The organism is Arthrobacter sp. NEB 688, assembly GCF_013201035.1.
Classification (GTDB): domain Bacteria; phylum Actinomycetota; class Actinomycetes; order Actinomycetales; family Dermatophilaceae; genus Phycicoccus.
The window spans coordinates 2,036,960-2,149,103 of sequence record NZ_CP053707.1 but is presented as its reverse complement, the minus strand read 5'-3'; the positions used below and the strand labels follow the sequence as shown (position 1 = coordinate 2,149,103).

111 protein-coding genes, 2 tRNA genes and 1 pseudogene (2 of these 114 cut by a window edge) are annotated in these 112,144 nt (G+C 74.6%); 34 read left to right on the top strand and 80 right to left on the bottom strand.

All coding sequences use genetic code 11. From position 1 onward, the window contains the following. Nucleotides 1–544: the 3' portion of a hypothetical protein gene (locus HL663_RS10195; protein WP_173028280.1), read on the top strand. 293 nt of this gene lie to the left of the window's left edge; 544 of the gene's 837 nt are visible here — the last part of the coding sequence; its start codon lies beyond the left edge, outside the window; the stop codon is at nt 542–544. A 9-nt stretch (nt 545–553) separates the two neighbouring features. Here HL663_RS10195 and HL663_RS10190 read toward each other — a convergent pair whose 3' ends face one another. The 3 genes from HL663_RS10190 to pyrH form a co-directional block, all read right to left on the bottom strand. Next, nucleotides 554–1,471 carry a phosphatidate cytidylyltransferase gene (locus HL663_RS10190; RefSeq protein WP_286175539.1) on the bottom strand — a complete coding sequence of 306 codons (918 nt, stop codon included), beginning with the start codon at nt 1,469–1,471 and terminating at the stop codon, nt 554–556. A 7-nt stretch (nt 1,472–1,478) separates the two neighbouring features. Next, nucleotides 1,479–2,036 (bottom strand): ribosome recycling factor, encoded by a 558-nt coding sequence (gene frr, locus HL663_RS10185; protein ID WP_173028279.1) that lies wholly within the window; start codon nt 2,034–2,036, stop codon nt 1,479–1,481. Between the two features lie 86 nt (nt 2,037–2,122). Further along, on the bottom strand, nt 2,123–2,887 hold the full coding sequence (pyrH, locus tag HL663_RS10180) for a UMP kinase (RefSeq protein WP_173028278.1): 765 nt from the start codon (nt 2,885–2,887) through the stop codon (nt 2,123–2,125). Nucleotides 2,888–2,995: 108 nt separating this feature from the next. On the opposite strand from pyrH, the gene HL663_RS10175 reads away from it, so the two are divergent. Continuing rightward, nucleotides 2,996–3,484: a phosphoribosyltransferase gene (locus HL663_RS10175; protein ID WP_173028277.1), complete on the top strand. Its 489-nt coding sequence runs from the start codon at nt 2,996–2,998 to the stop codon at nt 3,482–3,484. A gap of 3 nt (nt 3,485–3,487) precedes the next feature. After that, nucleotides 3,488–4,054 carry an NUDIX domain-containing protein gene (locus HL663_RS10170; protein ID WP_173028276.1) on the top strand — a complete coding sequence of 189 codons (567 nt, stop codon included), beginning with the start codon at nt 3,488–3,490 and terminating at the stop codon, nt 4,052–4,054. A gap of 395 nt (nt 4,055–4,449) precedes the next feature. On the opposite strand, the gene tsf is transcribed toward HL663_RS10170, so the two are convergent. Both tsf and rpsB read right to left on the bottom strand, forming a co-directional pair. Continuing rightward, entirely contained in the window at nt 4,450–5,280 is an 831-nt protein-coding gene (gene tsf, locus HL663_RS10165) for a translation elongation factor Ts (RefSeq protein WP_173028275.1), read from the bottom strand. A 43-nt stretch (nt 5,281–5,323) separates the two neighbouring features. Next, nucleotides 5,324–6,283 carry a 30S ribosomal protein S2 gene (gene rpsB / locus HL663_RS10160; protein WP_173028274.1) on the bottom strand — a complete coding sequence of 320 codons (960 nt, stop codon included), beginning with the start codon at nt 6,281–6,283 and terminating at the stop codon, nt 5,324–5,326. A 296-nt stretch (nt 6,284–6,579) separates the two neighbouring features. Between rpsB and HL663_RS10155 the strand changes: the two genes are divergently transcribed. The 3 genes and pseudogenes from HL663_RS10155 to HL663_RS19460 form a co-directional block, all read left to right on the top strand. Continuing rightward, on the top strand, nt 6,580–7,833 hold the full coding sequence (locus HL663_RS10155; RefSeq protein WP_286175538.1) for an MFS transporter: 1,254 nt from the start codon (nt 6,580–6,582) through the stop codon (nt 7,831–7,833). A gap of 10 nt (nt 7,834–7,843) precedes the next feature. Next, nucleotides 7,844–9,010: a pyridoxal phosphate-dependent aminotransferase gene (locus HL663_RS10150; protein WP_173028273.1), complete on the top strand. Its 1,167-nt coding sequence runs from the start codon at nt 7,844–7,846 to the stop codon at nt 9,008–9,010. A gap of 51 nt (nt 9,011–9,061) precedes the next feature. Next, nucleotides 9,062–9,694, top strand: a pseudogene (locus HL663_RS19460) (peptidoglycan DD-metalloendopeptidase family protein); the annotation flags it as partial. Nucleotides 9,695–9,812: 118 nt separating this feature from the next. On the opposite strand, the gene HL663_RS19370 reads toward HL663_RS19460, so the two are convergent. From HL663_RS19370 to HL663_RS10125, 5 genes are read right to left on the bottom strand one after another with little or no spacing between them, the layout of a single operon-like run. Beyond that, nucleotides 9,813–11,843, bottom strand: a complete 2,031-nt coding sequence (locus HL663_RS19370; RefSeq protein WP_286175537.1) for a hypothetical protein — start codon at nt 11,841–11,843, stop codon at nt 9,813–9,815. Beyond that, nucleotides 11,836–12,747, bottom strand: coding sequence for a tyrosine recombinase XerC (locus HL663_RS10140; protein WP_173028272.1), 912 nt, complete (start codon nt 12,745–12,747; stop codon nt 11,836–11,838). Before HL663_RS10140 ends, HL663_RS19370 begins: the two co-directional genes overlap by 8 nt. Nucleotides 12,748–12,799: 52 nt before the next feature. Then, on the bottom strand, nt 12,800–13,966 hold the full coding sequence (gene dprA, locus HL663_RS10135; RefSeq protein WP_216842541.1) for a DNA-processing protein DprA: 1,167 nt from the start codon (nt 13,964–13,966) through the stop codon (nt 12,800–12,802). Next, entirely contained in the window at nt 13,963–15,504 is a 1,542-nt protein-coding gene (locus HL663_RS10130; protein WP_173028271.1) for a YifB family Mg chelatase-like AAA ATPase, read from the bottom strand. The genes dprA and HL663_RS10130 overlap by 4 nt, the downstream gene beginning before the upstream one ends. Continuing rightward, entirely contained in the window at nt 15,501–15,896 is a 396-nt protein-coding gene (locus tag HL663_RS10125; protein WP_173028270.1) for a YraN family protein, read from the bottom strand. The genes HL663_RS10130 and HL663_RS10125 overlap by 4 nt, the downstream gene beginning before the upstream one ends. Before the next feature lie 182 nt (nt 15,897–16,078). Between HL663_RS10125 and HL663_RS10120 the strand changes: the two genes are divergently transcribed. Further along, nucleotides 16,079–17,461, top strand: a complete 1,383-nt coding sequence (locus HL663_RS10120) for an NAD-dependent succinate-semialdehyde dehydrogenase (RefSeq protein WP_173028269.1) — start codon at nt 16,079–16,081, stop codon at nt 17,459–17,461. An 18-nt stretch (nt 17,462–17,479) separates the two neighbouring features. Here the strand turns inward: HL663_RS10120 and HL663_RS10115 are convergent, their stop codons facing one another. Genes HL663_RS10115 through rplS form a run of 5 tightly spaced genes read right to left on the bottom strand, consistent with a single transcriptional unit; the run spans nt 17,480 to nt 20,085 of the window. Beyond that, entirely contained in the window at nt 17,480–17,794 is a 315-nt protein-coding gene (locus HL663_RS10115) for a DUF2469 domain-containing protein (protein ID WP_173028268.1), read from the bottom strand. Beyond that, nucleotides 17,791–18,531, bottom strand: coding sequence for a ribonuclease HII (gene rnhB / locus HL663_RS10110; protein ID WP_173028267.1), 741 nt, complete (start codon nt 18,529–18,531; stop codon nt 17,791–17,793). Before rnhB ends, HL663_RS10115 begins: the two co-directional genes overlap by 4 nt. After that, on the bottom strand, nt 18,528–19,292 hold the full coding sequence (gene lepB, locus HL663_RS10105; protein ID WP_286175535.1) for a signal peptidase I: 765 nt from the start codon (nt 19,290–19,292) through the stop codon (nt 18,528–18,530). The genes rnhB and lepB (HL663_RS10105) overlap by 4 nt, the downstream gene beginning before the upstream one ends. Continuing rightward, nucleotides 19,289–19,669: a hypothetical protein gene (locus HL663_RS10100; RefSeq protein ID WP_173028266.1), complete on the bottom strand. Its 381-nt coding sequence runs from the start codon at nt 19,667–19,669 to the stop codon at nt 19,289–19,291. Before HL663_RS10100 ends, lepB (HL663_RS10105) begins: the two co-directional genes overlap by 4 nt. Nucleotides 19,670–19,725: 56 nt before the next feature. Beyond that, nucleotides 19,726–20,085, bottom strand: a complete 360-nt coding sequence (gene rplS / locus HL663_RS10095; protein ID WP_173028265.1) for a 50S ribosomal protein L19 — start codon at nt 20,083–20,085, stop codon at nt 19,726–19,728. 227 nt (nt 20,086–20,312) lie between these two features. On the opposite strand from rplS, the gene HL663_RS10090 reads away from it, so the two are divergent. Next, nucleotides 20,313–21,071 (top strand): ABC transporter permease, encoded by a 759-nt coding sequence (locus tag HL663_RS10090; RefSeq protein ID WP_173028264.1) that lies wholly within the window; start codon nt 20,313–20,315, stop codon nt 21,069–21,071. Between the two features lie 4 nt (nt 21,072–21,075). Here HL663_RS10090 and trmD read toward each other — a convergent pair whose 3' ends face one another. From trmD to HL663_RS10065, 5 genes are all read right to left on the bottom strand, one after another. Further along, entirely contained in the window at nt 21,076–22,302 is a 1,227-nt protein-coding gene (trmD, locus tag HL663_RS10085; protein ID WP_173028263.1) for a tRNA (guanosine(37)-N1)-methyltransferase TrmD, read from the bottom strand. 4 nt (nt 22,303–22,306) lie between these two features. Next, nucleotides 22,307–22,846, bottom strand: a complete 540-nt coding sequence (rimM, locus tag HL663_RS10080; protein ID WP_173028262.1) for a ribosome maturation factor RimM — start codon at nt 22,844–22,846, stop codon at nt 22,307–22,309. Nucleotides 22,847–22,931: 85 nt separating this feature from the next. Beyond that, complete coding sequence (locus HL663_RS10075; RefSeq protein WP_030527967.1) at nt 22,932–23,174, bottom strand: RNA-binding protein; 243 nt, start codon at nt 23,172–23,174, stop codon at nt 22,932–22,934. A gap of 2 nt (nt 23,175–23,176) precedes the next feature. After that, entirely contained in the window at nt 23,177–23,632 is a 456-nt protein-coding gene (gene rpsP / locus HL663_RS10070) for a 30S ribosomal protein S16 (protein WP_173028261.1), read from the bottom strand. A 173-nt stretch (nt 23,633–23,805) separates the two neighbouring features. Next, nucleotides 23,806–24,267: an RrF2 family transcriptional regulator gene (locus HL663_RS10065; RefSeq protein ID WP_173028260.1), complete on the bottom strand. Its 462-nt coding sequence runs from the start codon at nt 24,265–24,267 to the stop codon at nt 23,806–23,808. A 121-nt stretch (nt 24,268–24,388) separates the two neighbouring features. Between HL663_RS10065 and HL663_RS10060 the strand changes: the two genes are divergently transcribed. Next, a complete protein-coding gene (locus HL663_RS10060; RefSeq protein ID WP_173028259.1) occupies nt 24,389–25,342 on the top strand; it encodes a sulfite exporter TauE/SafE family protein in 954 nt (317 codons plus the stop codon). Nucleotides 25,343–25,346: 4 nt separating this feature from the next. On the opposite strand, the gene HL663_RS10055 is transcribed toward HL663_RS10060, so the two are convergent. From HL663_RS10055 to HL663_RS10030, 6 genes are all read right to left on the bottom strand, one after another. Then, a complete protein-coding gene (locus tag HL663_RS10055) occupies nt 25,347–26,432 on the bottom strand; it encodes an amidohydrolase family protein (protein WP_173028258.1) in 1,086 nt (361 codons plus the stop codon). Nucleotides 26,433–26,455: 23 nt separating this feature from the next. Beyond that, complete coding sequence (locus tag HL663_RS10050; RefSeq protein ID WP_216842540.1) at nt 26,456–27,277, bottom strand: alpha/beta fold hydrolase; 822 nt, start codon at nt 27,275–27,277, stop codon at nt 26,456–26,458. Then, entirely contained in the window at nt 27,274–28,872 is a 1,599-nt protein-coding gene (gene ffh, locus HL663_RS10045) for a signal recognition particle protein (RefSeq protein ID WP_173028257.1), read from the bottom strand. Before ffh ends, HL663_RS10050 begins: the two co-directional genes overlap by 4 nt. A 169-nt stretch (nt 28,873–29,041) precedes the next feature. Continuing rightward, nucleotides 29,042–31,438, bottom strand: coding sequence for a [protein-PII] uridylyltransferase (locus tag HL663_RS10040; protein WP_173028256.1), 2,397 nt, complete (start codon nt 31,436–31,438; stop codon nt 29,042–29,044). A gap of 3 nt (nt 31,439–31,441) precedes the next feature. Beyond that, nucleotides 31,442–31,780 (bottom strand): P-II family nitrogen regulator, encoded by a 339-nt coding sequence (locus HL663_RS10035; protein WP_030527957.1) that lies wholly within the window; start codon nt 31,778–31,780, stop codon nt 31,442–31,444. Continuing rightward, a complete protein-coding gene (locus HL663_RS10030) occupies nt 31,780–33,183 on the bottom strand; it encodes an ammonium transporter (RefSeq protein WP_173028255.1) in 1,404 nt (467 codons plus the stop codon). Before HL663_RS10030 ends, HL663_RS10035 begins: the two co-directional genes overlap by 1 nt. A gap of 141 nt (nt 33,184–33,324) precedes the next feature. On the opposite strand from HL663_RS10030, the gene HL663_RS10025 reads away from it, so the two are divergent. Then, nucleotides 33,325–33,711: a thiol-disulfide oxidoreductase DCC family protein gene (locus HL663_RS10025; RefSeq protein WP_216842539.1), complete on the top strand. Its 387-nt coding sequence runs from the start codon at nt 33,325–33,327 to the stop codon at nt 33,709–33,711. 13 nt (nt 33,712–33,724) lie between these two features. Here the strand turns inward: HL663_RS10025 and ftsY are convergent, their stop codons facing one another. The 3 genes from ftsY to HL663_RS10010 all read right to left on the bottom strand — a co-directional run bounded on the left by ftsY (nt 33,725) and on the right by HL663_RS10010 (nt 37,234). Further along, nucleotides 33,725–34,930: a signal recognition particle-docking protein FtsY gene (gene ftsY / locus HL663_RS10020; protein WP_173028254.1), complete on the bottom strand. Its 1,206-nt coding sequence runs from the start codon at nt 34,928–34,930 to the stop codon at nt 33,725–33,727. Between the two features lie 67 nt (nt 34,931–34,997). Continuing rightward, the gene (locus tag HL663_RS10015; RefSeq protein WP_173028253.1) at nt 34,998–36,950 is read right to left on the bottom strand and encodes a M13 family metallopeptidase; all 1,953 of its coding nucleotides are present in this window, start codon (nt 36,948–36,950) and stop codon (nt 34,998–35,000) included. An 80-nt stretch (nt 36,951–37,030) separates the two neighbouring features. Then, the gene (locus HL663_RS10010; RefSeq protein ID WP_173028252.1) at nt 37,031–37,234 is read right to left on the bottom strand and encodes a hypothetical protein; all 204 of its coding nucleotides are present in this window, start codon (nt 37,232–37,234) and stop codon (nt 37,031–37,033) included. 74 nt (nt 37,235–37,308) lie between these two features. On the opposite strand from HL663_RS10010, the gene lepB (HL663_RS10005) reads away from it, so the two are divergent. From lepB (HL663_RS10005) to HL663_RS19365, 3 genes are all read left to right on the top strand, one after another. Next, nucleotides 37,309–38,025, top strand: a complete 717-nt coding sequence (lepB, locus tag HL663_RS10005) for a signal peptidase I (protein WP_173028251.1) — start codon at nt 37,309–37,311, stop codon at nt 38,023–38,025. 62 nt (nt 38,026–38,087) lie between these two features. Continuing rightward, entirely contained in the window at nt 38,088–39,119 is a 1,032-nt protein-coding gene (locus HL663_RS10000) for an NAD-dependent epimerase/dehydratase family protein (protein ID WP_173028250.1), read from the top strand. A 39-nt stretch (nt 39,120–39,158) separates the two neighbouring features. Next, nucleotides 39,159–39,287, top strand: a complete 129-nt coding sequence (locus HL663_RS19365; RefSeq protein ID WP_286175533.1) for a hypothetical protein — start codon at nt 39,159–39,161, stop codon at nt 39,285–39,287. A gap of 65 nt (nt 39,288–39,352) precedes the next feature. Here the strand turns inward: HL663_RS19365 and smc are convergent, their stop codons facing one another. From smc to HL663_RS09985, 3 genes are all read right to left on the bottom strand, one after another. Beyond that, nucleotides 39,353–42,925: a chromosome segregation protein SMC gene (gene smc, locus HL663_RS09995; RefSeq protein WP_173028249.1), complete on the bottom strand. Its 3,573-nt coding sequence runs from the start codon at nt 42,923–42,925 to the stop codon at nt 39,353–39,355. 302 nt (nt 42,926–43,227) lie between these two features. Continuing rightward, a complete protein-coding gene (locus HL663_RS09990; RefSeq protein ID WP_173028248.1) occupies nt 43,228–43,530 on the bottom strand; it encodes a chorismate mutase in 303 nt (100 codons plus the stop codon). Nucleotides 43,531–43,594: 64 nt separating this feature from the next. Continuing rightward, entirely contained in the window at nt 43,595–43,900 is a 306-nt protein-coding gene (locus tag HL663_RS09985) for an acylphosphatase (RefSeq protein WP_173028247.1), read from the bottom strand. 94 nt (nt 43,901–43,994) lie between these two features. Between HL663_RS09985 and HL663_RS09980 the strand changes: the two genes are divergently transcribed. Further along, nucleotides 43,995–45,935: an acyltransferase family protein gene (locus HL663_RS09980; RefSeq protein WP_173028246.1), complete on the top strand. Its 1,941-nt coding sequence runs from the start codon at nt 43,995–43,997 to the stop codon at nt 45,933–45,935. Here HL663_RS09980 and mutM read toward each other — a convergent pair. The 10 genes from mutM to HL663_RS09930 all read right to left on the bottom strand — a co-directional run bounded on the left by mutM (nt 45,913) and on the right by HL663_RS09930 (nt 56,206). Further along, a complete protein-coding gene (mutM, locus tag HL663_RS09975) occupies nt 45,913–46,782 on the bottom strand; it encodes a bifunctional DNA-formamidopyrimidine glycosylase/DNA-(apurinic or apyrimidinic site) lyase (protein WP_173028245.1) in 870 nt (289 codons plus the stop codon). The two genes, HL663_RS09980 and mutM, sit on opposite strands and share 23 nt — an antisense overlap. Beyond that, nucleotides 46,775–47,539: a ribonuclease III gene (gene rnc / locus HL663_RS09970; RefSeq protein ID WP_173028244.1), complete on the bottom strand. Its 765-nt coding sequence runs from the start codon at nt 47,537–47,539 to the stop codon at nt 46,775–46,777. The genes mutM and rnc overlap by 8 nt, the downstream gene beginning before the upstream one ends. Before the next feature lie 11 nt (nt 47,540–47,550). After that, the gene (gene rpmF, locus HL663_RS09965; RefSeq protein ID WP_173028243.1) at nt 47,551–47,745 is read right to left on the bottom strand and encodes a 50S ribosomal protein L32; all 195 of its coding nucleotides are present in this window, start codon (nt 47,743–47,745) and stop codon (nt 47,551–47,553) included. Nucleotide 47,746: 1 nt separating this feature from the next. Beyond that, nucleotides 47,747–48,325, bottom strand: a complete 579-nt coding sequence (locus HL663_RS09960; RefSeq protein ID WP_173028242.1) for a YceD family protein — start codon at nt 48,323–48,325, stop codon at nt 47,747–47,749. Between the two features lie 135 nt (nt 48,326–48,460). After that, entirely contained in the window at nt 48,461–50,581 is a 2,121-nt protein-coding gene (locus HL663_RS09955) for an acyltransferase family protein (protein WP_173028241.1), read from the bottom strand. Continuing rightward, the gene (coaD, locus tag HL663_RS09950; protein ID WP_173028240.1) at nt 50,571–51,074 is read right to left on the bottom strand and encodes a pantetheine-phosphate adenylyltransferase; all 504 of its coding nucleotides are present in this window, start codon (nt 51,072–51,074) and stop codon (nt 50,571–50,573) included. The genes HL663_RS09955 and coaD overlap by 11 nt, the downstream gene beginning before the upstream one ends. A 33-nt stretch (nt 51,075–51,107) precedes the next feature. Further along, nucleotides 51,108–51,737, bottom strand: coding sequence for a hemerythrin domain-containing protein (locus HL663_RS09945; RefSeq protein WP_173028239.1), 630 nt, complete (start codon nt 51,735–51,737; stop codon nt 51,108–51,110). A 64-nt stretch (nt 51,738–51,801) separates the two neighbouring features. Continuing rightward, entirely contained in the window at nt 51,802–52,365 is a 564-nt protein-coding gene (gene rsmD, locus HL663_RS09940; protein WP_173028238.1) for a 16S rRNA (guanine(966)-N(2))-methyltransferase RsmD, read from the bottom strand. After that, nucleotides 52,365–54,542: an ATP-dependent DNA helicase RecG gene (locus HL663_RS09935; RefSeq protein ID WP_173028237.1), complete on the bottom strand. Its 2,178-nt coding sequence runs from the start codon at nt 54,540–54,542 to the stop codon at nt 52,365–52,367. The genes rsmD and HL663_RS09935 overlap by 1 nt, the downstream gene beginning before the upstream one ends. Nucleotides 54,543–54,544: 2 nt before the next feature. Next, nucleotides 54,545–56,206 carry a DAK2 domain-containing protein gene (locus HL663_RS09930; RefSeq protein WP_173028236.1) on the bottom strand — a complete coding sequence of 554 codons (1,662 nt, stop codon included), beginning with the start codon at nt 56,204–56,206 and terminating at the stop codon, nt 54,545–54,547. Nucleotides 56,207–56,354: 148 nt separating this feature from the next. Here HL663_RS09930 and rpmB point away from each other — a divergent pair, with 148 nt between their 5' ends. Continuing rightward, nucleotides 56,355–56,549, top strand: a complete 195-nt coding sequence (gene rpmB, locus HL663_RS09925) for a 50S ribosomal protein L28 (RefSeq protein WP_030527936.1) — start codon at nt 56,355–56,357, stop codon at nt 56,547–56,549. Nucleotides 56,550–56,700: 151 nt separating this feature from the next. Here rpmB and thiL read toward each other — a convergent pair whose 3' ends face one another. Then, nucleotides 56,701–57,708 carry a thiamine-phosphate kinase gene (gene thiL / locus HL663_RS09920; RefSeq protein ID WP_173028235.1) on the bottom strand — a complete coding sequence of 336 codons (1,008 nt, stop codon included), beginning with the start codon at nt 57,706–57,708 and terminating at the stop codon, nt 56,701–56,703. Between the two features lie 131 nt (nt 57,709–57,839). On the opposite strand from thiL, the gene HL663_RS09915 reads away from it, so the two are divergent. Both HL663_RS09915 and HL663_RS09910 read left to right on the top strand, forming a co-directional pair. After that, entirely contained in the window at nt 57,840–58,073 is a 234-nt protein-coding gene (locus HL663_RS09915) for an Lrp/AsnC family transcriptional regulator (RefSeq protein WP_173028234.1), read from the top strand. A gap of 2 nt (nt 58,074–58,075) precedes the next feature. After that, nucleotides 58,076–58,513, top strand: a complete 438-nt coding sequence (locus HL663_RS09910) for a DUF3515 family protein (RefSeq protein ID WP_173028233.1) — start codon at nt 58,076–58,078, stop codon at nt 58,511–58,513. Nucleotides 58,514–58,543: 30 nt separating this feature from the next. Here HL663_RS09910 and HL663_RS09905 read toward each other — a convergent pair whose 3' ends face one another. Further along, nucleotides 58,544–59,665, bottom strand: coding sequence for a D-alanine--D-alanine ligase family protein (locus HL663_RS09905; RefSeq protein ID WP_173028232.1), 1,122 nt, complete (start codon nt 59,663–59,665; stop codon nt 58,544–58,546). Nucleotides 59,666–59,691: 26 nt separating this feature from the next. Here HL663_RS09905 and HL663_RS09900 point away from each other — a divergent pair, with 26 nt between their 5' ends. Then, a complete protein-coding gene (locus HL663_RS09900) occupies nt 59,692–60,798 on the top strand; it encodes a trans-sulfuration enzyme family protein (RefSeq protein WP_502709023.1) in 1,107 nt (368 codons plus the stop codon). 21 nt (nt 60,799–60,819) lie between these two features. On the opposite strand, the gene HL663_RS09895 is transcribed toward HL663_RS09900, so the two are convergent. Both HL663_RS09895 and HL663_RS09890 read right to left on the bottom strand, forming a co-directional pair. Then, a complete protein-coding gene (locus HL663_RS09895; protein WP_173028230.1) occupies nt 60,820–61,818 on the bottom strand; it encodes an NAD(P)H-dependent glycerol-3-phosphate dehydrogenase in 999 nt (332 codons plus the stop codon). Continuing rightward, complete coding sequence (locus HL663_RS09890) at nt 61,815–62,573, bottom strand: lysophospholipid acyltransferase family protein (RefSeq protein ID WP_173028229.1); 759 nt, start codon at nt 62,571–62,573, stop codon at nt 61,815–61,817. Before HL663_RS09890 ends, HL663_RS09895 begins: the two co-directional genes overlap by 4 nt. Nucleotides 62,574–62,663: 90 nt before the next feature. Here HL663_RS09890 and cofC point away from each other — a divergent pair, with 90 nt between their 5' ends. Further along, nucleotides 62,664–63,506, top strand: a complete 843-nt coding sequence (gene cofC, locus HL663_RS09885; RefSeq protein ID WP_286175529.1) for a 2-phospho-L-lactate guanylyltransferase — start codon at nt 62,664–62,666, stop codon at nt 63,504–63,506. A gap of 25 nt (nt 63,507–63,531) precedes the next feature. On the opposite strand, the gene HL663_RS09880 is transcribed toward cofC, so the two are convergent. From HL663_RS09880 to leuC, 3 genes are all read right to left on the bottom strand, one after another. Further along, nucleotides 63,532–64,275, bottom strand: a complete 744-nt coding sequence (locus tag HL663_RS09880; protein WP_173028228.1) for an HU family DNA-binding protein — start codon at nt 64,273–64,275, stop codon at nt 63,532–63,534. A 259-nt stretch (nt 64,276–64,534) separates the two neighbouring features. After that, the gene (gene leuD / locus HL663_RS09875) at nt 64,535–65,125 is read right to left on the bottom strand and encodes a 3-isopropylmalate dehydratase small subunit (RefSeq protein ID WP_173028227.1); all 591 of its coding nucleotides are present in this window, start codon (nt 65,123–65,125) and stop codon (nt 64,535–64,537) included. Further along, entirely contained in the window at nt 65,125–66,537 is a 1,413-nt protein-coding gene (gene leuC, locus HL663_RS09870) for a 3-isopropylmalate dehydratase large subunit (RefSeq protein WP_173028226.1), read from the bottom strand. Before leuC ends, leuD begins: the two co-directional genes overlap by 1 nt. Before the next feature lie 152 nt (nt 66,538–66,689). On the opposite strand from leuC, the gene HL663_RS09865 reads away from it, so the two are divergent. Both HL663_RS09865 and HL663_RS09860 read left to right on the top strand, forming a co-directional pair. Next, complete coding sequence (locus HL663_RS09865) at nt 66,690–67,433, top strand: IclR family transcriptional regulator (RefSeq protein ID WP_173028225.1); 744 nt, start codon at nt 66,690–66,692, stop codon at nt 67,431–67,433. Nucleotides 67,434–67,534: 101 nt separating this feature from the next. Beyond that, on the top strand, nt 67,535–67,873 hold the full coding sequence (locus HL663_RS09860; RefSeq protein ID WP_173028224.1) for an NAD(P)-dependent oxidoreductase: 339 nt from the start codon (nt 67,535–67,537) through the stop codon (nt 67,871–67,873). Nucleotides 67,874–67,892: 19 nt separating this feature from the next. Here the strand turns inward: HL663_RS09860 and HL663_RS09855 are convergent, their stop codons facing one another. Then, entirely contained in the window at nt 67,893–68,390 is a 498-nt protein-coding gene (locus tag HL663_RS09855; RefSeq protein WP_173028223.1) for a monooxygenase family protein, read from the bottom strand. 87 nt (nt 68,391–68,477) lie between these two features. On the opposite strand from HL663_RS09855, the gene HL663_RS09850 reads away from it, so the two are divergent. Further along, complete coding sequence (locus HL663_RS09850; RefSeq protein ID WP_173028222.1) at nt 68,478–69,104, top strand: MerR family transcriptional regulator; 627 nt, start codon at nt 68,478–68,480, stop codon at nt 69,102–69,104. A 62-nt stretch (nt 69,105–69,166) separates the two neighbouring features. Here the strand turns inward: HL663_RS09850 and HL663_RS09845 are convergent. From HL663_RS09845 to gltX, 4 genes are all read right to left on the bottom strand, one after another. Next, nucleotides 69,167–69,239: transfer RNA gene (locus tag HL663_RS09845), tRNA-Glu, on the bottom strand. 105 nt (nt 69,240–69,344) lie between these two features. Next, nucleotides 69,345–69,419: transfer RNA gene (locus HL663_RS09840), tRNA-Gln, on the bottom strand. A 97-nt stretch (nt 69,420–69,516) separates the two neighbouring features. Next, complete coding sequence (locus HL663_RS09835) at nt 69,517–70,257, bottom strand: HAD family hydrolase (protein ID WP_173028221.1); 741 nt, start codon at nt 70,255–70,257, stop codon at nt 69,517–69,519. After that, nucleotides 70,254–71,801 carry a glutamate--tRNA ligase gene (gene gltX / locus HL663_RS09830; RefSeq protein ID WP_173028220.1) on the bottom strand — a complete coding sequence of 516 codons (1,548 nt, stop codon included), beginning with the start codon at nt 71,799–71,801 and terminating at the stop codon, nt 70,254–70,256. The genes HL663_RS09835 and gltX overlap by 4 nt, the downstream gene beginning before the upstream one ends. A gap of 68 nt (nt 71,802–71,869) precedes the next feature. Here gltX and HL663_RS09825 point away from each other — a divergent pair, with 68 nt between their 5' ends. Further along, nucleotides 71,870–72,595: a DUF2306 domain-containing protein gene (locus HL663_RS09825; RefSeq protein WP_173028219.1), complete on the top strand. Its 726-nt coding sequence runs from the start codon at nt 71,870–71,872 to the stop codon at nt 72,593–72,595. Nucleotides 72,596–72,612: 17 nt separating this feature from the next. Here the strand turns inward: HL663_RS09825 and HL663_RS09820 are convergent, their stop codons facing one another. From HL663_RS09820 to HL663_RS09810, 3 genes are all read right to left on the bottom strand, one after another. Then, nucleotides 72,613–72,891, bottom strand: a complete 279-nt coding sequence (locus HL663_RS09820) for a hypothetical protein (RefSeq protein ID WP_173028218.1) — start codon at nt 72,889–72,891, stop codon at nt 72,613–72,615. Nucleotides 72,892–72,966: 75 nt separating this feature from the next. Continuing rightward, entirely contained in the window at nt 72,967–73,737 is a 771-nt protein-coding gene (locus HL663_RS09815) for a fumarylacetoacetate hydrolase family protein (RefSeq protein ID WP_173028217.1), read from the bottom strand. A gap of 29 nt (nt 73,738–73,766) precedes the next feature. After that, nucleotides 73,767–74,693: an SGNH/GDSL hydrolase family protein gene (locus HL663_RS09810; RefSeq protein WP_173028216.1), complete on the bottom strand. Its 927-nt coding sequence runs from the start codon at nt 74,691–74,693 to the stop codon at nt 73,767–73,769. A 145-nt stretch (nt 74,694–74,838) separates the two neighbouring features. Between HL663_RS09810 and HL663_RS09805 the strand changes: the two genes are divergently transcribed. Then, the gene (locus tag HL663_RS09805) at nt 74,839–75,720 is read left to right on the top strand and encodes a 3-methyladenine DNA glycosylase (protein WP_286175527.1); all 882 of its coding nucleotides are present in this window, start codon (nt 74,839–74,841) and stop codon (nt 75,718–75,720) included. Between the two features lie 14 nt (nt 75,721–75,734). Here the strand turns inward: HL663_RS09805 and HL663_RS09800 are convergent, their stop codons facing one another. After that, entirely contained in the window at nt 75,735–77,090 is a 1,356-nt protein-coding gene (locus HL663_RS09800) for a 13E12 repeat family protein (protein ID WP_173028215.1), read from the bottom strand. Between the two features lie 385 nt (nt 77,091–77,475). Between HL663_RS09800 and HL663_RS09795 the strand changes: the two genes are divergently transcribed. The 7 genes from HL663_RS09795 (at nt 77,476) to HL663_RS09765 (ending at nt 84,178) form a co-directional block, all read left to right on the top strand. Beyond that, the gene (locus HL663_RS09795; RefSeq protein WP_173028214.1) at nt 77,476–78,033 is read left to right on the top strand and encodes a hypothetical protein; all 558 of its coding nucleotides are present in this window, start codon (nt 77,476–77,478) and stop codon (nt 78,031–78,033) included. A gap of 43 nt (nt 78,034–78,076) precedes the next feature. Next, nucleotides 78,077–78,391, top strand: a complete 315-nt coding sequence (locus HL663_RS09790) for a hypothetical protein (RefSeq protein ID WP_173028213.1) — start codon at nt 78,077–78,079, stop codon at nt 78,389–78,391. Between the two features lie 107 nt (nt 78,392–78,498). Continuing rightward, the gene (locus HL663_RS09785) at nt 78,499–79,809 is read left to right on the top strand and encodes an MFS transporter (RefSeq protein WP_173028212.1); all 1,311 of its coding nucleotides are present in this window, start codon (nt 78,499–78,501) and stop codon (nt 79,807–79,809) included. Nucleotides 79,810–79,936: 127 nt separating this feature from the next. Next, nucleotides 79,937–81,190: an ABC transporter substrate-binding protein gene (locus HL663_RS09780; RefSeq protein WP_173028211.1), complete on the top strand. Its 1,254-nt coding sequence runs from the start codon at nt 79,937–79,939 to the stop codon at nt 81,188–81,190. Further along, a complete protein-coding gene (locus HL663_RS09775) occupies nt 81,187–82,125 on the top strand; it encodes a carbohydrate ABC transporter permease (protein WP_286175526.1) in 939 nt (312 codons plus the stop codon). The genes HL663_RS09780 and HL663_RS09775 overlap by 4 nt, the downstream gene beginning before the upstream one ends. Continuing rightward, on the top strand, nt 82,122–82,961 hold the full coding sequence (locus HL663_RS09770; protein WP_173028210.1) for a carbohydrate ABC transporter permease: 840 nt from the start codon (nt 82,122–82,124) through the stop codon (nt 82,959–82,961). Before HL663_RS09775 ends, HL663_RS09770 begins: the two co-directional genes overlap by 4 nt. A gap of 32 nt (nt 82,962–82,993) precedes the next feature. Continuing rightward, nucleotides 82,994–84,178, top strand: coding sequence for an ABC transporter ATP-binding protein (locus HL663_RS09765; RefSeq protein ID WP_173028209.1), 1,185 nt, complete (start codon nt 82,994–82,996; stop codon nt 84,176–84,178). A gap of 18 nt (nt 84,179–84,196) precedes the next feature. Here HL663_RS09765 and cimA read toward each other — a convergent pair whose 3' ends face one another. The 3 genes from cimA to HL663_RS09750 all read right to left on the bottom strand — a co-directional run bounded on the left by cimA (nt 84,197) and on the right by HL663_RS09750 (nt 88,441). After that, nucleotides 84,197–85,789, bottom strand: a complete 1,593-nt coding sequence (gene cimA / locus HL663_RS09760; protein ID WP_173028208.1) for a citramalate synthase — start codon at nt 85,787–85,789, stop codon at nt 84,197–84,199. A gap of 363 nt (nt 85,790–86,152) precedes the next feature. Further along, complete coding sequence (locus HL663_RS09755) at nt 86,153–87,277, bottom strand: MBL fold metallo-hydrolase (protein WP_286175525.1); 1,125 nt, start codon at nt 87,275–87,277, stop codon at nt 86,153–86,155. A 21-nt stretch (nt 87,278–87,298) separates the two neighbouring features. Continuing rightward, on the bottom strand, nt 87,299–88,441 hold the full coding sequence (locus HL663_RS09750; protein WP_173028207.1) for a phosphotransferase: 1,143 nt from the start codon (nt 88,439–88,441) through the stop codon (nt 87,299–87,301). Between the two features lie 49 nt (nt 88,442–88,490). Between HL663_RS09750 and HL663_RS09745 the strand changes: the two genes are divergently transcribed. Then, nucleotides 88,491–88,910: a MarR family winged helix-turn-helix transcriptional regulator gene (locus tag HL663_RS09745; RefSeq protein ID WP_173028206.1), complete on the top strand. Its 420-nt coding sequence runs from the start codon at nt 88,491–88,493 to the stop codon at nt 88,908–88,910. A 13-nt stretch (nt 88,911–88,923) separates the two neighbouring features. On the opposite strand, the gene HL663_RS09740 is transcribed toward HL663_RS09745, so the two are convergent. From HL663_RS09740 to HL663_RS09690, 11 genes are all read right to left on the bottom strand, one after another. After that, on the bottom strand, nt 88,924–89,670 hold the full coding sequence (locus HL663_RS09740; RefSeq protein WP_173028205.1) for a gamma-glutamyl-gamma-aminobutyrate hydrolase family protein: 747 nt from the start codon (nt 89,668–89,670) through the stop codon (nt 88,924–88,926). A gap of 8 nt (nt 89,671–89,678) precedes the next feature. Continuing rightward, entirely contained in the window at nt 89,679–90,446 is a 768-nt protein-coding gene (locus tag HL663_RS09735) for a 3-oxoacyl-ACP reductase (RefSeq protein ID WP_173028204.1), read from the bottom strand. A gap of 53 nt (nt 90,447–90,499) precedes the next feature. Continuing rightward, on the bottom strand, nt 90,500–91,885 hold the full coding sequence (locus HL663_RS09730) for an aldehyde dehydrogenase family protein (protein WP_173028203.1): 1,386 nt from the start codon (nt 91,883–91,885) through the stop codon (nt 90,500–90,502). A gap of 10 nt (nt 91,886–91,895) precedes the next feature. Beyond that, nucleotides 91,896–93,281: a glutamine synthetase family protein gene (locus tag HL663_RS09725; RefSeq protein ID WP_173028202.1), complete on the bottom strand. Its 1,386-nt coding sequence runs from the start codon at nt 93,279–93,281 to the stop codon at nt 91,896–91,898. A gap of 14 nt (nt 93,282–93,295) precedes the next feature. Beyond that, on the bottom strand, nt 93,296–94,018 hold the full coding sequence (locus HL663_RS09720; protein ID WP_173028201.1) for a FadR/GntR family transcriptional regulator: 723 nt from the start codon (nt 94,016–94,018) through the stop codon (nt 93,296–93,298). Between the two features lie 83 nt (nt 94,019–94,101). Then, nucleotides 94,102–96,567, bottom strand: a complete 2,466-nt coding sequence (locus HL663_RS09715; RefSeq protein ID WP_173028200.1) for a GcvT family protein — start codon at nt 96,565–96,567, stop codon at nt 94,102–94,104. Next, nucleotides 96,564–97,463 (bottom strand): phosphotransferase, encoded by a 900-nt coding sequence (locus tag HL663_RS09710; RefSeq protein WP_173028199.1) that lies wholly within the window; start codon nt 97,461–97,463, stop codon nt 96,564–96,566. The genes HL663_RS09715 and HL663_RS09710 overlap by 4 nt, the downstream gene beginning before the upstream one ends. 11 nt (nt 97,464–97,474) lie before the next feature. Then, nucleotides 97,475–99,130 carry an amino acid permease gene (locus HL663_RS09705; RefSeq protein WP_173028198.1) on the bottom strand — a complete coding sequence of 552 codons (1,656 nt, stop codon included), beginning with the start codon at nt 99,128–99,130 and terminating at the stop codon, nt 97,475–97,477. Between the two features lie 123 nt (nt 99,131–99,253). Beyond that, a complete protein-coding gene (locus tag HL663_RS09700) occupies nt 99,254–100,348 on the bottom strand; it encodes a branched-chain amino acid aminotransferase (RefSeq protein WP_173028197.1) in 1,095 nt (364 codons plus the stop codon). Between the two features lie 59 nt (nt 100,349–100,407). Next, nucleotides 100,408–101,478 (bottom strand): 3-isopropylmalate dehydrogenase, encoded by a 1,071-nt coding sequence (locus HL663_RS09695; RefSeq protein WP_173028196.1) that lies wholly within the window; start codon nt 101,476–101,478, stop codon nt 100,408–100,410. Nucleotides 101,479–101,583: 105 nt separating this feature from the next. Then, the gene (locus HL663_RS09690; protein ID WP_173028195.1) at nt 101,584–101,679 is read right to left on the bottom strand and encodes a 3-isopropylmalate dehydrogenase; all 96 of its coding nucleotides are present in this window, start codon (nt 101,677–101,679) and stop codon (nt 101,584–101,586) included. Nucleotides 101,680–102,105: 426 nt separating this feature from the next. On the opposite strand from HL663_RS09690, the gene HL663_RS09685 reads away from it, so the two are divergent. Beyond that, on the top strand, nt 102,106–102,621 hold the full coding sequence (locus HL663_RS09685; protein WP_173028194.1) for a DUF3995 domain-containing protein: 516 nt from the start codon (nt 102,106–102,108) through the stop codon (nt 102,619–102,621). Here the strand turns inward: HL663_RS09685 and serA are convergent. The 7 genes from serA to HL663_RS09650 all read right to left on the bottom strand — a co-directional run bounded on the left by serA (nt 102,608) and on the right by HL663_RS09650 (nt 110,457). Next, nucleotides 102,608–104,194 (bottom strand): phosphoglycerate dehydrogenase, encoded by a 1,587-nt coding sequence (gene serA, locus HL663_RS09680; RefSeq protein ID WP_173028193.1) that lies wholly within the window; start codon nt 104,192–104,194, stop codon nt 102,608–102,610. The genes HL663_RS09685 and serA overlap by 14 nt on opposite strands. A 145-nt stretch (nt 104,195–104,339) precedes the next feature. Beyond that, nucleotides 104,340–104,804 carry a DedA family protein gene (locus tag HL663_RS09675; RefSeq protein ID WP_173028192.1) on the bottom strand — a complete coding sequence of 155 codons (465 nt, stop codon included), beginning with the start codon at nt 104,802–104,804 and terminating at the stop codon, nt 104,340–104,342. Nucleotides 104,805–104,889: 85 nt separating this feature from the next. Further along, complete coding sequence (gene ilvC / locus HL663_RS09670) at nt 104,890–105,921, bottom strand: ketol-acid reductoisomerase (protein WP_173028191.1); 1,032 nt, start codon at nt 105,919–105,921, stop codon at nt 104,890–104,892. Between the two features lie 61 nt (nt 105,922–105,982). After that, nucleotides 105,983–106,495 carry an acetolactate synthase small subunit gene (gene ilvN, locus HL663_RS09665; RefSeq protein WP_173028190.1) on the bottom strand — a complete coding sequence of 171 codons (513 nt, stop codon included), beginning with the start codon at nt 106,493–106,495 and terminating at the stop codon, nt 105,983–105,985. Nucleotides 106,496–106,504: 9 nt separating this feature from the next. Next, complete coding sequence (locus HL663_RS09660) at nt 106,505–108,427, bottom strand: acetolactate synthase large subunit (RefSeq protein WP_173028189.1); 1,923 nt, start codon at nt 108,425–108,427, stop codon at nt 106,505–106,507. Nucleotides 108,428–108,613: 186 nt separating this feature from the next. Then, nucleotides 108,614–109,735 carry a branched-chain amino acid aminotransferase gene (locus tag HL663_RS09655; protein ID WP_173028188.1) on the bottom strand — a complete coding sequence of 374 codons (1,122 nt, stop codon included), beginning with the start codon at nt 109,733–109,735 and terminating at the stop codon, nt 108,614–108,616. Beyond that, a complete protein-coding gene (locus tag HL663_RS09650; protein ID WP_173028187.1) occupies nt 109,732–110,457 on the bottom strand; it encodes an RraA family protein in 726 nt (241 codons plus the stop codon). Before HL663_RS09650 ends, HL663_RS09655 begins: the two co-directional genes overlap by 4 nt. 130 nt (nt 110,458–110,587) lie before the next feature. Between HL663_RS09650 and HL663_RS09645 the strand changes: the two genes are divergently transcribed. Next, the gene (locus tag HL663_RS09645) at nt 110,588–111,523 is read left to right on the top strand and encodes an FUSC family protein (protein WP_173028186.1); all 936 of its coding nucleotides are present in this window, start codon (nt 110,588–110,590) and stop codon (nt 111,521–111,523) included. A 9-nt stretch (nt 111,524–111,532) separates the two neighbouring features. Here HL663_RS09645 and HL663_RS09640 read toward each other — a convergent pair whose 3' ends face one another. Then, nucleotides 111,533–112,144, bottom strand: the end of a protein-coding gene (locus HL663_RS09640) for a hypothetical protein (protein WP_173028185.1). Its footprint extends 960 nt past the window's final position; 612 of the gene's 1,572 nt are visible here — the last part of the coding sequence; its start codon lies beyond the right edge, outside the window — the gene reads right to left on this strand; its stop codon occupies nt 111,533–111,535.

The following is a 112,144-nucleotide window of genomic DNA, read 5'->3' as shown; positions in this document are numbered from 1 at the left end:
CGAGGAGGTCCTGACCCTCGACCTCCCGACGAGCATCGTCACCCTCCCCCAGGCCCGCGTCCTCGCGACCCGACGCAGCCTCTCGAGCCTCATGGAGATCGCCCGCGCGAACCTCCTGCGCCGGATGGACGACGCCGACGTCGAGCGCATCCGCCTCGGCAGCGCGCGCCACTCGGTGACGGCGCTCGTCGGCGACTCCCCCTACACCTCGTCCTTCGCCCGCTTCCTCCCCGCGATGCTCGAGCGCTGGGCGCCGGGCTCCGACCTCTCGGGCGGCGTGGTCTTCGCCATGCCGCACCGGCACGCGATGGTCTTCCAGACGTGCACGAGCGCCGCCGAGGTGCGCGACGCCCTCGAGCTCGTGCCGGCCCACGCCGCGGAGATGTACGCGGACGCCGCCGGCCCGGTGACCCCGCACGCCTACCACTGGTACCACCGCGAGATCACCTGCCTCACCGAGGAGCTCGCCGACGGCCGCCTGGCCGTCTCGTCGACCCCGCTGCTCGAGTCGGTCCTCTCCCGCGGGCGGCGCCGCGCGGGCTGACCGGCGCGGTCAGCCCGCCGGGACGAGGAAGAGCAGCAGCGCCCAGGCGATCGGGGCGACGGCGACGAGGGAGTCGAGGCGGTCCATCAGGCCGCCGTGGCCCGGCAGCATCGTGCCCATGTCCTTGATGCCGAGGTCGCGCTTGATGCTCGACTCGATGAGGTCGCCCGTCGTCGCGGCCCCCGCGGCGACGGCGCCGAGCAGGGCCCCGGCCCACCACGGGCCGTCGAGGAGCAGCGGCAGCGAGACCGCGCCGACGACGGCGCACGTGGCGACCGAGCCGGCGAAGCCCTCCCAGGACTTCTTCGGGCTGAGCGAGGGCGCCATCGGGTGCTTGCCGAGGACGACCCCGACGGCGTAGCCCCCGATGTCGGAGAAGACCGTCACGAGGACGAAGACGATGATCCGCTGGCGGCCGTCGGGCGCGGCGAGCATGAGCGAGGCGAAGCCGCCGAGGAAGACCGGGTAGAACGCGACGAGCGCGGACGCCGACAGGTCGCGGGCGGCGCCGTCGAGGCCGTCGGCCACCCGCCAGACGAGGAGCCCGACGAGGGTGAGGCCGAAGGTGACGACGAGGGCCTCGGCGCCGCGCAGGTAGGCCGACGCGATCATCCCGACCGTGCCGAGCATGAGGGGCAGGAGGGGCACGTGGAAGCCGCGGGTCGCGACGGCCCGCCGCACCTCCCAGGCCCCGCGGCAGATCGCGACGACGACGACCGCGAGGAAGGCCCGCGGGTCGAGCACGAGGCTCGCGATGACGACGGCGCCGAGCAGGAGCCCGACCCCGACGGCGGCGCGCAGGTCGCGACCGGCCTTCGGCTTCTTCTCCGTGTCGCTGCCGCTCGCGGCGTCGTCGGTCGCGACGACCCCCGCCGCGGGACCGGGGTCCTGCACGGGGGCGTCGGCGGCGTCGCTGGCGTCGGTCACGGGACGGTCAGACGTCGAGGAGCTCGGCTTCCTTGCCCTTGAGCAGCTCGTCGATCTGGTCGACGTGCCGCTTGGTGACCGACTCGAGCTCCTTCTCGGCGCGGGTGCCTTCGTCCTCGCCGACCTCGCCGTCCTTGACGAGCTTCTCGAGGCTGGTCTTCGCGCTGCGCCGGATGTTGCGGACGGAGACGCGGGCCTCCTCGGCCTCGCTGTGCGCCATCTTCACGTACTCGCGGCGGCGCTCCTCGGTCAGCTGCGGCATCGTGCAGCGGATGATGTTGCCGTCGTTGCTCGGGTTGACGCCGAGGTCGGCCTGCTGGATCGCCTTCTCGATGGCGTGCATCGAGGACTTGTCGAACGGGCTGATGATGATCGTGCGCGCCTCGGGCGTCTGGAACGACGCGAGCTGCTGCAGCGGGGTCGGGGCGCCGTAGTAGTCGACGGTGATCTTCTGGAACATGCCGGGGTGGGCACGGCCGGTGCGGATGCCGGCGAAGCTCTCCTTGGCGACCTCGACGGCCTTCTCCATCTTCTCCTCGGCCTCGAACAAGGTCTCGTCGATCACGGCGGGCATCTCCTTCGGTTCGCGTCGCGGGCGCGGCGCTGCGGGTCCAGTCTGTCAAAGGCCCGGGAGCACCGGGCCGGGGTCGGTCAGCCGGCGTGGACGAGGGTGCCGATCGGCTCGCCACGCAGGGCGCGCGTCACGTTGCCGTCACCCTCCATGCCGAAGACGACCATCGGGAGGCGGTTGTCCATGCAGAGGCTGAAGGCCGCCGCGTCGACGACCCGCAGGCCGGTGCGCAGCGCCTCGGCGAAGGTGACCTGGTCGAGCTTGCGCGCGTCCGGGTTCTCGCGGGGGTCGCTGTCGTAGACGCCGTCGACGCCGTTCTTGCTCATGAGGACCGCGTCGCACTGGCACTCGAGGGCGCGCTGGGCGCTGACGGTGTCGGTGGAGAAGTACGGCATGCCGGCGCCGGCGCCGAAGATGACGACCCGGCCCTTCTCGAGGTGGCGGATCGCGCGGCGCGGGATGTAGGGCTCGGCGACCTGGCCCATCGTGATGGCGCTCTGGACGCGCGTGTCGACCCCCTCCTTCTCGAGGAAGTCCTGGAGCGCGAGGCAGTTCATCACGGTGCCGAGCATGCCGATGTAGTCGGCGCGGGCGCGGTCCATCCCCTTCTGCTGCAGCTCGGCGCCGCGGAAGAAGTTGCCGCCGCCGACGACGATCGCGACCTCGATGCCCTCGCGGACGGCCGCCGCGATCTGGCGGGCCACGCCGCGGACCACGTCGGGGTCGACGCCGACCTGGCCGCCACCGAACACCTCGCCGGAGAGCTTGAGGAGGACCCGACGGCTGCGGGTCGCGGCAGGGGCCTCGGCCGGGGCCGGAGCCTCGGCGGTGGCGGACGTGGTCACGTGGCCTCCTCGGGCGGGTTCACGGCGGTCGCCCGATCCTGTCACACCGGGTGGCCCCCGGCCCAACCGGGAAACCCGCCGGTAACCACCACCTGCGACGATGGCGCCGTGGACGACGAGCGCGAGGTGCTGACCTGGGAACGCTTCGACGAGGCCGTGTGGTCGCTCGCCGAGGAGATCGCCGCCGAGGGGGTGCCCGACATGGTCCTCTCGATCGCCCGGGGCGGCCTCATCGTCGGCGGCGCGCTCGGCTACGCCCTCGGGGTGAAGAACACGTACACGATGAACGTCGAGTTCTACACCGGTGTCGACGAGCGGCTCGAGGTGCCGCGGATCCTGCCCCCCGCCCCCGACTTCGTCGACCTGCACGACGCCACCGTGCTCGTCGCCGACGACGTGGCCGACACCGGGCTCACCCTGGCCTCGGTGCAGGAGTTCTGCGCCGGCAAGGTCGGGCGCGTGCGCACGGCGGTCATCTACGCCAAGCCGCGCTCGGTCGTCGTCCCCGACCACGCGTGGGGCCGGACCGACCGGTGGATCACCTTCCCGTGGAGCGACCGCCCGCCGGTCACCGGCCACGGCGTGCGGGACGCCTGAGCCGTGTGGCCCGTCACCGCCTCGCGGACCGTCTACGCCAACCCCTGGATCGAGGTCGTCGAGGACGACGTCGTGCGGCCCGACGGGTCGGCGGGTATCTACGGCGTGGTCCGGCTGCGCCAGCCGGCGGTCTTCGTCGTCGCCCTGACCGACGCCGACGAGGTCGTCCTCGTGACCGTCGACCGGCACACCACCGGGCCCTCGGTCGAGGTCCCGGCGGGCGGCTCCGACGGGCCCGACACCCTCGCCGGGGCGCGGCGCGAGCTCGCCGAGGAGACCGGGCTGCGGGCCGAGCACTGGCGCGAGGTGGGGCGGATGGACGCGCTCAACGGGATCTGCCTCGCCCCGGAGGTCGTCTACCTCGCGACCGGCCTCTCCCCCGTCGCGCCGTCGGACGGCGCTGACGGCGCGCGCGACGAGGCCGCGGAGCAGGAGGCCGAGGGCATCAGCGCGGTGCGGACCGTGCCGTGGCCCGAGGTGATGGCGATGGTCGCCGACGGGCGCATCCGCGACGGCGAGACGGTGGCGGCGCTGATGTTCGCGGCGCTCGCCCTCGGCCGCGTGGGCTGAGGCCGGCCGGCCCGTCCTCGGGGCGACCTGCGCTCCTGCGGGTGCGGTCGCACGCGGACCTGCGCAGGTCGCGCGCAGAAGAGGGCGGGGTCAGAGGACGCCGGCGTTGCGGAGCATGAACTCCGTGTCGGTGTCGCGGCCGCCGCGCGGGTCGCGGGCCGGTTGCGTCTGCTGCGTCGTCACCATGTCCTCGGGGCGCACCCGGCAGGTCGACGTGCACCCGGCGCTCGAGGTCGTGCCGGTCGGTGTGCTGCGCTGCGTCCATGGCGGCCTCCTGCCTCCATCGTCGCACGGGGCGCCGACCGCGTCATCCCTCCGACCAGGCGGACACGCAGCACGCCGCCCCCGGGCGGACCCGGGGGCGGCGTGCGTGGAGCGCTCGGTGAGCGACCGGGTCAGGACCCGATGCGGAAGCGCGCGAAGCCGGTGGCCGACGCGCCGGCCTCGTCGAGGACCTTGGCGACGGTCTTCTTGGCGTCCTTGGCGAACGCCTGCTCGAGGAGCACCTGCTCCTTGAAGAAGCCGTTGACGCGACCCTCGACGATCTTCGGGAGGGCGGCCTCGGGCTTGCCCTCCTCCTTGGCCGTGGCCTCGGCGACGCGACGCTCGTTCTCGACCGTGGCCGGGTCGATCTCGTCACGGGTGAGGACCGTCGGCGCGAACGCGGCGACGTGCATCGCGACGTCGCGGGCGATGGAGGCGTCGCCGCCCTGCGTGGCGACGAGGACACCGATCTGCGCGGGCAGGTCGGGGCTCGTCTTGTGCAGGTAGGAGGCGACGTTCTCGCCCTCGAGGCGCGCGACCCGCTTGACCTCGATCTTCTCGCCGATGGTGGCGTTGGCGTCGTCGAGCAGCTGCTTGACCGTCGTGCCGTCCTCGAGGGTGGACTCGAGGAGCTGGTCGGCGTCCGCGGCCTTGGTGGCCACGGCCTGCGCGAGGACCTGGTCGGCCAGGGCGATGAAGCGCTCGCCCTTGGCGACGAAGTCGGTCTCGCAGAGGACCTCGACGAGGGTGCCCTCGCCACCGGTGGCCTGCGCGGTGACCAGACCGTTGGAGGTCGTGCGGCCCTCGCGCTTGGTGACGCCCTTCTGGCCCTTGACGCGGAGGATCTCCTCGGCCTTGGCCATGTCGCCGTCGGCCTCGTCGAGAGCCTTCTTGACGTCCATCATGCCGGCCGCGGTCTTCTCGCGGAGCGCCTTGATGTCAGCGGCGGTGTAGTTCGCCATGGTTTCCTGTCTCGCTCGTGGGGGTGAGGGGATGAGGTGTGGCTCAGGCCTGCTCGGCCGGAGCGGCCTCGGCGGCCGGCTCCTCCGCGGCGGGGGCGGCCTCGGCGGCCGGCTCCTCCGTGGTGGCGGCCTCGGGGGCCTCGGTCGTCTCCGTGGCCTCCGCGGCCTCGGGGGCGGTCGCGGCGGTGGTCTCGCCGGCCTCCGGCGCGACGGCCTCGGCGGCCTGGTCGGCGTCGCCCGAGAGCAGCTCGCGCTCCCACTCGGCCAGCGGCTCCTCGCCCTGGGTCTGCTCGCCCGCGGCGGCCTGGCCACCGGAGCGCGCGATGAGGCCGTCGGCGACGGCGTCGGCGATGACGCGGGTCAGGAGGGTGACCGAGCGGATGGCGTCGTCGTTGCCCGGGATCTTGTAGTCGACCTCGTCGGGGTCGCAGTTGGTGTCGAGGATCGCGATGACCGGCAGGCCGAGCTTGCGCGCCTCGTCGACCGCGAGGTGCTCCTTCTTGGTGTCGACGATCCAGACCGCGGAGGGGACCTTGGCCATCGTGCGGATGCCGCCGAGGGTCTTCTCGAGCTTGTCCTTCTCGCGCTTCATCATGAGGAGCTCCTTCTTCGTGCGGCCCGAGCCGGCCACGTCGTCGAAGTTGATCTCCTCGAGCTCCTTGAGGCGCGTGAGGCGCTTGGAGATCGTCTGGAAGTTGGTGAGCATGCCACCGAGCCAGCGGTGGTTGACGTACGGCATCCCGACGCGGGTCGCCTGCTCGGCGACCGGCTCCTGCGCCTGGCGCTTGGTGCCGACGAAGAGGATGGTGCCGCCGTGGGCGACGGTCTCGCGGACGAACTCGTACGCGTTGTTGATGTAGGTCACCGACTGCTGCAGGTCGATGATGTAGATGCCGTTGCGCTCGGTCATGATGAAGCGCTTCATCTTCGGGTTCCAGCGACGGGTCTGGTGCCCGAAGTGGACGCCGCTCTCGAGGAGCTGGCGCATGGTGACGACGGCCATCGTCGTTCTCCTTGCTGTGTGGGGGTTGTCAGTTGCGTCGGCGGGACCCGAGCCCCGAGGGGTGGACCCACCTGCCTGGCGTCCCGACGCACCCCGGGCGACCCGACCTCGTGAGGTCGCGGGCCGCCACTGCCGTGGTGCGTCCCCGGGCCGGCGGACCGGCACGGGAGGAGGACGCGCGAGATGTGGCTTCCGCGCGCGGACGCACGGAGGCCATCGGACATGCTACGGCGCGCAGGGGTCCGGCACGAAATCGGCAGGACGGCCGCCCGGGGCCGGGGTAGCGTCGCGACCTCGTGGGCCGCCTCCTCGACGTCGTCGCCCCGCCCCGGATGGGCGGGGCCTTCCGCTGGAACCTCGCGTCGTCGTGGGTCGCGCAGGTCGGGGACGGCATCGCGCTGGCCGCCGGCCCGCTGCTCGTCGCCTCGCAGACCCGCTCCCCCGTGCTCATCGCGTCGGCCGCGGTCGTCCAGAAGCTGCCCGGGCTCGTGCTCGGCCTGTACGCCGGCGCGGTCGCGGACCGCGTCGACCGCCGCCGCGTCGTCCTCGCCGCCAACGCCGGACGCATCGCCGTCCTGTTGGGGCTCGTGCTCGCCCTCCTGACCGACACGCTCTCCATCGGGCTGCTCCTCGGGCTGCTCCTGCTCGTCGGGACGGCCGAGGTCTTCGCCGACACCGGCTGGCGGGCGATCCTGCCGATGATCGTGCGCCCGGAGGACCTCGGCCTGGCCAACGCCCGCCAGATGTCGGGCTTCCTCGTCGGCGACCAGCTCATCGGGCCCGCGGTGGGGGCGGCGCTCTTCGCGCTCGGGTCGGCCGTGCCCTTCGGCGTGCACGTCCTCACGCTGGTGCTCTCGGTCGGGCTCTTCACCCGGGTGCGGCTGCCCGCCGTCGAGCGGACCGCGCCCGAGCAGCACGTGGGCCGCGACATCCTCGACGGCCTGCGGTGGATCGCGCACAACGCGCCGGTGCGCACGCTGACGCTCGTCATCCTCGTCTTCAACATCACCTGGGGCGCGCCCTGGGGGGTCCTCGTCTTCTGGGCCCAGGAGCGGCTCGGGGTCGGCGCCGTCGGCTTCGGGCTGCTGACGACCGCCACCGCCGTCGGGGGCGTCGTCGCCGTCCTGTCCTACGGTCGGCTCGAGCGCCGGGTGCCGCTCGCCCGCCTCATGAAGGCCTGCCTCGCGCTCGAGGTCCTCACCCACCTCGCCCTCGCGCTGACGACCGTGTGGGGCGTGGCCCTGGCGATCATGGTCGTCTTCGGTGGCTACGCGTTCGTCTGGGGCTCGCTGTCGTCGGCCGTGCGCCAGCGTGCGACGCCGCAGGAGTACCAGGGGCGGGTCGGGAGCGTCTACTGGGTCGGGCTCGTCGGGGGCCTGCTCGTCGGCCAGCTGCTCGGCGGCCTCATCGCCGAGCGCTTCGGGGCCGCGGCGCCGTTCTGGTTCGCCTTCGCCGGCTCCGGGCTGACCCTCGTCCTCGTCTGGCGCCAGCTGGACCACATCGCGCACGCCGACGCGACGACGCCCCCGGCCGGGGACGGCCCCGCGTAGCCTGCGGGCCATGCCCTCGATCCCCGGCCACCCCGCGCTGACCGAGTTCGGGACGACGATCTTCGCGACGATGACGCAGCTGGCCCTGGAGAAGGACGCGGTCAACCTCGGGCAGGGCTTCCCCGACACCGACGGGCCGATCGAGGTGCTCGACGCCGCCGTGGACGCCATCCGCTCCGGGCGCAACCAGTACCCGCCCGGCCCCGGCGTGCCCGAGCTGCGCGAGGCGGTCGCCGCCCACCAGCGGCGCTTCCACGGCCTCGAGGTCGACCCGGCGCGCGAGGTGCTCGTGACGGTCGGCGCGACCGAGGCCATCGCCGCCGCCGTGCTCGCGCTCGTCCGGCCTGGCGACGAGGTCGTGACGTTCGAGCCGTACTACGACAGCTACGCCGCCACCATCGCCCTCGCCGGCGGGGTGCGCCGCACGTCGCTGCTGCGCTTCCCCGACTTCGCGGTCGACGAGGCGTCGCTGCGCGCGGCGTTCTCGGACCGCACCCGCCTCGTGCTGCTCAACACGCCGCACAACCCGACGGGCAAGGTCTTCACCCGCGAGGAGCTCGAGCTCGTCGCGCGGCTCGCCGTCGAGCACGACGCGTGGGTGGTCGCCGACGAGGTGTACGAGCACCTGCTCTTCGACGGCCGGCGCCACCTGCCGATCGCGGCGCTGCCCGGGATGCGCGAGCGGACCCTGACCATCTCCTCGGGCGGCAAGACGTTCGCGACGACCGGGTGGAAGGTCGGCTGGCTCACCGGCCCGGCCGAGGCCGTCGCGGCGGCGCGGGGGGTCAAGCAGTACCTGACCTTCGTCGGGTCGGGCCCCTTCCAGCCGGCGATCGCCGCCGGGCTCGGGCTGCCGGACGAGGTGTTCACGTCGCTCGCCGCGTCGATGGAGGGCAAGCGCGACCGGCTCGTCGCGGGGCTGCGGGCCGCGGGCTTCGAGGTGCCGGTGCCCGAGGGCGGGTACTTCGTCCTCGCCGACGCCGCACCGCTCGGGGTCCGCGACGCCGAGGCCTTCTGCCTCGAGCTGCCCGACCTCGTCGGGGTCGTCGGCGTGCCGGCGTCCGCCTTCCACGACGACGCCGACGCCGCCCGCACCCTCGTCCGCTTCGCCTTCTGCAAGCGCGACGAGGTCCTCGACGAGGCCTGCCGCCGCCTCGCGGGCCTGCGCCCCGCCTGACCCCACACCCACCGGTCGTCACGCGCCGGCCGGACCGGCGTCGTCCACAGGATGCCTCCCGCCGTCGCGCTGTCCACAGATGCCTCGGCGCCCCTGGCGACGCCCTCGGGACCCGGCGACGCTCGACCCATGACGACGACCGGCGCCGTGAGCGCCCTCCTGGCGGCGACGGCCCTCGCCCTCGGTGTCGGCGCGACCGTCCACGAGCAGCCGGCCCGAGTCCCGGCCCAGGCGCCCGCCCCGGCTGCTGTCGGGTCCGCGGTCGCGCGGACGTCCGACGGTGCAGGTGACGTCGTCCACGCCGGACCCCTGCCACGGTCCTCGCGAGCGTCTCCGCTGCAGACGCCCGTGCCGACCACACAGGAGATGGGCAAACGCATGGCCCGCTGGCGGTGGCCGGCCACGCCCCGGCCGCGGGTGATGCGTCCCTTCGTCCGCCCGGCCTCGACCTACGGCCCGGGGCACCGCGGGCTGGACCTCGGGCTCGACGCGGGAGCGCGCGTGCTCGCCGTCGAGGACGGCCGGGTGACGCACGTCGGTGTCGTCGCCGGGCGTGGCACCGTCACCCTGCGCCACCACGACGGGCTCGAGAGCACGTACGAGCCGGTCGTCGCGCAGGTGCGCACGGGTCAGGAGGTGGCGGTCGGCGAGGTGATCGGCCGGGTCGCACCGAGCACGAGCCACTGCGGAGGCGCCGCGTGTCTGCACCTCGGTGCCCGTCGTGACCGCGACTACCTCGACCCCCTGCCGCTGCTCGGCGGCGACGGCCACGTCCGCCTGCTCCCGCTCGGAGCGGTCGGCGTCAGCTCCGGACGAGAGGTGGCGCCACGCCGACGCCCGCGGCGCCGGCGACGGGCGCCGGTCGGGGACCGGCCGGAGGTCCCGCGGACGGGCTCGCGGGGCGTGACAGCCACCAGGTGGCCGCGAGGACCACGACGACGAGGAGCGCGAGCAGGACGAGCCGGCCCCGGGTGACCAGAGCGCGCGGGCTGCCGTGCGCCGCCTGCCGCGCATCCGCACGAGTGGTCGAGGGCGCGACCGCCCCGGTGGTCGACGTGGCGTCGGTCCGCGTCGTCGAGGTGCCGGGGTCGGCCGGTCCTCGTCCACGGCGCCCGGGCCAGCGCGGCCCTCGGGAACGGTCGTGCCGGTCGCTGCGACGGGCCACGGCGGGCGGCCCGTCGGGGTGGTCCTCCAGGCGGCGGGGCTCGCCGTCCGGCGACGGAGAGGGCGATGGCGCAGGCGCAAAGCCCGTCGTCGGCGCCGGGGCCTGCGTCGGGTCGGGCACCTGCCCGTGGGTCGCGACGGGGTCACCACCGTCGAGCGGCGACTCGTCCCACCAGGACCGCCGGGGGGGCGCGGGCACCGCGTCGCCGTCGGGTGGACCCGGCTCGTCGGAGGCAGGCAGGGTGGGCGTCGCCGGCGCGGTGTCCGGCTCCGGGGCGATGGATACCGGTGGCGGCTCCTCCACCGGAGCGGTCTCGTCCCACCAGCCACCGGCCGGGATGGTCGGCACGGCCGTCAGGTGGGCGGTGCGCCCGGACCCGGACGACGGGGCGTCGGGCGACGGGGTCCCGGGCTGAGCGGCCCGGGGGTGGGCGGTCGAGGAGTCGGCGATCGGCGAGGACGGGGCGACGGGCACGGGTCGACCCGTGTCACCGTCGCTCTCGGAGGCTGCCGTGACCGACCCGGCCACAGGGCCCGGCTCGACGGCGGCGAACCACGCTGGACGCGGCGCCCGCGAGCTCGACCACGCGCCGTCGGCGTCCGGGTCGCGGGTCGGGTGACCGACGCCCGGGTAGGCCGGTGGTTCCGGGAGGGCGTGCCACGGCATCGAGCCGAGGTCCAGCCCCAGCCGGGTGTCGACCGCCCGCAGGTGCGCGCCCCGAGCCGCGACGACCGCCGCCGTTCCCGCGGCGAGGGCGTGGGGGGTCGGCTCGGCGCTCTCCGGCTGCGAGTCGTGCGCGGCGGAGTCCGCGGCGGGAACAACGGGCTCCCCGGCCGGCAGCGGGTCGTGCGCGGCGGGAACGACGGGCTCCCCGGCCGGCAGCGGGTCGTGCGCGGCGGGAACGACGGGCTCCCCGGCCGGCAGCGGGTCGTGCGCGGCGGGAACGACGGGCTCCTCGACCGGCAGCGGGTCGTGCGCGGCGGGAACGACGGGCTCCCCGGCCGGCAGCGGGTCGTGCGCGGCGGGAACGACGGGCTTCCCGGCCGGCTGCGGGTCGTGCCCGGCGGAGTCCGCGACGGGAAAGATGGACTCCTCGACCGGCAGCGGGTCGTGCGCGGCGGGCACGACGGTCTCCCCGAGCGGTTGCTGCTCGACCTCGGGGGCAGCCACCTCGACCGCTGCCGGGGGGTCGACGAAGACGGGTCCCGGGGTCACGACCCCGGACGCGGGAGTGTCGACCTGCGGCTCGTCGGGCACCGGGTCGGGCCCGGTCGACGGCCGCTGCACGGGCCCGGAGTCGACGGGAGCGGGGGCGAGCGGGACGACGCCGGCCGTCGGTGGGGGCGAGACGTCGGCCGGGGCGGGCGCGACCGTGACCTCAGGGGACGCTGACGGGACGGAGCCGGCCGGCGGGCCCGGGGCGTCGCCGGCTCGCGCGGTGGGGGTCGGGTGCTGGCGCGGGAACGGTGTGCCGCTCTCGTGGTCCTTGCGCCACGCGCGGCGCGCGAGCCGGCCGCGCCGGTCTCCGTGCGGGGCCGCGGCGGACTCCTCGGCGACGATCTCGGCCACGATCTCGGCGTGGTTCTTGGGCTCGACGTAGAGGCGGCGGACCTCGGAGACCCATTCCGAGTAGCCGTTGCCGTGGGGGTCCCCCTGCCGGTCAGGCACGGGGGTGCGCCTGGGCGAAGGACCGCCTGAGGCGGTCGACCGAGACGTGGGTGTAGATCTGGGTCGTCGCGAGCGAGGCGTGGCCGAGCAGCTCCTGGACCATCCGCAGGTCCGCGCCGCCCTCGAGGAGGTGGGTGGCGGCGCTGTGGCGCAGGCCGTGCGGGCCCAGGTCGGGGGCGTCGGGGACGTGCGCGAGCAGCCGGTGGACGGCCTCGCGCACCTGCCGGGGGTCGACCCGCCGGCCGCGCCGGCCGAGGAGGAGAGCGGGACCGCTGTGCTCCGTCGCGAGCCGCGGCCGCCCCCGCTCGAGCCAGTCGGTGACGGCATCGCCGGCGGGTGCGCCGAACGGGACGCGCCGCTCCTTGTCGCCCTTGCCGACGACGCGGGCGACCCCGGCGCCGAGGTCGACGTCGTCGACGTCGAGACCGGTCAGCTCGCCGACGCGGATCCCGGTCGCGTAGAGCATCTCGAGGGCGGCCCGGTCGCGCAGGTGGACGGGGTCGTCGTCGTCGGCCGCCGTGGCCGCCACGGTGAGCAGGGCGTCCGCGGAGCGCTGGGTGAGCACGGGCGGCAGCGTGCGGTGGCGCCGCGGGGCCGCGAGCCGCAGCGAGGGATCCTGCTCCACCCGGCCGGTGCGCTCGCACCAGCGGAAGAAGGTGCGCAGCGAGGCCGACGTGCGGGCGACCGTGGAGCGAGCGCCGCCCGAGCGGGCGACGGTGCCGAGCCAGCCACGCAGGTCCGCGAGCGTGACGTCCCGCAGGCCCTCGGCGTCCTCCACCCCGGCGGCGGCCAGGAACGCCGCGACGTCGCGCGTGTAGGCGCGCACGGTGTTCTCGGAGCGGCCGCGCTCGGCACGCAGATGACGTTCGAACGCTGACAGCACCTCTGGCTCAGGGGCGGTCACTCCCTCACGGTGTCATCGGCCCTCCCCTGATGCAACGGGAACCGCCGCAACATCATCCGTTCGTCCACGCACGCTCCCGCCCCCGCCGTTCCCCGTCACGACCGGCCGGCGGGGCGGCCTTACGCCAGCGCCCGTCGGACTGCTCGAGCAGACCCAGCACCTCGAGGACCGCGAGCGCCGCGGGCAGCCGCGCGGGGTCGGTGCCGGAGGCCGCCGCGAGGCGTTCCGGCGGGAACCACCGGCGGACGGGGGCGGCCGCCCACACGGCGTACTCGGTGGGGTCGAGCGCGTCGGACGGCAGCGCCTCGGGCCGCCGCGCGGGACCGAGCCCCTCCCCGATCCGCCCGGCGAGCTCGACGACGTCCGCGACGTCGGTCACGAGGACCGCGTCGGTCTCGCGGACCAGCTCGTGGCACCCGGCGGACGTCGTGCTCGTGACCGGCCCCGGCACGGCGCCGACCGGCAGGAGGTGGTCGCGGGCCTCCCGCGCCGTCGACAGCGACCCGGAGCGCAGCCCGGCCTCGACGACGACCGTCGCGCGGGCCAGGACCGCGATGAGCCGGTTGCGGGCGAGGAAGCGGCCGCGCAGCGGCTCGGCGCCCGGGGGGACCTCGCCGACGACGGCTCCGGTGGCCGCCACCGCCCGGATGAGCCGCTCGTGCGCCCGGGGGTAGGCCCGGTCGAGGCCGCACGCGAGCACGGCGACGGTCGCGCCGTCGGCGGCGAGCGCACCACGGTGGGCGGCCGCGTCGATGCCGAAGGCGGCCCCGCTGACGACCGTCCACCCGCGCTCGGCCAGGCCCTCGCCGAGCTCGGCGGCCACGCGCAGCCCGTACTCGCTCGCGGCGCGCGACCCGACGACGGCCACCGACCGCTCGGTCAGGGCGGCGACGTCGGTGCCGCTGCGGACGTAGAGGCAGTACGGCGGCGCCGAGAGCCGGTCCAGCTGCGTCGGCCACTCGGCGTCCCCGGGGACCAGGACCCGCAGCCCCGCCGCGCGCACCGCCGCCGCGAGCGCCTCGAGGTCGAGCCCGGGCACCCGGACGTAGACCTCACCGGCGCCCGCGGCCCGACGCTCGCGGATCGCGGCGAGCGCGGCGACGCCGCCCTCGTCGGCGACGACCCGGAGCGTGGGTCCGTGCTTCGGCTCGACGAGGTAGGAGAGCGCGACCCGGGCCCAGCGCTCGTCGCGCTCGAGGGCGCTCCGCCCGCCGCTCACGCCGCCGTCCCCTCGCTCTGGCGCAGCTGCAGCCCGGTCGTCACGTCCTCGCGACCCGGCACGGTGCGCCCGCCGAGGTCGGCGGAGGACCAGGCGACCCGCAGCACCCGGTCGTAGCCGCGCAGGCTGAGCGCGCCGGTGTCGAGGGCGCGGTCGATGACGGCGGTGACTCCGGGCGCGAGCCGGTAGGGCGGTCGGCGCAGGACGTGCCCGGGGACCAGCCCGTTGACCGCCCACCCACCGGCGGACCAGCGCTCGGCCTGCGCGCCGCGGGCCGCGAGGACCCGGGCGGCCACGACCGCGCTCGACTCGCCGACCTCGTCGCCGAAGGCCGCCCGCCGCACGGGCGGGACGCGGACGCGCAGGTCGACCCGGTCGAGCAGCGGGCCGGACAGGCGACCGGCGTAGGAGCGCAGGTCCAGTGCGCTGCACCGGCACTCGGCCCCCTTGCCGTAGGCCATCCCGCACGCGCAGGGGTTGGCGGCGAGCACGAGGAGGAAGCGCGCCGGGTAGCGCACGAGCGCCTTGGACCGGGCGATGACGACCTCCCCGCTCTCGAGGGGCTGGCGCAGGGTCTGGAGCACGGTGGAACGGAACTCCGGCGCCTCGTCGAGGAAGAGGACGCCGTGGTGGGCCCGCGAGACCGCGCCGGGCAGGACGACGCCGGACCCGCCACCGGCGAGCGCGGCGACCGAGGTGCTGTGGTGCGGTGCGACGAAGGGCGGCGTGCGGTCGAGGCGGCCCACCTCCCCGACGGGCGCGACGAGCGAGCGGACGGCGTGCACCTCGAGCGCCTCCTCACGACCCAGCCGGGGCAGGACGGTGACGAGCCGCTCGGCGAGCATCGTCTTGCCTACGCCCGGCGGCCCCGTCATGAGGAGGTGGTGGCCGCCGGTGGCGGCGAGCTCGAGTGCCGTGCGGGCCTCGGGCTGCCCCACGACGTCGCCGAGGTCGAGCCGGCGGCGGGGCTCGTCCTCGACGTGGGGCCGACGGGCGGCGACCGGCAGGCCGCCCGGGGCCGGCTCACGGTACCAACGCACGACTTCCTCGAGGGTGCGGGCGCCGTGGACGACGAGCCGGTCGACGAGCTGGGCCTCGGCGACGTTCTCGTCCGGGACGACGACGTGCCGCACGCCCTGGCGCGCGGCCTCGAGGAGCGCCGGCAGCACCCCGCGCACGCCGCGCAGCCGCCCGTCGAGGGAGAGCTCGCCGAGGTGGACGACCGGCTCGACCGGCTCGCGGGGCAGGACGCCGGCGGCCGCGAGGACGGCGACGGCGATGCCGAGGTCGAACGCGGAGCCGCGCTTGGGCACCGACGCCGGCGAGAGGTTGACCGTGACCCGGTGCGGTGGGACGGGCACGCCGGCCGTCGCGGCGGCCGCACGGACCCGGTCGGGCGCCTGCGCGCACGCGGTGTCGGGCAGGCCTCCCACCGAGAAGCCGGGCAGCCCCGCCGCGATGTGCGCCTCGACGTCGACGAGCGTGCCGTCGAGCCCGGCGAGGGCGACCGCCCGGGTGCGCCCGAGCCCGAAGGTCATGACCCCACCCCCTCGACGTGCCGCACCTGCGGCGCCTGCCCCGGGCGGCAGAGCACGCCGACGACGTCGATGCGCACCCGCGCCGCGCCGGGGTGGGCCCGGGCGTAGACGGCGGCGAGGCGGCGCAGGCGCAGCGCCTTGGCCACCGTCACCGCCTCGACCGGATCGCCGAACCCGGTGCCGCGCCTCGTCTTGACCTCGCAGATGACGAGGCACCGCCCGTCCAGCGCCACGAGGTCGACCTCGCCGTGCTCGCACCGCCAGTTGCGCTCGAGCACGCGCATCCCCCGCTCCTCGAGGTAGCGCGCGGCGAGGTCCTCCCCGTAGCGGCCGAGCCGTCGGCGGGGGTCGGGTGGTGGGTCGGGCGGGGCGCCGGTCGGTGTCGTCGTCATGGAGCCAGCCAAGCCGCGCGGCCGAGGCGCCGACAGGGGGCGCGGCGCATCTGTGGACGACGGGCGTCCGGGCGCTCGCCTGTGGACGACGACCCGGCCCCGCCGTCCGGACGGGCGCCCCGCGGCGGCGGCCGTGCCAGCATCGATGACGACCCCGCCCGCCCGACCGCAGGAGCACCCCCGTGACCACCTACCGCGTCGTCGACCCCGCGACCGACGAGCTCGTCGCCGAGCACCCCACGGCCACCGACGCCGAGGTCGAGGCCGCCCTCGCCCGTTCGCACGCCGCCCAGCGCGTCTGGCGGGCGGTTCCGGTGGAGGAGCGCGCGGCGGTCGTGCGCCGGGCCGGCGAGCTCTTCGCCGAACGCCGCGACGAGCTCGCGGCCCTCGTCACGCGCGAGATGGGCAAGCGCACCGGCGAGGCGAAGGGCGAGCTCGGCCTGGTCGCGGACATCTGCGCCTACTACGCCGAGGACGGCCCGGGGATGCTCGCCGACGAGCCGCTCAGCCCCCGCCGGGGCGGCCGGGCGCACCTGCGGCACGAGCCGGTCGGGCCGCTGCTCGGGGTCATGCCGTGGAACTTCCCCTACTACCAATCGGTCCGCTTCGCCGCCCCGAACCTCCTCGCGGGCAACACGATCCTGCTCAAGCCAGCCCCGCAGTGCCCTGCCTCGGCCCTGGCCGCGGCGCAGGTGTGGCACGACGCGGGCCTGCCCGACGGCTGCTACGAGGTGCTGCTGGCCACCGACGAGCAGGTGGCCGACGTCGTCGCCGACCCGCGGGTCGCCGGGGTCTCGGTCACCGGCAGCGAGCGCGCCGGCTCGGCCGTCGCCGCGCAGGCCGGGCGCCACCTCAAGAAGGTCGTCCTCGAGCTCGGCGGGTCCGACGCCTTCGTCGTCCTCGCCGACGCCGACCTCGACCGGGCGGTCAAGCACGCCGTGATGGGCCGGATGCAGAACTGCGGCCAGGCCTGCAACGCCGCCAAGCGGATGATCGTCGTCGACGCCGTCCACGACGCGTTCCTCGAGCGGTTCGCCGCGGCCGTCGGCGCCCTGCGCCCGGGCGACCCCACCGACCCCGCGACGACGCTGGCGCCGATGTCCTCCGAGGCCGCCGCCGCCGGCCTCGTCGCGCAGGTGCAGGACGCCCTCGACCGCGGTGCCACCGCCGTCGTCGGCGGCGCCGAGCGGCCCGACCGCCCCGGCGCGTGGGTGACCCCGACCGTCCTCACCGGTGTCGTGCCGGGGATGCGCGCCCACGACGAGGAGCTCTTCGGGCCGGTCGCGGTCGTGCACCGCGTCGCCGACGCCGACGCCGCCGTCGAGCTGGCCAACGCCTCGCCGTTCGGCCTCGGGGGCGCGGTCTTCGGCACCGACCCCGACGCGGTCGCCGACGTCGTCGCCCGCCTGGAGACCGGGATGGTGTGGGTCAACTCGATGCAGGGCTCGATGGCCGACCTGCCCTTCGGCGGCACCAAGCGCTCCGGCGTCGGCCGCGAGCTCGGGACCCTCGGCATCCGCGAGTTCGTCAACACCAAGCTCGTCCACGAGCCCGGCGCCCGCTGAGCGCCGGAGGGAGGCGGCCTAGAACTCGCCCTTCGGCATCTCGAGCTCGGACTTCGCGAGCTCCTCGACGTTGACGTCCTTGAAGGTGACGACCCGGACGGTCTTCGCGAAGCGCGCCGGCCGGTAGATGTCCCAGACCCACGCGTCGTGCATCGTCACGTCGAAGAAGACCTCCCCGCCGTCCGAGCGCACCTTCACGTCGACGCTGTTGCACAGGTAGAAGCGCCGCTCGGTCTCGACGACGTGGCTGAACAGCCCGACGACGTCGCGGTACTCGCGGTAGAGCGCGAGCTCCGCCTCGCTCTCGTACTTCTCGAGGTCCTCCGAGCTCATCGCTCCCCCACGCTCGTCAGGTCGGTGCCGGTCACCGGGCCATCATCGTCCATCGTGCCGGGCAGCCGCCACGAGCGTCGGTGCCACACCGACGGGCCGTGCGTGCGCAGCGCGTCGAGGTGGTCCGGCGCGGCGTAGCCCTTGTTGCCGACCCAGCCGTAGGCGGCGTGCTCGCCGTCGTCGGCGCCGAGCTCGACCATGATGCGGTCGCGGGTCACCTTCGCGAGGACCGAGGCCGCCGCGACCGACGAGCAGCGCAGGTCGGCCTTGACCATCGTCGTCACCGGCGGCGTCACGGCGGGCTCGTCGTGGCCGAACGCGAAGAGGCCGACGTCCTCGGGCGCCGTCAGCCAGTCGTGGTTGCCGTCGAGGATGACGAGGTCGGGGCGCACCCCGCACTGCGCGAGCGCCCGGGTGCCGGCCAGCCGCAGCGCCGCGATGATGCCGACCTCGTCGATCTCGGCCGCGCTGGCGTGGCCGACGGCGTGGCAGAGGGCCCAGCGCTCGATGCGCGGGACCATCGCCTCGCGCGCGTGCGGCTGGAGCAGCTTGGAGTCGCGCACGCCCTGCGGTGCGCTGCGGCAGGTCTCGTCGATGACGACGACCCCGACGGTGACGGGGCCGGCGAGCGCGCCGCGGCCGACCTCGTCCATCCCGGCGAGGACGCGGTGCCCCTCGCGCTGCAGCGCCCGTTCGACGCGCAGGCTGGGCTTCTTCGAGGTGGGCGCGGGGCTCACGAGCCGGGCGTGCGGGCGGGGACGCCCGAGAAGGTCTGCGGGAAGTCCGAGAGCCAGTCCAGGCGCGAGAAGGGCCAGACGACGCCGACCGCGCGGCCGGTGATCCGGCTGATCGGCACCGAGCCGTCGCTGCCGTCGCCGGACTCGTCGTGGTAGCGCGAGTCCTCGCTGTCGGAGCGGTGGTCGCCCATGACCCAGACGTGGCCGGCGGGCACGGTGATGTCGAAGGTGATCGAGCTCGCGACGTCGCCGGCCTTGAGGTAGGGCTCGTCGACGGCCTTGCCGTTGATGCTCAGCTGCCGCTGGTCCGTGCAGCACACGACCCGGTCGCCGGGCAGGCCGATGACCCGCTTGATGAGGTGGTCCTCGGACTCGCTCGGGAGCAGCCCGACGAAGACGAGGGCGTCGTGGATCGTGCCCGAGACCCCGGTGCGCGGGGTCGGCGGGACCTCGCCGAGCCAGCCGCCCGGGTCCTCGAAGACGACGACGTCGCCCCGCTTCAGGTCGAACGGGCCGGGGGTCAGCTTGGAGACGACGACCCGGTCACCGACGAGGAGGGTGTCCTCCATCGAGCCGGAGGGGATGAAGAAGGCCTGGAGCAGCCACGTCTTGACGACGAACGAGAGCACCATCGCCATGACGAGGACGAGGGCGACCTCCTTGACGGCCGCGCCGACGACGCCCACCGGCGAGCGGTGCCGCTCGGGCTGCGGGGTGGGCGGCACCGGGCCCTCGCCGCGCGTGGTCTCCGGCGCGGTCACGGGAGCCCCGGCGCGGGGATCGTGCCGACGGAGCCCATCCGGTCCAGCGGCCAGAACCGCCAGAGCACGGTGCCGACGACGTCGGCCCGGGTCGCGGCGGCCTCGGTCGAGGACTCGAGGTGCAGCGCCCCGCCCTCGTCGACGAGGCCGGTCTCACCGGCGTCGACGTGGTGGTCGGTCTTGAGGACGAGCACACGGTCTCCTGGCTCGAGGACGGGGGCGTAGCCGGCGGTCGGCACGTGGTAGCTCTCGAGGAGCAGACCGCGCACGAGGGCCCCGGCGAGGACGGCGATGACGAGGACGACGAGCGCCCCGGGACGCCACGACCCGGTGCGCGCCGTGGCGGGCACCGGGTCGGTGGCGGTCGGGGCAGTCACTCGCCCGAGGGTAGTCCTCGAGGATGTGAGCCGCGCCCGGGTGGTCGGCTCGCCTCTCAGGCGTTGGCCGGGGTGTCGCGCTTCTCGCGGATCTTGGCGGCCTTGCCGCGCAGCTCGCGCAGGTAGTACAGCTTCGCGCGGCGGACGTCACCGCGGGTGACGACCTCGATCTTGTCGATGATCGGGGTGTGGAGCGGGAAGGTCCGCTCGACGCCGACACCGAAGGAGACCTTGCGGACGGTGAAGGTCTCGCCGACGCCGCCGCCGTGGCGACGGATGACGACGCCCTTGTAGACCTGGATGCGCGAGCGGGTGCCCTCGACGACCTTCACGTGGACGTTGACCGTGTCACCGGCGCGGAAGTCCGGGATGTCGGTCTTGAGCGACGCGCGGTCGAGCTCGTCGAAACGCTGCATGGTGGATCCGTTCTCGCGGGCTGCCACAGGTCATCCGCGTGCTGTCGGTGATGCTTCTCGCTGACGGGTGCGCCACCACCCGGCCGCATGCCGCTGGTCGGACCGGGGTCCGGGGCACTCCCCCTGTGGCGGGGGCCTTCGGTGTGGGGTGGCGCAGCGGTCCAGTCTGCCAGAGGGCGAGGGGTCCGGAGAAATCGGCGGGGCCCCGCGGCCCTAGGCTTCCGGGGGTGACGATCGACCCCGGCCTGCCCGTCGCCCTCGCCGTCGTCCTGCTCCTCGCCGTGACGGTCGGCGGGTACGTCCTCGGGCGGCTGCCGCGCCCGGCCTCCCCCGTGCTCGCGATGGCCCGCGCGATCGGCCAGCTCGGGGTCGCGGCGCTCGTCATCACCGCCGTCGTGCGCTCGCTCGCGCTCTCGGTCGTCCTGCTCTGCGTGATGTTCACGATCGCCGTCGTCACGACCGTGCGGCGGGTCGAGGCCACCCGGGCCTGGCCGTGGGCGACCGTGGCGATGCTCGCCGGCCTGCTGCCGGTGGTGCTCGTCGTCCTCGTGACCCGGACCGTCCCGCCGACGGGCCTGGCGCTCGTGCCGGTCGTCGGCATCATCGCGGGCAACACGATGAACGGGCACACCCTCACCTGCCGGCGGGCCTTCGCCGCGCTGCGCGAGGAGCACGGACAGTACGAGGCGGCGCTCTCGCTCGGGCTGACGCGGGCCCAGGCGGTCGAGGAGGTCGTGCACCGCCGGGTGCCGGAGGCGCTCGTGCCCGGGCTCGACCAGGTGCGCACGGCCGGGGTCGTCACCCTGCCGGGCGCGTTCATCGGCGTCCTGCTCGGCGGGGGCACCCCGGCGCAGGCGGCCGCGGCGCAGGTGCTCGTCCTCGTCGGCATCATGGCGGCGCAGACCGTGACGGCGGTCGTGGCCGAGCGGCTCATCGGGAAGGCGCTGCTGCTGCCCGACGACCTGCGGGCGTCGCTGCGCCCCTGACGGGTCAGCGGGTGCGCGGGCGGCGCTTGGTGAGGTCGACCGTGCCGGGGAAGGACCCCTCGCCCGGCAGGAGCCGGTAGCCCGCCCGCTTGTAGCGCCGGATGTTCGCCTCGCTCACCCGGCCGGTGTTGATCCAGTACGTCGAGACCGACTCCGGCGCACCGGCTTCGGCGAGCGCGAGCAGGTCGCGGCCGAGGCCACGGCCCTGGAGGTCCGGCGCGACCATGAGGCGCCCGGTCTCCCACACGGACTCCTCGCCCGGACGCACCCGGCCGCGGACCGACCCGACGAGCCGGCCGGCGCCGTCCGCGCCCACCGGGACGCGCGCGGCCCAGGTCGTCCACTCGCGCAGGCCGCGGGCGACGTCCTCGAGGTCCTCCTCGAGCGGCGGGATGTGCCAGGACCCCGAGATGCGCCCCTCCTGCATCCAGCAGGCGCGCTGGAGGACGAGGAGCTCGGGGGCGTCGGCGGGGACGGCCGGGCGCACGTCCAGCCCGTCGAGACCGCCGACGGCGGCGGCCGCCGCGGCGAGGTCCGGGCGGCGCGCGACGGTGCGGGCCACCCGCTGCTCGTGGCGCCAGCGGGCGATGGCCGCGTGGTCGCCGGAGAGCAGGACGGGCGGCACCGCGCGGGCGACCTCGCCGTCCTGCCAGAGCGCCGGCCGCGTGTAGACGGGGTACTCGAGCAGGCCGCCCTCGTGCGACTCCTCGACGAGGGACTCGGCGTTGCCGACGACCCCCGGCAGCAGCCGCGCGACGGCCTCGACGACGGCGAGCACCGCGACCTCTCCCCCGTTGAGCACGTAGTCGCCGAGCGAGACGACGGTGACGGGCATCCGCTGCGCCGCGTGCTCGTAGACGCGCTCGTCGAGCCCCTCGTAGCGCCCGCACGCGAAGGCGAGCCAGGGCTGCGCCGCGAGCTCGTGGGCCATCGCCTGGGTGAAGGGGACGCCGCCCGGGCCGGGCACGAGCAGGTGCGGCACGGGCGCCGCCTGCGTGGCCCCGGCGGCCACGACGTGCTCGAGCGCCCCGGCCCACGGCTCGGGCTTCATGACCATCCCGGCGCCGCCGCCGAACGGGCTGTCGTCGACGGTGCGGTGCCGGTCGAGGGCGAAGTCGCGCAGGTCGTGGACGTGCAGGTCGAGCAGGCCGTCGCGGCGCGCCTTCCCGATGAGCGAGAGGTCGAGCGGCGCGAGGTACTCGGGGAAGATCGAGACGACGTCGAGGCGCACCGGCTCAGTCCTCGAGGTCGAAGAGGCCACCCGGGGCGTCGACGACGACGCGGCCGCCCGCGACGTCGACCTCGGGCACGAGGGCCGCGACGAACGGCACCTCGCCCGTGCGGCCGTCGGTGAGCCGCACCGCGAGCCGGTCCTGGGCCGCGCCGATGACCAGGCCGGTCACCTCGCCGATCCGGTCGCCGGCGGGCGTGTGGACGGCGAGCCCGACGAGCTGGGCCTCGCTGAAGAGGTCCTCGTCGCCCTCGTCGGCGACCTCCGGGGCGTCGCCGGCGAGCACGAGCCGGGTACCGCGCAGGCCCTCGGCGCCGGTGCGGTCCGGCACGCCCTCGAAGGCCACGAGCCAGATGCCGTTGTGCACCCGGGTCGAGCGCACGGTGAGGACGCGGGGCACGCCGGAGCCCGGGTCCGCCTCGGTGTCGAGCACGGCGCCGACGGCCAGCCGCAGCTCGGGCTCGTCGGTGTGCAGGCGGACGGTGACCTCGCCGCGCAGGCCGTGCGGCCGGCCGATCCGGGCGATGACGGTGGACTCGCTCACGAGGACATCCTCTCGGGGGACGGGGGGAACGACGGACGGCGGGGCGCCCCGGTGTGGGGCGCCCCGCCGTCACGGGTGACGCGGGTCAGCGGACCCGGTCGGTGTCGACGATGTCGATGCGGACCGGCTTGCCGCCGGCGAGCGCCCCGAGCACGGTGCGCAGCGCGCTGGCGGTGCGGCCGGAGCGACCGATGACGCGACCGAGGTCGTCGGGGTGCACGCGCACCTCGAGGACCTCGCCACGACGCAGGTCACGACGACGGACCTGCACCTCGTCCTTGTGGTCGACGATGCCGGTCACGAGGTGCTCGAGAGCCTCCTCGAGCACGGTCAGGCCTTGGCGGCGTCGGCGTCGGCGTCCGTGGACTCCGCCGCGGCGGCGCTGCCGTCGGTGTCGGCGGCGACGGGCGCCTCCTCGGCCTTCTTGGCGGCCTTCTTGCGCGGGGTGGTGGCGGCGCTGCCGTCGGCGTCGGCCTTGCCCGCGGCGGCGAGGGCCGCCTCGTAGAGGTCCTTCTTGGGCGTCTTCGGCTCGGCGACCTTGAGGGTGCCGTTCTTGTAGTGCCCGAGGAGCGCGGCGACGGCCTCGGTCGGCTGGGCGCCCTGGGCGACCCAGTAGTCCGCGCGCTCCATGTCGATCTCGATGAGCGACGGCTCCTGGTTGGGGTCGTACTTGCCGATCTCCTCGATCGCCCGGCCGTCGCGCTTGGTGCGCGAGTCCATGACGACGACACGGTAGATGGCGGTACGGATCTTGCCCATCCGCTTGAGACGAATCTTGACGGCCACGGTGGTGGTCCCACTTTCGGTTCGTGGACGCGGCGAGACCGCACGGTCTTCGTGCGGGGAGCCGACGCCCGATGTGTAGGCGTCCGGTCCAGGGCCACACGAGAGGGGCGGGCCCGGACGGGTACAGCGGTCCAGTCTGCCAGAGGGCGCGCCCCCGACCGAATCGGCCGCGGTCAGCGGCTCTCCCAGGCGTCCGGCAGCTCGGCCATCGCCCGGACGTGGTCGGGCAGCCGGCCCTCGAGCACCTGCTCGAGGGTCGTCTCGTCGAGGACGCGCCGCAGCGCTGCCCGGGCCGCGACCCAGACCGTGGCGAGGTGCTCGGCGGAGCCGGTGTAGTGCGTCTCGTGGGGACGCTGTCCGCGTACCTCGGCGAGCGGGCCGTCGACGGCCCGCAGCACCTCCCCCATCGTCACCTCCGCCGGTGGGCGCGCGAGGAGGTAGCCCCCACCGCTCCCGCGCCGGCTGGAGACGAAGCCGGCCCGGCGCAGGTCGCCGAGGATCGCCTCGAGGAACTTGGCCGGGACGCCGGCGCGCCGGGCGAGCTCGTCGGCGGGGTGGGCGCGGTCCGCCGTCGGGTCCTCGGCCAGGACGAGGAGGGCACGGACGGCGTAGTCGGCGCGGGCGGAGATGTCCACGCCGCCATCCTTCCACCGCAGGGCCCGTGTCCGGGTTTCGGGAAAACCTTGCGGCGCGTCCCGCGGTATCCCTATATTTCCTAGTTGTCCGCTAGGTTTCATCTATTCGCAGGGGGTCGCCGTGCGGCGTCTCGTTCTCCTCGCACTCGTCGGTCTGGGCGCCCAGCTCGTCGACGGGTCTCTCGGCATGGCGTACGGGGTCACCTCGACCACGCTGCTGCTCGCCATCGGTACCAACCCCGCGGCCGCGTCCGCGACCGTCCACCTCGCCGAGATCGGCACGACGCTCGCCTCCGGTGCCTCGCACTGGAAGTTCGGCAACGTCGACTGGGCGGTGGTCCTCAAGATCGGCATCCCGGGCGCCGTCGGCGCCTTCGCCGGCGCGACCTTCCTCTCCAGCCTCGACACCTCGGTCGCCGCGCCGGTCATGTCGCTCATCCTCCTGACGCTCGGCGTCTACGTCCTCGTGCGCTTCACCGTCAAGGGCCTGCGCAAGGACCGCGTCGGCCACCCGCTGCGCTCGCGCTTCCTCGCCCCGCTCGGGCTCGTCGCCGGCTTCGTCGACTCGACCGGCGGCGGCGGCTGGGGCCCGGTCGGCACGCCGGCCATCCTCGCGAGCGGCCGCCTCGAGCCCCGCAAGGTCATCGGCTCGATCGACACCAGCGAGTTCCTCGTCTCCGTCGCCGCGAGCCTGGGCTTCCTGCTCGCGCTCGGGTCGGAGGACATCGACTTCACCTGGGTGCTCGCCCTGCTCGCCGGTGGCCTGGTCGCGGCGCCCATCGCGGCGTGGCTGGTCCGGCACGTGCCGCCGCGGGTCCTCGGCTCGGCCGTCGGTGGCGTCATCATCCTCACCAACACCCGCACCATCCTCAAGAGCGACTGGGTCGACGCCGCCGAGGGCACCCGCTGGGCGGTCTACGCCGTGCTCTACCTCGTGTGGGCCGCGGCCGTCGCCTGGTCGCTGCGGGCGCACCGCGCCGAGCGGGCCGAGGAGGCCCGGCTGGGCCGCGAGCTCGACCGCGACCTCGCCGACCTCGAGGACGCGTCCGACCCCGAGGCCGCCCCGCGCGGCTGAGGCCTCAGGCGACGACGGACCCGCGGAGCACGACGGCCACGGGGTGCCCCAGCACCCCGACGTCGGCCCGCGGGTCCTGCGCGTAGACGACGAGGTCGGCCTGGGCGCCCTCCTCGAGCCCCGGCCGCCCGAGCCAGGCGCGTGCCGACCACGTCGCGGCGTCCACGGCCTCCAGCGCCGAGAAGCCGCAGCGCGTCAGCCGCTCCACCTCCTGGCCGGCGAGGCCGTGCGGCAGCGACCCGCCCGCGTCGGTGCCGACGTAGACCGGCACCCCGGCGTCGTGCGCCGCCGCGACGGTCTCGTAGCGGCGGGCGTGCAGGTCGAGCATGTGCCGGTGGTAGTCGGGGAACTTCTCGCGCGCCGGCTCGGCGATCTGCGGGAAGGTGTCGATGTTGACGAGCGTCGGCACGATCGCGACGCCCTGCCGCGCGAACGCCTCGATGCTCTCGGGCACGAGGCCGGTCGCGTGCTCGACGCAGTCGGTGCCGGCCGCGGCGAGGTCGTGCAGGCTCTGCTCCCCGAAGCAGTGGGCCGTGACGCGCGCACCCTCCTCGTGGGCCGCGGCCACCGCCGCGGCCAGCACGTCGGCCGGCCAGCACGGCGTCAGGTCACCGGCCCCGCGGTCGATCCAGTCGCCGACGAGCTTGACCCAGCCGTCGCCGGCCCGCGCCTCGAGCCGGACGCGCTCGACGAGCTGGTCAGGCTCCACCTCCCACGCGAAGTTGCGGATGTAGCGGCGGGTGCGGGCGATGTGCCGGCCCGCCCGGATGATCCGCGGCAGGTCGGCGCGCTCGTCGACCCACCGGGTGTCGCTCGGCGACCCGGCGTCGCGGATGAGCAGCGTGCCGGCGTCGCGGTCGGTCGTGGCCTGCGCCTCGGCGGTCGCGGCGTCCGTGGCCCCGGTGGCGACGAGCCCGACGTGGCAGTGGGCGTCGACGAGCCCCGGCAGCACCCACCCGGCGAGCGTCGTCACGTCGTGGTCGCCCGTGGGCCGCTCGAAGGTGAGGCGGCCGCCGACGACCCAGGCCTGCGCCCGCTCCTCCTCGCGGCCGACGAGGACGGGTCCCGTGAGGTGCAGCACCGTTGCCATGGGCCGACCTTAGCCGCGCGCGCTCAGGTCGTGACGGAGCGGACGACGCGGCGCAGCGTCTCGACGACGACCTCGGGCGCGTCGGTGTGCACCCAGTGGGCCGCGCCCTTGACCGTCACCAGGCGCACCCGCGGGAAGCGCGCGCGCATCGCGGGGACGTCCTCGGGCCGCACGTACCCCGACTCGGAGCCGGCCAGCCAGACGACCGGCCCGTCCCACGACGCGTCCCCGAGGTCGGGGAAGTCGGCGATGAGCGAGCCGCTCCCCCGGTCGGCGTCCCGGCGCACGAGGTCGAGGTTGGCCTGCCACGACCAGTCGCTGCCGTGCCGGCGCAGGTTCTGCAGGAGGAAGGCCTTGACGCCCGGGTCCGGCTCGCGGAAGCGCGCCTCGGCGTCGGCGCGGCTGGTCAGCGCGTCCAGCGGCAGGGCGTGCATCTCGTCGATGTAGCCCCGGAAGCGGTCGAGGTCGCCGTAGCCCTTGGGGGCGATGTCGACGACGACGAGGCTCGCGAGCAGCTCGGGGTGGGTCAGCGCGAGGACCATCGAGACCTTGCCGCCGAGGCTGTGGCCGACGACCACCCAGCGCTCCCCCGGCGCCGCCTGCTCCAGCGTGGCCGCGACGGCCGCGGCGTACCCCTCGTAGGAGAACTCCTCGCTCCACGGCGAGCGACCGTGGTCGGGCAGGTCGACGAGCAGGCAGCGGGCGGCGGTGCCGTCCGGGCCGGCGAGCGCCTTCGCGATCTGGGTCCAGTTGCGGCCCTGACCGAACAGGCCGTGGAGGAACGCGACCCGCGGGCCGTCGGTGCCGACGGCGAGGGTGTTCAGTCCCCCGGCCGGGTGGGTCACTTGCCGAGGAACTTGTCGAAGCCCTTCGGCAGGTTGGCCGGGTCGAACGACGCGGGGTCGAGGTCGCCGCCGCCGGCGCCGAAGCTCGCGCCCGTCGCCGGGGCCTGGGCGGCCTTGGTCGCCGCCGCCCGCTCCTCGGCCGCCCGCTTGGCGGGGTTGCCGGACTTGGACTTCTTGCGCTGCGGCGCCTGCTGGCGGCCGCGCTTGCCCGGGCCGGAGCCCATCCCGGGCATGCCGGGGATGCCGCCGCCCTTCGCGAGCTGCTTCATCATCTTCTGCGCCTCGCCGAAGCGCTCGAGCAGCTGGTTGACCTCGGAGGTCGAGACGCCCGAGCCCTTGGCGATGCGGGCGCGTCGCGAGCCGTTGATCTGCTTGGGGTGGTTGCGCTCGAACGGGGTCATCGAGCGGACCATCGCCTCGACGCGGTCGAACTCGCGCTCGTCGAAGGCGTCGAGCTGGGCCTTCATCTGGCCCATGCCCGGCATCATCCCGAGGATCGACTTGAGCGAGCCCATCTTCTTGATGGCGGCCATCTGCTGGAGGAAGTCGTCGAACGTGAAGTCCTCGGCCGCGAGGAACTTGCGCTCCATCTCGGCGGCCTGGGTGCGGTCGAACGCCTTCTCGGCCTGCTCGATGAGGGTGAGGACGTCACCCATGTCGAGGATGCGCGAGGCCATCCGGTCGGGGTGGAAGACCTCGAAGTCCTTGGTGTTCTCACCGGTCGAGGCGAACATGATCGGCCGGCCGGTAACGGACGCGACCGACAGGGCCGCGCCACCGCGGGCGTCGCCGTCGAGCTTGGACAGGACGACACCGGTGAAGTCGACGCCCTCGAGGAAGGCCTCGGCGGTCTCGACGGCGGCCTGGCCGATCATCGCGTCGATGACGAAGAGGACCTCGTCGGGCTGGATGGCCGCGCGGATGTCGGCCGCCTGCTGCATGAGGTCGGTGTCGACGGCGAGCCGGCCGGCGGTGTCGACGATGACGACGTCGTGCTGGCGGGCCCGGGCCTGCGCGATGCCGTCGCGCGAGACGCGGACCGGGTCGCCGTGCGAACGGGTGCCCTCGACGTCGCCGCCGACGACGTCGTGGCCGGCGGTGTTGCCGCGCTCGGGCGCGTAGACGGGCACGCCGGCGCGCTGGCCGACGACCTCGAGCTGGGTGACCGCGTTCGGGCGCTGGAGGTCGGCCGCGACGAGCAGCGGGGTGTGCCCCTGCTCCTTGAGCCAGGCCGCGAGCTTGCCGGCGAGGGTCGTCTTGCCCGAGCCCTGGAGGCCGGCGAGCATGATGACGGTCGGCGGCTGCTTGGCGAAGCGGATGCTGCGCGTCTCGCCGCCGAGGATCCCGACGAGCTCCTCGTTGACGATCTTGACGATCTGCTGCGCCGGGTTGAGCGCCTCGCTGACCTCGGCCCCGAGGGCCCGCTCGCGCACGGTCCCCGTGAAGGCCTTGACGACCGGCAGGGCGACGTCGGCGTCGAGGAGCGCGAGGCGGATGTCGCGCACCGTCCTGTTGACGTCGGACTCGCTGAGGCGGCCCTTCGTCCGCAGGTTGCGGAAGGTCTCGGTCAGGCGGTCGGACAGGCTCGTGAACACCGGCACAGCCTAACGACTGACGGGCGCCCCGCCGGACCGAGACCCGCTCCCCCGAGACCTCACGCGTATCGGGTCACCCGAGACGACCGCGCTCCACCCGACAACGGTTCTCGGGGGAAGCGCACCGGTATCGGGTCACCCGATACGCGCGTGCCGGGTGTGACTCGGGTCAGGCGGGACCGACCCCGTCGCACGTGTCGATGACCAGGCTGACCGCCTGGGCCACCCGGGCCGGCGGCAGCGGCAGGCCGTCGGCGCCGGTGAGGTAGAAGGTGTCGAGGGTCTGCCCGGCGTAGGTCGCGATGTGCGCCGAGCGGACCGACATCCCGGCGCCCGCGAGCGCCGCCCCGAGCTCGTGGAGCAGGCCCGGGCGGTCCTGGGCGCGCACCTCGAGCACGGTCGCCTCGGTGCTGGCGCCGGGGACGACGAGCGCCCGCGCCTGGCCGGGGGAGCCGATGCCCGACTCGCGCGAGGGCCGCGGCAGGTGGGCGCGCCGCCGGTCGAGCGTCTGCAGGGGCGCCCGGTCGCCGCGGCCGAGGCGGGCCAGGCCGCGGACGATGCGCTCGGGGTCGGGCACGGCGCCCGAGGGCGACTCGACGTGCCACTCGTCGATGGCCACGCCGTCGACCGTGCGCAGGATGGCCGTGCGCACGGTGTGCCCCTCGGCCGCGAGCAGCCCCGCGGTGTCGGCGAAGAGCCCGACCCGGTCGAGGTCGACGATGTCGAGGCGGTGCGACCCGCCGCCGGAGACGACGGTCACCCGCGGCTCGCCGGCGCGCACCGCCGCGACGACCTCGGGGTCGAGCGCGCCGGAGCTCGGCGGGGCCTCCTGGCCGGCGGCGGCCGGCGCGGGCTGGGGCGCGTCGAGGCGCGCCCGCACGGCGTTGGCCAGCTGGTCGAGCAGCGTCGAGCGCCAGTCGGTCCACGCGAGCGGGCCGGCGGCCGAGGCGTCGGCCTCCGAGACCGCGAGGAGCAGCTCGAGCACCTCGCGGTCGCCCCCGACGGCCTCGACGGCGGCATCGACGGTCGCGGGGTCCTGGTGGTCGCGACGGGTCGCGAGCTCGATGAGGGTCAGGTGCTCGCGCACGAGGGTCACGAGGACCTCGACGTCGTGCGGCGGGAAGCCCCACCGGGTCGCGACGGTCCGCGTGGTCTCGGCGCCGGTCACCGAGTGGTCGTGCGCGCCACGGACCTTGCCGATGTCGTGCAGCAGCGCACCGACGAGGAGCAGGTCCGGGCGCGAGGTGCGCCGCACCAGCCCGGCGGCCCGCACGACGGTCTCGACGAGGTGCCGGTCGACGGTGTGCCGGTGGACGGCGCTGCGCTGCGGCCGCGAGCGGACGGCCGCCCACTCCGGCAGCCACTGCTCGACGACGCCGGCCTGGTCCAGGCCCTCCCAGACGGTGACCAGCCCCGGCCCGGCGGCGAGGAGGTCGCCGAGCAGGTCGCGCGCGGCCTGCGGCCAGGGCTCGGGCAGCGGTGGCACGTGCGCGGCGAGGTTCTCGAGGGTGGCGCGGGCGACCGGCAGGCCGGCGCGCGCCGCGACGACCCCGGCACGCAGGGCCATCGCGTCGTCGGTCTCGGCCAGGCGCGAGGAGCCGAGGACGACCTCGCCGTCGCTCGAGAAGAAGCCGTGGCCGAGCGGGGTCATCTGGGGGCGGCGCGGCCCGACGCGCAGCGCCCGGGCGCGCTGCGACTGGCCGGCCCGGCGCACGGTGCCGTCGAGGGCGTAGGCGATGAGGCGCCCGGCGCCGGAGACGGCCGTCAGCAGGTCGTCGGCGTCGGGGAAGCCGAGCAGGGCCGCGACGGCGTCGTGGTCCTCGCGCCCGAGGCGGTCGCGCCCGCGGCCGGTGACGACGTGGACGGCGTCGCGGACGTCGAGGAGCAGCTCGTGGGCGCGGTCGACCCCGCCGTGCGGGCGGTCGGCGAGCCAGGCCTCGGCGAGCGCGGCGAGGACGGTCATGTCGCGCAGCCCGCCGTGGGCCTCCTTGAGCTCGGGCTCGATCGACTGCGCGAGGTCGCCCTGGCGTGCGTGCCGCGAGCCGAGCGCCTCGACGAGCTGGGGCAGCCGCTTGCGGGCGTTGCCGCGCCAGTCGTGCGCGACGGTCGAGCGCGCGGCGGTCACGAGCTCGGTGTCCCCCGCGACCGCGGCGAGGTCGAGCATCCCGACGGCCGCGGTGAGGTCGGCAGCCGCCACCTGGCGGCACTGGGTGACCGTGCGGACGCTGTGGTCCAGGCGCACCCCGGCGTCCCAGATCGGGTACCAGACCCGGTCGGCGAGGGCGGTCAGCTCCTTGGCGGGCAGGGAGCGCTCGGAGTGCAGGAGGACGAGGTCGTAGTCGGACAGCGGGCCGGCGTCACCGCGCCCGAGGCTCCCGACGGCGGCCAGGGCCACCCCCTCGAGGCGCACCCCGCCGGTCGCGGAGCGCCAGACCTCGGCGAGCCACGCGCGGTTGAAGGTGGACAGGGCCTCCCGGCGCGCCCGGCCGGCACCGGCGACGTGGAAGTCGCGGGTGCCGGCCAGGTCGAGCCTCCGGGAGCCGATGTCGCTCGAGGGGGTGGCCATCGCTCAGATCGCCTCGACCCCGCGCTCCCCGGTGCGGACCCGGGCGACCTCCTCGACGGGCGTCACCCAGACCTTCCCGTCACCGATGCGACCGGTCTGCGCGGCCTTGAGGACGACGTCGACGACCGAGCTGGCGTCCATGTCGTCGACGAGGACCTCGAGGCGGGTCTTCGGGACGAAGTCCACGGTGTACTCCGCACCGCGGTAGACCTCGCTGTGCCCGCGCTGGCGCCCGTAGCCCTGGGCTTCGCTGATGGTCATGCCCTGGATGCCGAAGGCCTCGAGGGCCTCCTTCACCTCGTCGAGCTGGTGCGGCTTGATGATGGCGGTGACGAGCTTCATCACTTGGCTCCTTCGAGGTCGAGGCGCTCGGTGCTGCGGGTGGCGCTGGGGGCGGGGGTGGTGCCCCCGCCGAGGCGGCCGCCGCGGGTCGCGAGCTCGTAGGCGGACTCGGCGTGCTCGGCCTGGTCGATGCCGGCGACCTCGACGTCCTCCGGGATGCGCCAGCCCATCGTCGCCTTGAGGGCCAGGGCGATGACGAGGGTGACGACACCCGAGATGAGGAGCGAGGCGAGCGCGACGAGGACCTGGACGACGGTCTGCTGCACGCCACCACCGTAGAAGAGCCCGGTGCTCGTGGACAGCAGGCCGGCGCCGATGGTGCCCCAGAGGCCGGCGACGAGGTGGACGCCGACGACGTCGAGCGAGTCGTCGAAGCCGAAGCGGTACTTGAGGCCGACAGCGTAGGCCGAGAGGGCACCGGCGACGAGGCCGAGGACGATCGAGCCGAGGGGCGAGAGGGCGCCACAGGCGGGGGTGATCGCGACGAGGCCGGCGACGACACCGGAGGCGGCACCGACGGAGGTGGCGTGACCGTCACGCAGCTTCTCCAGGAACAGCCAGCCCATCATCGCGGCGCAGGTGGCGACGGTCGTGTTGACCCAGACCAGGGCCGCGGTGCCGTCGGGGGCGAGCTCGGAGCCCGCGTTGAACCCGAACCAGCCGAACCACAGCAGGCCGGCGCCGATCATGACGAGCGGGACGTTGTGCGGGCGCATCGGCACCTTGCCGAAGCCGACCCGGACGCCGACGACGAGGGCGAGGACGAGACCCGCCATGCCGGCGTTGATGTGGACGACCGTGCCACCGGCGAAGTCGATCGGGGCGAAGTTCGCCACCCCGTCGGTCGAGCCGAAGACGAGCGACGAGAGGCTCGTCTCGGCGCCGGACAGCAGGCCGCCGCCCCACACCATGTGGGCGATCGGGAAGTAGGCGAAGGTCACCCACAGGCCCGAGAAGACCATCCACGTCGAGAACTTGACGCGGTCGGCCACGGCGCCGCTGATGAGCGCCACGGTGATGACGGCGAAGGTCAGCTGGAAGCCGACGAAGGCCAGCTCGGGGACGTTGCCGTAGCCCTCGTAGCCGAAGGGGTTGACGATCCCCTCCGTGTTCGCGAGGCCGAACTTCTCGAACGGGTTGGCGATGATGCCGCCGACGTTCTGGGAGCCGAAGGACATCGAGTAGCCCCAGAGGACGTAGACGAGCCCGACGACGCCCATCGCGCCGAAGGACATCATCATCATGTTGAGGACCGACTTGGACCGGGTCAGGCCGCCGTAGAACAGCGCGAGGCCCGGGGTGGTCATGAGGAGGACGAGGGAGGCGCAGAGGATGAGGAACCCCGTCGACGCGTAGTCGACGGTCTCCGCAGCGTCTGCCAGCGGGAGGAGTGTCGTGCTCATGGACCAGTACTGTCACGGGCCCGGGTTTCGCCGCCCGCCGCCTCCTGTTACGCCGGTGTTGCGGGATCGGCGTCCGTGTAAGGAACGCGTTTCGGGGCCCGCCCGGTCCCGCATCGTGAGACCCGGTGCGACGATGGAGGGGTGCCCGCGCCCGTGACGACCCGCCTCCCGGTCCTGCTCTTCGACGGCGACTGCGCGTTCTGCAGCTCGTCGGTGCGGGTCCTGCTGCGCCTGCGCCGCTCCCCCGCCGACTACGCGGTCGAGCCGTGGCAGCAGGTCGACCTCGCGCCGCTCGGGGTCGACGAGCAGGCGTGCACCGAGGCCGTCCAGTGGGTCGCCGCCGACGGCCGCGTGTCGTCGGCGCAGGACGCGGTCGCCCGGGCGCTGCTCGCGTCACGGCCCTGGGTGCGTCCGCTCGGGGCGCTCGTCCTCGTGCCGGGCGTCCGGCAGGTCGCGCGCGTCGTCTACTTCTGGGTGGCGCGCAACCGGCACCGCCTGCCCGGCGGCACCCCGGCCTGCTCGGTCTGACCGAGCCGGCGGGTCAGTCGATGATCGCGTCGACGAACGCCTCGGCGTCGAACGGCGCGAGGTCGTCCGGGCCCTCGCCGAGCCCGACGAGCTTGACCGGCACGCCGAGCGCACGCTGGACCGCGACGACGATGCCGCCCTTGGCGGTGCCGTCGAGCTTCGTGAGGACGATGCCGGTGATGCCGACGACCTGCGCGAAGACCTCGGCCTGCTTCATGCCGTTCTGACCGGTCGTCGCGTCGAGGACGAGGAGCACCTCGTCGACCGGGCTCTGCTTCTCGATGACGCGCTTGACCTTGCCGAGCTCGTCCATGAGGCCGGTCTTGTTCTGGAGGCGGCCCGCGGTGTCGACGAGCACGACGTCGGCGTCGAGCTCGGCGGCGGCCCTGACCGCGTCGAAGGCGACCGACGCCGGGTCGGCGCCGTCACGGTCCGAGCGCACCGTCGGGACGCCGACGCGCGAGCCCCACGTCTCGAGCTGGTCGGCGGCGGCGGCGCGGAAGGTGTCGGCGGCGCCGAGGACGACGTCCTTGTCCTGGGCAACGAGGACGCGGGCCAGCTTGCCGACGGTCGTCGTCTTGCCGGTGCCGTTGACCCCGACGACGAGGATGCAGGCCGGGCGGTCGTCGACGCGCTCGTCGGCGAGGGAGCGGTCCATCGACGGGTCGACGAGGCGCAGCAGCTCCTCGCGCAGGAGGCGGCGCACGGCCGCCTCGTCGCCGGCGCCCTCGACCGCGACGCGGGTGCGCAGGGCGTCGACGAGCTCGGTCGTCGCGGCGACCCCGAGGTCGGCGGCGAGGAGGGTGTCCTCGACCTCCTCCCACGCGGCCTCGTCGAGCTTGCCGCCGGCGAGCAGCGCGAGCAGGCCGCGCCCGATCGCCGTGTTGGAGCGGGCCAGGCGGGCGCGCAGGCGGTGCAGGCGGCCGGCCGGGGCCTCGGGGGTCTCGACGGCGGGGACCGTCGGGGCGGGGGCCGGTGCCGGGGCGGCCGGGGGCTCCTCCTCGACGACCTCGCCGGGGTGCTCGATCGTGCCGATCGACCCGTCCGGGGCCAGGTCGGCGTCGGCCGGGCCGGGCGTGCCCGGCGCGTCGGCGCGCTCGGGCGCCTCGAGGTCGCGCTCGGCCCCACCGCGCCCGCGGACGAGCCCGAGGACCACGCCCCCGACGACGACGAGGACGGCGACGGCGATGCCGACGTAGGCGAGGATCGAGTCAGTCACCCGGCCATCCTGTCAAGGCGACCGGCCCAGCCCAAACCGGGCGGCCGGGCCGGTCGGCCCCCGCCCGTCAGAAGATGCTGACCCGCTCGGCCTCCGGGAGGTACATCCCGTCGCCGGGCTGAGTCCCGAACGCCTCGTGGAAGGCGGTGAGGTTGCGCGCCGCGTTGGCGCGCAGGTCCATCGGGCTGTGCGGGTCGACGGCGAGGAGCCGCTCGGCCTCGGCGGCGCGGGCCATCCCGCGCCAGACCTGGGCCCAGCCGAGGAAGAAGCGCTGGTCGCCGGTGAACCCGTCGAGCTCGGGCGCGTCCTGGTCGCCGAGGGAGATCCGGTAGGCCGCGTGACCGATGGTCAGCCCGCCGAGGTCGCCGATGTTCTCGCCGACGGTCAGGGCGCCGTTGACCGGCGTGCCGGGGGCGTCGCGCGTCTCGAGGACGGAGAACTGCCCGATCAGCGCGTCGGCGAGGGCCTGGAAGCGCTCGCGGTCCTCGGCGGTCCACCAGTCGCGCAGCTCGCCGCGGCCGTCGAACTGCGAGCCGGAGTCGTCGAAGCCGTGGCCGATCTCGTGCCCGATGACCGCGCCGATGCCGCCGTAGTTGACCGCGTCGTCGGCCTCGACGTCGAAGAACGGCGGCTGGAGGATGGCCGCGGGGAAGACGATCTCGTTCATCCCGGGGTTGTAGTAGGCGTTGACCGTCTGCGGGGTCATGAACCACTCGGTGCGGTCGACCGGCGCGCCGAGCTTGGCGAGGTTGCGGTCGGCCTCGAAGGCGCTGGCCCGCTTGACGTTGCCGAGCAGGTCACCGGCCTGCACCTCGAGCGCGGTGTAGTCGCGCCAGCGGTCGGGGTAGCCGATCTTCGGGGTGAAGGCCTCCAGCTTGGCCAGGGCCTCGGCCCGGGTGGCCGGCCCCATCCACGGGACGGCGGACAGGCTCTGCCGGAAGGCCTCGACGACGTTGTCGACGAGCTCGAGCATCCGCGCCTTCGCGTGCGGCGGGAAGTGGCGCTCGACGTACAGCTGGCCGACCGCCTCACCGAGGGCGTCCTCGACGAGCGAGACGGCGCGCTTCCAGCGGTCGCGCAGCCGCGGGACGCCCGAGAGCGTGCGGCCGTAGAAGTCGAAGTTCTCCTCGACGAACGCCGAGGACAGGTAGGGCGCGTGGGCGTGGACGACGTGCCAGGCCAGCCAGTCGCGCCAGGCCTCGACGGGCTCCTCCTGCAGGGCCTCGCCGAGCGCGGTGAGGTAGCCGGGCTGGCGCACGACGACCGCCGCGAAGGTGCGCGCGGGCGCCTGCATCCCGGCGAGGAAGGCGTCCCAGTCGATGCCCGGGGCCAGGGCGTCGAGGCCCGCGCGGTCGACGAGCGTGTAGGTCTTGACCGGGTCGCGGTTGGTCACCTTGTCCCAGTGGGAGGCGGCCAGGCGGGTCTCGAGCGCGACGACGCGCTCCGCGGCGCCCTGCGCCCCGAGGTACCCGGCGAGCTCGAGCATCCGGGCGACGTGCGGGGTGTACGCCTCGAGGACCGCGGCGTGCTGCGGCTCGCGGTAGTACGACTCGTCGGGCAGGCCCAGGCCGGCCTGCTCGAGGTAGACGACGTAGCGGTCGGGGTCGCGGTCGTCGGTGTTGACGAACGGCACGACGGGGCCGAAGACACCGTCGCGGGCGAGCTCGCCGAGCAGGCCCATCAGCCCGGAGGCGTCCCGGACCGCCGCGACCCGCTCGAGGTCGCCCAGCACGGGAGCGGCCCCGAGGGCCTCGACCCGCTCCTCGTCCATGAAGCTCGAGTAGAGGTCGCCGACCTTGGCCGCCACCGAGCCGGGGGCCGGCGAGCCGGCCGCCGTCTCGTCGATGATGGTGCGGACGTGCTCCTCGGCCGCCTCGCGCAGGGCGTCGAAGGTGCCGTAGCGCCCACGGTCCTCGGGGATGGTCGTGCGCGCCAGCCAGCTGCCGTTGGTGAACGCGAACAGGTCGTCCTGCGGGCGGACCGTCTGGTCGACGGCAGACGTGTCGATGCCGGACCTCATCGGGGCGGCTCCTTCGCTCTCGGGGTTCGTCTCATTCGACCACACCCCACGGACACCCGGAGCCGGGCGGTGACGCCCGCTCAGGCGGCGACGGTCTCGCGCTCGGGCTGCGCCGGCTCGGCCGGCCCGCCGCGCTCCGTGCGCTCGCGCAGGCCGGCGACCGCGGCGCTCCCCCGCTCCGACAGCACCTCGCGTCCGGCCCGGCGCGCGGGGACGGCCACCATCCCGAGGACGGCGAGGGCGAGGGCGGTGAGGAGGAGGAGGGTGACGACGACCGCGAGCATGCCTCCATTGTCGGGACCCGGTGCGCACGTGGCCAAATCGACACCTGCGGCGGCCCGCAACTAGGGTGGCGCCCGTGTCCGAGCCCGGTGTCGCGTCGGCCGAGCCGACCGCAGTCCGCCGCCGTCGGCGGCTCCCGTGGTTCACCGAGGTGCTCGTCGCCGTCGTGGCGATCGCCCTCGTCCAGGCCTTCCTCGTCAAGCCGTTCGGGGTGCCGTCGCAGTCGATGGAGAACACGCTGCGGATCGGCGACCGCATCCTCGTCGACCGGCTCGACCACTCGGTGCAGCGCGGCGACGTCGTCGTCTTCGGGCACGGCACGACGTGGCAGGACCGGCGGCTGCCCCCGGCGTCCAACCCCCTCGTCGCGGCGGCGCGCGCCGTCGGCGACGTCGTCGGGGTCGGCCCGGGCAACACCTCCTACACGGTCAAGCGGGTCATCGGCATGCCCGGCGACCGCGTGGCCTGCTGCTCGGTCGACGGCCGCGTGACGGTCGACGACCAGGCCCTCGACGAGCCGTACGTCCACGAGGACCTGCCGTTCGTGCGCGGCAGCCTCGACTGCACGACCACCCCGCGCTCGACCCGGTGCTTCCCGCTCGTCACGGTTCCGGAGGAGAACCTCCTCGTGCTCGGCGACCACCGCTCGGAGTCGGCCGACTCGGTGCTCGGCTGCCGAGGCTCGACGTCCGGGGGCGGCGAGTGCGCGCGGTTCGTGCCCGTCGAACGGGTGGTCGGCCCCGTCGTCCTGCGCTTCTGGCCCCTCGGCTCCGCTGGCTCCCTCCCCCGCTGACCCGCTCCGCTCTGCGCGAACAGCCCTTCCCGCCGGGCCGACCGTCGTGGTCGGCTGGCCGGATGCGACTCCTCGTCCTCGGCGGCACCGCCTTCCTCGGCCGCGCGCTGGCCCACGCCGGCCTCGAGCGCGGCCACGACGTCACGTGCGTGGCCCGCGGCCGCTCGGGCGCGGTGGCGCCCGGCGTCACGCTCGTCCGCGCCGACCGCGACGACCCGTCCGCCGGGCTCGGCGGGGTCGAGAGCGACGACTGGGACGCCGTCGTCGACGTCGCGCGCGACCCCGGCCAGGTGCGCCGCGCCGTGGCCGCGCTCGCCGGCCGGGCCGGCCACTGGGGGCTCGTGTCGACCGGCAACGTCTACGCCGACCACTCGGTCCCCGGCGCGGACGAGTCCACCCCGCTGCTCGCCCCGCGCGACGTCGGTGGCGAGGACCCCGACGCCTACGGCGGCGCCAAGGTCGCCTGCGAGCAGGCCGTGCTCGAGGGCCTCGGGGCCGGGCGCACGCTCGTCGCCCGCGCCGGCCTCATCGGCGGGCCGGGCGACACCTCGGGCCGCACCGGCTGGTGGCCCTGGCGGTTCGCCCACCCCGCGGCCCCGGGCCGCGTCCTCGCCCCCGACGCCCTCGGTGACCCGACCCAGGTCCTCGACGCCCGCGACCTCGCGGCGTGGATGGTGCGCTGCGCCGAGACCGGCACGACCGGGGTGGTCGACGCCGTCGGGCCGACGACGACCATCGGCCGGCTGCTCGCCGCGTCCCGCGAGGCGGCCGGCAGCGACGCGCAGGCCGTCCCGGCCGACCCGGCCTGGCTCGCCGAGCAGGGGGTCGGCCCGTGGATGGGCCCGCGCTCGCTCCCGCTCTGGCTCCCCGTCGCGGAGTACGGCGGGTTCGCCGCGCGCACCGGCGAGGCCGCCCGGGCGCTCGGGCTCACGCACCGCCCGCTCGTCGAGACGCTGCGCGACACCCTCGCGTGGGAGGAGACCCGCCCGGCCGACCAGCCCCGGCGCACGGGCCTCGACGACGCCGACGAGCGCGCCCTGCTCGAGGCCTGGGCGAGCCGGCGGGATCCGTCCAGCGCGCGCGGATCCCGGTGACCGAGTAGCGTCCCGGTCACTTCGACCGAGAGGAACACCATGAAGAAGGTTGCTCGTATCGTCGCCGTCTCGCTCATCGCGGGGGGAACGCTCCTGTCCACCACGCTGCCGGCCAACGCGTACATCAAGTGCGGACCGTGCCTGGGCTGCTGCGTGGCGCAGAAGTGACGTACCGCCGGGGGTGACCCCGGCACGGAGGGGCCGGGCGCCGGGGGTGCCCGGCCCTTCTGTCGTCAGGCGGAGGCGGCGACGTCGCGGATGCGCTGGCTGACGACCGTCGTCACGCCGTCGCCGCGCATCGAGACGCCGTACAGCGCGTCGGCGACCTCCATCGTCCGCTTCTGGTGCGTGATGACGATGAGCTGGCTGGAGTCGCGCAGCTCCTCGAAGAGCGTGATGAGCCGGCCGAGGTTGGTGTCGTCGAGCGCCGCCTCGACCTCGTCCATGATGTAGAACGGGCTCGGCCGCGCCTTGAAGATCGCGACGAGCAGCGCCACCGCGACGAGCGAGCGCTCGCCACCGGAGAGCAGCGAGAGCCGCTTGACCTTCTTGCCCGGCGGACGGGCCTCGACCTCGATGCCGGTCGTCAGCATGTGGTCGGGGTCGGTGAGGACCAGGCGCCCCTCGCCCCCGGGGAAGAGGCGCTGGAAGACCCGCTCGAACTGCGCCTGCGTGTCGTAGAACGCCTCGGTGAAGACCTGCTCGACGCGCTCGTCGACCTCCTTGACGATGTCGAGCAGGTCACGCTTGGAGCGCTTGAGGTCCTCGAGCTGCGTCGTGAGGAAGGTGTGCCGCTCCTCGAGCGCCGCGAACTCCTCCAGCGCGAGGGGGTTGACCCGGCCGAGGGCCGACAGCGCCCGCTCGGCCTTGCGCAGGCGCTTCTCCTGCTCCTCGCGGACGTAGGGCTGCGGCTCGGGCAGCGCGTCGGGGTCCTCCCCCGGCGCGGCGACGTGGGGCACGGGCTGGTGCGGCCCGAACTCCTCCACGAGCACGTCGGGGTCGACGCCGAGCTCCTCGACCGCCCTCGCCTGGAGCTGCTCGATGCGCGCCAGCTGCCGGGCGCGGGCCATCTCGTCGCGGTGCGCGGCGTCGGTGAGGTCGCGCAGCTCGTCCTGGACGGTGCCGAGCCGCTCGCGCAGCCCGGCGACGGTGCGGTCGCGCTCGACCCGCTCGGCCTCGGCGGCGTCGCGCAGGGTGGCGGCGCGGGTCAGGGCGGCGGCGACCTGCTCGACCGCCCACCCGGCGGCCTCGTGGACGGCGGCGGCGACCTCGGCCTCGCGGCGGCGCTTCTCGCGGCGCTCGCGCAGCCGCTCGCGGGCGGCGATCTCGTTGCGGGCGGCGCCCTCGAGGGAGTCGGCGCGGCCCGCGAGCGAGCGGGCCCGCTCCTCCTTCGTGCGCAGGGTGAGGCGGACCTCGGTCTCGGCCGTGCGCGCCCGGCTGGCGTCGAGCTCGAGCCGGTCGCGCTCGTCGGTCGAGGGGTCGGTGTCGTCGGCGGCGGGCTCGGACTCGGCCTCCGCGAGCCGCTGGGCGAGGGCGTCGAGCTCGGCGCGATCGCCCTCCAGCCGCTCCTGCGCGTTGGCGATGGCCTTCTCGGCGCGCTCGGCCTCGGCGCCGGCGGTGCGCATCGCGGCGCCGAGGCCCCCGAGGCGCTCGGCGACGGCGGCCATCCGGGCGTCGGACTCGTGGAGCGCCTCGAGCGCCGCGTCGACCTCGGTCTCGGCGGCGGCGGCCTTCTCGCGGGCGGCGGTGAGCGCGAACCGGACCCGCTCGCCGCGGGCGGTGGCCTCGGCGAGGGTCCCGCGGGTCTCGTCGAGCGCCGCCTGCACCTCGAGGAGGCTCTCGCCGGCGCTGCTGCCCCCGCGGGCCCAGCCCGGGCCGAAGACGTCACCGTCGGCGGTGACGGCGGTGACGCCGGGGTGACGGGCCACGAGGGCGACCGCGTGCGCGGCCGTCGGCACGAGGGCGACCCGCTCGAGCACCTGGTGCACGGCGGGCAGGACGGTGCCGGGGGCGGTGACGACGTCGCGCGCCCAGACGGCGTCCGCGTCGAGCGCCGGCCACCCCGACGGGTCCTCGGGGGCGGCGGTCTCGCCGACGAGCAGGGCGGCCCGGCCGCCGTCGGTGTCGCGCAGGGAGGCGAGCGCCGCCGCGGCGGCGTCCGCCGACCCGACGGCGAGCGCCTCGGAGGCCCAGCCGAGCGCCGCGGCGACCGCGGCCTCGTGCCCCTTGGAGACCTGGACGAGGGCGGCGACGGCCCCGATGACGGCGTGCGCGTCGTCGGCGGCCTCGAGCAGGGTGGCCGCGCCGTCCTTGCGGCGCAGGCTCAGCTCGAGCGCCTCGAGGCGGGCCTGCGCGGTGGTGCGGTCGCGCTCGGCCTCGCGCTCCTCCTGCTGGAGGCGCTCGACCTCGGCCTCGGCGGCGGCGAGCCGCTCGGCCGCGGCCTCGTACGTCGTGTCGAGCCCCTCCTCGCCCTCCTCCTCGTGGGCGATGCCGCCCTCGAGGGAGGCGAACTCGCGCTCGGCGTCGGTGGCGCGCTGGCGGGCCTCGGTGACGAGGGCCTGGAGCCGGCCGATCTCGGCCTCCCCCGCCTCGATGCGGCTGCGCCGGGCGCCGACCTGGCCGGCGAGCTTGGCCAGGCCCTCGCGGCGGTCGGCCGCGGCGCGGGCCAGGCGCGCGAGGCGCTGCTGCTCGGCGGCGAACGCCTTCTCGGCGTCCTCGCGGGCGGCGACGGCGTCCTGCAGGGCCTGCGTGGTCTCGGCGATCTCGGCCTGGAGCAGCTCCTCGGCCTCGCGGGCGCGGGCGGCCTGCGCGCGCAGCTCCTCGGGGTCGCGGCCGGAGGTGGTCTCGTGCACCTCGTCCTGCGAGAGCAGGCGCACCCGCTCGGCGGCGACCGACCCGGTGGACTCGAGGCGGTCGCGCAGGCTCTGCAGGCGCACGACGCGCTCCTGGGCGCGGCCGAGCTCGGGGGCGGCGTCGGCGGCCTGCCGCTCGACCTCGGTGAGCCGGCCGCGGACGGTCGCGAGGGCGTCCTCGACGGCGGTGCGCCGCTCGAGGAGGGCGGTCTCGTCGGCGACCTCCTGCTCGACGATGCCGGTCAGCTGGACGAGGTCGTCGGCGAGCAGGCGCAGGCGGGAGTCGCGCACGTCGGCCTGGACGACCGCGGCGCGGCGCGCGGCCTCGGCCTGGCGCCCGAGCGGTCCGAGCTGGCGGCGGATCTCGCCGGTGAGGTCCTGGACGCGGGTGAGGTTGCCCTCCATCTGGTCCAGCTTGCGCAGCGCGCGCTCCTTGCGGCGGCGGTGCTTGAGGACGCCGGCGGCCTCCTCGATGAACCCGCGCCGCTCCTCGGGGGTCGCGCGCAGGACGGTGTCGAGCTGGCCCTGGCCGACGATGACGTGCATCTCGCGGCCGAGGCCGGAGTCGGAGAGCAGCTCCTGGACGTCGAGCAGGCGGCAGCCGGTGCCGTTGATCGCGTACTCGGAGCCGCCGCCACGGAACATCGTCCGGGTGATCGTCACCTCGGTGTAGGCGATGGGCAGGGCGCCGTCGGTGTTGTCGATCGTCAGGCTGACCTCGGCGCGCCCGAGGGGCGCGCGGCCGGCGGTGCCGGCGAAGATGACGTCCTCCATCTTGCCGCCGCGCAGGCTCTTGGCCCCCTGCTCGCCCATCACCCAGGCGAGCGCGTCGACGACGTTGGACTTGCCCGAGCCGTTCGGCCCGACGACGCAGGTGATGCCGGGCTCGAGGCGCATCGTCGTCGCCGAGGCGAAGGACTTGAACCCCTTGAGGGTCAGCGTCTTGAGGTACATCGGCGGGTCGTCTCTCGCAGGGGTCGGGCGGCCCCGGCCGCGGCCGGGTCGCGGGCGATGCTACCGGGGTCGCGCCGCGGCCGCGGGACGCGGCATCCCGCCGGAGGTGCCTGTGGTCGGTGGTGCCAGTGGGGCTGTCGTGCCTGCTGGGACGTGGTGGCCATCCCGGCGCGCACCCCACGGGCCCCAGGCGTATCGGGTCACCCGATACGACCGCCCTTCACCCGACAACGGTTCCCGGGTGAGGCGCAGCGATATCGGGTCACCCGATACTCGTGAGGCGCGGCAGGGCGGCGGGACGCTCAGGAGCCGGCGCCCGCGATGTGCTCGTGGTGGTGGATGACCTCGGCGATGATGAAGTTGAGGAACGCCTCGGCGAACTGCGGGTCCAGGCCCGACTCGTCGGCGAGCGCCCGCAGGCGCGTGACCTGGCGCTCCTCGCGCCCCGGGTCGGCGGCGGGCAGGCCCGCGGCGGCCTTGAGCTCGCCCACGGCCTGGGTGCACTTGAACCGCTCGGCGAGCAGGTGCACGAGCGCGGCGTCGATGTTGTCGATGCTCGAGCGCAGCCGCGCGAGGTCCGGGGGGATGTCGCTCACGCCACCCATCGTAGGAACCCCCGGCGACGGCGGCGCGCGGCGTCCGGAGCGCGAACGCCGCACCGCGCCCGGCTCAGCGCTCGCGGAAGCCGGTCTCCCCCTTGGCCGCCGCCCACAGCGGGGCGGACACGAGCGTCACCTGCCCCGGCCGGCCGGCGCCCGACGGCTCCTCGCGCAGCAGCCGGAGCAGCGCCTCGACGTCCGCGCGCGCCCCCTCGGCGACGACCTCGACCCGCCCGTCGGCGGTGTTGCGCGCCCAGCCGGCCAGGCCCAGCTCGAGCGCCCGGGCCCGCGTCCACCACCGGAAGCCGACCCCCTGCACCCGGCCCCGGACGAAGACGGTCGCCCGCTCGGTGCCGCCCCGCGCGCCCTCGTCCATGCGCCGATCCTAGGAACCGCGGCCCTGCGGCGTCACAGCCGCCCCACAGCGCGCCTCCGTCACGAGAACCCCCTGCGTCACTACCGTTCCGGTCATGGACCCGGTCGCGCCCGCGGCGCCCGACGGGGCCGGTGGCGTGACCACCGCTCCCCGACCGGTCGACGACGCCCCGAGGCCGGGGGGCCGCCTCCCCGGGCTCGACGGCCTGCGCGCCCTCGCCGTCGTCGCGGTCGTCGTCTTCCACCTCGACCCCTCGTGGCTGCCGGGCGGCTTCCTCGGCGTCGACGTCTTCTTCGTGCTCTCCGGGTTCCTCATCACGACGCTCCTGCTGCGCGAGCGCGAGGGCACCGGCCGGGTCGACCTGCGCGGCTTCTGGGCCCGTCGCGCCCGCCGCCTCCTGCCTGCCCTGCTCGTCCTCGTGCCGTCGGCGGTGCTGCTCGCTCGCGTCGCGGAGGGCGACCTGCTCGTCGGCGTCGGCCGCCAGGTGCTCGGGGCGCTGACCTTCACCTCGAACTGGCTCGAGGTCGCGGCCGGCACCGACTACTTCGCGGCGACCTCCCCGACGCTGCTGGCCAACCTCTGGTCGCTCGCCGTCGAGGAGCAGTTCTACCTCCTGTGGCCGCTGGCCCTGCTCGCCCTCCTGCGGGCGGTCCGCCGCCCCGAGGCCCGCGCGGCGACGGCCCTCGGCCTGGCGCTCGCGTCCTCGCTGCTCATGGCCCTGCGCCTGGACCCCACCGCCCCGACGCGCGTCTACTACGGCACCGACACCCACGCCACCGGCCTCATGGTCGGGGCGGCCCTCGCCCTGGCCCTGGCGGCCCCGGGGCGCGCCGGCACGGCGAGCGCCCTCTGGGAGCGCCATCGCCGCACGGTCGGCGCCCTCTCGCTCATCGTGCTCGGCGCCCTGCTCGTCCTCGCCGACGAGCAGTCGGCGCTGACCTTCCGCGGCGGCATCCTCCTGGCCTCGCTCGCCACCGCGGGCGTCGTCCTCGTCGTCGTCGAGCGGCCGGGCCGGCTGCGCGCCCTGCTCGACCTCCCGGCCGCCCGCTGGGTCGGCTCGCGCAGCTACGGCATCTACCTGTGGCACTGGCCGGTCGTCCTCGTCGTCGGCCAGGACATCCCGGTGACCCCGGGCGGCCTCGACTACGTCCTGACCCGCGGCTGGGCGGTCCTCGTGACGGTGGCCGCGGCCGACCTCTCGTACCGCTTCGTCGAGACCCCCGTCCGCCGCCACGGCTTCCGCGGCGCGTTCCGGGTGCTGGCCGGCCGGATGCGCCGGGCCGGCACCCGTCGGGCCCGCACGGTCTGGGCCGTCCTCCTCGTCGCCGCCGTCGCGACCGCCGCCGTCATGGTCACCGCGCCCGACCGCACCGCGACCGAGCAGCTCATCGAGGCCAACGAGGCCGCCCTGGCCCGTGAGGCCGCGGCCACGAGCACCCCCACCCCCTCGGCCACCCGGAGCACGGCCTCCGCGCGCGCCGCCGGCACCCGCCCGAGCGCCGTCGACTGGAGCATGCCGAAGGGCTCGGAGGTCGACGCCTTCGGCGACTCGATGCTCGTCGGCGCCAAGCAGGCGATGGAGTACTACTTCCCGAAGATCCGCATGGACGCCCGGTCCAACCGGCGCTGGAGCGAGGCGCCGAAACTCGTCGGGGCGCGCGGCGACGGCCTGCGCCGCGTCGTCGTCCTCGCCTTCGGCACGAACTTCGGCACCGACGCGAGGTCCATCGAGCGGACCCTGCGCGAGATCGGGCCCGACCGGATGGTCGTCGTCCTCACGGTCCACGGCCGCTACGCGCGCGCCGGCACCGACAACGAGCAGCTGCGCGAGGTCGTCGCCGGCCACGACAACGTCGTCGTCGCCGACTGGGACCGGGCGCTGGCCGACACCAGCGGGATGCTCCAGTCGGACGGCATCCACCCGAGCATCCGCGGGGCACACCTCTACAGCGCGACCGTCCGCACGGCGATGGCGCAGCTCTCGGAGCACAAGACCGGGAAGCCGGTGCGGCTCAAGCCGATCCCGCTGCCCTGACCCTGCGTGGGCGGGGCTGGCAGCGCGGGCACGAGAACGAGCTGCGGTTCATGAACTGCTCGCGGCGGATCGGGGTCCCGCAGCGCCGGCACGGGCGGCCGGCCTGGCCGTAGGCCGCGAGCGAGCGGTCGAAGTAGCCCGAGGCGCCGTTGACGTTGACGTAGAGCGCGTCGAAGCTCGTGCCGCCCTGGCCCAGCGCCTCGTTCATCACGTCGGTGGCGTGGTCGAGCAGGGCGCCGATCCGTGGCTTGCTCAGCGCCGACGCCGGCCGCTCGCCGTGCACCTGCGCCCGCCACAGCGACTCGTCGGCGTAGATGTTGCCGATGCCCGAGACGACGGTCTGGTCGAGCAGGACGCGCTTGACCGCGCTGTCCTTGGCCTTGATCCGCCGGATCGTCGCGGCCCGGTCGAAGGCCGGCTCGAGGGGGTCCGGGGCGATGTGGGCGATGCTGCGCGGGACCCCGGCGTCGTCGAGGTCGGCGAGGGCGAGCCCGCCGAAGGTGCGCTGGTCGACGAAGCGCAGCTCGGGGCCGTCGTCGTCGAAGGTGAACCGGCCGTGCAGGTGCTTCTCGTCCGGCGCGGCGGCGTCCTCGACGAGCAGCTGGCCGCTCATCCCGAGGTGGAGGATGAGGCCGACCGAGCCCTCGAGGTCCCACCAGAGGTACTTGCCGCGGCGGCGCACGGCGGCGACGCGGCGACCGGCGAGGCGCTCGGCGAGGTCCTGCGGGCCGGGCACGTGGCGGCGGGCCACGCGGTGGCCGCGCAGCTCGACGGCCGCGAGCCGCCGGCCCTCGACGTGCGTGGCGAGGCCGCGGCGCACGACCTCGACCTCGGGGAGCTCAGGCACCGCTCGGGCGGCCCTCGGGCGGCTCGTGGGCGTCGCGGATGGCGGTCCAGCCGTGGGCGGCGGCCTCCTGCTCGGCGACCTTCTTGGTCCGGCCGGAGCCGCGGCCGAGGACCCGGCCGCCGACGACGACGGACGCCTCGAAGGACTTCGCGTGCTCGGGACCGTCCTCGGTCACGACGTACTCGGGCGAGCCGAGGCCGTGGCGCGAGCTGATCTCCTGCAGGCTCGTCTTCCAGTCCAGGCCCGCCCCGAGGGTCGCGGACTGCGCGAGCAGCGGGTCGACGAGGCTGTGGACGAGCTCGCCCGCGGCCTCGATGCCGGCCGACTGGTAGACGGCGCCGATGACCGCCTCGACGGTGTCGGCGAGGATCGAGTCCTTGTCGCGGCCCCCGGTGCTCTCCTCGCCGCGGCCGAGGAACACGAAGTCGCCGAGGCCGAGCGTGCGCCCGACGTCGGCCAGGGCCCGCATGTTGACCACGGCGGCGCGCAGCTTCGCGAGCTGCCCCTCGGACTCGTCCGGGTTGGTGTCGTAGAGCGTCGTCGTGACGACGAGGCCCAGCACGGAGTCACCGAGGAACTCGAGCCGCTCGTTGTGCGGCAGACCACCCATCTCGTACGCGTACGAGCGGTGCGTGAGGGCACGCCGGACCAGCGCCTCGTCGACGGGTCCGCCGGTCACCTCCGAGAGGTGACCGACGAGCTCGGCGACGGGGCGCAGCGGCGCGAGTGCATCGGCCGAAGCCGACCCCTTCCCCATGGGGAGGGGTGTCAGCCCTGGTGCTCGGTGCGCTCGGCGGCGCCGAAGTGGCGCCCCTTGTAGGTGCCGCACGACGGGCACGCCATGTGCGGCTGGGTGAGCGCCTTGCACTGCGGGCAGGTGGTCGTCGCGACGACCGTCGCCTTCCAGTTGGCGCGGCGCGAGCGGGTGTTGGAGCGCGACATCTTCCGCTTCGGAACGGCCACGTCAGGTCCTCTTCTCTGTCGGCGTGGACGGGTCCTCGGCCAAGGCCGAGAGCGCCGCCCATCGGGGGTCGATCTCGTCGTGCTGGTGCTCGGGGTCCTCCGCGAGCGGCTGGCCGCACACGGAGCACAGCCCGGGGCAGTCCGGCCGGCACACCGGCTGGAACGGCAGTGCAGGCACCACCGTGTCCCGGACCACCGGGTCGAGGTCGATGTAGCCGTCCTCGACGCGGTGCTCCTCGTCGGCGTCCTCGTCCCCCACCTCGTGGTGGTGGTCGTGGCGATCGGCGTGAACGAACAGCTCCTGGAAGTGACCGTCGAGCGAGACGCTCACCGGGTCCAGGCACCGCACGCAGGCGCCGGTGGCCGTGCCGCGCACCGAACCCGTGACGAGCACGCCCTCGACGACGGACTCCATCCGCAGGGAGAGGGACAGCGGGCTGCCCTCCTCGACGCGGATGACGTCGGTGCCGAGGTCGCTCGGCGCCCCTGCCTCACGCTCCAGCTCGTGCATCGTCCCGGGTCGACGGCCCACGAGCTTGGTGTCGAGCACCAAGGGGGACCGGGGATCAGGGCGAGTCATGGGCTTTCGGTGAGGTCGGGACGGGTTCGGGTCACGCCGCACGGACGCAGACCGAAGGACAACGGTACCGGCAGGCCCCCCACCGGCCCAAACCGGGGTCGGTCCCGGCGCCGGACGGAGCCGTGACGAGGGTCCTCACCGAGCCTTCGCGGGGGTCAGGGCCACCTCGACGGCGCCGGCGACCTGGGGCGCGAGGGTGCGCGCGTAGGTGGCCGTCACGTGGTCGCCGGCCCGGTGGACGGTGACGTGCCCGATGACGACGGGGCACTCGCCACCGGGGCAGACCCACGGGGTGAGGTCGAGCAGCGTGACGCCCTCCCCCGCCCGCTGCACGGCCGGACGCTGCACGGGCAGCCCGCTCGCGGCGAGCGCCGGCGCGGCGGCGAAGGTGCACTGCGCGAGCGCGTCGGGGTGCCAGGCGGCGCAGACGTCGAGGTCGTCCGGCGAGACCGGGCTGTCCCCGACGACGACGACGGGGACGCCGGCGCGCGCCAGGGCTGCCCAGCGCCGGGCGTAGCCGTCCTCGAGGAGGGGCGCGTCGGTGCGCGAGCCGTCCCAGGCCCCTCGGGCGACGCCGGAGGTGACGACGACGTCCGGGGGGTCGGCCGCGAGCGCGCGCGAGACGGCGGCGTTCCAGGCGTCGCACTGGGGGTAGGCCCGGCCGGCGCTCGCCGCGGGCGCCGCGGCGAAGGCGCAGGCGGACTTGCCGTACGTGACGACGCGCCACCCCCGCTCGCCGGCCTGCTCCTGCAGCGCGGGCAGCCACTGCATGGCCTTGGAGTCCCCGACGAGCGCGACGGTGACGGCGCCGCGCGGGTCGCCGAAGGTGCACGCGACGGGCTCGGTCGCGTCGTGGTCGACCTGGCAGCGGTCGACGTCGGCGTCCGGGCGGTCCTCCCCGCTGACGAGGGGGTCGGGCGTGACCCAGCCGGGCTGCACGTCGTCGGCGACGGCGCGCCCCGGCACGACGGTGGCGGCCCCGAGCTGCGAGACCGGCGGGACGCGTCCGTCCTCCGGCGTGGTGACGAAGGGCGAGGCCAGCGGCAGGAGCGGGAGGGCGGCGAGGACGGCCACGCCGGACATCCCGAGCCCGGCGGCGACGAGCGCACGGGGCCGGCGCCGCAGCCAGGCCCCGTGGTGGATGGGCTGCTCGACGAACCGCCACGACACCCAGGCCGGCCACACCGAGCCCAGCGCGAGCGCGACACGGGCCCATCCGGGCAGCGGGCCGCCGGTCAGGCGCTCGGCGCTCCAGTCGCCGAGGACGAGCACCGGCCAGTGCCAGAGGTAGATCGAGTACGACAGGCCCCCGACCCAGACCATCGCGCGGGCGCCGAGGAGCCGGACGGGGCCGTTGCGGCCGCCGCGCCACCCGGCCCAGAGGACGAGCGCGGTCGGCAGCGTCGGCAGCAGGGCCCACCCGCTCGGCCACTCGATGCCCGTCGGCAGCGCGACGGCGACGACGACGAGCGCGACGAGACCCACCCAGCCGAGGGCGTCGGCGGCCCGGCTGCGCGCCTGCGGGCGCTCCCGCCCGGTCAGCCACACGGCGAGCAGCGCGCCCACCCCGAGCTCCCAGACGCGGGTCGTCGTCGTGAAGAAGGACGCCTCCGGGCTCGTGTGCGAGGCGATGAGCGACCACACGAACGAGGCGCCGGTCAGCGCGCCGAGCGCGACGGCGACCGTGCGGCGGTCGGGGCGCCGACCCGTCCGGCGGGCGAGCAGCGCGAGGGCCAGGAGGAGCAGCGGCCAGACGACGTAGAACTGCTCCTCGACGGCGAGGCTCCAGAAGTGCTGGACCGGCGAGGGGCGCACGTCCGAGGCGAGGTAGTCGACCTCACGGCCGGCAAGGACCCAGTTGACGACGTACGTCGCGGCGGCGATGACGTCGTGGCCGACCTGCTGGCGGCGCTGCCCGGGGACGACGAGCCACGTGAACAGCGTCGTGACGAGCAGGACGACCACGGCGGCGGGCAGCAGCCGGCGCACGCGCCGGCCGACGAAGCGCACCCACGAGACGGTGCCGGTCCGGTCGAGCTCGGCGACGAGCAGGCCGGTGATGAGGAAGCCCGAGATGACGAAGAAGATGTCGACGCCGACGAAGCCCGCGTGGACCGGCAGACCGGCGTGGTAGGCCAGCACCGAGAGGACCGCGACGGCACGCAGGCCCTCGACGTCGCGCCGGAAGCCGGGTCGCCGCCCCGTCGAGCGCTGCCCGGCGCGGGCCTGCTCCGGGGCGCTCGCCTCAGCGGTCACGCAGCCGGGCGACGAGGGCGTCGCGCACCTCGTCCGGTACGAGGCCGCTCACGTCGCCGCCGTAGCGGACGACCTCCTTGACGAGGGAGCTCGACACGTGGGCCAGCGAGGGCTCACCGGGCAGGAAGAGCGTCTCGAGCCCGGTCAGGTGCCGGTTCATCCGGGCCATCGGCAGCTCGTAGTCGAAGTCGGTGCCGCCGCGCAGGCCCTTGACGAGGACGTCGGCCCCGAGGTCGCGGCAGACGTCGACGAGGAGGCGGTCGGCGAAGGCCTCGACGCGCACGACGTCGGCCAGGCCGCGGTCGGCGAGCGCGTGCTCGACGAGGGCCACCCGCTCGGGGACGGTGAACGTCCCCTGCTTCGCGGGGTTGTGGAGGATCGCCACGACCACCTCGTCGTGCAGCGCGGCGGCGCGCGCGACGACGTCGAGGTGGCCGTGGGTCACCGGGTCGTAGGAGCCGGGACAGACGGCCCGGCGGACGCGCTCGCTCACGCGCGCCAACCTAGCAAGGGCTCCACGGGAGGGTCAGTCGCCGTTCTTCGCCGCGTCCTCGACCTCCTCGGCCTTCTCCTTGGCCTCGGCCTTGATTCGGTCGGCCTCCTCGCGCGCCTCCTCGGGGGCGAGGGCGCCCTTGTCGACCGCCTCGTCGACGAGGGCGGCGACCTGCTCCTCGGAGCCGCAGCCCTGCTCGAGCAGCTCGTTGCGGCGGGTCAGCCAGTCGACGCCGAGCCGCTCGCGCACCTCGAGGTCGACCTCCTCGCGGGCCGGGTTGAGGATCGTCTGCTCCTCCTCGTTCGCGTGGTGGTTGACCACCGTCGCGAGGTCCTCGAGGGCGTCGTCGTACTTCTGGGTGTCGGTGCCCTTGGCGCGCAGGAAGGCGAGCAGCGCCTCGTTGATCTCGGCGTGCTCCTCCTCGCCGTGCTCGGCCTCGTGGTCGGTGATGTCGGCGGCCTTCGCGCGCAGGGTCGGGTAGACCTTCTCCTCCTCGGCGACGGCGTGGGCGGTCAGCACCTCGGCGAGCGCGCGGCGGGCGGCCTCGCGGTCGGTGTCGGTGCGCCGGGCCTCGCGCAGGAGGTCCTCGAAGAGCCGGTGGTCCTCGAGGATGCGCTCGATGACGTCGCCGCTGACCGGCCGGGGGATCTCGTAGTCGCTCATCCCCGCATCCTGTCAGGTGGCCGGGCTGACCTGCCCCGATGCACCCCGTCCTTCGACGAGAGGGTCAGGCGCGCTCGGCGAGCCAGACGGTCGTCTCGCCGTACTTGCGGGGCTTGCCGACGCGCTCGAGGCCGGTGGGCCAGGCGGGCTCGGGCGAGCGCGATGAGCGCTCGACGACGACGAGCCCGTCGGCGGCCAGCCAGCCGTCGACGAGGCGGTCGAGGACGGTGCCCAGGGCCTCCTCCCCCACGTCGTAGGGCGGGTCGATGAACACGAGGTCGGCCGGCCCCTCGGCCCCCGGCTGGCCGGCGAGCGCCGCGGAGACCGTCGTCGGCACGACCCGCACCCCCGTGAGCGCGAGCGAGGCGACGTTGGCCGCGACGACGGAGGCGGCCCGCCGGTCGGACTCGACGAGGACGCACGAGCGCGCCCCCCGGCTCATCGCCTCGAGCCCGAGCGCGCCGGAGCCGGCGTAGAGGTCGAGGACGTGCCCGCCGCGCAGGGCGTCGCGGGCCTCGAGCGCCGAGAAGAGCGCCTCGCGCACCCGGTCGCTCGTCGGGCGAGTGCCCGAGCCGGGCGGGGTGCGCAGGGTCCGCCCGCCGCGGGTGCCGGCGATGATGCGGGTCATCAGCCACGCTCCAGGTAGGCGGCCTGCTCGGCGTCGACGCGGGCCTGGACGGCGGCGGCGAGCAGGGGGTGGTCGGCGAGGTCGGGGTCGGCCTCGACGAGCGCGAAGGCGTCCTCGCGGGCCTGCTCGATGACGTCCTCGTGCTCGAGGATGTGGAGGAACTCCAGCTGCGTGCGCCGGCCGTGCTGCGCGGCGCCGAGGATGTCGCCCTCGCGGCGCTGGGCGAGGTCGAGGCGGGCCAGCTCGAAGCCGTCCGTCGTCCCGGCCACGGCCGTCAGCCGGGTGAGCGCCGGCTCGGCCTCGGACCCCGTGACGAGCAGGCACAGGCCCGGGAAGCCGCCGCGGCCGATGCGCCCGCGCAGCTGGTGCAGCTGGCTGACCCCGAAGCGGTCGGCGTCCATGACGACCATGACGCTCGCGTTGGGCACGTCGACCCCCACCTCGACGACCGTCGTCGAGACGAGGACGTCGGTCTCGCCGCGCTGGAAGCGGCCCATGACGGCGTCCTTGTCCTCGGCGGGCATCCGGCCGTGGAGGACCTCGAGGGTGAGCCCGGCGAGGGCCGGCTCCTCGGCCAGCCGCGCGGACAGGGCCGTCACGCTCGTCAGCGGGCGCGGCGGCGGGGCGTCGGCGGCCTCCTCGGCGTCCGGGTCGGCCGCCTCGACCGTGAGCACGGCCCCCTCGTCGGCGGCGTCGTCGTCGCCGATGCGCGGGCACACGACGTACGCCTGCCGGCCGGAGCGCACCTCCTCGGCGATGCGCTGCCACGTCCGCTCCATCCACCCGGGCCGGTCCTCGGGCACGACGTGCGTCGTGATGGGCGCGCGCCCGGCGGGCAGCTCGCGCAGCGTCGAGGTCTCGAGGTCGCCGAAGACCGTCATCGCGACGGTGCGCGGGATGGGCGTCGCGGTCATGACGAGGACGTGCGGTGGGGTGGAGCCCTTGGCGCGCAACGCGTCCCGCTGCTCCACGCCGAAACGGTGCTGCTCGTCGACGACGACGAGGGCGAGGTCGTAGAAGTCGACGTGCTCCTGGAGCAGGGCGTGCGTGCCGACGACGATGCCCGCGTCTCCGCTCACGACGTCGAGGAGGGTGCGCCGGCGCTCGGCGGTCGGCTGGCTGCCGGTGAGCAGGGCGACGCGCGTCCCGTGCTCGGCGCCGCCCAGCATCCCGCCCTCGGCGAGGTCCCCGAGCATCCGGGTGATCGTCCGGTGGTGCTGCGCGGCGAGGACCTCGGTGGGGGCGAGGAGCGCGGCCTGCCCGTCCGAGTCGACCGCTCGGAGCATCGCCCGCAGCGCGACGACCGTCTTGCCGGAGCCGACCTCGCCCTGGAGCAGTCGGTGCATCGGGACCTCGCGGCCCATCTCGTCGGCCACGACCTCGCCGATGTCGCGCTGGCCGCCGGTCAGGGTGAACGGCAGCCGCTCGTCGAAGGCGGCGAGCAGCCCGTCGGCGCGACCCGGCCGCGCCCGCGTGGCCGTCGCGGCGGAGGCCCGCCGGCGCTGCGCGAGCGTCGCCTGGAGGACGAACGCCTCCTCGTAGCGCAGCCGCTGCTGGGCGGCCGCGACCTGCTCGAGGGTGTCCGGGCCGTGGATCCCGCGCAGGGCGTCGGTGCGCGACATCAGGTTCCGCCGCACCCGGACGTCCTCGGGCAGGGCGTCGGGCACGTCGTCGAGGACGTCGAGGACGCGGCGCACCGACTCGCTGACCGTCCAGGTCGGGAGCTTGCCGACCCGCCGGTAGAACGGGATGAGGTCGCGCCGCTCCCCCGCGTCGTAGTCGTCGAGCATCGTGTAGCCGGGGTGCGTCAGCTGCAGGCGCCCCCGGTAGGTCCCGACCGTCCCGGCGAAGATGCCCCGCGCGCCGGGTACGAGCACCTTGTCGTGGCCCCAGGCCTTGAAGAACGTGATGTCGAGCTCGTGGCGGCCGTCGGTGATGACGACCTCGAGCATCGTGCCCTTGCGCGTCTTCATCCGGCGGGTCGTGGCGGAGCGCACCTCGGCCACCCCGACGAGGAACTCCCCCGGGGTCACGGCGCCGAGGTCGGCCTCACGGGTGCGGTAGCGCCGCGGCCAGTAGGCGAGGATGTCGCCGACGGTGTGGATGTCGCGGTGCTTCGCGAAGTCGGCGGCGGCCTGCGCGATGATCGGCCGCAGCGGGCTGGACTCGGTGGCCATCGTCACTCCACCCCGATGAGCAGCGGGTAGACGGGCTGGCCGCCGTCGAGGACGACGACCTCGAGCTCGGGCCGCTCGCGCCCGAGGTCGCCGGCGAGGCGCTCGACGAGCAGCGGGTCGGCGTCGGCCCCGCGGACGAGGGTGACGAGCTCGCCGCCCGCCGAGAGCAGACGGTCGAGGACGTCGCGCGCGGACGCGGCGAGGTCGGTGCCGAGGAAGGCGACGTCGCCGTCGACGATCCCGAGGACGTCGCCGGGCCGGCAGACCCCGGCCCACGTCAGCGCCTCCTTGGTCGCCACGGACACCGCGCCGTGCCGCGTCGCGACGGCCGCCTGCGTCATCGCGACGACGTTGGCGTGGACCGGGCGCTCGGGGTCGAGGACGGCCATCGCGGCGATGGCCTGGACGGTCGTGCGGGCCGGGACGACGTGCACCTCGAGCCCGTCGGCCGCGCCGGCCTCGGCCGCGACCTCGGCGGCCATCAGCCCGTCGGGGTCGGCGGGCAGGACGACGACGGCGGAGGCCCCGGTGCGCCGGGCGGCCTCGAGCAGCTGGCTCGCCGACGCGCGCCGGCCCGGCCCGAACTCCAGCGCGACGGCGCCGGCCTCCTGGAGCAGCGCGACGACGCCCGGGCCGGCCGCCCCGGCGACCACCCCGAGGGGGACGACGGCCCCGCGGGCGGCGACCTGGCTCGGCAGGTGGGTGATGCGGATGCGCTCGGGGCGGCCCGCGACGAGGGCGGCCTCGACCGCCGCGCCGGCGTCGTCGACGTGCACGTGGACGTTCCAGAGGTCGGGGCCGCCGACGACGATGAGCGAGTCGCCGAGCGCGTCGAGGTCGCGGGTCAGCCGCTGCACCCGCTCGGCGTCGGAGTCCAGCAGCAGGTACATCACCTCGAAGGCCGGGCCGGCCGCGTCGGGCTCCTCGTCCGCGGCGTCGGCCGCGCGTGGCTGCGGCGAGTGCCAGCGGGCGGGGTCGGTGCCCGCGCCGGCGGCCAGCAGCCCCTCTTCGGCGCTCGTCCACGCGCCGGTCACGACGCGGTGCAGGGCCTCGAGGAGCAGGACGCAGCCCGCTCCCCCGGCGTCGACGACCCCGGCGCGGGCCAGCGCCGGCAGCTGCTCGGGGGTGCGCGCGAGCGCCGCCGTCGCGGCCTCGACGGCGGCCGCCGAGACCTCGGCCATCGACCCCCCGGCGTCGCACGCGGCGCGCGCCCCGGCGGCCGCGGCGTCGGCCACGGTGAGGATGGTGCCCTCCTGCGGGTGCGCCACGCTGGCCCGCGCCTTGGCCGCTCCGCGCTCGAGGCACGCCGTGAGCAGCGCGACGTCCACCTGGGTGGCGCCCTGCTCGACGACGACGTCGCAGAGGCCGCCGAGCACCTGGCTGAGGATGACCCCGGAGTTGCCGCGGGCCGACAGCAGGACCGCACGGCGCAGCGTGCGGCACTCCTCGACGAGGTCCGCCGGGCCGTGGGCGTCGGCCGCCGACCGGGCCGCGACGACCTCGTCGATGGCGCCGTCGAGGGTGAGGTAGAGGTTGGTGCCGGTGTCGCCGTCGGGCACGGGGAAGACGTTGAGCCCGTCGATCTCGGTGCGCCGGGCCGCGAGGGCCGCCCGGGTCAGGAGGGCCCACTGCCGGGCGTCGGCGGCGGTGAGGACGTCGGGCACGATGTCAGCGTATCGGGGCCGTCCGTCGCCCCCGCCGGAGCCGTTTTGGTCGGGCCGGTCGCCCTCGGCTACTCTTGTCCGGTTGCGCGTGCACTCGTGCGCTGCGCCCCGAAGACCACATGACCGTTACTGCATCAGGAGATCTCCCGTGGCTGCCAACTGCGACGTCTGCGGCAAGGGCCCCGGTTTCGGGCACAACATCTCGCACTCGCACCGCCGCACGAAGCGCCGTTGGAACCCCAACATCCAGCGCGTCAAGGCGATGGTGGGCGAGGCCGGTGTGACCCCGAAGCGGCTCAACGTCTGCACCTCGTGCCTCAAGGCGGGCAAGGTCAAGCGCTGACCTCCCTCCTCTGACGTACCCCGGAACGGGCGGCCTCCCTCACGGAGGCCGCCCGTTCCGCGTGTGCTCCCTCCTTTTCTCCCCGCGAGATGCGGGGGTCCGGGTGCGGTCGCACGCGGACCCGCGCAGGTCGCCCGGAGAAGGGGCCGGGTCAGGCGCCGGCGAAGTGGTCCCAGCCGCGCACGTCCGGCACGACCCCGTCGAGCGTGACGACCGGACCCTGCGGCCCCGGCTCGCCGACCTGCCCGACGGCGACCCACGGGGCGCCGGGCAGCGCCGCGAGGTCGACCGACGCGGGGAAGCACGCCGCGAGCGAGTGCTCCTCGCCGCCGCCGAGCACCTGGCGCAGCGCCTCCTCGGCGCCGAGGCAGCGCTCGAGCGCCCCGGACGCGTGGCGCGCCCTCAGCACCTCCCCCGACAGGTCGATGCCCACCCCGCTCGCCCGGGCCACCCGGCCGAGGTCGGTGACGAGCCCGTCCGAGACGTCGACGAGGGCGTGCGCCCCGGCGTCGGCCGCGACCGGCCCGGACTCCCACGGCGGCCGCGGCGCCCGGTGGGCCGCCCGCAGCAGCTCGGCGTCCGGTCCGCCCCCCGTGGTGCGGCCGGACAGGTACAGCGCGAGCCCGCCGCCGGAGGTCCCGAGCGTGCCGCAGACGGCGACGACGTCACCGGCCCGCGCCCCCGAGCGCAGGACCGGCCGCCGGCCGCGCAGGTCGCCGAGCGCGGTGAGGGTGACCGTGACGACCCCGGCCGGGCCGGAGGACAGGTCGCCGCCGACGACGGGCGCGCCGGACTCCCGCGAGACCGAGGCGATGCCCGCGGCGAGCCCGAGCACCCAGTCGACCGGCGTCCCGGGGTCGGCCACGAGCGAGACGAGCAGACCGGTGGGGACCGCGCCCATCGCCGCGACGTCGGCGAGGTTCTGCACGGTGACCTTGACGCCCACGTCGTGCGCGCCGGACCAGTCGTCGCGCCAGTCGCGGCCGCGGACCATCCCGTCGGTCGTCGCGACGACCGCGCCGGAGGGGGCGGCGAGGACCGCGGCGTCGTCGCCCGGACCGACCGGGACGGCGGACTCGTCGGCCGCGACGGCGGCCGCGTAGAGGGGGAAGACCCGCGCGAGGAGCTCGGCCTCGTCGAGGTCGCGCAGCCGCTCCACTCCGTGCTCCCTCCCTGCGGTGACGTCCGGTCCACGGGCACGGTAGCGTCTGCGTCGAGCCCCGCCGGACCCGGTGGGCACCACGTGCGGGGCCGCACCGGCCCCGCCGACCGACGACAAGGTGGAGTTCAGTGGTCCAGGCCTACATCCTGATCCAGACCGACGTCGGGCGCGCCGCGTCCGTCGCCGAGACGATCGCCGGCATCGACGGCGTCGTCCTCGCCGAGGACGTCACCGGCCCCTACGACGTCATCGCCCGGGTGGAGGCCGCGACCGTCGACGAGCTGGGCAAGCTGGTCATCTCCCGCATCCAGGACACCGAGGGCATCACCCGCACCCTGACGTGCACCGTGGTCCACGTCTGAGCGTGGCCCGGACCCGTCGGACGGCGGCAGCGCTCGGCGCTGCCGCCGTCCTGCTGTGCGGGTGCTCCTCCGCCGTCGAGGTGAGCGTGCCCGGGGGCGCCGCGGGGTGCGGCGACCCGCGCTGGCCCGCGACCGTCGGCGGCCAGGAGCGCCGCGACACCGACCCCGCCGGGGGCGCGGTGGCCGCCTGGGGCGACCCGGCGATCGTGGCGCGCTGCGGCGTCGGTGCGCTCGCCCCGACCGAGACCGAGTGCATCGAGGTCGACGGCGTCGGCTGGATCCCGTCGGAGCTCACCGACGGCACCCGCTTCACGACGTTCGGCACCGACCCCGCGCTCGAGGTGCTCGTGCCGTCGGCGTACGACCCCGCGCCGCTGCTGCTGCCGGCGTTCGACGAGGTCGCGCAGGCCCTGCCGCGCAACGACCTCCGCTGCCGCTGACGCCTCTGACGCGGGCCGGTCCGCCGCGCCTCAGCGCAGGCCGGTGCGGCGCTCGAGCGCGAGCGCGACGAGCTCGTCGATGAGCTCGGGGTAGCTGACGCCGCTGGCCGCCCACATCCGCGGGTACATCGAGCTCGGCGTGAAGCCGGGCATCGTGTTGACCTCGTTGAGGACGACCTCGCCGGCGTCGGTGAGGAAGAAGTCGACGCGCGCGAGCCCCTCGCAGCCGGCGGCCTCGAAGGCGCGGGCGGCCATCGAGCGGATCTCGGCGGCGGCCTGGGTCGGCACGTCGGCCGGCGCCTCGAGGCGCACGTCGTCGGCGGCGAGGTACTTGGCCTCGAAGTCGTAGAAGTCGTGGTTCTGGACGACGACGCACTCGCCGAGCTCGCTCGTGCGCGGGTCGTCGGTGCCGTGGCCCTCGAGGACGCCGCACTCGATCTCGCGCCCGACGATGCCCTGCTCGACGACGACCTTGGGGTCGTGCTCGCGGGCGACCTCGATCGCGGCCTCGAGCGCGTCCATCGAGGCGACCTTGCTGATGCCCATGCTCGACCCGGCGCGGGCCGGCTTGACGAAGACGGGGAAGGTCAGCGCGCCGACGGCGTCCATCGCGGCCGCGGGGTCGCGCCGCCAGTCGCGGTCGGTGATGACGACGTAGGGGCCGATCGGCAGGCCGGCCGCGGCGAGGACGGTCTTCATCATCGCCTTGTCCATCATGACGGCCGAGGCGGTGACCCCCGAGCCGACGTAGCGGACGTCGGCGAGGTCGAGCAGGCCCTGGATGGTGCCGTCCTCGCCGAAGGGGCCGTGCAGCAGGGGGAAGACGACGTCGACCTCGCCGAGCGTGCGCGGCGCCTGCCCGGCCTCGTGGACGACGAGGGTGCGGTCGGTGGCCGAGGTCGGGACGATGACGCTCGCCGACCCGCCGTCGACCCGGGGCTCGTGGCCCGGCGCGAGGCGCAGCGGCTCGGGGTCGTCCGCGGCGAGCACCCAGTGCCCGTCCTTGGCGATGCCGACCGGCACGACGTCGTAGCGGTCGCGGTCGAGCGCCTCGAGGACGCTCGCGGCGGTCGCGCACGAGACGGCGTGCTCGGACGAGCGGCCCCCGAAGACGAGGGCGACGCGGATCTTGTCGGCTGGGCGGTCGGTCATCGCACGCGACTCTAGCCGCCCCTAGGGTGGCCCTCGTGACCGAGCGCCCCACCTCGCCCGAGCCCCTCGCCCCCGCCACCCGGCTCGTCGCCCTCGGGCGCGAGCCGGCCTCCCCCGGAGCGCAGGTCGGCGCGCCGCTCGTGCTCACCTCGACCTACCACGCGGACGGGCCGGTCAGCTACGGCCGCGGCGGCAACCCGACGTGGTCGGCCCTGGAGGAGGCCCTCGGCTCGCTCGAGGGCGGCGACGCCCTCGTCCTCGCCTCCGGGATGGCCGCCGTCTCCGCCGCCTTCGCGCTCCTGCCCCACGGCGGCACCGTCGTCGTGCCGGACGCCGCCTACAACGGCGTGATGGCGACCGTCGGCGACCTCGAGGCCGAGGGCGCCGCGACCGTGCGCCGGGTCGACCTCACCGACACCGCCGCCGTCGTCGCCGCGCTCGACGGCGCCGACCTGCTGTGGCTCGAGTCCCCCACCAACCCCCTCCTCGAGGTCGCCGACGTCCCCACCCTGGCCGCGGCGGCCCGCGAGCGCGGGGTGCTGACGGTCGTCGACAACACCTTCGCGACCCCGCTGCTCCAGCGGCCGCTCGATCAGGGCGCCGACGTCGTCGTGCACTCGGTGACGAAGTATCTCGCCGGGCACAGCGACGTGCTGCTCGGCGCGGTCGTCACGGCGCCGACCGAGGCCGGCCGCGCGCTGCACGACCGGCTGCACCGGCACCGGCGGCTGCGCGGCGCCATCGCCGGGCCGATGGAGTCCTGGCTCGCGCTGCGCGGGATGCGCACGCTGCACCTGCGCCTGGAGCGGGCCTGCGCCTCCGCCGTCGAGCTCGCCACCCGGCTCGAGGGCCACCCGGCCGTCACCCGCGTGCGCTACCCCGGCCTCGGGGCGATCGTCAGCATCGAGGTCGTCGGCGGGGCCGAGGGCGCCGAGCGCGTGTCGGCCGCGACCCGCCTCTGGGTGCACGCGACGAGCCTCGGCGGCGTCGAGAGCCTCCTGGAGCGGCGCAAGCGCCAGCCCGACGAGCCGCTCAAGGTGCCGGACGAGCTGCTGCGCCTCTCCGTCGGGGTCGAGGACGTCGAGGACCTGTGGCGCGACCTCTCGGCCGCGCTGGAGCACGCCGCGGGCTGAGCCCGCCGGACCCGCTGCGGCTCAGGCGGTCTCGGCCTTGCGGGGCCGCGACAGGAGAGCGGCCACGACCTCCTGGGCGGTGCGCCCGTGGCGGATCATCGCGTCGACCTGCTCGATGATCGGCACGTCGACGCCGTGGGCGCCGGCCAGCTCGAGGATGGACGTGCACGACTTGACGCCCTCGGCGGTCTGCCGCGTCACGGCGACGACCTCGTCGACGGCCATCCCCTGACCGAGACGCACGCCGAAGGAGTGGTTGCGCGAGAGCGGCGACATGCACGTGGCGATGAGGTCGCCGACCCCGGCGAGCCCCGCGAAGGTCACGGACTCGCCCCCGAGCGCGGTGCCCAGACGCATCGTCTCGGCCAGGCCCCGGGTGATGATCGACGCCTTCGAGTTGTCGCCCATCCCGAGGCCCTCGGCCATCCCGACGGCTAGCGCGATGACGTTCTTCACCGCACCGGCGATCTCGGTGCCGACGACGTCTGTGCCGGTGTACGGGCGGAAGTACGGTGCGGCGCAGGCGGCGGCGACCCGCTCGGCCATCGCCTCGCTGCGGCTCGCGACGACCGAGGCCGCCGGCTGCTTGGCCGCGATCTCGCGCGCGAGGTTGGGCCCGGAGACGACGACGACGCGGTCGGGGTCGACGCCCCCGACCTCGGCGATGACCTCCGACATGCGGCGGGTCGTGCCGAGCTCGACGCCCTTCATGAGCGAGACGACCGCGGCGTCGCCGGGGAGCACCCCGCCCCAGGCGGTGAGGTTGTCGCGCAGCGTCTGCGAGGGCACGGCGAGCACCACGACGTCGGCGCCCTCGGCGGCCTCGGCGGGGTCGGTCGTGGCCCGCACCGTGCCGGGCAGGCGCAGCTCGGGGAGGTAGTCGCGGTTGACGCCGGCGTTGACCTGCTCGACGACCTCCGCCCGGCGCCCCCACATCGTGACGGGGGTGCCGGCGTCGGCGAGGACGGCGGCGAAGGCCGTCCCCCAGCTCCCGGTGCCGTAGACGGCCGCTCGGCTCATGACGCCTCCTCGATCGGTCGGGGTCGGCCGGTCGGGGTGACGCGGGCGCGACGGGGGTCGAAGCGTTCGGTGGGGGCGCCCTCGCCGCGCAGCACCTCGAGCTCGGCGGTGATCGCCGCCATGATGCGGTCGGTCGCCTCGGCGAGCACCTCGGCCGTCACGGGGAGCCCGTGCAGGTCCTCGAGGTCGACGGGCCGGCCGGCGCGCACGCGCATGACGGGCCGCGGCACGAGGTGGGGCACCTTCGCGTACGGCGCGAGCATCTCCTGGGGGCCCCAGACCGCGACGGGCACGACGGGGCACCGGGTCTCGAGCGCGACACGGGCCGCACCGGTCTTGCCGCGCATCGGCCACAGGTCGGGGTCGCGGGTCAGCGTCCCCTCCGGGTAGATGGCGACGCACTTGCCCGCGCGGACCGCGGCGACCGCCGCGCGGTAGGCGTCGACGGCGCTGCCCGACTCGCGGTGCACCGGGATCTGGTCGGCCGAGCGCAGCACCGCCCCGACGACGGGCACGCGGAAGACCTCGTCCTTGCCGAGGAAGCGCGGCGAGAGACCCTGGTCGACGAGGAAGTGCGCGAAGGCCAGCGGGTCGACGTGCGAGACGTGGTTGGGGCAGACCACCCAGCCACCCGTCGTCGGCAGGTGCTCGACGCCCTCCCAGCGGCGGCGCGTCAGCGCGCGGAACAGGGGCCGCAGGACGGCGATGGCGAACCGGTACCCGAAGGGACGCGAGCTGTCGGTCGGGGTGGTCACCAGTCGCCTTCCGGGGGTGGGGGTCACCGCATTGTGGTCCGCGGTGCAGGTGATGTCGAGCGCGCCACGGCGGCCTGTCAGGATCGGCACGTGCCCTCCACCCCGCCCCTCGTGGTCGTCGTGCCCGTCAAGGGCGGCCCGCTCGCGAAGTCGCGCCTGCCGCTGCCGCTCGAGGACCGGATGGCCCTCGCCGACGCGTTCGCCCGTGACACCGTCGCGGCGGCCGCGTCCCTTCCGGGAGCGCACGTGCTCGTCGTGACCGGAGACCCGTCGGTCGCCGCGTGGGCGGCCACCGGGGCGCAGGTCGTCGCCGACCCCGGGGCGGGCCTGGACGCCGCCGTCCGGGCCGGGGTGCTGGCCGCCCGCGCGACCGGGGCGCCGCGCGCGGTCGTGCTCCTCGGCGACCACCCGGCCCTCACGGGCACCGAGCTCGCGGCCACCCTGGCGCGCACCGGTCGCGTCGCGCGCGCCGTCGTCCCCGACGCGGACGGCACCGGCACGGCCCTGCTCGACCTCGCCCTCGACGACGGCCCGGCGCCGACCCGCTTCGGCGCCGGCAGCGCGGCGGCCCACGCCGGGCTCGGGTGGACGACGGTCCGGGTCGCCGCCCCGGGCCTGCGCACCGACGTCGACGACGCCGCGTCCCTCGCCGACGCGGTGGCCCTCGGGGTGGGCGCGCACACGGAGTCGGCCCTGCGGCGCGCTACCCTGCCGGGCGTGCAGGCCACCATCCACCGGGTCCCCGACGAGACGGGCGGCAGCGCGCTGCTCGACGACGGCCGGGAGGTCGAGGTGCCGGTCGTCGCGCTCGTCGACAGCGGCCTGCTGCACCTGCGCAGCGGCCAGCGGGTCAGCATCGAGCTCGACGCCGACGGCCTCGTCGCGACGCGGGCCTGGATCGTCGGCATCGGGCCGGGCGAGACCATCCACTGAGGGAGGGCCCCACCCGGCCCGGGCGTCAGCGCTTCGCGGCCTTCTTGGCCGGGGCCTTCTTCGCGGGGGCCTTCTTCGCGGCGGTCTTCGCGGGTGCGGCCTTGGTGGCGGTCTTCCTGGCCGCGGTCTTCGCCGGGGCAGCCGCCTTCGTCGTGGTCTTCTTCGCCGCGGTCTTCGCCGGCGCCGCCTTCGTCGCGACCTTCTTCGCCGCGGTCTTCGCCGGGGCAGCCGCCTTCGTCGTGGTCTTCTTCGCCGCGGTCTTCGCCGGCGCCGCCTTCGTCGCGACCTTCTTGGCCGCGCTCTTGGCCGGGGCAGCCGCCTTGGTCGCCGTCTTCTTCGCGGCGGTCTTCGCGGGCGCGGCCTTGGTCGCCGTCTTCTTCGCCGCCGTCTTCGCGGTCTTCTTGGCGGTGGTCTTCTTGGCCGGGGCGGCAGCGACGGCCGTCGTGCTGCCGGCGGCGGCACGACCGGTCGCCGTGACGCCCTTGGGCAGCGAGCTGGGCTTGCGGACGTAGTCCTTGAACGCGGTGCCCGGGCGGAAGCGGGGGGCCTTGCTCTTGGGGATGCGCACCGAGGTACCGGTGTGCGGGTTGCGACCGGTGCGGGCGGCGCGCTCCGCACGGTCGAAGGTGCCGAAGCCGGTGATCGCGACCTTGCCGCCCCGGGTGACCTCACGGACGATCGTGTCGAGCACGGTGTCCAGCGCGTCGTTCGCGAGCTTGCGGCTGCCGAGGGCCTTTTCGAGCTCCTTGACGATGTCTGCCTTGTTCACGGTGGATCCTCCATCGGTCGGCGCCGGGCGGACGCCTCGACGCTGGGACGTGGGGGTCGGGGCTCGCCGACCTTGGTCTGACGGTATGCCTGCCGGAGAGGCACGTCCACCACTCTCTCGGCGTGTTCTGGTTGCGCGACAGACGGTTTGGCGCCGGGCCGGTCGTCACAGCAGCCCCACACACACCACCGGGGCACTCGCGCGGAGTGCCCCGGTGGATGCTTCCTGCCCGGAAAAGGTTGTGGGAGTACGAAACCCGTCAGGCGGTGACCTTGGGCTTCCACGACGGACGAATTGCCTCGAAGGTCGTGATGTCCCCCTCGTGGCGCAGCGAGAGGCTGATGTCGTCCAGGCCCTCGAGGAGCCGCCAGCGCGTGTACTCGTCGACCTCGAAGGAGGCCACGAGGTCGCCGGCCGTCACCGTGCGCGTCTCGAGGTCGACCGTCACGGAGGTGCCGGGCTCGTTCTCGAGGAGCTTCCAGAGCAGCTCGACGTCGTCCTGGGAGCACTGCGCCGTCAGGAGGCCCTGCTTGCCGCTGTTGCCGCGGAAGATGTCGGCGAAGCGCGAGGAGATGACCACCCGGAAGCCGTAGTTCATGAGGGCCCACACCGCGTGCTCCCGCGAGGAGCCGGTGCCGAAGTCGGGCCCGGCGACGAGCACCGACCCCGCGGCGAAGGTCGGGTCGTTGAGGACGAAGGTCTCGTCGGCCCGCCAGGCGGCGAACAGGCCGTCCTCGAAGCCCGAGCGCGTCACCCGCTTGAGGTAGACCGCCGGGATGATCTGGTCGGTGTCGACGTTGCTGCGGCGCAGCGGGACACCGATGCCGGTGTGCGTCGTGAACTTCTCCATCAGGCGTTCGCCTCCACGGGCTCGAGGTCGGCAGGGCTCGACAGGGTGCCGCGCACGGCGGTGGCGGCGGCGACGAGCGGGCTCACGAGGTGCGTGCGACCGCCCTTGCCCTGGCGACCCTCGAAGTTGCGGTTCGAGGTCGAGGCGCTGCGCTCCCCCGGCGCCAGCTGGTCGGGGTTCATCCCCAGGCACATCGAGCAGCCGGGCAGGCGCCACTCGGCGCCGGCGGCGGTGAAGACCTCGTGCAGCCCTTCGGCCTCGGCCTGGAGGCGCACGCGGGCCGAGCCGGGCACGACGAGCATGCGCACCCCGTCGGCCACGTGACGGCCCTCGATGACCTCGGCCGCGGCGCGCAGGTCCTCGATCCGGCCGTTGGTGCACGACCCGACGAACACGGTGTCGACGTGGATCTCGCGCAGCGGCGTCCCGGCCTGCAGGCCCATGTACTCGAGCGCGCGGCGGGCCGCGACCTTGTCGTTGTCGTCGCCCATCGACTCGGGGTCCGGGACCGCCTCGCCGAGGGGGCTGCCCTGGCCGGGGTTGGTGCCCCACGTGACGAAGGGGGTGAGGCTCGCGGCGTCGAGGACGACCTCGGCGTCGAACTCGGCGTCGTCGTCGCTGCGCAGCTCGCGCCAGGCCTCGACCGCGGCGTCCCAGTCGGCGCCGGTCGGGGCGTGGTCGCGCCCGCGGACGTACTCGAAGGTGGTCTCGTCGGGGGCGATCATCCCCGCGCGGGCGCCGGCCTCGATCGACATGTTGCAGACGGTCATCCGGGCCTCCATCGAGAGGGCGCGGATGGCGCTGCCGCGGTACTCGATGACGTACCCCTGGCCGCCGCCGGTGCCGATCTTCGCGATGACGGCGAGGACGACGTCCTTGGCGGTGACCCCCGGCGAGAGCTCGCCCTCGACGGTCACGGCCATCGTGCGGAACGGCTTGAGCGGCAGGGTCTGCGTCGCGAGGACGTGCTCGACCTCGGAGGTGCCGATGCCGAAGGCCAGCGCCCCGAAGGCGCCGTGCGTCGAGGTGTGGCTGTCGCCGCAGACGATCGTCATGCCCGGCTGGGTGAGGCCCAGCTGCGGCCCGACGACGTGGACGATGCCCTGCTCGGCGTCGCCCATCGGGTAGAGCGTGACGCCGAACTCCTCGCAGTTGCGGCGCAGGGTCTCGACCTGGGTGCGGCTGACCGGGTCCGTGATCGGGCCGGGCGTCGTCGGGACGTTGTGGTCCTCGGTGGCGAGGGTGAGGTCGGGGCGGCGCACCGGGCGGCCGGCGAGCCGCAGCCCGTCGAACGCCTGCGGGCTCGTCACCTCGTGGAGGAGGTGGAGGTCGATGTAGAGGAGGTCGGGCTCCCCGTCGCCCCGTCGCACGACGTGCTGCTCCCACACCTTCTCGGCCAGGGTTCCGGCCATCCCACTCACCTCTCGTCCACGTGACCGCGGCGGTCGGCCGCGGGGTCGTCGGCGGCGATCGCGGCACCGCGCCGTCGCCGTCGTCCCGAGATTCGCACGGGGATGTCGCGGATGGACTTGCGTCTCATCGAATGAGACTGCAATATCAAGACATGGACAACAGCAGTGGGGTCGGAGTGCTCGACAAGGCAGCCGTCGTGCTGTCCGCGCTCGAGGCGGGCCCGTCGACGCTCGCCCAGCTCGTGACGGCCACCGGCCTGGCCCGACCGACGGCTCACCGGCTGGCGGTCGCGCTCGAGCACCACCGGCTCGTGACCCGCGACCTCCAGGGGCGCTTCGTGCTCGGCCCGCGCCTCGGCGAGCTCGCGGCCGCCGCCGGCGAGGACCGCCTGCTCGCGGCGGCCGGCCCGGTCCTCGGCGCGCTGCGCGACCACACGAACGAGTCGGCCCAGCTCTTCCGCCGCCAGGGCGAGTACCGCGTCTGCGTCTCGGCGGCCGAGCGGCCCGTCGGCCTGCGCGACTCCATCCCGATCGGCGCGACGCTCTCGATGCGCGCCGGCTCGGCCGCGCAGATCCTCCTCGCGTGGGAGGAGCCGGACCGGCTGCACCGCGGCCTCCAGGGCGCGGCCTTCACGGCGACGGCGCTCTCGGGCGTGCGCCGGCGTGGGTGGGCGCAGAGCGTCGGCGAGCGCGAGCCGGGCGTCGCATCGGTCTCGGCGCCGGTCCGCTCCCCCTCCGGCCGGGTCATCGCCGCCGTCTCGATCTCCGGCCCCATCGAGCGGCTCTCGCGCCAGCCCGGGCGGCTGCACGCGGCCACCGTCATGGCCGGCGCCAACAAGCTGAGCGAGGTCCTCGCGCGGCACGCGGCGCAGCAGGACGTCCAGAACAACGCCTGAGCGCGGGTGGCCCGACGCAACACGGATGTCACACGCGGCGCGCGCCGGGGCAACATCCGCGGGCGAGGCTGGGGCGCACCCGCCCAGCAGGAGGAGCGCCCGTGACCCCGACCGCCGCCTCGCGCATCGCCCGTGACCGCACCCGGCTGCTCGCCTTCCCGCGCCCGGACCGCCCGGCGCTCGTCGTCGGGGGCGGGGTCGTGGCGGCAAGGCGGGCGGCCGCGCTCACCCGGGCCCGCACGCCCGTCATCGTCTTCGCGCCGACCCTCTGCGACGACGTGTTCGACCTGCTCGCCGAGCGCCTCGTGACCTGGGAGAACCGCTGGCCGACGCTCGAGGACCTGCGCACCGCCTGGCTGGTGCACGCCGCGACCGGGGACGCCCGGCTCGACGCGCGCGTCTGCGCGCTGGCCGCGAGCGCCCGGGTGGCGGTGGCCTGAGCCGTCAGGTCAGGAGCCGTCAGGTCAACGTGCCGCCCAGCCGCTGGCGTGCGGTCTGCCCACGACGCCCGACCGGCAGCACGCCGGCCACCTTCGCCAGGCCGAACGGCTTCGGGCCGGCGTAGACGCTCTCGGCGCCGTGCGGCTGCACCTCGTAGGTCTCGTGCCAGATGGTGACGGCGGCCGGGTCCTTCTTCGCGACCGCGTAGAACTCCGTCCACGCCGGGCGGTGGAGGTGGTCGGCCGCGTTGGCGTACGCGTAGAGCTCCTCGGTGCTGCGCCACCACTGGACCATCGTCGTCGCCATGAGGTGCACGGTCGAGCGGCTCCCGAGGTAGCCGAGCGACTCCGCCTCGCCGGCCTCGGCCGCGGCCTTGTTGCGCTCCAGCTCGACGATCATCCGGGGCATCGCGCTCGCTGCCTGGCGCACGATGCCGACCCGCCACGGGCGGTGGACGCGCAGGCCGATGAGGAAGACGGTGAGGGGGCCGTCGTAGGCGTGGGTCACGCGGTCCATGGGGGCTCCTTGACTGGATAGTGCGACTGTCTGGTGGCACCATGGTGGACAGTGGCACTATCCGGTGTCAAGAGGAAGGGAGCAGGAGTGCGCATCTCCGAGCTGGCGGAGGCGACCGGCGTCCCGGTGCACACGCTGAAGTTCTACCTGCGCGAGGGGGTCCTGCAGCCGGGCCGCGCGACGAGCCGCACCTCCGCCGACTACGACGACGAGCACGTCGAGCGGGTGCGCCTGGTCCGGGCGCTCGTCGAGCACGGGGGCGTCGCGCTCAGCGGGGTGCGCGACATCGTCGTCGCCCTGACCTCCCCTCCCCCGTCGCGCCACGACCTGCTCGGGGCCGCCGCGGCCGTCATCCCGACCCCTGCGCCGCGCGAGGCGGTCGACCCCGAGGTCACCGCCCTGCTCGAGGAGCTCGGCTGGTGCGCCTGGTCGGGGGCGCCGGCCCTCGGCGCCCTCAGCGACGCGGTGGCGGCGGCCCGAGCGGCCGGCGTGCCGCTCGACGCCGGCACCCTACGGCGGTACGCGGAGGGGATGGCGCTCGTCGCGGAGGCCGACGTCGACCTCGCGCTCGCCGCGCGCGGCCCGGCCGAGGCGATGCGCATCGTCGTCGTGGGGACCGTCCTCGGCGACCCGGTGCTCGTCGCGCTGCGGCGCCTGGCCCAGGAGGCCGTGAGCAGCCGGCGCCAGCGCGAGGCCACGCCGGAGGGACCCTGAGCCCCCTCCCCCGGCTACACGACGAAGGCCCGGTCCGTGATGGACCGGGCCTTCGCTCGAGGTAGCCCCGACGGGATTCGAACCCGCGCTACCGCCTTGAGAGGGCGGCGTGCTAGGCCACTACACAACGGGGCCTCGGAGTCGTCCGTCCCGCCGTGAGGCGGTCCGGGCAACGAGGAGAAACCTTACCGAACAGCAGGGCTTTCTCCGAAATCGCCTCCGGCCGAAGCCGGGGGCGACTGGCTGGGGTACCAGGACTCGAACCTAGAACGGATGAACCAGAATCACCAGTGTTGCCAATTACACCATACCCCATGGGGTATACCGTCCGACCTCCCGCGAGCGGGCCGACCGTGCGGCGAACCGAGAGAGGATGTTACCGGCCCACCTCCCCCGACCCAAATCGCGGGGGTCAGGACCCCCGCAGACCGGCGATCTCGGCGAGCGAACGCACCACCGGCACACCGTGCTGCGCGACCATCCGCAGCTCCCGCTCCCCCGGCTCGCCGTCGCGGACGAGCCAGGCGGCGGGCATCCCGGCGCCGACCGCACCGAGCGGGTCGGTGGTCAGCTCGTCGCCGACGTAGCCGGTGCGGGACGGGTCGGCCCCGAGCCGGCGGGCGGCCTCGTGGAAGGCGCGCGGGTCCGGCTTGCCGAACCCGAGGGTGTCGCGGCTGCACACGACGTCGAACAGGTCGTCCAGGCCCGCCGCCCCGAGCTTGGAGCGCGTGTAGTCGCCCGCCGAGTTCGTGAGGACACCGACGAGCACCCCCTGCGCCCGCAGCGCCTCGACCGCCGGACGGGCGTCGTCGAAGGCCTCGAGCGCGTCGAGGAAGGCCGGCTCGTAGGCGGCGTCGAAGGGCGCCGACCACTCGCCGTCCGGCTGCCCGAGCCAGGCCGCGAGCTCACCGAGTCGGGCCCGGCGCATCTGCGCGAAGTCGGTCTCGCCGCGGGTGTAGGCGGCGAAGTGCCCCTCCGAGTCGTCCCGGAAGCGCACGCCGGCGGCGGCCAGCCGCTCGGGGTCGGCGTCCGGCCACAGGCGCGTGGCGGCCTCGGCGCCCGCGCGGTGCATCGCCGAGCGGGTGTCGTAGAGGGTGTCGTCGGCGTCGAGGAGGACGGCCTCGACGCCGAGGCCGTCCCACGCGGCGCTCACAGCGTCGCGCGCAGCGCCGCGAGGCGGGCCAGCGTCGAGTCCTTGCCGAGGATCTCCATCGACTCGAACAGGGGCGGGCTGACCCGCTGCCCCGACACCGCCGTGCGCAGCGGGCCGAAGGCGAACTTCGGCTTGAGCCCCAGGCCCTCGACGAGCGCGGCGCGCAGGGCGGCCTCGATGGACTCCGCCCGCCACGTCGGCTCCGACCCGAGGACGCCGTGGTGCTCGGCCGGCAGCTCCGCGAGGGCGGCCGAGGCGGCGTCGAGCGTCGCGGCGGCGTCCTCCTTGAGCTGCGCGCGGGCGTCGTCGGCGATCTCGACGGCGTCGTCCGCGACGTAGAAGGGCGCGACGAGCCCGGTCGCCTCGGTGAGGTGCGCGATGCGCGTCTGGATCAGCTCGGCCACCTGCTCGAGGCGCGCGAGCTCACCGAGCGAGGGGTTCTCGCCGAGCACCCCGTCGCGGGTCAGGTACGGCAGGAGGCGCGAGGCGAACTCGCCGAGCGCGAGCCCGCGGATGTGCACGCCGTTGAGCCAGTCGAGCTTCTTGAGGTCGAAGATCGGGCCGACCGGGTTGACGAGCGACCAGTCGAAGCGCTGCGCGAACTGCTCGAAGGTGAAGACCTCGACGTCGTTGCCCTCGGCGTCCTGCGCCGGCGGGTAGGCCAGCAGCCCGAGGAAGTTGACGAGCGCCTCGGGCAGGTAGCCCTCCTCCTGGAACCACGTGAGGCGCGCCTCGGGGTTCTTGCGCTTGGAGATCTTGCTCTTGTTCTCGTTGCGCAGCAGCGGCATGTGCGCGAAGCGCGGCGGCTCGAGGCCGAGGCGGCGGTAGAGCAGGACGTGCTTCGGGGTCGAGCTGACCCACTCCTCGCCGCGCACGACGTGGGTGATGCCCATCTCGTGGTCGTCGACGACGACGGCGAGGTGGTAGGTCGGGTAGCCGTCGGCCTTGAGGATGACCTGGTCGTCCGGGCGCGGCGCGGTCATCCGGCCGCGGATGAGGTCGTCGAACTCGAGCTCGACGTCGTCGGGGACGAGGAGGCGCACGACCGGGGTCTCGGAGAAGCCCGGCAGCGCGCGCCGCTCCTCCTCCGACTTGCCGACGCAGAGGCGGTCGTAGCCGGTCGGCTGCTTGAGGCGCTGCTGCTCCTCGCGCATCGCGGCGAGGCGCTCGGTCGAGCACCAGCACAGGTAGGCGTGGCCGTCGGCGAGCAGCCGGTCGACGTAGGGGCGGTAGGTCGTCAGGCGCTCGCTCTGGCGGTAGGGCGCGCACGGGCCGCCGATGTCCGGGCCCTCGTCCCACGTGAGGCCGAGCCAGCGCAGCGTGTCGAAGACCTGCTGCTCGGAGTCCTCGCGGAAGCGCGCCCGGTCGGTGTCCTCGATGCGCAGGAGGAAGCGACCGCCCTGCTGGCGCGCGAACGCGAGGTTGAAGAGGGACATGTACGCCGTGCCGACGTGCGGGTCGCCCGTCGGGGACGGGGCGACGCGGAGGCGGACGGGACCGGGGAGGTCGCCGGCCGGCGGGGCTGCGGGGGTGTGCTCGCTCATGATGGGGCCAGCGTAGTGACGTGGCGGCGGGGGTGGCGCACGGGAGCCGACGGGCGCAGACTCGCGCCATGGCGGGGGTGGCACATGACACGACGGGCCGGAGCGGCCCGCGCGGGGACCGGCGGGTGCGGCCGGTCGGGGTCCTCGTGGCGATGCTCACGACGGTCGTGCTCGTCTTCTTCGTGATCCGGCTCCTCACCGACGTCCCGCACCTCGTCGACGGCACCGTCCCCGACGACGACCTCGCGGAACTCTACGTCGCCCACCCCTGGCTGGCCTACGGACACATGCTGCCCGGGGTCGCGTACCTGCTCGGGGCGCCGTTGCAGCTCTCGGCGCGGTTCCGGGCGGGGCACCTGCGGCTGCACCGTCGGCTCGGTCGGGTGCTCCTCGCGTGCGCGCTCGTCTCCGGTGTCCTCGCCGTGGTCCTCGGGTTCGTGTTCGCCTGGGGCGGTGGCGCCGAGACGAGCGCGACCCTGGTCTTCGGGTCGTGGTTCGTGCTGTGCCTCTCCCTGGCGCTGCGCGCCGTCCGGGCCCGTCGCATCGCCGACCACCGGCGCTGGATGGTGCGCGCCTTCGCCGTCGGGCTCGGGGTGGCGACCATCCGCCTCTGGGTGGGGCTCTTCACCGGGGTCGAGATCGGGCTGCTCGGGATGGGCGACGCGACGATGCCGCTGCGGGCGACCTTCGGGGTGGCGTTCTGGCTCGGCCTGTCGATGCACGTCGTGGCCGGCGAGTGGTGGCTGCGCCGCCGACCGATGACTCCCGCCCCCGCGGCCGGTCGGTCCACCTGACCGAGCGCCGCTGAGCCTCAGGGCTGCTCGGTGGGCCGGGCGTCCGTGACGTCGGGCGGTCCGGCGGACTCGTCGTCCTTGAGGTCGTCGATCTCGTCGACGACCCGCTCGCGCTCGGCCGGGTCCAGCGCGACGCCGGCCTCGTCGAGGCCACGGTCGAGCTCGTCCTCGATGGTCTCCCGCTCGCCGCTGTACTCCCACGACGTCACCTCGTCGACGACGTTCTGGGCGGCCTCGGTGGCGGCGTCGGCGACGGTGTCGTCACCGGCGGTCTCGGGTCGGTCCTGCTCGCTCACGGGGTGCTCCTTCGGGGTCGGTACGTCGTCACCGACGACCATGCCCCGTCGCGCCCGGCGCGAAACGCGCGCCGGTCAGTGACGCACGAAGGGGTTGGACAGGACGCCGATCCCCTCGATCTCGACCTCGACCCGCTGGCCGGCCTCGACCGGACCGACGCCCGCGGGGGTGCCGGTGAGGATGACGTCGCCCGGCAGCAGCGTGAACGCCTTGGACGCGTAGGAGACGAGCGCGGCGACGCCGTGCACCATGTCGCTCGTGGTGCCGTCCTGCACGACCTCGTCGTCGCGTCGGGTGACGACCGACAGCGACGCGACGTCGAGGTCGGTCTCGATCCACGGCCCGAGAGGGCAGAAGGTGTCGAAGCCCTTGGCGCGGGCCCACTGGCCGTCGGAGCGCTGGAGGTCGCGCGCGGTGACGTCGTCGGCGCAGGTGTAGCCGAAGACGACCGAGAGGGCGTCCTCGGGCTCGACGTCCTTGCACACCCGGCCGATGACGACGGCCAGCTCGCCCTCGTAGTGGACCTCGCTGCTCTGCGGCGGCAGCACGACGGGGTCGCCGGGGCCGATGACCGCGGTGTTGGGGATGAGGAACATCAGCGGCTCCTCGGGCACGTCCGTCCCCATCTCGGCCGCGTGGTCGGCGTAGTTCTTGCCGATGCCGATGACCTTGCTGCGCGGGATGACCGGCGCGAGCAGGCGCACGTCCTCGACGCGGTGCGTGGCACCGGTCAGCTCGATCCGCTGGTAGAGGGGGTCGCCGGTGACCTCGGCGATCTTCTCGCCGGCCCCGTCGACCAGGCCGTAGACGGGGTCGTCCCCGGTGGTGAACCTCGCGATGCGCATGGCGCGAGCCTACCGACCGGGCGTCCGGCTCAGGAGACCCCGGCCTTCTCGGCCGCCTCGGCGACGACCCGGCCGACGACGGCCGCGCCCTCGTCGGTCAGGTGCACGTCGAACGCCGTGCAGATGTAGGTGAGGGTGCAGACCTGGGCGACGTTGGTCGGCACCTCGCGGCCGTTGAAGGTCGTCGGGGTCTCGTCGTCGAACGCGAAGGCGGCGTCGAGGCCGACGAAGCGCCCGCCGGCGGCCTTGGTCGCCTTCTCGATGGCGGTGTCGAGGTCGGAGTAGGCCGTCTTCGCGGCGGCGAGCTGGGCCTCGCCGGTGCCCAGGTAGGACGCGGCGAGCCACGGGTTGTAGTAGCCGAGGACGAGCACGGGCACGTCCGGCCCGGCCGCCGAGCGCAGGCGCTCGAGGATGGTCGGGAGGTTCTTCTCGACGGTCTGCACGCCTTCCTGCGCGCACGCCGCGTCGACCTCGAGGCGGGCCGCGCAGCGCAGGAGGTCGTTGCCGCCGATGTCGAGGGTGACCATGCGCACGTCGGCGCCCCGCTCCCGCAGGAACGCCTCGGCCGCGGCGAGCTGGCTGCCCTCGGCGTAGTCGCAGCGCCCGCCGTCGAGGAGCGAGCCGGTCGTCTCGCCGCTGCACGCGAGGTTCTCGACGCCGAGCTCGCCACCGCCCTGCGAGACCCGGGCCGCGGCGAGGGCCGGGTAGGCGGTGTCGCGCCGCTCGGAACCGCCGGGCTGGTAGCCCGCGGCGAGGGAGTCCCCGAGGGCGAGGGCGACCGGGCCGTCCGGGGCGGCGCTGCGGGAGGCGGAGGCCGACGGCGAGGCGGAGGGGGCGGCCGACGTCGGTGCCGGCGTGCTCGGCGCCGCCGGGTCGGGCTCGGAGCCGCCGATGGTGCACCCGCCGAGGAGGACGAGCGCCGCGAGGGCGGCGAGGGGAAGCGCGGGGCGGCGCACGGGCGGACCTCCGGGTCGGTGGCGGGTCGGTGGCGGGACGCTGGTGGGGCGGCCGGCGGCCGCTCCTCCATCCTCACCCGGGACCAACGCCCGGGGCGCCCCGGGTGTGCCCGGGGGGCCCCGCCGTCGCGGCTACCGTGGTGCGGTGACCGTCGTGCTGACCGAGGTGGAGTGGCGCGCGCTCGAGCGGGACCACGCCGAGCGCGTCGACGCCGCCACCGCCGGGCACCGGGAGCGCCGCAGCGACGGTCGGGTCCATCCCGTCGAGGACTTCCTCTTCCGCTACTACAACCACTCCCCCGCGAAGCTGCGTCGCTGGCACCCCGGGGCGGGGGTCCTCCTCGAGGGGGCGGCCGCCACGGAGCGCGCCGGGTGGCGCCACCACGAGGTCGTCGGCGACGCGGTGCGGCTCGACGTGGGGTCTTTCCTCGCGTCGCGCGGCGCCACCGTCGACTTCGTCCGCGGCCTGCTGTCGGCCACGCTGTCGCGGCCGCCGCACCTGGGGTGCTTCGGGCTGCACGAGTGGGCGATGGTGCACCGGCTGTCGGCCGACGACGTGCGGCACACCGGGTGGCCGCTGCGCCTGGGTCAGCGCGGGACGGACGAGGTCGTCGAGCGCCACGCGGTCCGCTGCTCGCACTTCGACGCGTACCGCTTCTTCACCGACACCGCGGCCCCGCTCAACCGGCTCCGTCCCACCCGTGAGGACCAGGCGGCGCAGGAGCAGCCGGGCTGCCTCCACGCCGGGATGGACGTCTACAAGTGGGCGTTCAAGCTCGCACCGCTCGTGCCGAGCGACCTGACCGCGGACGCGTTCGACCTGGCGCGCGACATCCGGGCCCTCGACATGGAGGCCTCTCCCTACGACCTGCGCGAGCTCGGCCACGAGCCGGTGCGCATCGAGACGCCCGAGGGTCGGGCCGAGTACGTGCTGCGCCAGCGGGCGTTCACCGAGCGCTCGAACGCCTTGCGGCACAGGCTCGTCGAGGTGCTCGAGGCAGCGGAGTCCTGCGCCCCGGCGCGCTGAGGCACATCGTCGCCTCACGCAGCGCTGGTGAAGAACCAGTCGACCTGTCGCTCGAGGACGGAGCCGGGCGGCAGCACGGGTTCTGGGGACGGGTCGGCGTCGGGGGGCGGGTGCGTCTCGCTCCCCCACCCGAGCAGGGGCGGCGCCAGCGAGCGGTGGCTGTGACCGGCGGGGGTGCGGGTGAGGATCTCGTGGGGTGACCCGCGGGTGACGGCCACGGACCAGCCGGGCGCTTCCTTGACGAGGTTGCAGCGCAGGCACTTCCCGTTGCCGTTCGACGCACTCGTGGGTCCGCCGTCCTGGCCGGCGTGGGCGTGGTCGGCGTGGGCGTGGTCGGCGTGGACGATGGGTGCGTCGCAGTACGGGGTGGTGCAGACGTCGTCGCGCAGGACGAGCATCCGGCGCAGGCCGCCGAGGAAGGTGCGCCGGCGGGAGTCCATCGCGACGAGGTCGCGCCCGTCGGGCGCCGTGTAGAGCCGGCGCAGCCACACCGAGGCCGGCCCGGCGTCGCGGACCCAGGCGCGGGCGACCGGCGCCGGCACGGACCCGTGGCCGGGGACGCGGGCGGGCTCGTCGACCCCGCGGTCGGCGTCGCCGGTGCCCAGGAGGGCGCGGTCGGTCATGACGAGCTGGACCTCGACGGGCTGGACCTGCCCGTGCGTCCGCCCGGAGAGCAGGCTCAGGGCGGTGTCGGCGCTGACGGCCCCGACCCCGCGCCCCCCGGGTGCCTCGTCCTCGCACTGGCCTCCGACGACGCTGCGGGCCCGGCGCAGGAGGGCGGCATGCGCCCCGACGACCTCGCGCAGGGGGCCGAGCACGGTGAGGTAGGCCATGCCGTCGGGGGCGGGGCGGACGCTGACGCGGCGGCTGCGCACCGCGGCCTCCATCCGGCGGACGACGGACGCGGCGTCGAGCTCGGCCGCGACCCGCGCCGCGGCCCGTCCGGCAGCGCGTGCGCCCAGGCGGGGCAGGGCATCGGCGATGCGGCGGTCCACCTCGGCGCGGTCCTCTCGGGTCAGCGTCGCGGTCTCCCGGACGACCTCGACCGCGGCCCACTCGCTCGTCACCCCGTCCGTGAGGGCGGCCATGAGACACGGCATCTCGTGCACGAGCGCCCGCGCCAGCCCGACGTGGCGGTCGCCGCTGCTCGGGGACTCCCGGCGCGCGAGCGCGACCTCCGAGCCGACCGAGCGGCCCACGTCCTGCGGCGCCGCGACCTCGCGCGAGCGCCGCAGCGCGTCGGTCGCCCGGGCCTGGCAGGCCGCCGCCGCGGCCTTGAGCCGCTCGAGCTCGGCGACGAGCGCGACCCGCTCGTGGTCGCTCGCGGCGTCTACGTCCAGCACCGCGAGCGACGCCCGGAACGCGGCCACCACAGAGAAGGGAGCGGCACCACTCCCGCTGTCCTGCACAGCGATTGCGCCCACCGGCCGCACCCCCTTCCCTGTGCTCCGCACTCTAGGAGAAGCCACCGACAAGGGGTCCTCACGCACGGCCGGCGACGTCGCTCCGTCAGTCGAGGACGTCGCCCCAGGCCACGTCGCCGTGCGCGAGCACGACCGTCCCGTCGGAGCCGGCCCAGACCTCGAGCCAGGTGGGCGCGCCGTGGCGGCCCGTGAAGAACGGCGGTCGTCCACCGTGCAGCGACCGGACCCCACCCTGCGAGAGCCACCGAGGGGTGCACCCTCCACCACCACCCGACCTCCCGCTAATCGTGTTTCCCCTCGGCAGGACGGGAGCCACCTCTACGCTCGACGGGTGAGCGCAGGCGGACGACCGGGCGACATCGTCTGGCGTCCCAGCATCGCCACACGACTCGGCTGGATCGTGCTGGCCTCGACCTTCCTCGTCGGGACGTCCTGGCTCGCGACCACCGGCGAGCTCGGTCGGTCCGAGGTGGTCGTCTTCACCCTCACCGACGCCACCCTCGTCGGGCTGACACCCGTCGTCCTGCTCCGGTGGCGGATGGTGCTCGGTGTCGATGCGCTGTCCTTGGTGTTCGTCCGTGTCCGACGGATCGACCTGAGGGATGTCGTCGGGGCGAAGGTCCTTCCCCGGGAGGGCCTGACGTTCGTCCTCGATGACGGCACCACTCAGTCCTTCGGAGGCTTGGCGAACTCCAGGCTTGCCGAGCGTCGTGCGGTTCCGTCACGGGCGGACCGGGCGGCCCACGCCGTGCTGGCGGCGGCCGCCGTGGTCCGGGGGGAGGATCCTCCCGCGCAGTACCGGCTACCGCCGATGAGAGGGCTACGGCGCGTACTGGTCGAGGACGGGATCCTGGCCCTCCTGGTGGCGATGGTCGCGGGAAGCTGGTGACGGAGCACACGCCGGGCCCGGGACGCTGTCGACCGTCGACCCGATGGACGGCAGCTCGACCCGCTGCCACCATCCCGTCATGGTCGGCCGGCGCTTCCTCTGCCCGCTCGCCACGGCGTGCGCTGCTGCGCTGCTCGTCGGGTGCGGGTCCGGCGCGGGCCGGGTGGTGGACGCCGACGGCGCCCTGACGATCACCGTCCCGGGCCGACCGTCGGCCTCGCCGGGAGACGCGATGGAGGTCGGCGGCGGGGTCGCCCTCGAGCCGGGCGCGGCGCGCGGCGACCACGACGTGGCCGGTGTCGTCGTCCCCGCGGCCTGCGCGGAGAAGGGTGTGTGGGTGGCCGGTCCGGTCTCCTGACGGCCGTCCGCGGAGCCCACGCACGACCCCGTCCGCATCGCGGACCGCGTGGAACCCGTGCGCCCCCGAGCCACCATCGGCCCGACCACGGTGCGAGGGTCGAGGTCATGGCCAGCACCGAACAGCACCTCACGACAGCGCACGACGGCACCGCGGACCCGTCTCCCGAAGCCGTCCGCAAGGCCCGCAAGGCGGTCGTCGCGTCCTCGATCGGCAACGCCCTCGAGTGGTTCGACATCATCGTCTACTCGAGCTTCGCCGTGGTCATCAGCGAGCTGTTCTTCCCCGAGGTCTCCGGCTTCGCCGCGCTGATGCTCACCTTCCTCACCTTCGCGGTGTCCTACCTGATCCGCCCGCTCGGGGCCGCGGTCATCGGCAGCTGGGCCGACCGGCACGGCCGCAAGCGCGCCCTCTCGATGACCATCCTCACGATGATGGTCGGGACCGGGCTCATGGCCGTCGCCCCCACGGCAGCGGTCGTCGGACCGGTCGCGGCCGGGCTGTGGCTGCTCGCCTCCCGTCTCGTGCAGGGCTTCTCGGCCGGCGGCGAGTTCGGCACCTCGACGACCTTCCTCGTCGAGTCGGCGCCCGACCGGCGCGCGTTCTACGGCAGCTGGCAGGTCGCGACGCAGGGTGCGGCGATGTTCCTCGCCTCGGCGTTCGGCTTCGGGCTCACGACCTTCCTCTCGCGGGACGCCCTCTACACGTGGGGCTGGCGGGTGCCGTTCTTCGTCGGGATGCTCATCGGCCCGGTCGGCTGGTACATCCGCCGGAAGATGGACGAGACCGCCGACTTCGAGCACGCCGAGAAGCTCGACTCCCCCCTCGCCTCCACGGTCAGCACCCACCTCGGCCGGCTGCTCGCGGCCGCCGGCGCCGTCGCCCTCGCCTCCATCTCGGTCTACCTCATCCTCTACATGCCGACCTTCGCCGTGAAGAGCCTCGAGCTGCCCACGTACGCAGGCTTCCTCGGCGGGATGATCGCCGGGCTCGTGACGCTCGTCGGCACCCCGTTCGTCGGCCGGCTCGCCGACCGCGTCGGCCCGGCCCGCGTCATGACCGTGGCGGCCGTCGCCGGCCTCGTCGTCGCGTGGCCGCTCTTCCAGCTGCTCGTCGCGGTCCCCACGGTCGCGGTGCTCACCCTCGTCCAGGTCGTGTTCGGCGCCGTCATGGCCTCGTACTTCGGCCCCCTGCCGGGCCTCTACCACGACCTCTTCCCGACCAACGTCCGCACCACGGGGATGGCCGTCGGCTACAACCTCGGCGTGCTCGTCTTCGGGGGGTTCGCCGGCGCGATCTTCACGCTCCTCATCGACCGCACGGGCAGCCTGTCGGCCCCCGCGTTCTACTTCATGGCCGTGGCAGCGCTGTCACTCGTCACGATCACCGTGTGCCGCAAGCGCTTCCATCTGGCCTGACAGGTCACGACCGCGACACGGACTCCTCCCTCCTGTTGTGCTGGGCGCCCCCGGCACCTAGGGTCGCCAGACCGGCTGTGACCCAGGTCACCGTCGGTCACGGCACCCAACGGAGGGAGACGGGCCGATGCGACTGCGACGACTCACGGGGCTGGGGGTGGTCGCGGTCTCGGTGGCGGCGCTCGCCGCCTGCAGCGACGGGGAGGGCGGCACCCCCGTCATCAACGTCTACGGCAGCACCTCGGACGCGGGGTGGACCAAGATCCTCGACGCCTGCAACACCGCCGCCCAGGGTCGCTACGTCATCCAGCCCAACCTCATCCCCAGCGACGCCGACAGCCAGCGCGAGCAGTTCGTCCGCCGGCTCGCGGCCCGCGACGACGGGATGGACGTGCTCGGGATGGACGTCACGTGGACGGCCGAGTTCGCCGAGGCGGGCTGGATCCGCGAGCTGACGGGTGAGCAGGCGAAGGCCGCCACCGACGGCGTGCTCCAGCAGCCGGTCGACACCGCGACGTGGAAGGACAAGCTCTACGGCATCCCGCGGACGACCAACGTCCAGCTGCTCTGGTACCGCAAGTCGCTCGTGCCCGACCCGCCGACGACGTGGCAGCAGGTGCTCGACCGGGCGCAGCAGCTGAAGACGGAGGACAAGCCCTACGTCATCGGCCTCACCGCCGCGCAGTACGAGGGCTACGTCGTGGGCTTCAACACGATCCTCTCCTCGCTCGGCGGCACCCTCGTCGACGAGGAGAGCACGAAGCCGACCGTCGACGAGCGCACGGTCGAGGCGCTGACCATCCTCAAGAGCCTCGCCACCGACGGCCTTGCGAGCGCCTCGCTCTCCAACAGCCAGGAGCCGGAGGTCTTCGCCCAGATGCAGAACGGGCAGGCGGCCTTCGCGATGAACTGGCCGTACATGCTCTCCGCGATGCGCGAGGCGAACCCCGAGGTCGCCGACGACCTCGGGTGGACCAAGCTCCCCCAGTTCAAGGAGGGCGAGCCCGCCCGCGCCACGCTCGGCGGGATGAACTACGCCATCAGCACCTACAGCACGCACCCGGACCTCGCCTTCGACGCGGCGATGTGCCTGCGCAACCCGGAGGCCGAGCTCAACGGCGCCCTCGACGCCGGCAACGTCCCGGTGCTGCAGGAGGTCTTCGACGACCCGAAGTTCCAGGAGGCCTACCCGATGTACGAGGACATCCTCGCCGAGCTCGAGACGGCCGTCCCGCGGCCGAAGACGCCTCTCTACCAGAACATCTCGACGATCGTGTCGTCGACGTTGTCGCCGCCGTCGCAGATCGACCCGCAACGCACGGCCGACACGCTGCGCACCGAGATCCAGGACGCCATCGACGGCAAGGGGATCCTCCCGTGACCACGCAGACGCCGCCGGCGGTCGCCGCGCCCGAGCCCGACGAGGGGCTGGTCATCGCCCGCAAGCGCGCCAGCGAGGGGCGCCGCGCCGAGCAGCGCCTCGGCCTGCTCCTCTGCGCCCCGGCCGTGCTCGTCATGCTCGCCGTCGCGGCCTACCCGATCGCCTACGCGATCTACCTGTCGTTCTTCAAGGCCGACCTGCGCCGGCCGGACGCCAACGAGTTCGTCGGCCTGTCGAACTACGCGACCGTGCTCACGAGCCCGATCTGGTGGCAGTCCTTCGGCATCACGATGTTCATCACCGTCATCGGCGCCGCGGCCGAGCTGGTCCTCGGGATGCTGCTCGCCCTCGTCATGCACCGCACGCTCGTCGGCCGCGGGCTCGTGCGCACCTCGGCCCTCGTGCCGTACGCCATCGTCACCGTCGTCGCCGCGTTCTCGTGGCGCTTCGCGTGGACGCAGGGCATCGGCTGGCTCGCCGGCGACTCGGCGCCGCTGACCGACAAGTGGCCCTCGATCTGGATCATCATCCTCGCCGAGGTCTGGAAGACGGTGCCGTTCATGGCGCTGCTCCTCATGGCCGGTCTCGCGCTCGTGCCCGAGGACCTCCTCAAGGCGGCGTCGATGGACGGGGCCAGCGCGTGGCAGCGCTTCTGGCGCGTCACGGTGCCGCTCATCAAGCCGTCGATCCTCGTCGCGCTGCTCTTCCGCACGCTCGACGCCTTCCGCGTCTTCGACAACATCTTCGTGCTGACGGGGGGCAGCAACGACACCTCGTCGGTGTCGATGGTGGCCTACAACAACCTGATCCGCGGGCTCAACCTCGGCATCGGGTCGACGATGGCGGTGCTCATCTTCATCACCACCGCGATCATCGCCTTCTTGTTCGTCAAGCTGTTCGGGGCCGCGGCCCCGGGAGGGAGCGGGTCCCGATGACTGCAGTCCCCATCACCCCCCAGCGGCGCATCGGCTGGAGCGTCGCCAACGCGATCGTCCTCGTCTACGCGTTCGTCCCGATCGTCTGGATCATCTCGCTGTCCCTCAAGGGCGGCGACACCCTCAACGACGGGAAGTTCCTGCCGCTCAACCCGGACACCACCGCCTACAAGGACATCTTCCAGAACAGCGACTTCATCCGGGCGCTGGTCAACTCGATCGGCATCTGCCTCATCGCCACCGGCATCGCGCTGACGCTGGCGACGATGGCGGCCTACGCGATCGCGCGGCTGGACTTCCCCGGCAAGCGGGCCATCGTCGCGACCTCGCTGCTCATCTCGATGTTCCCCCAGATCGCCCTCGTGACACCGCTGTTCAAGATCGAGACGGCGATCGGCATCTTCGACACCTGGCCCGGGCTGATCCTCCCGTACATCACCTTCGCGCTGCCGCTGGGCATCTACACCCTCTCGGCGTTCTTCCGCGAGATCCCGTGGGAGCTCGAGAAGGCCGCCCAGATGGACGGTGCGACGCCCTACCAGGCCTTCCGGCGGGTCATCGCCCCGCTCGCCCTCCCGGGGGTCTTCACGACGGCGATCCTCGTCTTCATCGCCTGCTGGAACGACTTCCTCTTCGCGATCTCGCTCACCTCGACGAACTCGGCGCGCACGGTGCCCGCCGCGATGTCGTACTTCACCGGCGCGACGACCTTCGAGAAGCCCACCGCGGCCATCGCGGCCGCCGCCGTCGTCATCACCATCCCGATCGTCCTGTTCGTCCTGTTCTTCCAGCGGCGGATCGTCGCCGGCCTCACCTCGGGAGCGGTCAAGGGCTGACGCCCGCGACCCGGACCACGAAGGAGCACCCCATGGCAGAGATCGTCCTCGACCACGTCGTCAAGCGGTACCCGGACGGGGCCCTCGCCGTCGACGACCTCAACCTCGAGATCCGCGACGGGGAGTTCATCATCCTCGTCGGGCCCTCGGGCTGCGGGAAGTCCACGACCCTCAACATGATCGCCGGCCTGGAGGACATCACCCAGGGCGAGCTGCGGATCGACGGCCAGGTCGTCAACGACAAGGCGCCGAAGGACCGCGACATCGCGATGGTCTTCCAGTCCTACGCGCTCTACCCGCACATGACCGTCGCCGAGAACATGGCCTTCCCCCTGGTCCTCGCGAAGGTCGACCAGAAGACGATCGACCAGAAGGTCGGCGAGGCCGCCGAGATGCTCGAGCTGACCGGACACCTCGACCGCAAGCCGGCCAACCTCTCCGGCGGGCAGCGCCAGCGCGTCGCGATGGGCCGCGCGATCGTCCGCAGCCCCAAGGCCTTCCTCATGGACGAGCCGCTCTCCAACCTCGACGCCAAGCTGCGGGTGCAGATGCGCACGCAGGTCTCGCGCATCCAGAAGGCCCTCGCGACGACGACCGTCTACGTGACGCACGACCAGACCGAGGCGATGACCCTCGGCGACCGGGTCGTCGTCATGCGCGGCGGCATCGTCCAGCAGGTCGGCTCCCCCACCGAGCTCTACGAGCACCCGACCAACCTCTTCGTCGGTGGCTTCATCGGCAGCCCGTCGATGAACTTCCTCCCGGCGACGATCGAGGGCGACCGGCTGCAGACCGGCCTGGGCCACCTCACCGTCCCGGACCCCGTGCGGCGGGCGGTGCAGGAGTCGACGAGCAGGCAGGTGCTCATCGGCCTGCGTCCCGAGCACTTCGAGGACGCCTCGCTCGTCGGCGACAAGCCGGGCGCGACCGTCACGGTGCCGGTCGACCTCGTCGAGTCGATGGGCTCGGACGTCTACGCCTACTTCACCGTCCAGGGCGAGCAGGTGACCTCCGGCGACCTCGAGGACCTCGCGAAGGACACCGGCCAGGACATGGTCGGTGAGGGCACGACGGTGACGGCACGCCTCGACGCCGCCGCGCGCGTACGGGCCGGCGAGCGGGCCGAGCTGTGGGTCGACACCTCGAAGATGCACGTCTTCGACGTCGGCAGCGGCCGCAACCTCACCGCCGGCGTCGGCGAGCACGCCGCCACCTGACGGCGGCGCGCGCCGGTCTCAGCGCGGGGCGACCTGCGCGCGGACCAGCCCGTAGGTGACCGACTCGACGAGCGCGTCCCAGCTCGCCTCGAGGATGTTCGCGGCGACCCCGATCGTCGTCCACGACGTCGTGCCGTCGGAGGTCTCGATGAGCACCCGCGTCACGGCGTCGGTGCCGTGGGCGGCGTCGAGGATGCGCACCTTGTAGTCGATGAGCTCGAGGTCGGCGAGCTCCGGGTAGGTGGTCGCGAGCGCGGCGCGCAGGGCGTGGTCGAGCGCGTTGACCGGGCCGTTGCCCTCGCCGGTCTCGACGTGCCGCTGCCCGGCCGCGCGCACCTTGACCGTCGCCTCGGACAGCGCGTCCTCGTCGCCGCGCGCGTCGGTGATGACGCGCCAGGACTCGGTCTCGAAGTAGGCCGGGAGGCCGCCGTCGACCTCGCGGCGCAGCAGAAGCTCGAAGCTCGCGTCGGCGGCGTCGAAGGTGTACCCGCGCAGCTCCTTCTCCTTGACGGCGGCGAGCACCCGGCGCAGCGTCGCGGCGTCGGTCTCGTCGGCGGCGTCGAGGTCGAACCCGAGCTCGCGCGACTTCAGCTCGATGGAGGCGCGGCCGGCCATGTCGGACACCAGCATCCGCATGTCGTTGCCCACGTGCTTGGGGTCGAGGTGCTGGTAGAGGTCGGGGTCGACCTTGATGGCGCTGGCGTGCAGGCCCGCCTTGTGCGCGAACGCGCTCGAGCCGACGTACGGCTGGCGCGAGTACGCCGGCACGTTGGTGACCTCGGCGATGGCGTGCGCGATGCGGGTGGCCTCCTGCAGCCGGTGCGGCTCGAGGAGCTCGCGGCCCTGCTTGAGCTGGAGGTTGGCGACGACGGTCAGGAGGTCGGCGTTGCCGGTGCGCTCCCCGTAGCCGTTGACCGTGCCCTGGACGTGGGTGGCGCCGGCGTCGACGGCGGCCATCGAGTTGGCCACCGCGCACCCGGTGTCGTTGTGGCAGTGGATGCCGACGCGGGCGCCGGTCGTGCGGACGACGTCGTCGACGATGCCGCCGACCTCGCCCGGCAGCAGCCCGCCGTTGGTGTCGCACAGGGCCGCCACCTCGGCGCCGGACTCCATCGCGGCCCGGACGACCTCGAGCGCGTAGTCGCGGTCGGTGCGGTAGCCGTCGAAGAAGTGCTCGGCGTCGAGGAAGACCCGACGCCCCTCCCCCACGAGGAAGCCGACGGTGTCGCGGACCATCTCGAGGTTCTCGGCGAGCGTCGTGCGCAGGGCGCGCTCGACGTGCCCGGTGTGCGACTTCGCGACGAGCGTGACGACCTGCGCCTGGCTGTCGAGGAGCGCCCGGACGAGCGGGTCGGTGTCGGCGCGGCCGCCGGCCCGCCGGGTCGCGCCGAAGGCGGCGAGGGTCGCGTGCCGCAGCCGCAGGTCGCGGGCGGCCCGCGCGAAGAACTCGGTGTCCTTGGGGTTCGCCCCCGGCCAGCCGCCCTCGATGTAGCCGACCCCCAGCTCGTCGAGGTGCGCGGCGATCGCCATCTTGTCGGCGACGGAGAGGTTGAGCCCCTCCTGCTGCGCCCCGTCACGCAGGGTCGTGTCGTACACGTGCAGGTCGGTCATCGGATCCATCCGCGGTTCAGGCCGGTCACCCGGCGCCCGTGCCCCGGCCCGTGCGGGCCGGGGCGTCGACGCGTGCTGCTTCGTGCTCCATCATCGCCTCGCCTGCGCCCGGTCGCCCGCGGGGGTGGGCGGTCGACCGTCTCCCGTCCGGCGGTCCGCCCCCTCGCGGTGACGTCCCTCCCAACGAAAAGACCTCCCGGGGTGCGGGAGGTCTGCGCGACGAGGAAGTGCTCTCGTCGCGCTACACGATGATGATCGCGGTGGTGGCCGCGTCACGGAACGTCACGGGCCCAGCGTGGCACGCGTCCGCGCGGCCGGCCAGCACCCGTCCACATCGTGGCGGCGCCGGACGCGACACGCGGCTCAGGCGCGCGCGGCCAGCGCGGCCGCGGCCTCCCACCACGGGTCGAGCCCGGGCGGGTCGGAGACGTCGACGCGGTCGCCGACACGAGGCACCGCGACCTGCACGCCCTCGGTCGCGGCGGCGACGAGGAGCCGCTCGACCGGCTCGGCCCACGGGTGGGGCGCGAGGACGAAGGTGCACCAGTGGATGGGCAGCAGCAGGCCCCCGCCGAGCTCGGCGGTCGCGCGCACGGCCTCCTCCGGGTCGAGGTGGATGTCGCGCCACGCGGCGTCGTAGGCCCCGACGGCCATGAGCGAGACGTCGAACGGCCCGTGCTCGGCGCCGATGCCGGCGTAGCCGTCGAAGTAGCCGGTGTCGCCGCTGAAGAAGACGCGCCCGCCGGCACCGGCGATCACCCACGACGCCCAGAGGGTGCCGTCGCGGCGCAGGCCGCGCCCGGAGAAGTGCTGCGACTCGACGGCGGTCACCCGCACGCCGGCGACGTCGTGGCCCTCGCCCCAGTCGCACTCGACGACGCGCGAGCCCGGCACGCCCCACACGTCGAGGTGCGCCCCGATGCCGAGCGGGACGACGAACACCGCGTCCGTGCCCTCGGCCAGCGTCTGGATGCTCGCCATGTCGAGGTGGTCGTAGTGGTCGTGCGAGATGACGACCGCGTCGACGCGGCCGAGGGCCTCGAGGGGCACGGGCGTCGCGTGGAGGCGGCGCGGCCCGACGTGCTGGCTCGGCGAGCAGCGCTCGCTCCACACCGGGTCCAGGAGCAGCCGCACGCCGTCGAGCTCGACGAGCGCGCTCGCGTGGCCGAACCACGTGACGTGCAGGCCCTCCGTCGCCGGCTCGCGGTGGGCGCTGACGACGGGGATGGGGCCGGCCGGCCGCCGCGTCTCGGCGTTGGCGCGGTAGCGCTCCATCACGTCGCGCTGGCTCGTCGGCACCGAGGCCGTGCCGCGGCGGCGGTTGTGGAAGGCCCCGGCGCGGTAGTGCGGCGAGCGCCGCATCCGCTCCAGGCGCACCCCGTCGGGTCGGGCGCCCATCGCGGCGCCCACCCCGCGCCCCGCGGCGGCGAGGGCCCCGAGGGCGCTCGCGGCCCCGGCGGCGACGGCCAGTCTGTTGAGTCGGCTCACCGGCCCATTGTCACCCCCGCCTCACCCCGTGGCGGTCTCGTCCACCCTGTCGAGACAGAAGCGGGCGATGGCCGCGCGGTCCCGCGCGAGGGCGGCGAGGGCCGGCGACGGCTCGTCGCCGAGGTGCTCCCACGGCAGGCTCGAGAGCCCGGTGAGCAGGAGGTGGTGGACGGCGTGGCCCCGGGCCACGAGCTCGGCGGGGACGTCGCACCCCTCGTCCCGCAGCCCGGAGACGTAGGCGGCGCGATGGGCCGCGTCGCGCGCAGCGAGGTCGCCGGCCGGTGCGCGGCCGAGCTGCACGTCCCCGACGAGGAGCTGGCCGAGGTCGGCGCCGGCGGGCATCGGCATCCAGTAGCCGTAGTCGACGAGGACGAAGCCCTCGACCCCCCGCACGTGGAGGAGGTTGTTCGGGCAGGCGTCCCCGTGGGCGGGCAGGTGCGGGAGGGCCATCGCCTCCTCGACGAGCGCGCTCGCCCGTCCCGCCGCGTCGAGCAGGCGGGCCCGCAGGTCCTCGTCGAACGTCTCGGCGACCAGCGGGTGGCGCCAGACGCCGTCGTCGCGGAGCATCGGCAGCACCTGGTGGCCGAGCCGCCCGCCGAGGTAGTCGCGCAGCGTGAAGCGGACGCCGGCGACCCCCGCGAGCGGCGCGACGTGCCGGTTGCCGGACAGCCGCCCGAGCAGCCGGGCGGCCCGCGTGGAGCGCGACTCGTCCCACGCGACCTCGACGACGTCGAGCTCCTCGAGCCAGACGGCGCAGGACAGCTCGTCGAGGTCGCGGACGGCGACCGCCGCCGGCATCGTGAGGCCGTCGGGCAGACGGGTCCGCAGGTCCGACCGGTAGGCCAGCGGCTCGGTGCGCCAGGGCACCCCGGCCGCCGCGACCTCCCGGAGGTGCTCGGGCACCTGCGCGAAGAGCGGCGAGCGCTCCCAGGCCTGGACGACCTTGACGAACAGCCCGAAGCGCCGCTCCCCCGTCGGCGTCACGAGAGTCCCGCGCACGAGATGACGCGAGCGCGTCGTGATGGCCACGAGGTCGTAGGGGTACTCGCTCACCACGACGTCGCGCACCGTCACCGGGCCGTCGACCGAGTGGTGCGCGGCGAGCATCCGCGCGAGCTCGGCGTCGTCGACGGCGGCCGGGCCGAGGGCGTCCGTGGCGACCATGCCCCCTCCTCCTGAAGTCGGTTGTCCGTCCAGACGGTAAAGTGACTTTATGACCGACGTCAAGGAGATCCTCCCCGAGCTGCTGGGGCGGCTCTTCGGACGCCTGCGGTCGGAGGTCGCGGGCCTGCTGGGCTCCGGTCTGCGCTTCTCGCACGTCCGCGTCCTCGACGCGGTGCCGGCCGAGGGCGCCAGCGTCACCAGCCTCGCCGACCGGCTCGGGATGACCAAACAGGGGTGCGGCCAGTTCGTCACGCAGCTGACCGCCGCGGGTCTCGTGACCCGCGAGGCCGAGCCCGGCGACCGGCGGGTGCGTCGGGTGCGGCTGACGCCGGAGGGCGCGCGGCTGCTCGGCCGCGCGCGGGAGGCGATGGCGCAGGCGGAGCAGGACTTCGCGGCCGAGGTCGGGCCGCGGCGCTACGCCACATTCCGTCGGGTGCTCGAGGAGCTCGGGCAGGACGCCCGCGCCTGAGCCGGCCTCCCGCTCAGGGACGCAGCGCCGCCACGTCCGATGCGGCTCGCACGAGTGCGGCGAAGAGGTCGGCGAGCTCGCCCTCCTCGGCATGCCACTGGACCCCGAGCCGGAAGCGCGCCCGCGGGTCCTCCATCGCCTCGAGCGTGCCGTCGCCGTGCCACGCGGCCGGCACCCAGCCCGAGCCCTCGAGCGAGGAGGCCAGCACGGCCTGGTGGTGGTAGGTCGGCACGTCGAGCGGCAGCTCCCCGACGATCGCCGCGAGGAGGCTGCCCGGCACCGGGTCGACGTGGTGCGAGGTGTAGACGCCGGGGCTCGGGCAGTGCGCCTCGTGGCCGACCCGGTCCGGCAGGTGCTGCTCGAGAGTCCCGCCGTCGGCGACCGCCATCACCTGCATCCCGCGGCAGATGCCGAGGACGGGCAGGTCGACCTGCTCGGCGGCCCGGACGAGGGCCGTCTCCCAGGCGTCGCGGTCGGGCCGCGGCGCCTGGGAGGTCGGGTGCGGCTGCGCGCCGTAGCGCCCCGCCTCGACGTCCGCCCCGCCGGCGACGACGAGGCCGTCGAGCCGCTCGAGGACCGAGCGGGCGAGGGCCTCGTCGACGTCCGGGCGCGGCGGCAGGACGACGGCCACGCCGCCCGCCGCCTCGACCTGCGCGACGTAGCGGTGCGGCAGGACGACGCTGCGCTGCCCCACCCAGGGGAAGCGGTCGACGTCCTCGACGTAGCAGGTGATCCCGACGACGGGACGGCGCGTGGGCACGACGGGCCTCAGAGCGGGGTGACGTACGCGCCCGAGATGCCGCCGTCGACGAGGAACGTCGAGGCGGTCATGAAGCTCGACTCGTCGGAGGCCAGGAAGAGCACGGCGTTCGCCATCTCCTCCGGCTCCCCGAAGCGACCCATCGGCACGTGGACGAGCCGGCGCGCGGCCCGCTCCTCGTCCTTGGCGAAGAGCTCCTTGAGCAGCGGCGTGTTGACCGGGCCCGGGCAGAGCGCGTTGACGCGGATGCCCTCGCGGGCGAACTGCACGCCGAGCTCGCGGGTCATCGAGAGCACGCCGCCCTTGGAGGCCGAGTACGAGATCTGCGACGTCGCCGCACCCATGACCGCGACGAAGCTCGCGGTGTTGATGATCGAGCCGCCGCCCTGCTCGCGCATCATCGGGATGACCGCCTTGCAGCAGAGGTAGACCGACGTGAGGTTGACCTCCTGCACCCGGCGCCAGGCGTCGAGGTCGGTGTCGAGGATCGAGTCGTCGTCCGGCGGGCTGATGCCCGCGTTGTTGAACGCGATGTCGACCCGTCCGTGCTTCTCCTTCGCCGTGGCGAAGAGGGCGTCGACGTCGTCCTTGGACGCGACGTCGCAGTGGACGTACGTGCCGCCGATCTCGGCGGCGAGGGCCTCCCCGGCCTCGTCCGCCAGGTCGGCGACGACGACGGTGGCGCCCTCCTCGGCGAAGCGACGCACGGTCGCGAGGCCGATGCCGGAGCAGCCGCCGGTGACGACGGCGACCTTGCCCGCGAGCCTGCCTGACATGTTCTCTCCTCGGTGCTGGTGGTGCGGTGGGTGGTGTCGGGGTGGTGCGGTGCTCAGTCCTCGGTGGAGATGAAGACGTTCTTGACCTCGGTGAAGGAGTCGAGGGCGTCGGGGCCGAGCTCACGGCCGATGCCGCTCTGCTTGAACCCGCCGAAGGGGGTCGAGTAGCGCACCGACGAGTGGCTGTTGACCGAGAGGTTGCCCGCCTCGATGCCGCGCGAGACGCGCAGCGCCCGCCCGACGTCGCGCGTCCAGATCGAGCCCGAGAGACCGTAGGCGCTGTCGTTGGCCATCCCGACCGCCTCGGCCTCGTCCTCGAACGGCAGGACGGCGACGACCGGCCCGAAGACCTCCTCGCGCCAGATCCGGTCGCCGGTGCCGGTGGGCAGCACGACGGTCGGCGGGTACCACCAGCCGGCGCCCTCGGGCGCGCTGCCGCGGAAGGCGACGTCGACGGCGTCGTGCCCGTCGGTGCCGTCGACGTAGCCGCGGACGGTCTCGCGCTGGCGCTGGCTGACGAGCGGGCCCATCTGCGTCGCCTCGTCACCCGGGTCGCCGACGACGACCTCGTGCAGCGCCGCCTCGAACCGCTCCATGAACGTGTCGAACACGCTGCGCTGCACGAGGATCCGGGTCCGCGCGCAGCAGTCCTGGCCGGCGTTGTCGAGGAAGCTCATCGGGGCCGCGGCCGCGGCCTTGTCGAGGTCGGCGTCGGCGAACACGACGTTGGCCGACTTGCCACCGAGCTCGAGCGTGACCCGCTTGAGGTGCTCGGCGGCGCCACGCATGATCCCCTGGCCGACCCGCGTCGAGCCGGTGAAGGCGATCTTGCGGACGTCGGGGTGCGTGACGAACCGCTCGCCGACGACCGCCCCGGCGCCCGGCAACACCTGGAGGACGCCCTCCGGGAGGCCGGCCTCGAGCGCGAGCTCGCCGATGCGCATCGCCGTGAGCGGGGTCAGCTCGGCCGGCTTGAGGACGACCGTGTTGCCGGCGGCGAGGGCCGGGGCCATCCCCCAGCCCATGATCGGCATGGGGAAGTTCCAGGGGACGATGATGCCGACGACCCCGAGCGCCTCGCGGAAGGTGACGTCGAGGCCGCCCGCGACGGGGATCTGCCGCCCGAAGAGGCGCTCCGGCGCGGCCGAGTAGTAGCGCAGGACGTTGACGACGTTGCCGGCCTCCCAGCGGGCGTTGCCGATCGTGTGCCCGGCGTTGCGGACCTCGAGCCGCGCGAGCTCCTCGGTGTGCTCCTCGACGAGGTCGGCGAAGCGGCGCAGCAGCGCCCCGCGGTCGGCGGGCGACACGGCGCGCCAGGCCGGGCCGACCTCGACGGCCCGCGCGACCGCGGCGTCGGTCTCCTCGACCCCGGCGAGCGTGACGGTCGTGACGACCTCCTCGGTCGCCGGGTCGACGACCTCGTGCGTGGTGGTGCTCATCGGTGGGTCCTCACAGCCTCTCGAATCCGCGGACCCGCTCCCAGTCGGTCACGGCCGCGGTGAACGCGGTGATCTCGACGTCGGCGGCGTTGACGTAGTGGTCGACGACCTCGTCGCCGAACGCGGCGCGGGCGACCGCGCTGCCGGCGAGCAGGTCCCGAGCCTCCGCGAGGGTCTTCGGGACGTGGTCGTAGTCGCCCGTGTAGGCGTTCCCCTCGCAGACCGGGGGGAGCTCGAGGCCCTCGCGGATGCCGTGCAGGCCACCGGCCATCATCGCGGCCACCGTGAGGTAGGGGTTGACGTCGCCACCGGGCACGCGGTTCTCGACGCGCAGGCCGGCGCCGTGCCCGACGACGCGCAGGGCGCACGTGCGGTTGTCGGTGCCCCACGCGACCGCGGTCGGGGCGAACGAACCGGCCGCGAAGCGCTTGTAGGAGTTGATGTTCGGCGCGTAGAAGTACGTCAGCTCGCGCATCGTCGCGAGCAGGCCGGCGAGGAAGTGGTCGAAGAGCTCCGAGCGCCCGCCCTCGCGCTCGTCGTCGGCGAAGACGATCTCACCGTCGGCGCCGCGCAGCGACAGGTGGACGTGGCAGGAGTTGCCCTCGCGCTCGTCGTACTTCGCCATGAAGGTCAGCGACTGGCCGTGGCGGGCCGCGATCTCCTTGGCCCCGGTCTTGTAGACGCTGTGGTTGTCGCAGGTGCGCAGCACGTCGTCGAAGAGGAAGCCGACCTCGTGCTGGCCGAGGTTGCACTCCCCCTTGGCCGACTCGACGGTCATCCCGGCGCGGTACATCTCGTTGCGGATCTCGCGCAGCACCGGCTCCACCTTGCTGCCGCCGAGGATCGAGTAGTCGACGTTGTAGCGGTTGGCGCCCGTCAGGCCCTGGTAGCGGCGGTCCCACGCGCTCTCGTAGGAGTCCTCGAAGAGGATGAACTCGAGCTCGGTGCCGGCGAAGGCGCCCCAGCCGCTCTCCTGCGCCGCCGCCACCTGCTGCTTGAGGATGGTCCGCGGCGACTGGGCGACCTCGCCGGAGCCGTCCAGCCAGGACAGGTCGCACTGCACGGTGACCGACCCGGGGTGCGCCGGCGTGCGGCGCAGCGTCGAGAGGTCCAGGTCGAAGAGCATGTCGCCGTAGCCACGCTCCCACGAGGAGATCGCGTAGCCGTCGACCGTGTTCATGTCGACGTCGACCGCGAGGAGGTAGTTGCACCCCTCGGTGCCCGCGTCGAGCACGTGCTCGAGGAAGAAGGCGGCGTGGAGCCGCTTGCCCTGCAGCCGTCCCTGCATGTCGGTGAACGCGACGATCACCGTGTCGACGGTGCCGTCGGCGACGTCGCTGCGCAGCTGCTCGAGGGTCAGCTGCGGGGGTCCGCCGCGGTGGGTCGGGGTCGTCATGGTCGTCCTCCCGGTCATCCGATGAGCCCCCGCAGGAGTGCGGAGGTGGCGTCGCAGTGTTCTTCCATGGCGGTCCGCGCGTCGTCGGCCGCCCCGGTCAGGATCGCATCGACGACCGCCTGGTGCTGGTCGTGCGAGTGCTGGATGTTCTTGCGGAGCACGGGGATCGCCCCGAGCATCTCGCCGAGCGCCGCCTGCGCGCGGGTGACGGCCTCGATGAGCATGGGAGACCCGGACACGGTGGCCACCGCGAGGTGGAGCCGGCTGTCGGCGAGCCGGTGGGCGCCCGGGTCGGCCGCCTCCGTGGTCTCGCGCAGGCACGTCGAGAGCCAGGTCCGCTGGTCCCCGGAGAGGTCGCGCGTGGCCGCGAGCCAGGCGGCGCCCGGCTCGACGACCCGGCGGAAGTCGAGCGCGTCGAGGAGCGTCGCGCCGCGCCGCACCGGGCCGGCGCTGCCCGGGGCGGGGACCGTGTAGGTGACGACCGAGCCGCCGCCGCGGCCGCGCCGCGTCGTCACGAGGCCGGCGTCGCGCAGCGCCGCGATCGCGTCGCGCAGGGTGCCGCGCGCGACCCCCATCCGCTCGGCGAGCTCCCGCTCGGGCGGCAGCTGGTCACCGTCGAAGAAGACCCCGAGCCGGATGGCCGTCGCGAGCTGCTCGACCGTGGTCTCGAACGGGTTGCCGGGGGTCTGGCGCAGGATGGCCGACGGCAGGTGCGTGACGACGGCGGGGTCACCCATGCCGCTCCTCCCGTCCTCGTCGGTCGCACCGGCGACGCCGCCGGCAAAGGTCCCCTTTCGGACCTTTCGTGGCGTCGAGTCTGTCACGGCGCCACCGTCCGCGCCGCCCGTGGGTCGAGGGGCGGACGCCGCGAGACGGTCAGGGGCAGCCGCTCCCCCGCGAGGTCGACCTCCCACCGCCCGGAGCCGAGCCACCCGTCGGCCGCCGTGCCACCCGTCCGGTCACCGACGAGGGCGAGCCCGACCGCCGCGCCGACGGTGGCTCCCCACGCCGCGCTCGTCACCTGCCCGACCGGCTCGCCGTCGCGCAGGACCAGCTCGCCGCCCCAGAGCCACGCCGTGGGCTCGCCGCAGACGACGGAGACGACCCGTCGGGCCGCCCCGCGCCGCCGGCGCTCCTCCAGCGCCGCCCGCCCGAGGAAGTCCGAGCCCTCCCGCAGGTCGCAGGCGAAGAGCAGGCCCGCCTCGAGCGGCGTCACCTCGGGGGTCAGCTCGCGCCCGAAGGCGCGGTACCCCTTCTCGAGGCGCAGCGCCTCGATGGCCGAGTAGCCCGCGGGCACGGCGCCGAGGTCGGCGCCCGCCTCGAGCAGCGCGTCGTGGACGACGGCGGCCTGCTCGGTCGGGACGTACAGCTCCCACCCGAGCTCGCCGACGTACGTCATGCGGGTGGCGCGCACCATCGCCCGCCCGAGCGGCAGCACGCGGGAGGTGCCGAAGGGGTGGGCGGTGTCGTCGAGCGGCTCGGGGGTCAGCCGCGCGAGCAGCTCGCGCGAGCGGGGCCCCATCACCCCGAGGACGGCGTACGCGCTCGTGACGTCGACGACGGTCGGGTGGCCGACGCGGTGGCGGCGCAGCCGGTCGAGGTCGCGCTCGGTCGTCGCGGCGCTCGAGACGACGAGGAACTCCTCGGGTCCGGTGCGGGTGACGGTCACGTCCGCCTGGTACGCCGCCCGCTCGTCGAGCATGCCGGTGTAGACGGTGCGGCCGACCGGCACGTCGACGTCCGCCGTGCACGTCCACTGCAGGGTGGCCAGCGCGTCCGGGCCGCTCACGAGGTACTTGCTGAACGACGTCTGGTCGAAGACGGCCACCGCCGACCGCGTGGCGCGCTGCTCGGCGTCGCACCAGTCCGCCCAGGACGGGCGCTCCCACGAGTACTCCAGCCGGGGCTCCTCGCCGGTCGGTGCGAAGACGAGCGGCCGTTCCCAGCCGTTGCGGGTGCCGAAGACGGCGCCCAGCGCGGCGACGCGGTCGTGAACCGGCGAGCACCGTTGCGGCCGACCGGAGGTCAGCTCGCGGTTGGGCCACGGCACGGCGTAGTGCAGGCCGAGCACCTCGACGACCCGCGAGCGCAGCCACGTCGGGTTGGCGGCCACCGACGGGAAGCGGCGCAGGTCGACCGCGAGCAGGTCGGAGGTCGCCTCCCCCGCGACGACCCACTCGGCCAGCGCCCGGCCGGCTCCCCCCGCCGACGCGATGCCGACCGAGTTGAACCCGGCGGCCACGAAGAAGCCGTCGCACGCCGGCGCCTCGCCGAGGATGAACTGGTTGTCCGGGGTGAAGGACTCGGGGCCGTTGTAGAACTTGCGGATGCCCGTCTCGGCGAGCACCGGCATCCGGTGGACCGCGCTGTCCATGAGCACCGAGAAGTGCTCCCAGTCCTCCTCGAGCAGCTGGAACTCGAACGGGTACGGGATGTCCTGGGGCGCGACCCAGGGCTTGGCCTCCGGCTCGAAGCCACCGACGAGCAGGCCCCCGACCTCCTCCTTGACGTAGGTGTAGCCGTCCGGGTCGCGCAGCACCGGCAGGTCGCGGTGCACGCCGTCGACCTGCCCCGTGACGACGTAGAAGTGCTCGGCCGAGTGCAGCGGCACCCCGACCCCGGCCATCGCCCCGATGAGGGGCGCCCACTGCCCCGCGGCGTTGACGACGACCTCGCACTCGACCTCGCCCCGGTCGGTGACGACGCCCGTGACGCGGCGCCGGTCCCCGCGCTGCTCGAGGGCGAGCCCGGTGACCCGCACCCGCTCCCGGATGCGCACGCCGAGCTGCCGCGCCCCGCGGGCCAGCGCCTGCGTGAGGTCGGCGGGGTCGGCCCGGCCGTCGCCCGGCAGCCAGATGGCCCCGACGAGGTCGTCGGTGCGCAGCAGCGGGTAGCGCTCGGCGGCCTGCGCGGGGGTCAGCAGCTCGCAGTCCAGGTCGTACGCAGCGGCGTTGGCGACGGTGCGCTGCAGCTGCACCATCCGCTCGGGGGTGCGGGCGACGGTGAGACCGCCGCAGACCCGGTAGCCGGTCGAGAGCCCGGTCTCGGCCTCGAGCCGGCCGTAGAGCTCGGTCGAGTACTGCACGAGGCGCGTGGCGGCCTCGCTCGCGCGCAGCTGCCCGACGAGCCCCGCCGCGTGCCAGGTCGTCCCGCACGACAGGGTGCCCTGCTCGAGGACGAGGACGTCGGTCTCGCCGAGGTGGGCGAGGTGGTAGGCCACCGACGCGCCGATGACTCCCCCGCCGATGACGACCACCCGTGCGCGAGTGGGCAGCCCGTCGCTCATCGCCCCACCGCCCCGGCCAGCAGCGGCTCCCAGCGCGGTCCGCCCGCCAGCTCGCGCGCAGCCTCCAGCTTCTCGTCCGCCCACGCCCGGAAGTCGAACTCGATCTCGCCCCGGCCGTGCTGGATGACGCCCCAGAGCGTCCACCCGTAGCGGGCGAGGAAGCCCCACAGCTCGGCCCGCGCCGCGTCGACGGGGTCGCGCCGCCCGTGGTAGACGGCGCACAGCTCGGCGAGGGCCTCGGGCCCGAGGCCGACCTCGGCCGCGGCGTTGCCCAGCTCGAAGGACGGCTCGTTCATCCCGGAGTACTCGTAGTCGATGATGCGCAGGTCCCCTCCGTCGTCGAGGACGTTGGCGGCGAGCAGGTCGTTGTGGCACGGGACGAGCGGCTCGGGCCGCCGGGCGAGCGCCGCCTCGGCCCGCAGCGCCTCGTCCTCGAGGTCCTGGTAGCCGGGCGGCAGGGCGAACCCGTGCTCGTCGACGACGCGGCGGTACTCCCGGCGCAGCGCCGTCATGTCGAAGCGGCCGACGAAGCCCGGCGCGGTGTGCAGCCGCCGCAGGGCGGTGGCGAGCCGGGGCAGGTTGGCCGCGACGTCCGCGTCGCCCCAGGTGCGGCCGGGCAGGAACGCGACGACGAGGATGCCGCGCCCGCCGAGGTAGTCGACGACCGGCGCCCCGACCCCGGTGGCCGACGCCGCGAGGGTGTTGACGAACTCGGCGTGGCGGTCGACGCCGAGCAGGCCGGTGCCGGGGTCCGAGAGGCGCACGACGACGTCGAGGCCGGAGCCGGTGCGCACGTGCAGGTTGGTGTTGGTCAGCCCGCCGGGCAGGCGCGTCACGTGGCGCGCCTGCCCGGCGAGGACGGGGATCCCGTCGAGGACCTCGTCGTGCCCGGTCACGGTGGGCCCGGTCACTTCAGCGGGTCGCCGGGCTTCCAGTCGTGCTCCGCCCCACCGTGGGCGGTCTTGCCGTGGTGCTCCAGCGCGATCTCGTCGGCGCCGCTCGTCCCGGCCGGGAGGTCGACGGTCGTCTTCGGACCGGTGAACCACTTCTTGGCCGACAGGTGCCACCCGATCCACAGGGCGACCAGCGTGCCGCCGGTGAGGATCGGTGCGTAGTTGACGAACTTCCAGCTGAACTCGTCGTTGAGCGGGTTCGCGGCCGGCGTGAACGGGAGGACGAAGTACACCGACACCACGGCGATCTCCGCGACCGCGAGCGGGGCCATCCACCGCCACTTCCTGCCGAGGTTCCACCGGCCCTGCTTGAAGGAGTCACCGGCCTTCCAGCGCAGGTAGATCGGGATGGCGAAGGCGAGGTAGAGACCGATGACGGCCACGGACACGACGGCGTAGAAGGCCACCGGGACGGGCGCCCCGTTGATGTCGACCTCGACGAGCGCCGGGAGGGTGATGATGGCGGCGACCACGGACGAGACGAGGACGGCGTTGGCCGGCACCTTGCGACTGTTGAGCCGCGCCCACCGGGACGCACCCGGCACCGCGCCGTCACGGCTGAAGGCGAACAGCATGCGGCTGGTCGACGTCATGCAGGCGGTGGTGCAGAAGAACTGGCCGATGCTCGCGATGAGCAGGACGGTGCCCGCCCAGCCCGACGACAACGCCTGGTTGAAGATCAGCGCCACGCCGCCACCGCCGTCGGTCACCGCCTGCGGGTCCTGGACGGCGAAGAGGAAGGACAGCAGGAGGATCCAGCCGCCGATGGCCGAGTAGAAGATCGAGCGCCAGATGCCCTTGGCCGCACCGTCGGCCGCGCCCTGGGTCTCCTCGGACAGGTGGGCCGAGGCGTCGTACCCGGTGATCGTGTACTGGGTGAGCAGGAAGCCGAGCGGCAGGACGTAGAACCAGAACCCGAAGCCGTCGGTGTCACCGCCGGCGAGACCGCCGCTGTTGTTGACCCGCATCGTGAAGACGTCCGAGATGCTCATGTGCTTGTCGGGCAGGAACACGAGGATGAGGATGACCGCCGCGGCGCCGGCGACGTGCCACCAGACGGAGACGTTGTTGAGCATCGCGAGCAGGTGCCCGCCGAAGATGTTGACGAGCGCGGTGAGGACGAGGACCACGAGGAACATCCAGAAGACGCGCTGGAGGCTGTAGCCCGCGGCCCACGACTCGCTCATCGTGCTGAACGACAGGTCGAAGAACGTCGCCGCGCCGTAGGCGACCGAGGCGTCGACGGCGAGCAGTCCGATGAGGTTGAGCCAGCCGGTGTAGTAGCCGGCCTTGGCACCGCCCAGCTTGGCCGCCCACCAGTAGATGCCACCGGACGTCGGGTACGCCGAGACGAGCTCCGACATGCACAGGCCGATGACGAGGATGAACGCCGAGATGATCGGCCATCCGATCGAGATGGCGATCGGACCGCCGTTGTTCCAGGCCTGGCCGAAGGTCGTGAAGCACCCGGCGAGGATGGAGATGATGGAGAAGGAGATCGCGAAGTTGGAGAAGCCGGACCACGAGCGGTTCAGCTCCTGCTTGTAACCCAGCTCGGCGAGGAGGGCCTCGTCGTCCGAGTGTCCTTCGGTCGTCCGGGAAACGCTCACGTGCACCTCTTGGTGTGCAGAAGCGGACCACGCGGGTCCGGGGCGGATCGAGTGGTGCACAGACAACACCCGCCGCTCCGGCGGTGTCAATGGTCCGTTCAGGAACCATTGATTCCGGACACGTCAGGCCAGGCGGGTCAGCCAGCCCCGGGTGTCCTCCGCGCGCCCGTACTGGACGTCGAGCAGGGCCTGGCGGATCGAGCGCGTGACCTCGCCGCCCTCGTCACCCGCGGTCGACGGCGCTTCGCCACCGTCCCAGCAGAGCTCACCCACCGGGGTGATGACCGCGGCTGTGCCACAGGCGAACACCTCGCGGATGTGGCCGTCGCGCACGCCGTCCTTCCACTCCTGGATCTCGATGCGACGCTCCTCCGGCGCGAGCCCGAGGTCCTTGGCGAGCTCGAGGATGGAGCTGCGCGTGACCCCCTCGAGGATCGTGCCGGTGAGCTCCGGGGTGAGCAGCCGCCCGTCGTCGGTCACGAGGAAGAGGTTCATCCCGCCGAGCTCCTCGATGTACGTGTGCGTCGCGGAGTCGAGGAAGACCGCCTGGTCGCACCCGTGCTCGATGCCCTCGAGCTGGCCGGCGAGCGAGGAGGCGTAGTTGCCACCGGTCTTCGCGGCGCCGGTGCCGCCGACGCCCGCCCGGGCGTAGCTCTCGGAGATCCACAGCCGCACGGGCTTCAGGCCCCGCGGGAAGTACGCACCGGCCGGCGAGGCGATGACCGAGTAGGTCACCTCGTTCGCCGGGCGCACCCCGAGGAAGGCCTCGCTCGCGTAGAGGAAGGGGCGCAGGTACAGGCTCGTCTCGCCGGTGCCGAAGGCCGGGACCCACGCCTCGTCGACCTCGACGAGGGCGCGCAGCGAGGCGAGGAAGTCGTCGGTCGGCAGCTCGGGCAGCGCCAGCCGCCGGGCGCTGCGCTGCATCCGCTCGGCGTTGGCCTCGGGGCGGAAGGACCACACGGAACCGTCCTCGTGCCGGTAGGCCTTGAGGCCCTCGAAGACCTCCTGCGCGTAGTGCAGCACCGCGGCGCTCGGCATGATCGTGATCGGGCCGTAGGGGTGGATGCGGCCGCTGTGCCATCCCCCGTCGCGCGACCACGTGGCGCTGGCCATGTGGTCGGTGAAGTACACGCCGAAGCCGGGGTTCGCGAGGATCTCGGCACGACGCTCGTCGCTCGCGGGGTCCGGGCGGCGCTCGAGGTCGAAGGTCAGGCTCATGGGGACGGAAGGTCCTTTCCTCGGGAAGCGACGGTGCTCCCGAGAGGCTAGCCGGTCGGTCAGAGGCGCGCCGCGATGGCGTCGCCCACGGCGCTCGTCGAGCGGGCGGCGGTGCCCCGCTCGGCGAGGTCGGCGGCGACGGCCCGCTCGACGCGGGCGGCGGCGTCCGCGAGCCCGACGTGCGCGAGGAGCATCGCGACCGAGAGCACCGTGGCGGTGGGGTCGGCCTTGCCCTGGCCGGCGATGTCGGGGGCCGAGCCGTGCACCGGCTCGAACATGCTCGGGAAACGGCCCTCGGGGTTGATGTTGCCACTGGCCGCGAGGCCGATGCCGCCGGCGATGGCCGCGGCGATGTCGGTGATGATGTCGCCGAAGAGGTTGTCGGTGACGACGACGTCGAAGCGGCCGGGGTCGGTCGCGAGGAAGATCGTCGCCGCGTCGACGTGCTGGTAGGCGGTCTCGACGTCGGGGAACTCCGCACCGACCTCCTCGACCGTGCGCCGCCACAGGTGGCCGGCGTGGGTGAGGACGTTGTGCTTGTGCACCAGCGTCAGGTGCCGGCGCGGGCGGGCCGCGGCGCGGGCGAAGGCGTCGCGGACGACACGCTCCACACCGAACCGGGTGTTGACGCTCACCTCGGTCGCGATCTCGTGCGGGGTGCCGACGCGCAGGGCGCCGCCGTTGCCCGTGTACGGGCCCTCGGTGCCCTCGCGGACGACGACGAAGTCGATGCCGTCCGGCGCGACGCGCTCGACGGCGAGCGGGCTCTCGACGCCGGGGTAGAGCTTGGCCGGTCGCAGGTTGACGTAGTGCTCGAGGGCGAACCGCAGGGGCAGGAGCACCCCGCGCTCGAGGACCCCGCTCGGCACGCCGGGGTCGCCGATCGCGCCGAGGAGGATGGCGTCGTGCCCCTTGACCTCCTCGAGGACCGAGTCCGGGAGGGTCTCGCCGGTCGCGTGCCAGCGCCGGGCGCCGAGGTCGTACTCGGTCGTCGTGACCTTCGGCCCGTCGGCGCCGACGGCCGCCTCGAGCACCTTGAGCCCCTCGGCGACGACCTCCGGGCCGATCCCGTCACCGGCGATGACGGCGAGGTCGAGGGAGGTCGGGGCGGTCGTGGCGGCGTCGCTCATGGGTTCCAGCCTAGGGAGAAGGGTCCGGGATGCGGACGGCCGTCCCATCCCGTGGAAGGGAGGGACGGCCGTGGGGTCACGCCGCCGGTGGGCGGCGGCGGGTGCTCAGTCGTTGCTGTGGCCCTGGTCGCGCAGGTCCATCGACTCCTGCAGGGCCTGGCGCGCCAAGGTGGCCTCGTCGAACGTCGTCTCGGTGTTCATGGTGCTCTCGCTTCCGCGGCCGGGGCCGCTCGGGGTTCGTGGTGGGTGGTCCTGTGCTCGAGCCGGGGATGGTCCGGCGAGCGGTCAGCGACGTCGCGGGGTCTCCGCGGCGAGGGTGCTGACTAGAGGACCTCGCCGCGGCGGGGAATGAGGAGTACGCGCCGCGCCATGCCTCCACGGTAGGAGGGCGTCCTACTACCTGTCAGACGCATCCCACGATGCGGACCGCGTGACGCACGAGATGCGCGTCACATCGCTGGCCGACTGACGGAATCCGTCGCCCGGGCTCCCCCGGACCGGGGCGATCCGCGTCGGCCGTGACGGATCGAGTGTGTCCGGACCCCGGGTTCCCACGGCCCCCGGTCCGGGTGGGCCCCGGGTCCTCCCCCATCCCGCAGCCCCCGCGGCGTCCGTAGCGTCGGGGTCGTGCCGTCCCGCCGCCCCACCTCGCCCTGGCTCCTCGTCGCCGCCGCCCTCGGGACGGCCCACGCCCTCGCGAGCCTCGCCTGGGCGGCCGGCTCCCCCGTCCTCGCCTCGACGCTCGGCGAGTGGGCGCGGTCCTGGCGGGCCGAGTCGCCGGTGGCCGCGGGCCTGGCCCTGGCGACGATCGGGCTGGGCAAGCTCGCCGCCGCCTGGGTGCCCGTGCTCGCCGCCCGTCGCGGGGGCCCGCGCCACGGCCTGCGCCTCGTGGCCTGGCTCGTCGCCGGCGCGCTGGTGGCCTACGGCGTCGCGAACGTCGTCGCGGCGAACCTCGCCCTGACCGGCGCGCTCGGCCCGGTCGAGGACCTCGCCGCGGTGCGGGGCCACGCGTGGCTGTGGGACCCGCTCTTCCTCGCGTGGGGCCTGGCGCTCGGCGCCGGGCTGCGCGGCGCACGACGGCGGCGGCCCGCCCCCGAGGGGACGGACCGCCGCCGTGGGGTGCCGGAGCTCAGCCGAGGTTGACCACGCGCACGGTGTCGGCGCCGATCTCGCGGCCGATGGCGGCGACGACCTCGTCCGGGATCTCGCGGTCCACGGTCAGCGCGACCATCGCGGTGCCGTCCGCGTCGTGCGGCGAGACCTGCATCGCGGCGATGTTGACGTCGGAGTCGCCGAGCAGGCGGCCGATCGAGCCGATGACGCCCGGCCGGTCGACGTAGGAGAAGAACGCGAGGTGCCGGCTCAGCGGGACCTCGAGCTCGTAGCCGTGGACGCCGGTGACCTTCTGCACGAGCTTCGGGCCGGTGAGCGTGCCCGCGACCGAGACGACCGTGCCGTCGGCGAGCGTGCCGCGCAGCGTCGTGACGTTGCGGTAGTCCTCGCTGCTGGAGTCGGTGACCAGGCGCGACTCGAGGCCGCGCTCCTTGGCGAGCAGCGGGGCGTTGACGTACGTCACCGGGTCCTCGGTGATGTCGGTGAACAGGCCCTTGAGCGCCGAGAGCTCCCAGATCGAGACGTCGTGCTGGGTGATCTCGCCGCGGACCTCGACGTCGAGCTGCACCGGCACCGAGCCGGCGATGGCCGTGAAGACGCGGCCGAGCTTCTCGACGAGGTCGATGCCCGGGCGGACCTCCTCGGCGACCGCGCCGCCGGAGACGTTGACCGCGTCCGGGACGAGGTCGCCGCCGAGCGCCAGGCGCACCGACTTCGCGACCGCGACGCCGGCCTTCTCCTGGGCCTCCTCGGTCGAGGCGCCGAGGTGCGGCGTGACGACGACCGACTCGAAGGCGAACAGCGGGCTGTCGGTGCACGGCTCGGACGCGAAGACGTCGAGGCCGGCGCCGGCCACGCGACCGTCGGCGATCGCCTCGGCGAGGGCGGACTCGTCGAGCACGCCACCGCGGGCGGCGTTGATGATCCGCACGGTCGGCTTGACCTTGGCGAGCGCCTCCTTGCCGATGAGGCCGAGCGTCTCGGGGGTCTTCGGGAGGTGGATGGTGATGAAGTCGGACTCGGCGAGCAGCTCGTCGAGGGTCACGAGGCGGGCCCCGAGCTGGCCGGCGCGCTGCACCGACACGTAGGGGTCGTAGGCGAGCAGCTCGACACCGAAGCCCTTGAGCCGCTCGGCGACGAGCTGGCCGATGCGGCCGAAGCCGACGATGCCGACCTTCTTCTCGAGCAGCTCGACGCCGCCGTACTTGCTGCGCTTCCACGCGCCGTTCTTCAGCGCCTCGTTGGCCGGCGCGATGTTGCGGGCGCAGGCGAGGAGCAGGCCGACGGCGAGCTCGGCGGCGGAGGTGATGTTGGAGGTCGGCGCGTTGACGACCATGACGCCGGCCTTCGTGGCGGCGTCGACGTCGACGTTGTCGAGACCGACCCCGGCGCGCGCGACGACCTTGAGGTTCTTCGCGGCGGCGAGCGCCTCGGCGTCGACCTTGGTCGCGGACCGGATGAGGATCGCGTCGACGTCGGCGATGGCCGGCAGGAGCTGGGAGCGGTCCGCGCCGTCGGTGTGGCGCACCTCGAAGTCGGGTCCGAGGGCGTCGATGGTCGCGGGCGAGAGCTCCTCGGCGATGAGGACGACGGGCTTGGTCACGTGAAAGGTCCCTTGCGTGCGGTGGGTGGTCGGGGGTCCGCCGATGCGGTGACTGCCGTCCGGCACGCCGCTGTGCCGGGACCTCCATCGTAGGTCGACGCCAGCATGTGGACACCGATGACCACGATGTGATCGTGGTCGCCTCTCAGGAACGGGCGGCGGCGCGGCGCACCCGGTGGGCCCCCAGGACGACGGCGACCACGAGCCCCGCCGCGACGAGCAGCCACCACCAGGGCAGGCGGCCGAGCGCGGCGTCGACGACGGCCATCCCCACGGTCGTGTAGACGAGCGCCCAGAGCAGCGCGCCGAGGACGACGGCGGGCAGGAAGCGCCGCAGCGGCATCCGGAGCATCCCGCTCGAGGCGTTGATGGCGCTCTGCAGGCCGACGGTGAGGAAGCCGAGGGTCACCGCCGGCGGGCCGACGCGGCGCACGAAGCGCTCGGCGCGCGCGACGGCCGGGCGCTCGAGGTGGTGGGCCCAGCGGGTGCGCCCTCCCCCGGCGCGCACGCCGCGGCCGACCCAGTACGTCGCGGTGCCGCGGGCCGTGGCCCCGGCCCAGAACGCGACGAGGACGACCCAGAAGGGCCACCCGTCGACGAGGTCACGCACCCGGCCAGCCTAGGTGGAGGTCGAGGGACGAGAACATGCCGTGCCCCCCGGGGGTGGCACGGCATGTTCTCGTCGGTCGTCGGGGTCAGCGCGCGGCGGAGCCCTCGACGTAGTCGCTGTCGCGGTCGGTGTCGACCCACGCCATCAGCTGGCGCAGCTCGCGGCCGGTGGCCTCGATCGGGTGCGCCGCGCCCTTGGCGCGCAGGTCCTTGAACTCCGGTGCGCCGGCGTCCTGGTCGTCGATGAAGCGCTTGGCGAAGTTGCCGTTGCGGATGTCGTCGAGGACGGCCTTCATGTTGTCCTTGACGCGGGGGTCGATGACCCGCGGGCCCGAGACGTAGTCGCCGTACTCGGCGGTGTCGGAGACCGACCAGCGCTGCTTGGCGATGCCGCCCTCGATCATGAGGTCGACGATGAGCTTGAGCTCGTGGAGGCACTCGAAGTAGGCGACCTCGGGCTGGTAGCCCGCCTCGACGAGGGTCTCGAAGCCGTACATGACGAGCTGCGAGGCGCCACCGCAGAGGACGGCCTGCTCACCGAACAGGTCGGTCTCGGTTTCCTCCGTGAACGTCGTCCGGATGCCGCCGGCGCGCAGGCCGCCGATCGCCTTGCCGTAGGACTTCGCGAGGTCCCAGGCCGAGCCCGAGGCGTCCTGCTCGACGGCGAGGAGCACCGGCACGCCACGGCCGTCGACGAACTCGCGGCGCACGATGTGGCCGGGACCCTTCGGGGCGACCATGAGCACGTCGGAGCCGGCCGGCGGCTGGATGTACCCGAAGCGGATGTTGAAGCCGTGCCCGAAGAGCAGCGCGGCGCCCTCCTGGAGGTTCGGCTCGATCTCGGCGGCGTACAGGCCGCGCTGCACCTGGTCCGGCGTGAGGATGACGACGAGGTCGGCCTCGCGGACCGCCTCGGCGACCGTGGTGACGGTCAGGCCCTCGGCCTCGGCCTTGGCGCGGCTCTTGGAGCCCTCGGCGAGGCCGACGCGCACGTCGACGCCGGAGTCGCGCAGGTTGAGGGCGTGGGCGTGGCCCTGGCTGCCGTAGCCGATGACCGCGACCTTGCGGCCCTGGATCACCGACAGGTCGGCGTCGTCGTCGTAGAACATCTCGGCCATCGGAACAGGCCTCTCCTTCGGGTCGGGTGTGCTGCTGGATGGGACTCTAGGTGGGTGCGGCTCAGGCGCTGCGGAGCGCCCGGTCCGTGATCGAGCGCGGACCGCGGCCGATCGCGACCATCCCCGACTGCACGAGCTCCCGGACCCCGAAGGGCTCGAGGACCTCGAGCAGCGCGTGGAGCTTCTCGGTGGTGCCGGTCGCCTCGATGGTCAGCGACTCCGTCGCGACGTCGACGACCTTGGCCCGGAACATCTGGACCATCTCGAGGACCTGGCTGCGCGTCGCCGCGTCGGCCCGGACCTTGATGAGCATGACCTGCCGCTGGACGGCGGAACCGGGCTCGAGCTCGACGACCTTGAGCACCTCGACGAGCTTGTTGAGCTGCTTGGTCACCTGCTCGAGCGGGAGCTCCTCGACGTCGACGACGACGGTCATCCGCGAGACCTCGGCGTGCTCGGTCTCGCCGACGGCGAGGCTGTCGATGTTGAAGCCGCGGCGCGAGAACAGCGCGGCGATGCGCGCGAGGACGCCGGGCTTGTTCTCGACGAGGACGGACAGCGTGTGCTTGCTCATGGTTCTCCCTCAGCGGCCGTCGTGGTCGGCGTCGGTGGGCTGCTCGATGGCCTCGGACTCCTCGCGGTCCCACTGCGGGGCCGTGTCGCGGGCGACCTGGATGGCGTCGTTGCTCACGCCGGCGGGGACCATCGGCCAGACCATCGCGTCGCGCTCGACGACGAAGTCGACGACGACCGGGCGGTCGGTGACGGCGAGCGCCTGGCGGATCGTCTCGTCGACGTCCTCCGGTCGCTCGCACCGCAGCCCGACGCAGCCGTAGGCGTCGGCGAGCTTGACGAAGTCGGGGACGCGCGAGCCGACCGAGGTGTGCAGGTCGGTGTTGGAGTAGCGCTCGTTGTAGAAGAGGGTCTGCCACTGGCGGACCATCCCGAGGCTGCTGTTGTTGATGATCGCGACCTTGATCGGGATGTTGTTGATGACGCAGGTGGCGAGCTCCTGGTTGGTCATCTGGAAGCAGCCGTCGCCGTCGATGGCCCAGACCGTGCGGTCGGGCTCGCCGACCTGGGCGCCCATCGCCGCCGGGACCGAGTAGCCCATCGTGCCGAGGCCGCCGGAGTTGAGCCACGCGTTGGGGCGCTCGTACTGGACGAACTGCGCGGCCCACATCTGGTGCTGGCCGACGCCGGCGACGTAGACCGACTCGGGGCCGCTGAGGGCGCTCAGCCGCTCGATGACGTACTGCGGTGCGAGAGCGCCGTTCTCGGGCGGCGTGTAGCCGACCGGGAAGGTCTCCTTCCAGCCGGCGACCCGCGCCCGCCACGCGGTGTAGTCGCCGCCGCGGCCGGCCTCCATGTCCGCCTCGACGGCCTCCGCGAGGTCGGCGATGACGGCGCGCGCGTCACCGACGATCGGCACCTCGGCGACGCGGTTCTTGCCGATCTCGGCGGGGTCGATGTCGGCGTGGATCACCTTGGCGTCGGGCGCGAACGTCGAGAGCTGGCCGGTGACGCGGTCGTCGAAGCGGGCGCCGAGGGCGATGATGAGGTCGCTCTTCTGGAGGCCCGTCACGGCGGCGACCGAGCCGTGCATCCCGGGCATGCCCAGGTGCAGCGGGTGGCTGTCGGGCAGCGCGCCGCGCGCCATGAGCGTCGTGACGACGGGGATCTGGGCGAGCTCGACGAAGCGGCGCAGCTCCTCGCTCGCCCGGGCGCGGATGACGCCGCCGCCGACGTAGAGCACGGGGCGCTCGGCCTCGGAGATCAGGCGCGCGGCCTCGCGGATCTGCTTGCCGTGCGGCCGGGTCACCGGGTGGTAGCCGGGCAGGGCCATCTTCGGGGGCCACGCGAAGGTCGTGCGCGCCTGGAGGATGTCCTTCGGGATGTCGACGAGGACGGGGCCGGGCCGCCCGGTGCTCGCGAGGTGGAACGCCTCGGCGATGACGCGGGGGATGTCGGCGCCGTCGGTCACGAGGTAGCTGTGCTTGGTCACGGGCATCGTGATGCCGCGGATGTCGGCCTCCTGGAAGGCGTCCGTGCCGATCGCGGAGGAGACGACCTGGCCGGTGATGGCCACGACCGGGACCGAGTCCATGTACGCGTCGGCGAGCGGCGTCACGAGGTTGGTCGCGCCGGGGCCGGAGGTCGCCATGCAGACGCCGACCTTGCCGGTGGCGGCGGCGTAGCCCTCGGCCGCATGGCCGGCGCCCTGCTCGTGGCGGACGAGGATGTGGCGGACCTTGGCCGAGTCGAGCAGCGGGTCGTAGGCGGGCAGGATCGTCCCGCCGGGGATGCCGAAGACGGTGTCGACCTCCATCGCCTCGAGCGAGAGCACGAGGCTCTGGGCGCCGGTGACCTCCACCGGGGCCTTGGCGCGCGCCTGCTGGGCCACCTGGGCCGGGCTGGGCGCCGGGTGCAGGGGTGCCGGGGTCGCCGGTCGGGTGTCGCTCACGATGGGGTCACCGCTTCCTTCTCGCCGAAAGGGGCGTGTCATGGGTCCGAGCACAAAAAAACCCTCCAGTCCCGTGGCGGGACGACGGAGGGAGCGCGCCTGGTCGCTGGTGCGTCAGGCGCGCTGGGGAAGTACGAGGATCCGGGCCACGGGACAACTGTCTCCCCCACCCCCCGGTGTGTCAACCCGCGAGACGGCCGGTCCCAGCATCCGGGACCGTGGCGTCGGTCACGCCACCGGCCCGACGGGGTGGCGCCAGCCGTGCGGGTCGGGGGCCGAGCCACCCTGGACCGCGAGGAGCCGCTCGCGCAGCGCCGCCGTCACCGGCCCCGTGCCGCCGTCGCCGACCACCCACTCGGCCCCGTCCCGGCGCACCCGCCCCACGGGCGTCAGCACGGCGGCCGTCCCGCAGGCCAGGACCTCGGTCAGCGCGCCGGAGCGCGCGTCGGCCTCCCAGTCCTGCACCGACAGCCGCCCCTCCTCGACCTCCATGCCGAGGTCGCGGGCGAGCGTGAGGAGCGAGTCGCGGGTGATCCCGGGCAGCAGGGTGCCGGTGAGCGCCGGCGTCACGAGCCGCGGGGTCTCGCCGCCGTAGACGAAGACGAGGTTCATCCCGCCGAGCTCCTCGACCCACCGGCGCTCGACGGCGTCGAGGAAGACCACCTGGTCGCACCCCTGCTCGGCCGCCTCGGCCTGCGCGGCGAGGCCGGCGGCGTAGTTCGCCGCGCACTTGGCCGCCCCCGTGCCCCCGGGCGCGGCCCGCACGAAGTGGTCGGCGACCCACACCGTGACGGGCCTTGGCCCGCGCGGGAAGTAGTCGGCGGCGACGAAGGCGGTGAGGACGAAGAGGCACTCCTCGGAGGGGCGCACGACGAGCTCGGGCTCGCTCGCGAAGAGCAGCGGGCGCACGTAGAGGGTGTGCCCGGGCGTCGACGGCACCCAGGCGTGGTCGATCCCGACGAGGAGGTCGACCGCGGCCGTGAACACCTCGACGGGCAGCTCCGGCAGGCACAGCCGCCGGGCCGAGGCCCGGAAGCGCTCGGCGTTCGCCTCGGGACGGAAGGCGGCCACCGTGCCGTCGGGGCCGCGGTAGACCTTGAACCCCTCGAAGACCGACTGCCCGTAGTGCAGCGCGGAGGTCGCCGGGTCCAGGGAGAGCGGGCCGTAGGGCGTGAGGCGGGCGTCCTCCCAGCCGCCCGCGCGCGTCCAGCGGATGGTGAGCATGTGCTCGGTGAAGACCCGGCCGAAGCCCGGGTCCCGCATCCGCTCCGCCCGGGCCGCGTCCTCGAGCGGGGCCGCCGTCCGCTCGACGGTGACGGGGAGACCGCCGAGGGTCGTCGGCGCGCTCATGCCCGCTCCTCGACCTCGGGGCCACCGGTGGCCCCCGCGGCGGCCGCCTTCTCGGCGATGAGGGCGTCGATGCCGAGGACCTCGTCGACCCCCGCGCCGGCCGCGAAGGCCGCCTGCCACTGCTCCTCGCGCCGGGCCACCCGCTCGGCCCGCTCGACCGCCTCGGCCAGGCCCTCGCGGCGCACGACGACGACCCCGCTGCGGTCGGCCCGCACGACGTCTCCGGGGTGCACCGCGACTCCCCCGAGCTGCACCGGCACGTTGAGCGCGCCGGGGCCGGTCGTCGAGCCGGTCGCCGGGTGGGCCCCGCGGGCGTGCACCGGGAACCCGAGGGCCTCGATCCCCTCGAGGTCGCGCACCGCGCCGTCGACGACCGCGCCGACGCCCCCGCGGGCCTGCAGCCGCCCGCTGATGACGTCGCCGAGGACCGCCGCGTCGAGCCGGCCACCGCCGTCGACGACGAGGACGTCACCGGGCTGGACGAGGTCGGGCGACTTGAGCACGTGGAGGATGTCGCCGGGGGCGGCCCACAGCGTGACGGCCGGCCCGCAGACCTCGGTGGCCGACACCATCGGCCCGATGCCCGGCCCCACGACCGCGACCGGTCCCCCGCCGTCGGCGATCTGCGTCGTCGGGAGCTGCGCGAGCCGCGCCACGAGGGCGGGGTCGGGGCGCTCGACGTCCGTCGCGATCGTCCAGGCCTGCGGGTGCCAGCGGCTCACGGGGTCCTCCTCGGCGCGGCCGCGCCGGGGTGGCGACGGCGGCACCGCCATCCTCACGTCCGGCGCCGGTGGGGGCCAGCGGTGCTCGCAGGGTGGGCATCCTCTCCTCGGGCCGCGCTAGCCTCGCGCCGTGACCGTCCCGTGGCCGCCCCGGCGCGTCCTCGTCCTCGCGACCGCGCTCGTCGTCGTCGTCGCCGTCGTGGCCGCGCTCGTCGGGACGGTCGTCGGGCGCGGCCCGGCGCTCGGCATCCTCCTCGGCGCGCTGGGGGTCGGGACCGCTGCCGGCACCGACGTCGGCGTCCGCACCCGGGCCGTGGTGGCGGCGCTCTGCGCGGCCTCCTTCGGGCTCGGCTCGCTCGCCGCCGACCACCCGGTCGCCGCCGGTGCGGCCGTGGCCGCGGCCTCGCTGGCCCAGGTGCCGCTCACCCGCCGGGCGGCGCGCCTCGCGACCTTCCTGCCGGTCCTCGCGGCGCTCGGCGCCGGCCTGCCCCTCGGCCGGACCGGCGGCACCGTCACCCTGTGGGTCGGCCTCGGCGCGCTGCTCGTCGCTGCGGCGGCGACCGCGGCCCGGGTGGGCGCCGCACCGCAGCCGGTGCCCGCCGCCGAGGCGGGCCGGCACGCGCTGGCGACCGCCGTCGTCGCCGGGGCCGGCACCACCGTGACGAGCGCGCTCGGCCTCGGGCACGGCTACTGGCTCGTCGTCGCGGTCGCGATGGTGCTCGCGGTGTCGCGGGACGAGACCGCCGCGCAGGCGACGGCCCGCATCGTCGGCACCGTCGTGGGCGTCGTCCTCGCGGTCCTCGCGGTGGCCCTCGTCCCCACCGTCGTCGTCCTCGCCGCCGCCGGTGCGCTCGGGGTCCTGGCCCTCGCGTGGACGGCGGTGCGCGAGACCCGCTGGATGGCCGGGACGTCGAGCGCGGCCATCGTGCTCGTCGGCTCCAGCGACCTCGCCGGCTCGACCTCGGGGGTGGCCGTGGAGCGCCTGCTGCTCACGGTGGCGGGCGCCGGGCTCGCCGCGCTCGTCGCGGCCCTGTTGTGGCGGGTGGAGTCCGGCCGGCGCGGCTGACCCGTCCGGTCAGACCTGGGCCTGGCCGAGGCGGCCGAGCATCTCGGGGGCGGTGCGGTCGAGGTGGCGCCCCCCGAGCACGACGCCGGCGACGAGCAGCCCGGCGCCGTAGAGGCCGGCGCCGACGACGACGAGCCACCCGACGAGCGCGTTCCCCCGCGCCAGCACCGCCGCGAGGACGACGGGCAGGACGAGGACGACGGGGCCGACGAACGACACGAGCGCGGTGAGGCAGCCCTGGGCCGCACCCCCGGACGACGCGGCGAACGGGTTGCCGCCGGTGCGCGGCGCGGTGCCCGGCAGGACCGCGCCCACCCCGCTCGCCAGCCCGAGGCTGGCCAGGAGCGCGGCGAGCACCACGGCCAGCCACGCGGGCACGGCCTCGATGGCGCCGATGCCGACGGAGACGACGAAGGTGAGGGCCAGCACCGGCCCGAAGACCACGGCCGAGGCCAGCACCCGGCCGAGCCGGTCCTCCCACCCGCGCACGCCCGTGCTCACGTGCACCCACCAGGCCGGCCCGTCGAAGGCGAGGTCGTTCATCAGCGTGAGGCCGGCGAAGACGGCGAGGGTGACGACGCCGACACCGGCGAGCGCGCCCGTCCCGGTGACGGCCGCCTG

What these genes read in the sequence shown, in the direction of transcription:
- HL663_RS09945 (WP_173028239.1), bottom strand. Translation starts at nt 51,737, where the DNA reads ATGAGCGACTACGAGATCCCCCGGCCGGTCAGCGGCGACGTCATCGAG.
- HL663_RS09715 (WP_173028200.1), bottom strand. Translation starts at nt 96,567, where the DNA reads ATGAGCGACGGGCTGCCCACTCGCGCACGGGTGGTCGTCATCGGCGGG.
- HL663_RS09990 (WP_173028248.1), bottom strand. Translation starts at nt 43,530, where the DNA reads ATGGGTGGCGTGAGCGACATCCCCCCGGACCTCGCGCGGCTGCGCTCG.
- HL663_RS09790 (WP_173028213.1), top strand. Translation starts at nt 78,077, where the DNA reads ATGGACGGCAGCTCGACCCGCTGCCACCATCCCGTCATGGTCGGCCGG.
- HL663_RS09815 (WP_173028217.1), bottom strand. Translation starts at nt 73,737, where the DNA reads ATGCGCATCGCGAGGTTCACCACCGGGGACGACCCCGTCTACGGCCTG.
- HL663_RS09825 (WP_173028219.1), top strand. Translation starts at nt 71,870, where the DNA reads ATGGCGGGGGTGGCACATGACACGACGGGCCGGAGCGGCCCGCGCGGG.
- HL663_RS09780 (WP_173028211.1), top strand. Translation starts at nt 79,937, where the DNA reads ATGCGACTGCGACGACTCACGGGGCTGGGGGTGGTCGCGGTCTCGGTG.
- HL663_RS10115 (WP_173028268.1), bottom strand. Translation starts at nt 17,794, where the DNA reads ATGAGCTCGGAGGACCTCGAGAAGTACGAGAGCGAGGCGGAGCTCGCG.
- HL663_RS09695 (WP_173028196.1), bottom strand. Translation starts at nt 101,478, where the DNA reads ATGAGCGACGCCGCCACGACCGCCCCGACCTCCCTCGACCTCGCCGTC.
- HL663_RS09895 (WP_173028230.1), bottom strand. Translation starts at nt 61,818, where the DNA reads ATGAGCCGAGCGGCCGTCTACGGCACCGGGAGCTGGGGGACGGCCTTC.
- HL663_RS09690 (WP_173028195.1), bottom strand. Translation starts at nt 101,679, where the DNA reads ATGAACACCGAGACGACGTTCGACGAGGCCACCTTGGCGCGCCAGGCC.
- rplS (WP_173028265.1), bottom strand. Translation starts at nt 20,085, where the DNA reads ATGCAGCGTTTCGACGAGCTCGACCGCGCGTCGCTCAAGACCGACATC.
- cimA (WP_173028208.1), bottom strand. Translation starts at nt 85,789, where the DNA reads ATGACCGACCTGCACGTGTACGACACGACCCTGCGTGACGGGGCGCAG.
- HL663_RS09935 (WP_173028237.1), bottom strand. Translation starts at nt 54,542, where the DNA reads ATGGCCACCGAGTCCAGCCCGCTGCGGCCGATCATCGCGCAGGCCGCC.
- leuC (WP_173028226.1), bottom strand. Translation starts at nt 66,537, where the DNA reads ATGGCCGGAACCCTGGCCGAGAAGGTGTGGGAGCAGCACGTCGTGCGA.
- HL663_RS09980 (WP_173028246.1), top strand. Translation starts at nt 43,995, where the DNA reads ATGGACCCGGTCGCGCCCGCGGCGCCCGACGGGGCCGGTGGCGTGACC.
- gltX (WP_173028220.1), bottom strand. Translation starts at nt 71,801, where the DNA reads ATGAGCGAGCACACCCCCGCAGCCCCGCCGGCCGGCGACCTCCCCGGT.
- rpsB (WP_173028274.1), bottom strand. Translation starts at nt 6,283, where the DNA reads ATGGCCGTCGTCACCATGCGCCAGCTCCTCGAGAGCGGCGTCCACTTC.
- HL663_RS09905 (WP_173028232.1), bottom strand. Translation starts at nt 59,665, where the DNA reads ATGACCGACCGCCCAGCCGACAAGATCCGCGTCGCCCTCGTCTTCGGG.
- HL663_RS09765 (WP_173028209.1), top strand. Translation starts at nt 82,994, where the DNA reads ATGGCAGAGATCGTCCTCGACCACGTCGTCAAGCGGTACCCGGACGGG.
- HL663_RS10010 (WP_173028252.1), bottom strand. Translation starts at nt 37,234, where the DNA reads ATGCTCGCGGTCGTCGTCACCCTCCTCCTCCTCACCGCCCTCGCCCTC.
- HL663_RS10055 (WP_173028258.1), bottom strand. Translation starts at nt 26,432, where the DNA reads ATGGCAACGGTGCTGCACCTCACGGGACCCGTCCTCGTCGGCCGCGAG.
- HL663_RS10030 (WP_173028255.1), bottom strand. Translation starts at nt 33,183, where the DNA reads ATGAGCACGACACTCCTCCCGCTGGCAGACGCTGCGGAGACCGTCGAC.
- leuD (WP_173028227.1), bottom strand. Translation starts at nt 65,125, where the DNA reads ATGGAGAAGTTCACGACGCACACCGGCATCGGTGTCCCGCTGCGCCGC.
- HL663_RS09700 (WP_173028197.1), bottom strand. Translation starts at nt 100,348, where the DNA reads ATGAGCCTGACCTTCGACCTCGAGCGCCGCCCGGACCCCGCGAGCGAC.
- HL663_RS09865 (WP_173028225.1), top strand. Translation starts at nt 66,690, where the DNA reads ATGGACAACAGCAGTGGGGTCGGAGTGCTCGACAAGGCAGCCGTCGTG.
- HL663_RS09750 (WP_173028207.1), bottom strand. Translation starts at nt 88,441, where the DNA reads ATGGTCGCCACGGACGCCCTCGGCCCGGCCGCCGTCGACGACGCCGAG.
- HL663_RS10040 (WP_173028256.1), bottom strand. Translation starts at nt 31,438, where the DNA reads ATGGCCACCCCCTCGAGCGACATCGGCTCCCGGAGGCTCGACCTGGCC.
- HL663_RS09725 (WP_173028202.1), bottom strand. Translation starts at nt 93,281, where the DNA reads ATGACGACCCCGACCCACCGCGGCGGACCCCCGCAGCTGACCCTCGAG.
- HL663_RS09785 (WP_173028212.1), top strand. Translation starts at nt 78,499, where the DNA reads ATGGCCAGCACCGAACAGCACCTCACGACAGCGCACGACGGCACCGCG.
- rsmD (WP_173028238.1), bottom strand. Translation starts at nt 52,365, where the DNA reads ATGACCCGCATCATCGCCGGCACCCGCGGCGGGCGGACCCTGCGCACC.
- HL663_RS10150 (WP_173028273.1), top strand. Translation starts at nt 7,844, where the DNA reads ATGCCCTCGATCCCCGGCCACCCCGCGCTGACCGAGTTCGGGACGACG.
- HL663_RS09960 (WP_173028242.1), bottom strand. Translation starts at nt 48,325, where the DNA reads ATGACTCGCCCTGATCCCCGGTCCCCCTTGGTGCTCGACACCAAGCTC.
- HL663_RS09985 (WP_173028247.1), bottom strand. Translation starts at nt 43,900, where the DNA reads ATGGACGAGGGCGCGCGGGGCGGCACCGAGCGGGCGACCGTCTTCGTC.
- smc (WP_173028249.1), bottom strand. Translation starts at nt 42,925, where the DNA reads ATGTACCTCAAGACGCTGACCCTCAAGGGGTTCAAGTCCTTCGCCTCG.
- HL663_RS10035 (WP_030527957.1), bottom strand. Translation starts at nt 31,780, where the DNA reads ATGAAGCTCGTCACCGCCATCATCAAGCCGCACCAGCTCGACGAGGTG.
- HL663_RS19365 (WP_286175533.1), top strand. Translation starts at nt 39,159, where the DNA reads ATGAAGAAGGTTGCTCGTATCGTCGCCGTCTCGCTCATCGCGGGGGGA.
- HL663_RS09745 (WP_173028206.1), top strand. Translation starts at nt 88,491, where the DNA reads ATGACCGACGTCAAGGAGATCCTCCCCGAGCTGCTGGGGCGGCTCTTC.
- HL663_RS10130 (WP_173028271.1), bottom strand. Translation starts at nt 15,504, where the DNA reads ATGACCTTCGGGCTCGGGCGCACCCGGGCGGTCGCCCTCGCCGGGCTC.
- tsf (WP_173028275.1), bottom strand. Translation starts at nt 5,280, where the DNA reads ATGGCGAACTACACCGCCGCTGACATCAAGGCGCTCCGCGAGAAGACC.
- HL663_RS09735 (WP_173028204.1), bottom strand. Translation starts at nt 90,446, where the DNA reads ATGTCAGGCAGGCTCGCGGGCAAGGTCGCCGTCGTCACCGGCGGCTGC.
- HL663_RS09730 (WP_173028203.1), bottom strand. Translation starts at nt 91,885, where the DNA reads ATGAGCACCACCACGCACGAGGTCGTCGACCCGGCGACCGAGGAGGTC.
- rnc (WP_173028244.1), bottom strand. Translation starts at nt 47,539, where the DNA reads ATGGGGAAGGGGTCGGCTTCGGCCGATGCACTCGCGCCGCTGCGCCCC.
- ilvC (WP_173028191.1), bottom strand. Translation starts at nt 105,921, where the DNA reads ATGGCCGAGATGTTCTACGACGACGACGCCGACCTGTCGGTGATCCAG.
- HL663_RS09855 (WP_173028223.1), bottom strand. Translation starts at nt 68,390, where the DNA reads ATGGACCGCGTGACCCACGCCTACGACGGCCCCCTCACCGTCTTCCTC.
- HL663_RS09660 (WP_173028189.1), bottom strand. Translation starts at nt 108,427, where the DNA reads ATGACACGCCCCTTTCGGCGAGAAGGAAGCGGTGACCCCATCGTGAGC.
- HL663_RS09720 (WP_173028201.1), bottom strand. Translation starts at nt 94,018, where the DNA reads ATGGGTGACCCCGCCGTCGTCACGCACCTGCCGTCGGCCATCCTGCGC.
- HL663_RS09655 (WP_173028188.1), bottom strand. Translation starts at nt 109,735, where the DNA reads ATGAGCGCGCCGACGACCCTCGGCGGTCTCCCCGTCACCGTCGAGCGG.
- HL663_RS10015 (WP_173028253.1), bottom strand. Translation starts at nt 36,950, where the DNA reads ATGAGGTCCGGCATCGACACGTCTGCCGTCGACCAGACGGTCCGCCCG.
- ilvN (WP_173028190.1), bottom strand. Translation starts at nt 106,495, where the DNA reads ATGAGCAAGCACACGCTGTCCGTCCTCGTCGAGAACAAGCCCGGCGTC.
- HL663_RS09770 (WP_173028210.1), top strand. Translation starts at nt 82,122, where the DNA reads ATGACTGCAGTCCCCATCACCCCCCAGCGGCGCATCGGCTGGAGCGTC.
- HL663_RS10000 (WP_173028250.1), top strand. Translation starts at nt 38,088, where the DNA reads ATGCGACTCCTCGTCCTCGGCGGCACCGCCTTCCTCGGCCGCGCGCTG.
- HL663_RS10125 (WP_173028270.1), bottom strand. Translation starts at nt 15,896, where the DNA reads ATGACGACGACACCGACCGGCGCCCCGCCCGACCCACCACCCGACCCC.